The organism is Arthrobacter sp. BB-1, from assembly GCF_006151685.1.
Classification (GTDB): domain Bacteria; phylum Actinomycetota; class Actinomycetes; order Actinomycetales; family Micrococcaceae; genus Arthrobacter.
Map to the genome: position 1 here is coordinate 1 of NZ_VDEV01000001.1, position 82,125 is coordinate 82,125.

An 82,125-nucleotide genomic window follows, 5' to 3' on the forward strand; every position below is an offset into this window, starting at 1 on the left:
TGCACTGGAACGTTGAATTCGCTTCACTCGAGGTGAATTCAAAAGAGGCACTGGTAGACGTCGACGTCGCAGGTGGTCCCGACGTGATCGTCGTCTGCGGGGCCGTCGTATCACCACCACCGGCACCCCCCTTGGGCTCGTAGAAGTGCCAGTACCGGCTGGTGGCGTTCACATCTGCGAGCACCAGGAGACCGCTGTTGCCCGTGCCCCTCAACGCATTGTTGAGATTCTGCTTAGTCGACGTCACGTTGTGGACGTACTGGTCGGCATCCACGATGCGAGGCGTCTTCGCAGCGGTAGCGAGCTTTCCGGGGTCGCTTACGGGCGCAGACTTCTCGTAGATAGCACCTCCCGAGCTGGTGCACACACCAGCGTTCTTCGTGCCACTCGGCTTGGGATAGGTAGCGAAGGTCCGCAGCGTCTTCGGCGACGTGCTCTCATCAATCAGGACGATCACCCGGTTCGGGCATTCAGCCACATTCGCGATGGTGTGCGCCGACCACGCCGACGTTGTGGCATTCAACGCCAAGAGCTGGATCAGCGGCTCAGAGTTGGAAGTGAACGACGTTTTGATAGCGGCGAAAACCTGCCCATCCGCGGAGTCCAGCCACTTCAAGTTCATGTGGTCATCGCCGCTGCGCTGTCCCTTCACTGCCGCGACGGGAGCGGTCCAGGCGGTTTTGGACGTGTCTGAGTCGTTGTGGTAGCTCCAGTACATGCCGTCGGTTGCGTCACCGACCTGCCGGCTCCACATCAAGCCCATCTTCCCGTCGAACGCGATCAGGGCCGAAGTGTCGTCCACGGAGACGTTGCTCAACGTCGCAGGATGCTGGAACGGGGTCCCCCATGTCTTGCCATCGGTGCCAGTGACGTTCAGATAGATCTTGTTCCCCTGCTGCCACGTGGCCCAGACCCGGCCAAACGAGTCCTTATCGATGGTCAGGGTCTCAACTTTGTAATTGTTGATCTGTGTCGAACTCAGCAGCGAGTACGTCTTCTTATTCGAGTCGTAGCTGTAACGCCGCATCATCGTCGGGAAGTTCGGCTCGGCAGGCAGACCGTCGTTGACGAACTGGTGGCTCGCCACATACAACGTCGTCCCGTCCCACAACACGTCATGATGTGTGTTTGCCCGCGTCTCTGTCGCCACACCCGTATCGGTCCACGATCTCGTCGAGCCATTGAAGCGGAAGATGTGGAAATCCGAGCTGGCAGTGTCCCACAGGTTCCCCCACCAGACCCCGTCGTTGAACCACAGCACACTCTCCGCCCGCTTCGTACCCGTTGGCGTCCCCGTCCCGGAATGCGACGGACCCTCATCGCCAACGTCGCCCGCAGCAGCCGACGCCGCGACCGGGGACACCAGGGCACCCACGACAACCAGCAGGGCTGTCAGCAGTGCATAGAGCCGCAGATTCCGCGACGCTCGTAGACGAAGACCAGCTGCATCGACGGAATCGTGCACAGCCGCTCCTTCGCGCGCAAAAGGGTTGTTCATTACTTCATCCTTCCGACACATTCGCGCTGTGTAATTTTGGTGGTATCGATCCACCACACCCCTGGCACTCCGGCAAGCGATGCAGCTCACGGGCCGCGCGGGAGACGATCGGGAGCAACTCGCCCTTACTCACTGGACGTCCCTCCAGGCCGGTTCTATGCCTGCCAAGGTTCCCGCACGTGGCGAAACGTGAGACAGGTGCCGGCCGCGCAGGTAACCGGCCGCTGTGAAGGCCAGAACCGAAACCACGGCACCGGCCCGGCCGAGTCCTCCCGGATCTCCGCTTCTGCTCCACTCATAGAGTCCGGAAACAACGGCCCGCGGCAGGACCCTGCGCACATAGCGCCTTTCGGGTCCGAGCGCCCTCTTGTGGCCTACCACCTGGCTCACCTGAGCCTTTGACAGGCCTTCAGACCACGACCGGGACAGCATGTAACGGAACGTGCCCCTGCTGGCCGGGACGTGATGGCGCACCACTGCTGCCGGTTCATACACAATTCGGGAACCAGGCGAGCCCATCTTCGAGCGAATGCAGATCTCGGTCTCTTCGCATCCCAGGGGTACGGCACCCTGGCGGCCTAGGGCGTGGTTGAATCCCCCTACCTGACGGAGCACGTCAAGCCGGAAAGACATGTTTGCGCCGATGACGTTCCTGACCTCGCAAGCCACCCGTGGCATCCCCAGGTGGCTGCATCCAACGATCCAGTCCAGCTCCTCGCCGAAATAACCGGGGCGGCCGGCTTCCCAAATGGGCTCCACCCGGCCCCCGACGGCAAGGACGTCAGGATCGTCGTACAGGGCCAGCAAAAGCTCAAGCCAGTCCGGCGCCGCTTCGGCATCATCATCCAGGAAGGCGACAATATCCGTATCAGCCAAACCGACGCCAGTGTTGCGGGCCCCGGAGAGACCCTGCGGCCCCGAGTTCTGGACGACCGTGATGTCATCAACCACCACAAGAAGCCGTTCATAAAGATCAACGTTGTGGTCAATTACCAGGAGAATCTCCTGCGGGCTGACGGTCTGTGCCCTGACTGATTCGATGACATCAAGCAGGTTCGCCCAGCGGTCCTCGGTATAAGTGCAGATGACGACAGTAACGGTGGGCCTGGGAAAAGTCGTCATCTCAGGCTGCTTCCCGCAAGGAAAGGAGGCTCTGGGGGTCGGCGGGCGTCCGGGGGAAACTAACGTTCGCGTACGCATATTTGACGCGTCGCAGAGCCTCAGGACGGGCGCCGGCCGTGGGCGCCTCCCACAAGACGCACTCGCGGGCCATTGTCCCCAACACGCGCCAGCCGTCCCGGAAGGTCTGCAGGTTCGAAGCCCCCGAGATGCGCTCCAGTTCGATACTCGGTACCTCTGCGATCCGGAGGCCCGCTTTGGCCGCCCTGACGATCAACTCCGTCTCGATCTCAAACCCGTCAGATTCAAGCTGAAGGACTTCCAGGCATTCACGCCTGAAGGCAATGTAGCCGTAGCAGAGATCCGAATAATTGCTGTGCAGCACCGCATTCGCCAAGGCCGTCAATGCCCGGTTACCCGTGCGCCGCAGCCACGTAAGGTCTTCGGACCCGCCGCCGGTAACGTGCCGGGAACCTTTGACAAAGTCGTAGTCGTGCTGGAGGGGGGAAACAAACCAGCCGATTTCCTGGGGGTCCATGCTGCCGTCGGCATCGAGCATGACGATGATGTCGCCGGAGGCTGCAGCGAAACCTGATCGGAGGGCTACACCCTTTCCCTTGCGTTTTTCCTCCACGATCACGACATCCTTGCGGAGGGCCCGCGCAACTCCCACTGTGTTGTCCTGGGAGCGGCCATCTACGATCACTACCTCATCCACGTATGAGGGCATTCGGCGAAGTACCCAAGGCAGGTTCTTCGCCTCATTCAGTGTCGGGATTACTACGCTTACTGACGCTCTCACTATCGACAACGTTGGCTCGGAGAACGTATTCGGAAGCTGGGTGGAAATGGACAAATGCCTCACCACTTCATGACATCGACGGAAATGGACAATGCCGCACTCAGCTTGATGCAAGTGCGCCACTAGTGCTCTATCCGGTCAAGGTCTTGTCTCTGGCCCCAGCCACTCATCGGCCAATGACTCTGCCCGTGACGAAGAGCCTACTTTTGGTCCACGCCGGTATCACCAGTAGTGAGTACTCGCTTTTTATTGAGCCATTTCCATCCGGTCAGTAAGTAACGGGGTTACGGAATGGTGAATTCGTTAGGTATAGGGGTTAGCCATCCCGTGAATATCAATAGGTAGGGGGTTGGTTACACAACCGTCCTGAAGAACAGCTCCGTCACCGCGGCAAGGCGCCAGGGATCCTCCACGCCGCACATCTCGCGGGCGGAGTGCATGGAGAGCAGCGGCACGCCCACGTCGACGGTCCGGATACCCAGCCGGGTGGCCGTCAACGGACCGATGGTGGAGCCGCAGGGGATCGCGTTGTTGGACACGAACTCCTGGTACGGAACCCCGGACTCAGCGCAGAGCCGCGCCCACAAAGCCGCCCCGGTCGCGTCCGTGGCGTAGCGCTGGTTGGCATTGATCTTCAAAAGCGGGCCGCCGTTGAGCACCGGGTGGTTGGCGGGATCGTGCCGCTCCGCGTAGTTGGGGTGCACGGCGTGCCCGGCATCGGCAGACACACAGAACGACGACGCCAGCGCCTGCCGCCGCTGGCTCACCGTGGCGCCGAGGCCGTCGGAGATGCGCACCAGCACATCCTCGAGGATGGGTCCGCAGGCACCCGAGCGCGAGTTGGAGCCGATCTCCTCGTGGTCGAATGCCGCCAGGACGGCGATGGGCATGCCGGCGCCGCCGGCGCCACCAACACCGCGGCCGGGAGCGGAGGCATGTGCGATCAGCGCCGCCAGCCCCGCGTGCGTGGATGAAAGGTTGTCCAGGCGCCCGGAGGCGAAGAACTCACTGTTCCCCCCGAAAACCGAAGGCGCCTGCGTGTCCGCAATAACGACGTCGTACCCGCCAATCTTGGCGGGATCCACGGAGGTGCCGGAAACGTGCGACGCCAACACCGCCAACAGATCGAAGTCCGCAGCATTCCCCAGTCCCCACACGGGATTCATGTGGCGCTGCTTGTCCAGGGTGAGCCCGTCGTTGACGGCCCGGTCCAGGTGGATGGCCAGCTGGGGGAACCGGAGCATGGGTCCGGTGGCGGCCAGGTGCTCGGTGCCGTCCAGCATCACCAGGCGGCCGGCGAGCTGCAGTTCACGGTCAAGCCACGAGTTCAGCAGCGGTCCGCCGTACACCTCAACGCCGGCCTGCAGCCACCCGTGGGCGCCGGTAGTGGCCTTGGGCTTGAGCTTGAAGGTGGGCGAATCTGTGTGCGCGCCCAGGATATTGAACCCGGTGGCGGGGCCTGCACCTTCCGGCACAACCCAGGCGATCAGCGCGCCGTCCCGGATCACAAAGTACGAACCGCCACCGCCCTCCCAGGGCTGCAGTTCGTCCAGGCGGACGAAGCCGGCTTCCTCCAGCCGGCGGCCTGCCTCGTGCACGGCGTGAAAGCTCGACGGCGACGCGCTGACAAAGGCGCCAAGGTCCTGGATGTGGTCTGCGGCGGAGGAAAGAGAAGGCATGCCCCCGAGTCTAAATGGTGACGTTGAGGCCTGCCGTCCCCTAGACGTCGCGTCTCTTCAGCACGATCATCGCTGCCAAGAGGGGGACCACCACCCACACGCCAAGCCAGGTGGCGGCCTGCCACACCTCCAGGGCACCATCGGCGGGTGCCGCCGCCACGATCCTCTCGAAGAGGTTCTCCGGCAGGTACTTCCGCGCCTCTTCGAAGAACTCGCCCGGGATGAGCTGGAAGGCGATGGGGACCACGAAAAAGAGCCCCACCAGGGACATGATCCCCCCTGCGGAGTTGCGCAACAGCGTTCCCAAGGACATGCCGATCGCCGCCACTGCCGCCACATACAGCCCGGTGACCCACAGGAGCCGCCTGGAGTGCTCGGACCCGAGGTCGATGTCAAAGCCGTAGCTGTCCAGGATAGGGGTGGCCGCGATGTAGGCCAGGAAGGATGACACCACAGTCACAACGAAGGCACAGACCGTCACCACCAGCAGCTTGGCGATGAAGGCCGGGATGCGTTTGGGGACCGCCGTGAAGGTGGACCGTGCCATACCCGTGGTGAACTCGGAACTCATCAGCAGCACGGCCAGGGAGCCGATGATGAGCTGGGCGAAGGCGATGCCGGAGGTGGGGACCCCCGCCGTCAGGTCGGCACCCTGGGCGGCAAAGGCGGCGGCCGCCTGCGGGTCGGTCTTCGCTGCCTCGGAGAACTGCCCGATGCCCCACGCGTTCAGGGCTGCAAACCCCACCATCACCAGCACGGTGGATCCCACCAGGATCAGGGTGGAGAGCAGGGTCCTGAACTTGATGAACTCGGAGTTGAGGACGCGGAGGAAGCTGGGTCCGGGACCTACGTTGTTGTGCCGGTTGTGCTGCCGGCGTGATTCAAGTGCTGCCGTGCTCATTGCTTTCCTCCGGTCCGGGCGGGCGCCGCAGCGCCGGTGGTGATGAGGGAGTGGTACTCCACTTCGTCCTTGGTCAGTTCCATGTACGCTTCCTCGAGGCTCGCCTGCAGGGGCGTGAGCTCGTAGACCATGATCTGGTTGTCCAGGGCCGTCCTGGCAATCTGCCTGGGCGGCAGGCCCTTGACCTCGAGGAGTTCGTGGTCCTGGAGTTCCACGGAGACGCCGTCGTCAGTGAGCAGGCGCATGAGCTGCTGCGGCTGGTCGGTGCGGACGCGGGCGCGTGACTGGCCCTTGCCCGTGATGATCTCGCCAATGGGGGCATCGGCAATGATCCTCCCGCGGCCGATGACAATCAGGTGGTCGGCCGTCACCGCCATTTCACTCATCAGGTGGCTGGACAGGAAAACCGTCCGCCCTTCGGACGCCAGGTACTTCACGAGGTTGCGGACCCAGACCACGCCCTCCGGGTCAAGGCCGTTCACCGGTTCGTCCAGGATGATGGTCTGTGGGTCCCCCAGCAGGGCCGCGGCGATGCCCAGCCGCTGCCCCATTCCGAGGGAGAACCCCTTCACCTTCTTTTTTGCTACCTCGCCCAGGCCGGTCATCTCGATGACCTCCCGGACGCGCTTCCGGGGGATGCTGTGGGTGGCCGCCATGGCCAGGAGATGGTTGTAGGCGGTGCGGCCGGTGTGGACGGCCTTGGCGTCAAGGAGTGAGCCCACCTCGCGCAGCGGGGCGGCGTGCTGCGCGAACGGCACCCCGTTCACGGTCACGGAACCGGCCGTGGGCCGGTCCAGCCCCATGATCATCCTCATGGTGGTGGATTTGCCGGCGCCGTTCGGGCCCAGGAAACCGGTCACGCGGCCGGCCTGGACGGTGAAGCTGACCTTGTCCACGGCGGTCTTATCGCCGTAGACCTTTGTCAGCCCTGTTGCCTCGATCATGAATGTTCCTTAGGACGGCAGCTGTGGACTGCGGGATGCGTTTCAGAAGACTCGTACGCACCACGCTACCGATGGCAGGGCTGGTTTTCGCCGGTCTCAGGGATGATTCAGGGGCGGATCAGGGTAGTCCCGTTGATTGGCCGGTCCAGGGACAGCTAGGGGTGGGGAGAGTAGTAGGCCAACGCCCGGGGACGGACGGTGTACTCCGCGCTGAGGACCCCGGCCAGCGCTTCGCCGTCCACTGCCAGGGCCATGGGTGACCCGCCGGCGTCGATGCGCACGCGTGCGCCCTCCGACAGGTGGGTGATCCGCGAGGTTGCCACGGTTCCGGTCAGCACTGCCCAGAGCAGCCGCAGCCGGGCAAAGGACTCGTCCGCCGTGATCATGCGGACGTCCAGGACGCCGTCGTCCATCACTGGCCGGAGCAGGGGTGCGTGGTCCCGCGGGTAGTACCGGCCCCGTCCAACGTAGGCGATCCACACCTTGTGCCGCCTTCCGTCCACGGCCAGGGTGGTGGGAGTGCCGGCGGCAAACGTGCGGAACATCGCCACCACGCCGGCCAGCGGTTTTCCAAGGGCGGGCTGCAGCTGCTCCCGGCGGCGGACAAAGTTCGGGTACAGGCCCACGCTGGACGTGTTCAGCATCGTCAGCTTCGCCGTTTCCGGGTTGCCTGCCAAGCCCCGCTCAACCGTGACGATCCCGATGTCGGCCATGGCGGCCTCCCCCTTTGATGCGGCGGCAACCGCCTCCTTGAGGCTCCCGGTCCCGGCGTCCCGGGCAAAGTGGTTCAGCGTCCCGCCCGGCAGGACCAGCAGCGGAAGGGATCTTTCGACGGCGGCGGCTGCCGCAGCTCCCACAGTCCCGTCCCCGCCCCACACACCGAGTGCGCGGGTCCCAGGGTAGTCCGCCGTCTTCCGGATTTCCTCGACCAGGTTCTCTTCCGGCTGGACCGTCTTTATGTGCGCTTCGGGGAATACTTCCTGCAGGGCCGCGGCAGTCTCCTCGGTGAAGGACCCGCCGAGCGTGTTCACCACGATGCTCAGTCCCTGGCCGCCCGGCAGTTCGGGCGCGTCGGCCCGGGTGCGTGCCACTTGCGGAAAGGGCGGGCGCACTGGCCACCAATGGCGGGTCACAAGGGCAGCGCCCGCACCAAGGGCCGAACCGAAAAGGACATCGGAGGGCCAGTGGGCTCCAGTGTGAATACGTGAGTACGCCACACCGGCCGCCACGGGAGCCAGTGCGGCGCCAAGGGCGGGCCGGACCAGCCCTACTCCAACGGCGAACGCGACAGCCGATGCCGAGTGGCCGGACGGCATGGAGGAACTGGTGGGCTGGGGATGGACGAACCGGAACACAGGAAGGTGTTCCGGCAGGGGCCGGGTGCGGGGGAGCAGGGTTTTGAAGATCCCGTTCGTGACGGCGGATGCAACCGCCTGGGCGATGAGTCCATGCAGCGCCGCGCGGCGTGTCCGGCCGGGGAAGGCCGCCATCACGGCCGCGGCACCCATCCAGAGCTTGCCATGGTTGGCGGAGGCGGACAAGCGGCGGAAGAAGTCGTCATGGTTTCCGCCGGGGAGGTCCGATACATGCCTTAGAAGGTATCTATCAACGCGGCTGATCCAACGATGGCTCCGGCGCCATTTGCTCTGCATGCCCTCACCCTACCGCGCCCCTGCCTGCCGGTCGCGCCGGCGTACAGTGGCGCTTTGCTACTCCGCCTTGATTGGTTTGGCTGCCCCCGCCAGCAGCAGGGCAACGAGGATCGGCGCAAGAATGGCCAGGAGCGCCAGGTGGATTCCCGTGAGGTCGCCAAGGTATCCCAGCAGGGGAGGTCCTGCCAGGAACGAGATATACCCAAGGGTTGATACAACGGACACCCTGGCTGCTGCATGCTTCGGATCATCCGCGGCGGCGGACATCCCCATGGGGAAGGCCAGCGCGGCTCCAACGCCCCACAGTGCCGCACCCACGGCCGCAAGCCATACGTTGCCAGCAAGCACAAAGAGGCAGAGCCCCAGTGCTGCCGCCCCCATGCTGGCCCGCAGCACGGCGGTCCTCCCGTATTTGTCGATGACCCGGCCGCCCGTGAACCGCATCGCTGTCATCGCGAGGACAAAGAGGGCAAACATCAAGGCACCCGTGGACTCGGACGTGCCCAGCCCATCCACGGAGGCTTTCGCAATCCAGTCATTGCCCGCGCCCTCCGTCAGCGTCGCCCCCAGGACCACTACGCCGATGAGCAGGGTCCGGCTGTCGCGCCAGGCTGACGGGCCCTTTGCCGGTTTCGGTTCGCCCTCCGGGATTGAGGTTGAAATGTGCGGAAGGAAGTAGCGCGGCGCCGTGAGCGTCACCAGTACCACGATGCCGGCGATGACCAGCAGATGCAGGGGCAGGCCGACGCCGAGGTTGGAAAGGCCGGCCCCGATCAGGGCACCCACAAAGGCACCACCGCTGAACGCCGCGTGGAACTGGGGCATGATGGTTCGCCGCATCTTGTGCTCGACGTCGGCGCCTTCAATGTTCTGGGACACGTCCCACAGGCCGATGGCTATGCCGAAGAAGAACAGGGCGATTGCCGTGCCGGGTACTGATGCCACAGAGAGCGAGGAGGCGATTCCCACGCCCGCAAGGGCAGCGAGGAGCCCGCCGAAGCGCACGGTGTTGGCGGTCCCGATTCTGCCCACCACCAGTCCGGCGGTGGGCAGTGCCAGCAGTGAACCTACGGCGGTGCACAGCAGCAGCGTGCCCATTTGCCCGGAGGTGATCGCCAGGATCTCCGTGACGGCAGGGATTCGGGCGGCCCAGCTGGCGAAAACCAGGCCGTTGATGCCAAAGACCACAAACGTGGCAGCCGCGGCCGCCCTAAGTCCGGCGTCCTGCGAGGTACGCGTATTGCTGCTCATACAATCACTACTTCCAGGGAGAATTTGTCCAGTTGCGTGCGCTCTTCTGCCATCAGACGCTCTCTCACTTGATGCGCCTTTAGACCAAACGCTCCTGCAGTGGGTGAGAGACGGTTTGTCGAAAACCCACATCAACTGATAGAGCGTTTTGGGAAAGGCAACATCAAAAGAGAGAGCGTCCGGTCAGCGGGCGCGCTCCACGCGTTTCTCGTCCCACACCGGTTCGGCCGATTCGTACACCTTGCCGTCGGATCCAAACACCAGGAAGCGGTCAAACGTCCGGGCGAACCAGCGGTCGTGCGTCACGGCGAGGACGGTGCCTTCGAAGTGGTCGATGGCCCGCTCCAGCGCCTCCGCGGAATGCAGGTCCAGGTTGTCGGTGGGCTCGTCGAGGAGCAGCAGCGTTGCGCCGCTCAGCTGCAGGAGCAGGATCTGGAACCGCGCCTGCTGGCCTCCGGAGAGGGACTCGTACTTCTGCTCGGACTGCCCGGCAAGCCCGTAGCCGTCCAGCGCCCCGGCCGCTGCCTCGCGGCCCAGGCCGGAGCGGTGTTCGTCGCCCCGGTGCAGGATTTCCAGCAACGTTTTGCCCAGGAGGTCCGGCCGGACATGGGTCTGGGCGAAGAAGCCCGGGCGGATTCGGGCGCCAAGTTTAACGGTGCCTTCGTGCGGCACTTCGGCAATTTCGACGTCGGAAACGGGCAGGTGCTCCCGCTCCGGATCAGTGCCCCCGGTTGCGAGGAGCCGGAGGAAGTGCGATTTGCCCGAGCCGTTTGAACCCAGGACGCCTACGCGGTCGCCGAACCAGACCTCCGTGGAAAACGGCTTCATCAGCCCGGTCAGTTCCAGCTGCTCCGCTACGATGGCCCGCTTGGCAGTCCGCCCGCCCTTGAGCCGCATCTGCACGTTCTGCTCGATGGGCAGCGCCTCTGGCGGCCCGATTTCCAGGAACTTGGCCAGCCGGGTCTGGGCTGCGTGGTACCGGTTGGCCATGTCGGAGCGGAAGGCTGCCTTGTTCTTGTACATGTTGACGAGTTCCTTGAGCTTGATGTGCTCCTCGTCCCAGCGCTTGCGCAATTCCTCGAACCTGGCGTTCCGGTCCGCCCGCGCTTCCACGTACGAGCCGAAGCCGCCGCCGTGGATCCAGGCGCCAGCACCGTTGATTCCTGGTTCCAGCGTGACGATGCGTCCCGCGGCGTTGTTCAGCAGCTCACGGTCGTGGCTGATGAAGAACACAGTCTTTTTGGACTCGTTCAGCTTGTCCTCAAGCCAGCGCTTGCCCGGAACGTCCAGGTAGTTGTCCGGTTCGTCCAGCAGCAGCAGTTCGTCGGGGCCGGCAAAGAGGGCCTCAAGCACCAGGCGCTTCTGCTCGCCGCCGGAAAGGCTCGACGCCGGGCGGTGCTGCGCGCGGTCAAAGGGGAGTCCCAGCGCGGCCATGCAGACCTCGTCCCAGACTGTCTCGACGTCGTACCCTCCCGCGTCGCCCCAGTCAACGATGGCCTGGGCGTAGCGCATCTGGCTGGGCTCGTCGTCGTTCTCCACCATGGCGAGCTCCGCGTCGTCCACCTCCCGGGCCGCCGCTGCCAGGGCAGGCGGGGCGGCGGACACCAGGAGGTCGCGGACTGTGGAGCCGTCCCGGACCTGGCCCACGAACTGGCGCATGATGCCCATGGACCCGGACCGGCCGATGACGCCTTCGTCCGGTACCAAGTCCCCGGCAATGATCCGGAACAGGGTGGTCTTGCCGGTTCCGTTGGGGCCGATCAGGGCAGTCTTGGTGCCGTCCGGAACCTTGAAGGTGACGCCGTTGAGCAGCTGGGTGCCGTCGGAGAGGAAGTAATCGATACCGGAAACGTCAATATGGGCCACGTGTTCCATCCTCCCACGGCCAAGCCGGCGAATTTTTGTCCAGGGTACGCAGGGATAATCAGCCCGGAAGTCGGCGTACGTGGACAAAAACTCCTACCCGGCGGCGGTGAGGAACTCCTTCAGCAGCGGCCCGGACGTCGTTGCGCCCAGTCCGCCGTCCTCCACGAAGACGGCCACGGCCAGGTCTGCGTGGACAGCAACGATCCAGGCATGCGTCTTCGGGGGATTCTCCTTGCCGAACTCCGCCGTGCCGGTCTTGGCTCCTACCGGAGCACCGGGAACGCTCGCAAGGAAGCCGGCATGCCCGGATGTGACCACGGCACGCATCATGTCCGCCAGGGCTGCGGCCTCCGCCGCCGTGATGGGCTCGCCTGACGCCGTCGCCGGTGCCTCGCCGGTTGCCGTGGCAGACGGCTGGGCGGCGGGTGCGGTGGAACCGCTCGTCGTCCCGGCGGCTGGAGTGCCGCCGTCGGGATTTACCACCAGCTGGGGCGACACGGGAGCGCCCTTGGCCACGGAACCAGCCATCACGGCCGCCGCCAGCGGCGAGAGCAGCACCTTGCCCTGGCCGATCATGGAGGCCGCATGCTCCGTTCCGGCCGCCTCACCCGGAACGGACCCCAGGAACGCTTCGGCCCCCAGTGAAGGGGCTTCGACGGCGATTCCCATGGCCAGGGCGGCGGCCTCAAGCTGTGCCTGGGACACGCTGTCCCGGGCGGCGATGAACGCCGTATTGCACGAATGCGCAAAGGCATCGCGGAGGGTGACGGAGCCGAGGGAGCCCTCCGGGTAGCCTTCAGCGTTCTTGAAAGTGCGTCCGTCCACAGTCAGCGTGGGTGTGCATTCAACCTTCGAGTCAGGGGTCAGGCCGTTGCGGAACATCGCCAGCGAGTCCACCATCTTGAAGATGGAACCGGGCGCGTACTGGCCCAGCATGGCTGTGTTGTAGCCGTTGCTTCCGGGACCGGACGCCACGGCCAGGACGGCACCGCTGGACGGGCGCAGCGCCACGATGGCGGAGGCCGGAGCCACGTCCTCCAGGGTGCTTTCGGCCAGCGACTGCAGCTTCGCGTCGATGGTTGTCTTCAGCGGCGTTCCCGGTGTGGGTGCCACTTCGAAGAGGACCCGCCGGGGGTCCGTTGCGGCGGACTGGATCTGCTCGCGGGTCAGGTCCGCGCGCTGGGCACGGATCACGACGGCGTCCGTCCCCCTCAGCTGTTCGTCGTACTGTTGCTGCAGCCCACCGATGCCTGTCACGTCCCCGGCAGTCAGGGCACCCTCGGAGGCCTCGATCTGCTCCGCCGTGGCCTCGCCGACAGTGCCGAGGACGGCGCGGGCGAAGGTCCGGCTGGGTGCCAACGGCACCGAGGCAGGAATGGCACGGGCACCGGGAATGGCTGCAATTTGTTCGTTGGTGATGGTCCTGCCCTCTTCCCGCAGCGTGATCGCGGAAACGAAGGCTTCTGCTCCGGAGGCCTGCACCTGCTGGACGTAGCCGGCCGGGTCAACCCCGACGAGGGCGGCGAGCTTGGCGGCAGAGTCTGCGGGATCGGCGCCCACCAGCTGGGGCTTGTCAATGCCGACGTTCACCACCGGCCGGTAGGTGACCAAGGGTGCGTCACCGGCTCCGAGGATGTCCGCGCGCTGCGGGGACTGGGAGCCTTTGGACAGGACCTCGCTGTCGGCCAGGCCGGGCACCAGGGTGGCGGGGTCCCAGACCGCGAGCCACTTGTCCCCGGACTTCCGGAACTTGGCCGGGACCGTGTACTTCCACTCCGCCTCGCCGAATTTCCACGTGTAGTTCAGGGGCGCTGAGGCGTTGTCCCCGTCGAGGGTTACGTCTCCCGCTTCAACCGCCGGCTTCTGTGGTTCCAGTGCGGCGAAGACGCTTCGCAGCTGGTCATTGGCGGCCGCGGCGTCCTTGCCGTCGAAGGCCACCGGCCCCACATCCAGCGACGAAACGGCGGTGGCGAACTGCTGGACTGCCGCCTCAGCCCCGCTCCTGCCGTCGTCGCAGGCCACCAGCGAGGTTCCCAGGATCAGCACAGCGACGGACACAGAAAGTTTTGTTGAATTCCCCATCCGGCCATTATCACCCGTTGGGCCCGGTCCCTTTGGCCATTCAGCAGCTGCCGCGACGCTCCGGTTCCCTAGGTCGCGTTCAGGCCCAGCGCCGGAACGGGCAGCTGGAATATGTCCTTAAGGGCATATGTTGCCGCATGGAAACCGGGCATGCCGGTAACCCCGGGCCCTGGCGGAGTGGACGAGGAGCAAAGGTAGACGCCCGGGAGCGGGGTGCGCCACGGGTGCCGCGACACCACGGGCCGCTGGACCAGGCCGCGGAGGTCCATGGTGCCGGCGCTGAAATCCCCGCCGATGTAGTTCCGGTTGTACTCTGCCAACTGCGCCGCGGTAACCACGTTGGTGTCCACCACCAGGTCCCGGAAACCGGGGGCAAACCGTTCCAGCTGGGCAGTGATTGCCCCGGCCATATCCTTGGTTGACCCGGCAGGTACGTGGCAGTAGGTCCACAGGGTGTGCCGCCCGGCGGGAGCCCGGCCAGGATCGAAGCGCGAGGGCTGGGCCACCAGCACATATGGCCGCTCGGGGTGCCGGCCCGCGCTGACGTCGTTTTCGGCATGCGCAAGTTCGGCCCTGGTTCCGCCAACATGGACTGTCCCGGCGTCGGCCAGTTCCGCCGCTGTCCAGGGCACGGGACCGGAAAGTATGAAGTCCACCTTGCAGGAGCCATTCCCGTAGCGGAAGGACTCAAGGGCCTTGCGGTAGCGGGAGGGAAGGGAGTCCCCGGCAATGTCCACCAGGCCCCGCGGCGCTACATCCAGCAGGGTGGCCCGCACGGCCGGGAGGTCCTGCAGCCGGTTTATCGGGGCGTTCGTGTGGAGCACCCCTCCGTGCGCCTTGATGTCCGCCGCCAGGGCGGCGGCAATGGCAGCGGATCCACCCAGCGGAATTGGCCACCCTTCAGCGTGGCCCAGCGCCCCCAGCATCAGTCCCGCTCCGGACGCGGCCAGCGATGGCAGGTGGGACACGGCGTGGGCGGCAACGCCGCTGAGCAGGGCAGGGGCCAGTTCTTCGCGGAACCGGGCGTTCCACAGTCCCGAGCCCTGTTCCAGGGTGCGGAGGCCGAAGATGCCCGCAGCGACAGGATTCCGGGGGAGGCGGAAGAGCTGGTTCTGCGTGAAGTCCATAACGTCGTCGACGGCCCGGACCAACGGTCCCATGAGGCGCCGGTAAGCAGCCCCGTCCCGCCCGAGCCCCGCTGCCGTCCGGTCAAGTGAACGGTAGGCAAGCGCGGCCCGGCCGCCGTCCAGGGGAGAGCCGAAGGACAGCTGGGGCGTGACAAGTTCCACCCGCCGGGACAGCTCGAAGGCACGGAAGAAAGGCGAGGCCAGGGCCATGGGATGGACGGCGGAGCAGACGTCGTGGAAGTGCCCCGGCTGCATAAGTTCCGCCGTACGCGTCCCGCCGCCGATGGTAGCTGCAGCTTCGAAAACCTCCACCGACAGCCCTGCCCGCGCCATCACTGCCGCCGCTGCAAGTCCGTTGGGTCCTGCGCCCACCACCGCAACGTCAGGCATCGGCTGCCGCCTTCCGCTGGACGGCGGAGTCCGCTGTGCGGCGCAGGTTCAGCCTGAACCGGTCCGGGGCGCCGTTGAAAGGTCCACCATGGGGATCGTCCAGGTGGTGCCGCCGGATGGGATCGTAGTTGGGGTCGTAGATGTCCCACGCCACCCGTGCCATCAAGTAGGCAACGGCCCCCATATGCGCCGCCACGGCCAGGACGTAATACGGCATATCCAGGTTGTGCTGGGAGGAGCCTGCGCTGGTCACCTGTCCAAGGTACATCCACACAGCGGCCCAATGCAGGCCTTCGATGCCCTGCCAGACCAGGAAGTCCCGCCACCGCGGCCTGGCCAGTGCGAGCAGCGGGATCAGCCAGACCACATATTGCGGTGAGTAAACCTTGTTCGTGAGGATGAATGCCGCCACAACCAGGAAGGCCAGCTGGGCCAGGCGCGGGCGACGCGGCGCCGTGAAGGCAATCAGGGCGATCAAGGCGCAGGCCGCCGCAAAAAGGCCGACGGACAGGAGGTTCACCGCGTCGGCGCCCAGTTCCTGCCCCCTCAACCTGTTCAGCACCAGGTTGTAGGCGAACCACGGTGATCCGTACCCGGCGCCACGGTCGGCTGAGAACTGGTAGAAGTACGCCCACCCGGAGGGGTTTGCGACGGCGAAGGGCAGGTTCACTGCCAACCAGGCGGCCCCTGCGGCCCCCGCTGTCTTTACCAGGGGCTGGATGCGGCCGGTCCGCAGGGCGAGCAGGAGCATTGCGCCCAGGATGAGCAGCGGATACAGCTTCGCCGCCGTCGCCAGGCCGATGAAGACTCCGGCCAGCACCAGCCGTTCCCGGGAGAAGAAATACAATCCCACGGCAAGCAGCGCCACCGCCCAAAGATCCCAATTTATGGTCCCGGCCAGGATGATGCCCGGTGCCAGCGCCACCATGGCTGCGTCCCAAGGGCGGCGGCTGCTCATCCGGGCCGTAGCCAGGACCGTCACCACAGCGACCGCCGCCAGCAGAGCAGCATTGACATCGAAGTAGGCGAGCATCCGGGCGTCCGACACTCCGGTCCCCGGAACCAGCCATGCCGTCGCCCCCGCGATCAGGGCGGTGAGGACCGGGTACTCAAACTGGCTTCCGCGGCCCACAATGGGAAACTGTCCCTCCGCGAGCCCGCGGTTCCTGAACAATTCCGGGAAGTCGGAGTAGCAGGTGGCGTAAAACTGGGCGGGGGATTCCCATCCGTTGGCGCGGCAGTAGCCCTTGAGCAGGACGCCCGCGAGGGCCGCCAGCACGGTCAGCAGGATCAGGACCCGTTCCACGGTGAAGACGCCGGGGGAGACGACTCCCGGAGCGGCCCGGATTCCAAGGGGACCGCCCACCAATTCCGTGAAGTTCCTCAGCAGGACATCGCTGCGGCTGGGAACCACCAGGCGCGGCCTTCCTTGGTGCTCCGGCGGCTGGGACTCCTGCATGGCTTGAGCTTACCGCCGCAGCATGGAGGTACGGGGGCCACCGGTGAGGTGGAGCCCACGCGTCGCCGCGTGGGCTCCGGACGGAAAGTGGCTGATGTCCACAACGCCTCCTCAGCTGAGGTTGGCACGCGTGCCGCGGCAGGGCCGCAGTCCAGTTGCCGGCCGCTTTTCCTTATCGCGTGCCGCCGATCTGCTGGTGCATCAGGACGAAAACGTCTTCGCGCTGCTTCTCCAGCAGGGGTTCGTTGATCATCCTCTTGCTGCTGCGTCGTCCTTGCGGCTGCAACAGGAGTTTCCGGAACTTTCTCATGGGTATCACCTCCTTTCAAACTGGCTGGCCCGCAAACCGGGCGCGGCAATTAATCCCTTTTGCCAATGCAATTGGGACGGGAATTAGGGCGCGCGAAAGCGCACCCAGGAATAACCTGGATTGATAAGAATTGCCAGAACAAAAACAGCACTCACACTGTGGTTCGGCAATAGGAGGCAAAGTCCAAGCGAAACGCGCGGCTGCGGCGTAACGCCAAGGCTTCCGGCGTGCGCTCACTCCGGCAGGCTGGAAGCCCTTGGCTTTACGGGCTAATGCAGGTGCCCTGGCTGTGGCGTTGCAGTTGGGAGGATGTGTTCCACCAGCCCAAGGAGAGCAAGGCTAGGAGCCGGCATTTCCCCAAAATGGGCGCGCAAAAGCATCGGAGGCCGGGGTGGCGGTGACGTTCATCTTCCGTCCGCTAGTCAAAGTAATCATTTTTCCCAACCTCCTTTTCTGCTCTGCAGTTGCACCGGCCAAGGGCCACACAACATGCGCCGATCCCCCGGCAAGACGCTCTGGGGTCAGGAATAAAACTACACTACGGCAAAGGATATCCGCCAGTAAGAAAGCACAATAAACCAAACAAATTTCGGAAAGCCCTATTAAAGGCCCCAGCGGACAATGGCGGGGGTCCTTTTGTCCCAGCCCAGCGTGCAGACCTTGGCTGTGCCCAGAATGAAATGGCGGCCTTCCATGGGCGGCAGTTCCAGCCAGCGTGCCGTGAGGATCCTCGAGAAGTGGCCGTGGGCCACAATCAGCACGTTGTCCATGCCGGATTCCAGTACCCGGCCAATAATTTTGTCCGCCCGGGCCGCAACCTCGTCCAGCGTTTCGCCATTGGGAACCCCGTGCGTCCAGATCAGGTAGTCGGGGTTGTCCTTCCGGATCAGGTCGGAGCTGATGCCTTCGTAGTCGCCGTAGTTCCATTCCACGGCCAGGGGTTCATGCTGGGCGTCCGGAAAGCCGGCCAGCTCTGCCGTCCGCCGTGCCCGCCGCAGGGGAGACGTGAGCACCAGGTCGAAGTCGACCGGATCCAGCACCCTGCGGGCCTCCACGGCCTGCTGTTCCCCCTCGACGGTCAGGGGGAGATCAGTGAGTCCGGTGTACTGGCCGCTTTTGGACCACTCGGTCTCACCGTGGCGGAGGATCCAGAGCTGGGGGCGGGGGGCAAGGGCAGGAATGGTCACTTGGACTCCTCGGAAGGGGAAGGCTCGACGGCGGCGGGAGACGTTCCGGCCTCCGGCCCTGCAGGTGCGGGTACAGCTTCATCCGGGCTGGCTTCCGGCTGTTCTGCCCACCAGCGGAGCAGCCGTGCTTCCGCTTCCTCCGTGGGCAGGGGACCGTTCTCCATCCGCTCGTTAAGCAGGAATTTGTAGGCGCGGCCCACCACGGGCCCCGGTTTGAGCCCCAGCAGGGCCATGATCCGGGCCCCGTCCAGGTCCGGGCGAACGGCGTCCAGCGACTCCTGTTCGCGCAGCGCGGCGATGCGGGCTTCGAGGTCGTCGTAGGCGAACGCGAGCCGCTCGGCCTTCCGCTGGTTGCGGGTGGTGACGTCCGAGCGGGTGAGCCGGTGCAGCCGCTCCAGCAGCGGCCCGGCGTCGGTCACGTAGCGGCGGACTGCGGAATCGCTCCAGCCGGCCTCCCCGTAGCCGTAGAAGCGCATGTGGAGTTCCACCAGGCGGGCCACCGCCTTGGTGGTGTCATTGTCGAACCGCAGCGCCTTCATCCGCTTGGAGGTGAGCTTGGCCCCCACCATGTCATGGTGGCGGAAGCTCACCGCACCGCCCGGTTCGAAGCGGCGCGTAGCCGGCTTCCCGACGTCGTGCATTAATGCAGCGAAGCGCAGCACAAAGTCCGGGCCCGGCACCGGGCCTTCACCGTCCGTCTCCAGTTCCGCTGCCTGCTCCAAAACCTGCAGCGAGTGCTGGTAGACGTCCTTGTGCCGGTGGTGCTCGTCCGACTCCAAACGGAGCGCGGAAACCTCCGGCAGCACGAACTCGGCGAGGCCCGTCTCCACCAGCAGGTCCACGCCCACGCGCGGACTGGCACCGCAGATGAGCTTGACCAGTTCGTCCCGCACGCGTTCGGCGGAAATGATGGTGATCCGCTCCGCCATCTGCGTCATGGCCCGCCGGACGTCCTCATGCACGGACACACCCAGCTGGGCAGCGAACCGCGCCGCACGCATCATCCTCAGCGGATCGTCGGAGAAAGAGAGCTCGGGTGCCCCCGGAGTGGCCAGGACGGATGCATGAAGGTCACGGACCCCGCCGAAGGGATCCACCAGTTCCAGGGAAGGCAGCTTCAGGGCCATGGCGTTGATGGTGAAGTCACGCCGCAGCAGGTCATCGGTCAGTGAGGATCCGAACGCCACCACCGGCTTGCGGGAATCGGGATCGTAGGCTTCTGCCCGGTAGGTGGTGATTTCAATCTGGAAGCCGGCCTTGCGCATGCCGATCGTGCCAAACGCCCGGCCAATCTCCCAGTAGTTATCCGCCCACTTCTTGATAAGGGCCACCGTCTGGTCCGGAGTGGCGTCGGTGGTGAAGTCCAGGTCGGGGGAGGTCCGGCCCAGGAAAAGGTCACGCACCGGCCCGCCCACCAGCGACAGTTCATGGCCGGCGTCCACGAAGCGCCGGCCGAGCTCCAGGACCACCGGGTCCACCTGGAAATCGACGGTCTGGGAATCAGTCTTGTGATGTGCGTGCGCCATAGTTACTTAAGCTTGGCAGAAACCAGCGTGTCGGCAGGCCAAATTAGGGTCAAGATCCCGCGGAATAGCTCCGTGCGGGGGAAAGTGCGTCATATGCCGTCCATGTTGGTGTCATGTTCCGGTCATCACGAACGGGCAACAGTCGTTAGAGTGGACTCCATGGCCCATCCAGTACCGAGCGCTCCAGGCAGGAGGACAAACCCACCATTGCCGTCGGCAATCGGTGCGCACGTTGCCCCTGCCCAGCATTCGGCACCGGCAACGCTGCCCACGGTTGAGGAGGTCTCCGCCGGCGGCGTTGTGGTGGACACGTCCGACGCCGAATTGAGGGTTGCGATCATCGCCCGCCTTAATCGCGGCGGACGTCTGGAGTGGTGCCTTCCGAAGGGCCACCCGGAGGGCAAAGAAAACAACGAACAGGCCGCGGTCCGCGAAATTGCCGAGGAAACCGGCATCGAAGGCGACATCCTCGCACCTCTGGGAAGCATCGACTACTGGTTCACCGTCAGCGGCCACAGGGTCCACAAAACGGTCCATCACTACCTCCTCCGTGCCACTGGCGGCGAGCTCACCATCGAGAACGATCCGGACCAGGAAGCCGTGGATGTCGCCTGGGTTCCCATCCAGGAACTGGCGCGGAAGCTGTCCTTCCCCAACGAGCGCCGGATCGCCGATCTGGCCCGCGAAGTCCTCCCCGGGCATCTTTAGGGCTGTGTGCCCCGGCCCCCCGGTTGCGGCGTTTACCGCCCGCGGGTGAGACGATGAACTCGATGTCAGCTACCAACTTTCCTTCCGATAAAGCCGGACGTCCCGGCGATGCCGCGCCGGACGGCGTTCCCCCCGAGCCGGCCGGTGCGGACGGCACCCCGGGCACAGTTGCTGCCAGCGAGACCCGCTCCAGCGCCATCATGGCTGCCGGAACACTCGTTTCGCGGTTCCTGGGTTTCGGAAAGACGTGGATGCTGGGCACGGCCCTGGGCCTGGGCTCCACCGTCAATGACACCTTCATCAACGCGAACAACCTGCCCAACCTGATCTTCCTGCTGGTGGCCGGCGGCGTGTTCAACGCGGTCCTGGTGCCCCAGATCATCAAGGCAAGCAAGGCGCCGGACAGGGGGGCGGACTACATCAGCCGGCTGCTGACGCTGGCTGTGCTCCTCCTGCTGGGACTGACAGCCCTGGTTACCCTGGCGGCGCCCGGCGTCATAGAACTCACCACCCAGGGATACACGCCCCAGCAAAAGGCCCTGGCCGTCACCTTTGCCTTCTGGTGCCTGCCGCAGATCTTCTTCTACGGCCTCTACGCCCTCCTCACCCAGGTACTGAACGCAAACGGGGCGTTCGGCCCCGCCATGTGGGCTCCCATCCTTAATAACGTGGTGGCCATCGCCGGCCTGGGCATGTTCATCTGGATCTTCGGGGCGAATGAACTGAATCCGCACACGCTGGACAACTGGGGCAGCACGCAAACCCTGCTGGTGGCCGGGTTCTCCACCATCGGCGTGGTGTCCCAGACTGCCATCCTGATGATTCCCGTTATCCGCCTGCGGCTGGGCCTCCGTCCCCGGTTCGGCTGGCGGGGAGTGGGACTGGGCCAGGCCGCCAAGCTGAGCGTCTGGACCCTGCTGACTGCCGCCGTCGGGCAGCTTGCCTTCCTGTACGTCATGCGCATCGCCACCATCCCCGGCGCGGAACGCATCCGTCTGCAGCAGGCGGGAGACCCGTCAGCGAACATGCTGCCCGGCAACGCCGTGCTGGAGGTGGCCAGCCAGCTCTACCTGCTGCCGCACTCCATCATCGCGCTGTCCCTTGCCACCGTCCTGTTTAACAGGATGACGCGGGCCTCGCAGGACGGGAACCGCGCCGAACTGCGCGAAGCCCTCTCCCATGGCCTGCGGACCATGGCGGTGGCCACCGTCTTCGGCGCGCTGGCCCTCTTTGCCCTTGCGGGCCCGCTGGGCATGTTCTTCTCCGGAGGCCTGCGCCAGGACGGCGTCATGCTGGCCCAGACGCTCACCATCCTGGCGCTCAGCACGCCGTTCATGAGCGCCAACTTCATGATGTCCCGCGTCTTCTACGCGAATGAGGACGCCCGCACCCCCTTCTACATCCAGCTGCAGCTGGCGGTTGTCTACGTGGCTGGGGCCTTCGCCATCCAGTTCCTGCCGGTCACCCAGATCATCTACGCCATCGCCGTGCTTTATATGGTGGGCAATATCCTCTCGGTGGTCATCAGCGCGTACTTCCTGCGACGCCTCCTGGGGCACCTGGACGGGGCACGGATCGCCAACTCCTACATCCGCATGGGGTGGGCGGCGCTGGGTTCGGCCGTTGCAGGTGCGGGTGCGCTGTGGCTGATGGGCAGCTACAGCCCTGACGGTTTCGCCTGGCGCGACCGGCTGTCAGCCCTCGTGACTGTCGTCGTGGTGGGTCCGGTCATGCTGGTGGCCTACTTCTTCCTGCTCAAGCTGTTCCGGGTAGCCGAACTGCGGGACCTGCTCCGCCCCCTCCTGGGGCGGCTCGGCCGGGGCGCACCGCCGGCACCTTCGGCGGAAGCCGGGAACCCGCCGTCGGACTCTGCCCCTGGTGAGCCTTCGGCTGAACGACGACGGCCCGCACCGGAGCGTGCCACAACCTCCGTGGACACCGGGCTTATTCCCCGCATTTCCGGCGAGTTCGACGCCGTTTCCTTCCGGGCGGGGCCGGCTCCGGAACAGGAGGGCACGGAACATCAGGCAATGCGGAGGCAGGCGCGCGACGGCGATGGGCCGGCTTCGTCCGACCAGGACTACCTTCCGGCGGAAGACCAGCCCAGTACGGCCCGCGGGGGTTTGCTCAAGGAACAGATTCCGCTGCCAGGGCGCCGTACCTTCCAGGGAAAGCCCGGCGAGAACCCCTATTTCAAGCAGCGGCGCCCCCGGAAAAAGTGACGCTCGAGCAGTTCTCCGCCGCTGCGATCCAGGGCGCAGGGGACGCAATCGGCTAGGATCGAGAAGGTACAGGGGTAGTTGCATTCAGGGGCCAGCCGCCCGGCGGCTCCTGGGTGGCGGTTGCATCATTCAAGCCGGCACTCCCGGACAGTCTAGGAGGAACACGTGTCCAACCCGATCGATGTCGGATCAGTACTGGGCGGCCGTTATAAGGTCACCGCCACTGTATTGGCCTCGCACGACCACGATCTGGTACTGGACGGTGTGGACCAGGTCCTGAACCGTCCAGTCAGCATCCTGGTGGCCGGCCCCGGCAACACTGAACAGGTTGCCCAGAGCGCCCGCGAAGTGGCTACCGGCGAGCGGCCCGGAACCGTCCAGGTCCTGGACCTTGGCATGACCGAGGCCGCCACCTACCTCATCACCAACCACACGTCCGCTGCGGACCTGCTGGACCTCGTGGTGGCCTCGAATCCCCCCTATGTGGAACCATTCTTCACGGACACCCTGGGCAGCGAGATCTTCGGGCAGCCAAGGTCTCACGAGCCCGAGCCCTACGACGATGAAGACCACGTCGAAGCGGGCTACATCAACTACTCGGACACGCACCCCAGCCAGGTGGATCCCTACCGGCACGCACCAGCTGTGCCGCCCAAGCCGCCTGTCCGGCCGGCTGCGGCACCTTCCTCCGCGCGCAAGTCCAGCGGTGCTTCTGCAGTGGGCGGGGCAGCAGCTGCCGGTGGAGCCCTCGGGGCAGCGGGCGCTGCGGCTGCCGCCGGTTCTGCAGCCCGCAACGGCAGCGAAACCGCAACACGTTCCACTCCAACCCAGGCTGATCCAACCCGGGCAGATCAGACCCCGGCCGATCAGGCAGGGCAGCCGCAGGTCACGGGGCCTGTCCACGGGGAGGGAGCTCCGGGCGGAAAACCGAAGGTCTCGCTATGGTCTGACGACGATTACGCCTACTCAGAGGACCAGCCTTCCGGGAACGCCCCGGTAAAGGATGAACCCCAGCCGGACAAGAAATCGTCCTTGTTTGCCCGCTCTGCCGCGCCCGCCGCTGCAGGTGCTTCCTATGATGAAGAACCCGGCTATGACGACGACCGTGACGAGGACAGCCGGGAGCCCAGGTCCATGCGGTGGCTCGTCGGCGGGTTGCTCGCTGTGGTCCTCATTGCCGGACTCGTTTTCGCCGTAACAAACCTGGGCAGCCTGTTGTCACCGCAGCCGCAGGCTGTTCCCACCGCCCCCGCCACCAACAGCGGAGCCCCGGCGACCACGGAACCCGGAACGCAGGCGCCGCCATCCGCTCCGCCCGCGGTCCCACCGGCCATTGAAAACATCAGCAGGCAGGGGAACTTCGATTTCGCCGCCGCCTTCGATGGTGACCTGGTGAAGGCCTATGACGGGAACGCTGCCAGCTATTGGTCGGACATGGAGTTCGCCACTGAAAACTGGGGCGGCCTGGCGGCCCAGGGCGTCCCGCTGGTGGTAAAGCTCAAGAGCCCGGCAAAGGTTTCTTCCATCACACTCTCGCAGTTGGGGGGATCCGGTGGAAACATCACGGTGTACACCAACGACCGGCCTGCCCTCGACGGAGCCAAAGCCGTAGGGACCAACAGCTTCACCTCCACGGACCTGACCATGCCGCTGGCCGAGCCTGTCCAGGCCCAGTACGTGATTGTTTCCATCAATTCGCTGCCTCGACTCGCTGCTCCCAAGACCCGCTACGGTTACGGCATCCGGCTCGCCGAGATCAAGGTCCAGTAAGTCCTCCTGGGGCAACAGGCAGGCGAGGCGCCTGTTGAGTTGGACTGTAACCTTGGAAGAGCGCCTTCGGTGACGGCCGTCTGCTGTCCACCGGGGTTTCACCACGTCCAGGCGCTGGAATATTCAGCATCACGTAGCAGTTGTGCCATGTGGCCGGCCTCCACAGGGAGGCGCGTCGAATAAGGAAGAGGTTCACCGTTCAGTGACCATCGCAGAAAACACCGCGTCCGAAGTACGTGATGTCATCATCGTGGGCTCTGGCCCGGCTGGTTACACGGCAGCTGTATACACCGCCCGTGCCAACCTCAAGCCGCTTTTGCTTGCAGGCTCCGTTACGGCCGGCGGTGAGCTGATGAACACCACGGACGTTGAGAACTACCCCGGCTTCCCGGAGGGGATCATGGGCCCGGACCTGATGGAGAACTTCGAGAAGCAGGCCGCCCGCTTTGGCACCGAGATCCAGTTTGAGGACGTCACTTCGCTTGAGCTCAAGGACACTGTGAAAACGGTGACCATTGCCACGGGGGAGACCTTCCGGGCGAAGGCAATCATTCTTTCTACCGGTTCCGCTTACCGGGAGCTTGGACTGCCTAACGAAAAGCGCCTCTCCGGCCACGGCGTTAGCTGGTGTGCAACCTGTGACGGTTTCTTTTTCAAGGATCAGGACATTGCCGTTATCGGCGGCGGCGATTCCGCTATGGAGGAAGCTCTGTTCCTCACCAAGTTCGCGAAATCGGTGACAGTCGTCCACCGCCGCGACACCTTGAAGGCATCCAAGATCATGGCCGACCGCGCCTTGGCCCACGAAAAGATCAACTTCATCTGGAACAGCACGGTGGAGGACGTCGTGGGCGGGGACAAAGTCACCGGCCTGAAGTTGAAGAACCTCATCGACGGGACCACCTCCGACCTCCCGGTGACGGGCGTCTTCGTGGCCATCGGCAATGACCCCAGGACCGACCTGGTCAAGGGCGTGCTTGAGCTGACACCCGAGGGAACCATCGCCGTAGAAGGCCGCAGTTCGAAGACAAGCATCCCCGGGGTGTTTGCTGCCGGCGATGTTGTGGACCCCACCTATCGCCAAGCCATTACGGCTTCCGGCTCGGGCTGTGTAGCAGCAATCGATGTTGAGCACTACCTCGCAGACCTGCCCGCATAATTACTGCAACGACATCCGAAGAGAGAGACAAGGGTTATGAGTAACGCCAAAGACGTAACAGACGCAAGCTTCAGCACGGACGTTCTGTCCTCCGACAAGCCGGTTATTGTTGATTTCTGGGCAGAGTGGTGCGGGCCCTGCCGCAAACTCGGGCCCATCCTGGACGAAATTTCCGTGGAATACAGCGAAAAGGTCGACGTCGTCAAGGTCAACGTGGACGACAACCCGTCCATTGCTGCCGAGTACGGGATCACCTCCATCCCGGCTGTTTACCTGTTCCAGGGTGGGGAAGTGAAGAGCACCGTTATCGGGGCAAAGCCTAAGCAATTCTTCGAGAAGGAATTCGCGGACGTTCTGTCCTAGGTTCTGATATTTTGTTAGTTTTCCGAGTGGCCACCGCCCGAAGGCGGTGGCCACTCTTCTTTATCCGTGGAATGGGCTTGGTTACCCTGTGAGCCTTTCGCGCGAGCAAGTTGGCCCGGCAGTTGCACCTAGGTAGGCTGCCTACTGCAAATGACGTCTCTGTTTCACGTGAAACAGGGCGGCTTGTTGCCCCTGCAGTAGTATCGGCGCTCAGGAGAAATTGGCCGGAGCTGTGACCCCGTGCGCCCTGCACGTGGGTGCTGCGGTTGCACGAGGTCTTCTAGGCCAGGGAAATGGGGGCTAGCCCACTCCCGGGCTCGAAGAAGCACCCTTCCATGGTGCCCATCGATACAGAACCGGGACGCGATGATGGGCATGTAATGCCTGTTTGTTTGCTTAATCTGCTCATGCCCACCAAGCGGCCGATACAGCGACTGCACCTGTGCTTGCCATTCGAACACTAGGCTAATCAGCCACTGGCAATTCTGCTGGCAATTCTGAGCAGACGCCTGCACCCGCGCGACCAAACATAAGAACCGATGACGCCAAAGCGACTACCCTCAGACGAGAGCCGCGCAATGTGACCGTCGAAAGATTCTTCTTTGCTTGCCCATGGAGGAAGCCTTGTTTCACGTGAAACAAGTCGGTGCACTCACCACGACGCTGCGCAGCAAGGAACCCTGTCGTCTCCGAGGAGGACGGCGGATTCACAACTGTTGGCGGCTGCGTGCCTGTGCCGTCGGTCCGTAGGCGGACTCTCACTGCGGAAACGCTGCATCTGGTCTGAATGTCCACTGCCCCGGGTACATCGAGTAGGGCACTCCGACCCAGGACCAGACGGGGAAGACCGCCGCCCAGTCCGCCGTGCCTATGGATCGTCCAGCGAATACTGGATTAGGTCAACTTACTAGGTCCACCAACAAATTCCAAACTGGTACTAAATGGTAAGCCAAACCTACGGCGTGTGTTGCCCGCTGGTCAGGCACCCGCGCTAAACAACCGCCGCGACCTATAGACTGCCCAGGCTTCCAAGTCCTCGCAGCTGGGACGAGCCAGCCATCCCCCCGGTGCCGGCGAGGATTCTCGTTCATGAAGCCCCACTCCGTCCACGGAGGACGCGCAGCGACGAGTTGAGAGTGACCAACCATCCCGCCCAAGCCACCCGGATATCCAACACCCGTGTTCCCCATGCCTGCCAGCAGCATCCGACAATACTTCCCTCAATCCGGCTCAAGGCCCGATCATGCTCTTTATAGCCTTGAGCCAGATGCTGGTGACGGTCCGCGCAGCGGTGCCACGGGGGATCGTGCTGTGGGACCGTCCGCAGTACGGCGCCCGGAAGCGCGAACTGGCTTCTGACTTGGTCGAGGCGTCCCGCAATCCAGCATCTGCGCCTCGCACGGCGCGCCTTATCGGTTTGAGCCACTAACGCGCGTAAGAGTGATGGTGGAATCGAATAGCACCTTAGCCTTGGCCGCAGGGCGAACGTTCCTGCTGCTACCAGTGAACAGGGCAGCCGGGAAAGCACCAGTGCGAGGAGCGGACCACTGGCAGCTTGATTTCAGCGTCCGCGTTTCACGTGAAACATAGGATCCGGACTCCGCCCGCTTCAGAGCGCATCTCACGCGGACCCGCATCGAAGAACCGGGGAGGGCGCAACGAGAAGTTACAGTTTCTTACTCCCTGCATCGATTTGACATCCCACGGATCCGTCGCCTTTTCGCCTCACCGGTGTCATCGGCCGGGCTACCACCAGCGCATATGCACATGATGGTGTCGACCAACGGCACCATGTACAGCAGCAGTCCCGGTGGTTGCGTGGATAAGACCAGGCGCTGTGCCGGCATAGCGGGGGTAAACAACTGGGCCCAGCGATATCTTTCCCATACCAGAAAGACCAAGTCGATCAACGCCGCCCTGGTGGTCCTGGTCCGGGCCGGGAGGCCTGACCGCGTGGACCACCTGGTTAGGGCAGTGCGTGAACGCAGCCGAACAGGCGACATTCACCCGAAAGAAGCTCGTTCGAATGCCACTGCCTCGAACCTCCTCCTCCATGTTTGTGCACCCGCGACCAGGTCTTCCTTCGTCCCGGAACGTCCCTCGCTTAGCACAAGATCGGACTGAGCGCGCACGCTATCCACAAGTTATCCACATCGGCTCGTCCGTCTTATGCACAAGTTTATCCACAGCTCACCCGGCACGCAGATCGAGGCAGGCGTATTCTGGGGGCCTGGACGACCAGCAGGAAATGTTCCGGTAGCAAAACCAGACGGACAAAGATCTACCCAAGCCGCGCCCAGGTCGCGGAACGGCCCGCAAAGCGCGGATAAAACCAACCAAACAAGATAGATTGTGGTGCACTGGCGCTCCGCCTCACGGCATCGAAGCCTGTTTCACGTGAAACAGCACCCATCTCCATGGAAGACGAGCGCATCAGGCTCTCTTGAGGTTGCCGCCAGCCGCCAGACTACGGTGAGCTCAGGTGGCGGGCGACGCAGCTATCCACACTGTTATCCACACTGATATCCACAGTGATATCCACTACATTCCACGAGTGGTGTGGATGAGAAGACACGACTTCACCTCGCTGATCGGCCGCACCTCTACACCCAGTCAATGCACCAACTGGGCGCGGGAGTCAGGCGCCGTGGCGAGCCCGTTGTAGTCGACCGCCACGGTGCGGGACTGTGCCCCATCGGTGTTGCATTGGACGGCAGGGTGCGCAGTTGTTCCTGCATGGTGCCCAACCGCGCGGCTTCGTGAACGGCACCAGGGTTTCCGGTTCCGGCTTCAGTCACCGCCCGCTGTCTCGCAATAGTATGGTTCGACGGCGCGTTCAGCAGCGTTGCTGTAGCCGAGGCTCCGAGACCCGGTGCGACAGCTGACGGGGCTTCGTGGTGAATCAGTTGTCTCCGGACACAAGGTCGGCAACTTACAGGTCGGGTCTAATTGCTGCGGTACATGGGACAGACAGTCACGTCGGAGCCGACGAGCGGGCGGCGTGCTGCCGGCCTGAGTATCGGTTGGGGGAGGAGCGTCCTCGCGCGGCTGGCGAAGGACGCCAGCCCCACGGGAGGAATACATGGCCTGCGCGGCGCTCTTCCGTCAGGCTACAGTCAGCATCGCCCTTAGGGGCAGGAACCTCCAGGCTGGGACAGTCCACCACCCAGGGCATCCTCTGACGCTGGAGCGGCATCCTTCCTACTGGGACTGGCGCTGGATGTCCGGTTCTTCTTGCCAGCTTTTACGTTGGGCCGGCTGTTTCACGTGAAACGGGAGCGAGCACGGCGCCACGGACGTATTCGGAATTGGCTGCCAGTGCCGTCGCGGATGAGTTGCCAGGGAACCTGGGTGAGTAGGGCGTAGCGCGATCGAAAGCAACGAGCGCGGTGCCCCGAACACTTGAGCTTCCCACACAGCACGCCGCATTCCTGTCTGGGCAACTAATGGATGTGGGTTAGCCCTCGGCCTGCGTCCAAGCGGCACAGATCACCGCGCAGATGGAGAGGCGGCAAGAGGTGCAGCCCGACGGGGTCCGGTATAGACCCCAAGGCGCCTACGAGGCGGGATGGTGTCGTCTTCGACGCCAAGGCGCCCGGGCGGCGATGCCAAGGGGTTGGATGTTCCACGTGAAACACAGCAGACATTCCGCTGTTAGGACCTCGAATAGATTTCGTTTACTGCTGACAGGCAACCGACTAACTCGTCGGCTGCATCCTCACTGGCCAACGCAACTGAACTGCGCCCCTGTACCAAAAGTTGTGGTCAAACCGCAGGGCCTCATACGATCACAATCCACATCCTTGCTGTCCAGTCGGGTTACGCATGCCGTACGTAGGAACAGTTCACGCTCACAGACATCGAGCGTATGAATAGGAACAGTTAACGCAGTGTGAAGAGAGTACCGGACAAGGGGCTGCGTTGCTCTGCCACCAGCATCTCAGTGCCAGCGCTAGGCCGCTGCGTATGTGGACGCGGCGCGGAAGTGCAGGGCCAGTCACGACAGATCCAGGGCGTTGCGGTTTCACGTGAAACAAACAGAAGAGCGTCCGTCCCGGCCCGTCTACTTGGAATACTCACAGCTTGGGAGCGGAAACTCTATCGAAACGCACCCCGGGAGAAGCCAATCGATGCGCGTGTCGTGCCCCGCCAGCAGCCAAAGCATATGAACACGGCTGCCGCAGCTGGCAAGGACCATCATTCTTTAAGCGCGGCGAGCACGACTTCACGCAGAACGACAGTTGAGGGTAACCCTCCCAGAACAGACATATCTCGCGCTGTCAGCCCTTCAGTTCAGCACTTTCCAACCAACGAGGAGGCAATAACCCGGGGCAGGGAGGACTTTGTTCTTCCCTTACTAAAAGACGGGGAGGCATCACCCAAGAAATGAAGGCTTCTGGAAAGACGAAGGCCCGATTCATAGTGAATCGGGCCTTCACGTTGCTAAAGGTGGCTCTTTAGTTGTTCGAACCAGGTGCAAGTACATCCATGATCCGGTTTAGATCCTCCACGCTTGCGAACTCGATACTCACTTTGCCCTTGCGGACACCGAGGGAGATCTTAACGTTGGTGTCCAGCCGGTCAGAAAGCGAGGATGCAAGGTAATCCAGCCGCTCGTGGCGGGCACCTGGGCGCGGGATATTGTTCTTCGCAGGTTTGGCGGGATCCTGGTACATTGTTACGGCCTCTTCGGTGGCCCGAACTGACATACCCTCCGCCACAATCTTCTGGGCCAGTCGCTCCATTGCGGCCGCGTCAGGAAGGGCTAGAAGCGCGCGGGCATGCCCAGCGGATATTACGCCAGCAGCGACCCGCCTCTGTACCAGCGGGGGTAGCTTGAGCAACCGCAGGGTGTTTGACACCTGGGGACGTGAACGTCCAATGCGGTCTGCCAATTGTTCGTGGGTAGTTCCAAAGTCCTCGAGGAGCTGCTGGTAGGCCGCTGCTTCTTCGAGGGGATTCAGCTGACTCCGGTGGAGGTTCTCCAGCAGGGCATCCCGCAACAGATCGTCATCGGTGGTATCCCTGACGATTGCGGGAATGGTTTCGAGGCCAGCAGCCTGGACAGCCCTCCAGCGGCGCTCACCCATAACGAGCTCAAAGGGTTCCCCACCGGATTCGGTTGACTTCCGGACCACAATTGGCTGCAGGACGCCTATTTCGCGAACGGAGTGAACGAGCTCCGCCATATCGTCTTCGTCAAAGACCGATCGCGGCTGTTTACGGTTCGGGTGGATATCCGAGACTGGAATTTCAGCGAAGCGAACGCCGGGAACCTCTACCAGCTCCACACCAGAGTCATTCCACGTGGGTTCATCCATGCCCTCGGTAGAATCAGCTGATGCCGGCGCTGAAACAGATGCTGCTGCCGGGTCCTCCCGCAGATCAGGAGTGATTTCGGTCGAGGCAGCGGATTCGCCGGGATCACGTTTCGCAGCTGAGCTGCCGGACGAGCGCGGCTTGGAGGTAGCGCTCGTTTCAGCCGGGCTCTTGCCTGCAGGAGATGCGGAGGAAGACGGCCTAGTGGAGGGAGTGGCAGGACTCTCGCCGGCCGGCGTCCCGGACGACTGGTTGTCCGCGGCGTCTTCAGCCTGTTCCGTCTTCCTTCGTCCCTCGGGGAAGAAGAGGTCGACCGGACGGGAGGCGGCCGAACCGTTGCCCGATCCGTTGGCGGCGGCGGAACTTGGAATCAGCGCGCCAAGACCGCGGCCCAGGCCACGTCGCTTCTCGCTCATTGGTAATCCCTCCAGTGGTAGAGCCTGGCCATGCCGTGCTCCGGTCGTTGCAGTTTGAAGATTTAGCGCTCTGCTATTTCAGCGGCGGCTTCCAGATAAGACAGGGCTCCACTGGAGGAAGGGTCGTACGTCATGACGGTCTGCTGGTAACTCGGCGCTTCTGATATCCGAACTGAACGCGGAACAACAGCAGAGAGAACCTGATCCGGGAAATGCTGGCGGACCTCGGCTGCAACCTGGGCTGCAAGATTGGTCCGTCCGTCGTACATCGTCAAAAGAATGGTGGAAACTACCAGGTCAGCGTTGAGGTGTTTCTGGATCATCTCGATGTTCTTCAGGAGCTGGCTCAATCCTTCAAGTGCGTAATACTCGCACTGGATAGGAATCAGCACCTCATTGGCAGCACAGAAGGCATTAACCGTCAGCAGTCCAAGGCTGGGCGGGCAATCGATGAAGATGTAGTCGAGCCGCTGTTCACCGTTCTTCTCGCGCGCCTTCGCGTAAACGTCGATTGCCCGGCGCAGCCGCTGCTCACGGGCTACCAAGGAGACGAGTTCGATTTCTGCGCCCGCAAGGTGGATAGTGGCCGGTGCGCAGATCAGATTGTTAATGTCCGGGCAGGGGGCCACTACATCGGCAAGGGGGACATCGTTTATCAAGACATCATAGATGCTGTCCACATCGGCATGGTGCTCGATTCCCAGGGCGGTGGACGCGTTGCCCTGAGGGTCGATGTCAATGACCAGGACGTTCAGGCCAGCCGCGGCAAGGGCTGCGGCGATGTTCACGGTGGTGGTGGTCTTTCCCACTCCACCCTTCTGGTTCGATACGGTAAAGACCCGGGTGTTCTCCGGGCGGGGAAGCTGCCTGCCGACCAACCGCTCGCGGCGTTTGGTTTCATGCGCCAGTTCCCGGGCAATGGGGCTGGAATCATCGATGGCGTCGATGATGTTGGTTCTACCGGCAACGGTTGTTTCACGTGAAACGGCCATGGCGTTGGTGCCGTTCGAAACCCTTTCGGGGTGAATTCCGCCCCTGGCCGGGGCACCCATTGGACCAGCGACGGAACGTGCTGACCCCAAAGTCACGAACGGCGGTATCCGTTGCGTGGAGGCTTCGCTACTGGTCACTGGGGCACACTCACTCTCGTTCGGCCAAATTTGCTGCCGTTGTCTAGCCTAACCGCTGGACCCGGCAGAGTCTGGTCACCGGGCCTGAACTAGGCTTTCTTTTGGGACTTGTTTACAACGATGCGCACCACGGTAGTGGGTTCTTCCAGCAGGCTCTCTCCCACCGTCAGAACCGACGTTTCAACGCCACCCAGTTTACGGATGGTCTTGGCGGCCTTTTCGATTTCCTCGCCCGCGCTGCGCCCCTTGATGGCCACCACTTCGCCTTTGCCGGCGAGAAGCGGAATCGTGAGGCCGGCAAGGTTGCTGAGGGCAGATACTGCCCTCGCCGTCACCACATCAGCCTCCACGTGTCCCACTGCCAATTCGGCCCGGGTCCGCATTACCGTGACATTGTCCAGGCCAAGGTCGTCAACCACTTCCTGGAGCCAGATGACCCTGCGCTCCAGCGGCTCGATCAAGGTCAGTTCCAGGTCCGGACGCGCAATGGCGAGGCACAGGCCCGGCAGGCCCGCACCACTTCCGACGTCGGCCACGTGGCTGCCCTCAGGGATTTCGCTTTCAATGACAGCGCAGTTAAGGACATGCCGGCTCCACAGCCGCGGAATCTCACGCGGCCCAATAAGGCCGCGCTCCGTTCCGGAGGTAGCCAGGTGTTCCACATAGCGCTTGGCCAGGTCCAGCCGGTCGCCGAATATCTTCTCAGCGGCCACGAGTTCAGCTGCCGTGATGTCAACCATGATTAGCGGATCAGCAATTCTCTAGTCTGCGGACACAACAATGTGGCGTCCGGCGCCTTCGCCCTCGGACTCGCTGACCAGTCCCAGGTCAGCGACGGCGTCGTGGACAATCTTGCGCTCATAGGCGCTCATCGGTTCCAGGGCCACAGGCTTGCCGGTCTCCTTCACTGAAGCTGCCGCGTCTTCCGCAATCTTCTGCAGGTGGCCGGTCCGCTCCTGGCGGTAGCCATTGATGTCCAGGACCAGCCTCGACCGGTTCTCCGTCGCGGAGAGAACCGAGAGCCTGGTGAGCTCCTGAAGGGCCTCGAGGACTTCACCGTCCTCACCCACCAGGCTGTCCAGGGCATCGGACTCTTCCTCGGTCACGATAGAGATGTAGGTCCGTCCGTTGCGTACCTCAATGTCGATATCGCCATCGATGTCGGCAATGTCCAGCAGCTCCTCCAAGTAGTCTGCTGCCACATCCCCCTCTTCCTCCAGGCGGCTGGCCGTGGATCCCTTGGGTACGTCAGCCCCCAAGGATTCACCATTCGCGGACTCATCCTGCTCGTCGATGATGTCCTCGGAAAGGGCGTGTTCGGTGCTCTCGGCAGACATTACTTCTTCTTCCTGTTCTTTCGTTGTGGCTGGATGCGCTGGCCCTTGGCCTGCGCCACGGCCGCGGCGGCAGCGGCTTCGGCAGCGGCGTCGTCCTTCTTACCGCCCAGGATAGGCAAGGCCGGAAGGCCCTTGGCGGCACGGCGCTCGGCGAGGGCCTTGGCGGCGGGGGACCCCGGCGTCGGCATGCGGCGAATGACGAAGAACTGCTGGGCCATGGTCCAGAGGTTGGTGGTGGTCCAGTAGATGAGGACACCAATGGGGAAGTTGATGCCGCCCACGCCGAAGACGATGGGCAGGATGTAGAGCATCATTTTCTGCTGCCGCATGAACGGGCTTGCCATGGCCTCTTCGGACATGTTCTTGGCCATGATCTGCTTCTGTGTGATGAACTGCGAGGCCGTCATGGCCAGGATCATCAGGATGGAGAGGATCCACACTGAAGTGAGGTTGCCCTCGCCACCGTGCAGGAGTGAAGCGGACAGCGTGGCCCCGAAAATGGTGGATTCGTCAAACTGGACTACCTGGTCGTGGCTCATGGCCCCGATACCGAGGCCCTTGTCACGGGCGGTGCTGATGCCGGACAGCACGGTGAACAGCGCGAAGAAGAACGGCATCTGGATCAGCATGGGCAGGCACGCGGAGAACGGGTTGGTGCCGTGCTTCTTGTACATGGCCATCTGTTCCTGCGCCATGGCCTGGCGGGACAGCTGGTCGGTCTTGCCCTTGTACTTGTCCTGGAGCTTCTTCAAGTCAGGCTGCAGCAGCTGCATGCCGCGCTGGGCCTTGATCTGCTTGACGAACACGGGAATCAGGGCGGCACGGATCACCAGCACCAGCCCGATGATGGACAGGGTCCACGTCCAGCCGGAAGCCTCCGGCATGCCGATGCTGCTCAGGCCCTCGTGGAAGCCCACCATGATGATGGAAACAAGCCACTTGAACGGAAACATGATTGTTTCAAAGAAGTCCATACGATATCCCTATTCGTCAGGCCGCAGAGCGGCCTTCTCCATCAGACTGCGCAGCCAGGTACTTGTCCGGGTTGTTCAGTACAACAATTGTGGGGGTCTGGTTTTCAGGCCAGTGGCGGTGGCCGGCGGGGACGTGGTCCACACCGCCGGCGTTCCAGGGATGGCAGCGCGCCAGGCGCCGGGCTGCGAGCCAGCTTCCCCTAACGGCGCCGTGCACCGTGATCGCTTCGAGGGCATAGGCCGAGCACGAAGGAAAGAAGCGGCAGACCTGCCCATACAAGGGCGAAATCACCTTGCGGTAGGCCTTCAACAGAAGAATGAGGATGTTGCGGGGCAGGTTCCAGAGGAACAGCGCAACTGCTGCAGCACTACGTCGGAGACAGGTAACGACGACGGCGGTGGCGTTACGCACGCAATGTCCCCTCCTGTGTAGTACCGGCCGAACTGTTGGCGGCAGCCCTTGCAGGGCGGCCGGCCAGCCGGGTCATCGTTGATTCCAATGCGGCATTGTAATCCGACAGCAGCTGGTCCCAGCTGGCAGTTGCGGACGCAGGAAGCGCCCGGACCACTATGGCGAACCCGGTGCCGTACTCGCGCAGCGAGGCAGCACCGGCTTCCCTCAGTCTCCTCTTAACGAGGTTCCTGACCACAGCGTTCCCTACACTCTTGGAAACGATGAACCCGATCCGGCTGGGTTCGTCGGCAGCGATAGCTGCCGTATATAACACTACGTTCCGGCGTCCATTGCGGACACCGGAACGTACAGTTGTTGAAAAATCGGTCGCAGTCCTCAAACGGTTACGGGTGGCCAGCACCTTTAAACTCGCAAAGAAATGTCTACCGACAAGTCAGTTATTTACGCCGACAGCTCGGTACGGCCCTTGCCACGACGGGCTGCCAGGATGGCGCGGCCGGCACGGGTACGCATACGAAGGCGGAAGCCGTGCTTCTTGGCTCGACGGCGGTTATTCGGCTGAAAAGTCCGCTTGCTCACGTTAGTTACTCCAGTGGATCAAAGGTGCGCCCACCCGATCAGTATGGGGAAGAACTGGCCGACGCTAAGTTTTGTATATGCACGCTTCCCCCGGCTGCTCAAGCGCACTGCGCCTGAGAGATTCAGATGGGGCCAAAAAGCGGACACAAAGGACTTCACAACGTTAGGGCAATCCGAGGCCCTGAGTCAAACCGGAGCACCCCTCGCCGGCTATCCCCAGCTGTGCCTAACCTGCCCTCCCGGCCTGTGGATGAAGTGGCTCACAGGGCCGTTTTGGAAACGACATCGGTGTAATTATCCACAAGCTTCTTGCCAGCTATCTTCTAGGCTTTTCATCCCCTAGAGTGGCCCAGTAGCCGATTATCCACGTGCTGTGCATAACCCTGTGGATGAAGCTGAACCCATCCTGGTTCGAGACTCGCGGCTGCAGGCAATGCAGGCAAAGCAAGTTTTGAGGGAACCGATTGATGACAGTAGACGAAGCCAACCACGCCAATACTGTCGGAAGTTCCTGGCGGCGCGTTGTCAGCCTCCTGGAACAGGACCACCGTGTTTCACCTCGGCAGCGTGGCTTTGTCATCCTTGCCCAGGCCCAGGGCCTGATCGGGTCCACCCTCCTGGTGGCCGTTCCCAACGAGCTCACCCGCGAAGTGCTCCAGACCCAGGTCAAGGACGCCCTGGACGACGCTCTGCACAACGTTTTCTCCGAGGACATCCGGTGCGCCATCGACGTGGATACGGACCTAGTGCCCATCCACAAGGAACCCGAACCCGTCGTCGTCGAGCCTTCCTTCTCCCCGGACCAGCTCATCGAGCAGAAGCCGCAGCCCATGCTGCCCAGCACCTCCCATGAGTTCGGCCGCCTGAACCCGAAGTACGTCTTCGACACCTTCGTCATTGGTTCCTCCAACCGCTTTGCCCATGCTGCCGCCGTCGCCGTCGCCGAAGCACCCGCAAAGGCCTACAACCCGCTGTTCATCTACGGTGACTCCGGCCTGGGCAAGACGCACCTTTTGCACGCCATCGGCCACTACGCCCGGCGGCTCTACAGCGGCATCCGGGTCCGCTACGTCAACTCGGAAGAGTTCACCAACGACTTCATCAACTCCATCCGTGACGATGAAGGCGCCAGCTTCAAGACCACGTACCGCAACGTGGACGTACTGCTCATCGATGACATCCAGTTCCTCGCGGGCAAGGACCGGACGCTGGAGGAGTTCTTCCACACGTTCAATTCCCTGCATAACAACAACAAGCAGGTGGTCATCACCTCGGACCAGCCGCCCAAGTTGCTGGCAGGGTTCGAGGACCGGATGAAGTCCCGCTTCGAGTGGGGCCTGCTCACGGACATCCAGCCGCCGGAACTCGAAACCCGCATCGCCATCCTCCGCAAGAAGGCCCTGAGTGAAGGCCTGTCCGCTCCCGATGACGCGCTGGAATACATCGCATCCAAGATCTCCAGCAACATCCGTGAACTTGAAGGCGCCCTGATCCGGGTCACTGCCTTTGCAAGCCTCAACCGCCAGCCCGTGGATGTGGCACTCGCGGAAATGGTCCTCAAGGACCTCATTACCGACGACGGCGCCCAGGAGATCACGTCCAGCCAGATCCTCCAGCAGACCGCGGAGTACTTCAAGCTGAGCATGGAAGAGCTGTGCAGCAAGTCGCGGACCAGGACTCTGGTGACCGCACGCCAGATTGCCATGTACCTCTGCCGCGAACTCACGGACATGTCGCTGCCGAAGATCGGCCAGGAACTCGGCGGCCGCGACCACACCACCGTGATCCACGCTGACAGGAAGATCCGCGAGCTGATGGCCGAGCGGCGTGTGATCTACAACCAGGTGACGGAATTGACCAACCGGATCAAGCAGCAGCAGCGAGACTCCTAGCCGGCGCACCTATACCTTATTAACAGGTGCATGTGGATAAGCCTGTGGATAGTTAAGGGGACAACCGCGGTTAATGGGCTTAAAACCCTTAAGGCGCCTGTGGATTCCGAAAATCGCGAAAAATGTTGTCCCCATCCACACCCTGTTTAAAACCTGCTCCACCCACAGTCCATGAACAGGGCTTAACCGCCGAACTGCGCGGTGAGGGAGAGTTATCCACAGTTTCCACAGCAGTTATTAACACTACTAATCCCAAAAAATTGAAATCCCTCAAACAACAAGACCGTTCCGCACAGCCACCCCGGTCCGGGCCGGACGGCCCTCAAACACCGGGACCACCAGGGGATGGGTTAATCCCGGATCTTCCGGCTAAGCTGTCAGCAGCGCTCCCATCCTTGGGTTTTTCTTGTGGTTCCCTCAGCACGGACCATGCAGGTTCAGGAACGGGGGCACCACACTTTGTGGAACTTCCAGCGCGTGGTTCCAGGAACCTAGAAGCAGCAGCAATGAAAGGCGGCACCCTTCCGTGAAGTTCAGAGTCGATCGGGACGTCCTGGCAGAAGCCGTCACATGGACAGCCCGGTCGTTGTCTCCGCGGCCGCCCGTACCCGTCCTCTCCGGCCTGCTGTTGAAAGCCGAAGCCGGCACTGTGAGCCTCTCCAGCTTCGACTACGAGACGTCGGCCCGGCTGGAGATTGGCGCTGACATCCGCGACGAAGGCACCATCCTGGTGTCCGGCCGCCTCCTGGCGGACATCTGCCGCAGCCTCCCCTCGGCACCGGTGGACGTCGAAACGGATGGCAACAAAGTCACCCTGACCTGCCGCCGAAGCAGCTTCCACCTGGCCACGATGCCCGAGGCCGAGTACCCGCCTCTTCCCGCGCTCCCGGCCATCAGCGGAACGGTCCCCGGTGATGCCTTCGCCCAGGCGGTGTCACAGGTGATCATCGCTGCCAGCAAGGATGACACCCTGCCCATCCTCACGGGCGTGCGGATGGAGATCGAGGACGACCTCATCACGCTGCTCGCCACTGACCGCTACCGCCTAGCGATGCGCGAAGTGCCGTGGAAGCCGGTCACCCCCGGTATCTCGACCAGTGCCCTGGTCAAGGCGAAAACCCTGAACGAAGTCGCAAAGACCCTCGGCAACAGCGGCGACATCAACCTGGCCCTCGCGGACGACGACAGCAGGCTGATCGGTTTCGAAAGCGGCGGGCGGACCACCACCTCGCTGCTGGTGGACGGCGATTACCCCAAGATCCGCTCGCTGTTCCCGGACTCGACTCCCATCCACGCCACGGTGCAGACCCAGGAGCTTGTTGAAGCCGTGCGCCGCGTCTCCCTTGTGGCTGAACGCAACACCCCGGTCCGGCTCGCCTTCACCCAGGGGCTCCTGAACCTGGACGCCGGTACGGGAGAGGACGCCCAGGCTTCCGAGGAACTCGAGGCCCAGCTGTCCGGTGATGACATCACGGTGGCCTTCAACCCCCACTACCTGGTGGAGGGCCTCAGCGTGATCGAAACCAAGTTTGTCCGGTTCTCGTTCACCACTGCGCCCAAGCCGGCCATGATCACAGCCCAGGCGGACGCCGACGGCGAGGACCAGGATGACTACCGCTACCTGGTGATGCCCGTCCGCCTCCCCAACTAAGTAGCGCCAAGTGTCGTTGTGGACGTCCAAAACGACACTTACTGCTACCTAGTTTGGCAGCTCACGATTGTTCCCGCACCCTAGCGCAGAAGGAAGTTCCACAATGCACATTGGACTGGTCGGCCTTGGCAAAATGGGATTCAATATGCGCGAACGCCTGCGCAAGGGCGGCGTGGAGGTCACGGGCTTCGACCGGAACCCCGATGTCACGGACGTCGCAACCCTCGATGAGCTCCTTGCCGCAGTCCCGGTGCCGCGGCTGATCTGGGTGATGGTTCCCGCCGGCGAGATCACGGACGCCGTCATCAAAGAACTGGGCGACAAGCTCACCGAGGGCGACCTGGTGATCGACGGTGGAAACTCGCGCTTCACCGAAGACCAGAAACACGGCGAACTCCTCGCTGCCAAGGGAATCCGTTTCGCGGACTGCGGCGTGTCCGGCGGAGTCTGGGGCCTGCAGAACGGCTACGGCCTGATGGCTGGCGGCGATGCTGCGGACATTGAACGCGCACTTCCGGTGTTTGATGCCCTGCGCCCGGAGGGCGAACGCGAGGACAGCTTTGTCCACGTCGGCGGTATCGGCGCAGGCCACTACGCCAAGATGGTCCACAACGGGATCGAATACGGCCTGATGCAGGCGTACGCCGAGGGCTACCAGCTGCTGGCTTCCAAGGACATCATCAGCGACCTTCCCGGCACGTTCCGCGCCTGGCAAAAAGGCACGGTGGTCCGGTCCTGGCTGCTGGACCTGCTGGTCAAGGCACTGGATGAGGACCCGGGGCTGCAGAACATCGACGACTACGTCGAGGATTCGGGCGAGGGCAGGTGGACCGTGGAAGAGGCCATCGCCAACGCAATTCCCGCCCCGGCCATCACGGCGGCACTGTTCGCCCGCTTCGAATCGCGCGAGGACAGCTCCCCGGCCATGAAGATGGTGTCCGCACTGCGCCACCAGTTCGGCGGACACGCCACCCGTCCCGCCAAGTAGCATCCACCCGGGAACCGTCCAGGTTCCCAGAATTGCCGAAAACCGCGTGTACCTCGAACACCTCTCCCTGACCGACTTCCGCAGCTACGCCCAGGTTGACCTTGCCCTGGGTCCGGGAGTCACCGTCCTGGTTGGATACAACGGCATCGGCAAGACCAACCTGATGGAGGCCATCGGCTACCTGGCCACCCTCAGCTCCCACCGCGTCAGCTCGGATGCACCCCTCCTGCGGTTTGGAACGGACCGGGCTTTGGTGCGGGCACGCCTGGTCCGGGGCGGGCAGACCACGGTCCTGGAACTTGAGATCAACGCCGGCCGGGCAAACCGCGGCCGGATCAACCGCAGCAATCCGGTACGCGCGCGCGACCTGCTGGGCATCTGCCAGACCGTCCTCTTCGCTCCCGAAGACCTGGCCCTGGTCAAGGGGGATCCCTCGAACCGGCGCCGCTTCCTGGACGAGCTGCTCGCCAGCCTCATCCCGCACCATGCCGCAACGCGCAGCGACTATGACCGCGTGCTGAAGCAGCGCAATGCCCTGCTGAAGTCCGCCCGGGCGGGTAAGTTCACCTCCGCCCATGAGGCAACCCTTGATGTGTGGGACCAGCACATGGCGAAGGCGGGCGCTGAACTGCTCCACGCCAGGCTCGAGCTGGTGGAGCGGCTCCGCCCGCACCTGGCGCGTGCCTATGCGGACCTGACCGACGCGTCTAAACCGGCAGACGCCGTCTATCGCTCCACCCTCCAGAACCAGATGGACGACGACGGCGCCGCGCTGCCTTCCGCGGCCGGCACCGCGGGCGGAGGTACTTCGGCGGACGTGGAAGACCTGCGCCAGTTCTCGGTGGACCAGTTGGCGGAGCGGTACGTCCGAGCCTTCGCCGAATCACGCCGGAAGGAACTCGAACGGGGCATTTCGCTCGTTGGACCGCACCGCGACGAACTGGAACTGATCCTGGGCCAGGCGCCCGCCAAGGGCTATGCCTCCCATGGCGAAACCTGGTCCATGTGCCTCTCCCTGCGCCTCGCCTCCTATTACGTAATGCTGGACGACGCCCGTACCGGAGGTTCCGCTCCCATCCTGATCCTCGACGACGTTTTTGCCGAGCTGGACGTCCAGCGGCGGCGTAAACTGGCCGCAATAGTCTCCGGCGCTGAGCAGGTCCTGGTGACCGCCGCCGTCGACGCCGACATCCCGGAAGAGCTGTCCGGACGGCGGGTGAAGGTCATCCCGGGAGGAATTGATGAGCAGGGACAATGAGAAAGGCGGCGGGCTGCAGCCCGGCCGCGACCCCGACAACATCGACGCCCCGCAGGTTGCCCTGAACCGGATGCGGGAGGCCGCCGCGGCGCGCGGCGAAATCCGCAGGGCAGCCCACCGCCCGGGCACCTCAAAGGCCAAAAAAGGCACCCGCGACACCCGCGGCTTCAGCCAGTTCCATGGCACCGGCCGCGACCCCCTTGGCCTGGGCAAGGTGGTGGGACGCCTGGTGGCGGAACGCGGCTGGACCTCCCCGGTGGCGGTGGGGTCCGTGATGGCCGAGTGGGCAACCCTGGTTGGCCCTGAGATCTCGGCCCACTGCACCCCGGAAAGCTTCACCGATACCACCCTGCACGTCCGCTGTGACTCAACTGCCTGGGCCACCCAGCTGCGGCTCCTCAGTACCAGCCTCCTCGAGAAGTTCCGGGTGGAGCTGGGCGACGGAGTTGTCACCAGCATCCAGGTGCTTGGCCCTGCGGCGCCGAGCTGGCGCAAGGGCGGGCGCTCGGTAAACGGCCGCGGCCCCCGGGACACGTACGGGTAGTGCCGGGGGCCGGACTCTTGATAATCCGCCCAACGGCGTGTAGAGCGCTGTAGGGGATGGAGGGCGTATAGGCACCCGGAGGCGGCACTTCCAGCTCGCCCAAGGCGCGGTCAACGCCCTCGCACGGGCACACCACTGTCCGCCGACGGCCCTGGAATGCGGGGAAATGGGCCGCCGCGCGGTAGAATCGTTGTAGATAACTGGGCGCGGGTGAAACGTTGACTGAGTCCGTTTTCCGCGCGCCCACAGCACGCGGAGCGCGGATCCCCACCGTCAGCAGGCCACCGGCGCTATAAGTTTGTGCCTGTTGGCGGATGACTTTCCTGGGTCCAGGAGGGGATTCGGCCGGCCATCATCGAGAACAGAGGAGTCGACAGCGCCTGTGGCTAACGACAATACAGATATTCTGGCAGCTGAACCCGCAGTCGAGGATGCCCGAACGCCTGATACCCCGGCCCCATCGGCGACGCCGCGTGAATACGGTGCCAGCGACATCACTGTCCTTGAAGGCCTGGAAGCGGTACGCAAGCGCCCGGGCATGTACATCGGTTCGACAGGACCCCGCGGCCTCCACCACCTCGTCTACGAAGTTGTTGATAACTCGGTGGATGAGGCCCTTGCCGGCTACTGCACCCACATCGAGGTTGTCCTGCAGGCCGACGGCGGCGTGAAGGTTGTGGACGACGGCCGCGGCATTCCCGTGGACATGCACCCCACCGAGCACAAGCCCACGGTTGAAGTGGTCATGACCATACTGCACGCGGGCGGCAAGTTCGGCGGCGGCGGTTATGCGGTTTCCGGCGGCCTCCACGGTGTCGGCATCTCCGTGGTCAACGCACTTTCCAGCCGCGTTGATACTGAAGTGCGCCGCCAGGGCCATGTCTGGCGGATGTCCTTCGCGGACGGCGGCAAGCCCCAGGGCAGCTTGGTCAAGGGTGAGGAAACCGACCTTACGGGTACCACCCAGACCTTCTATCCGGATCCTGCCATCTTCGAAACCACCGAATTCGACTTTGAGACGCTGCGCGCCCGGTTCCAGCAGATGGCCTTCCTTAACAAGGGGCTTCGCATCACGCTGACGGATGAGCGCACCGCTGCCGAGCCGGATGCCGATGCCGACCTGGACCTTGACGCCGTCGCCACCGAGGGCGAAGTCACCGCAGAACACCGCACCGTGGTGTACCAGTACGACGAAGGCCTGCTGGACTACGTCAAGCACCTGAACTCCGGCAAGAAGGTGGATGTGGTCCACGAGGACGTCATCGCCTTCGAAACCGAGGACACGGAACGCAAGATAGCCCTCGAAATGGCGATGCAGTGGACCAACGCCTACTCCGAGAGCGTGCACACGTACGCCAACACCATCAACACCCATGAGGGCGGAACCCACGAAGAGGGCTTCCGTGCTGCCATGACCTCCCTGATCAACCGCTACGCGCGCGAAAAGGGAATCATCAAGGAAAAAGACGACAACCTGACCGGCGACGACATCCGCGAGGGCCTCACCGCCGTCATCTCCGTCAAGCTTGCCGAGCCCCAGTTCGAGGGCCAGACCAAGACCAAGCTGGGCAACTCCGAGGTCAAGGGCTTCGTCCAGCGCGTGGTCACCGACGGTTTGGGTGACTGGCTGGAACGCAACCCCGGCCCCGCCCGGGACGTCATCCGGAAGGCGATCTCCGCAGCGCAGGCCCGGATGGCCGCCCGCAAGGCCCGGGACAATGCCCGCCGGAAGAGCCCGCTGGAATCCTTTGGCATGCCGGGCAAACTCTCCGACTGCTCCTCGAAGAATCCGGAGAAGTGCGAGGTCTACATCGTGGAGGGCGACTCCGCCGGCGGCTCCGCCAAGCGCGGACGCAATCCGGAGACCCAGGCCATCCTGCCCCTCCGCGGAAAGATCCTGAACGTGGAGCGGGCGCGCCTGGACAAGGCGCTGGGCAATGCCGAAGTCCAGTCCATGATCACGGCCTTCGGAACCGGCATTGGCGAGGACTTCGACCTCTCCAAGCTGCGGTACCACAAGATCGTCCTGATGGCGGACGCCGACGTGGACGGCCAGCACATCACAACCCTGCTGATGACCCTGCTGTTCCGGTACATGCGCCCCCTCATTGAGCACGGCTACGTCTACCTGGCCCAGCCGCCGCTGTACCGCATCAAATGGTCCAACGCAGCCCACGATTACGTCTACAGCGACCGCGAACGCGACGCGAAACTCGTGGCAGGCCAGGCCGCGGGACGCCGGATTCCCAAGGACAACGGCATCCAGCGCTACAAGGGCCTCGGCGAAATGGATTACACCGAACTATGGGATACCACCATGGATCCGGACCACCGCACGCTGCTCCAGGTCACCATGGACGACGCCCTCGCGGCGGACCAGATCTTCTCGGTCCTGATGGGCGAGGACGTTGAATCGCGCCGTAACTTCATTCAGCAGAACGCCAAGGACGTCAGGTTCCTCGATATCTAGGAAGCACATTTTCCTAATATTCGAACACTGACATATACCTGAAACGGAAATTATAAATGAGCGACGAAACACCCGAGAACCCGGCCCCCGACGCCGGTACTCCGGACACCGTTCTTGAAGGCGACGTGCTGATCGACCGCGTGGAGCAGGTGGACCTCCAGACAGAAATGCAGCGGTCCTACCTGGACTACGCCATGGCTGTCATCGTGGGCCGTGCCCTCCCCGACGTGCGGGACGGCCTGAAGCCGGTCCACCGCCGGGTCCTTTACGCAATGTTCGACGGCGGCTACCGGCCGGACCGTTCCTTCAACAAGTGTGCCCGTGTGGTGGGCGAGGTCATGGGCCAGTACCACCCCCACGGCGATACGGCCATCTACGACGCTTTGGTCCGCCTGATCCAGGACTGGACCATGCGCTACCCGCTGGCCCTCGGCCAGGGCAACTTCGGCTCCCCGGGCAACGACGGCGCTGCCGCACCCCGGTACACCGAAACGAAAATGGCCCCGCTTGCCATGGAAATGGTCCGGGACATCGACGAGGAAACCGTCGACTTCCAGGACAACTACGACGGCAAGAACCAGGAACCCACCATCCTGCCTGCCAGGTTCCCCAACCTGCTGGTGAACGGATCCTCCGGCATCGCCGTCGGCATGGCCACCAACATTCCGCCGCACAACCTCCGCGAAGTAGCGGACGGCGTGCAGTGGTACCTGGCCAACCCCGGCGCCAGCCGCGAGGAACTGCTGGAAGAACTCCTGTTGCGGGTCAAGGGTCCGGATTTCCCCACCGGCGCCACCATCCTGGGCCACAAGGGCATCGAGGATGCCTACCGGACCGGCCGCGGCTCCGTCACGATGCGTGCCGTGGTGAACGTGGAAGAGCTGCAGGGACGCACCTGCCTGGTGGTCACCGAGCTGCCCTATCAGGCAAACCCGGACAACCTGGCCATCAAGATCGCCGAGCTGGTCAAGGACGGCAAGATCCAGGGCATCGCGGACCTCCGTGATGAAACCTCCGGCCGCACCGGACAGCGGCTGGTCATTGTCCTCAAGCGCGATGCCGTGGCCAAGGTGGTGCTGAACAACCTCTACAAGCACACCGAACTGCAGAGCAACTTCTCCGCCAACATGCTGGCCATTGTTGACGGCGTGCCCCGCACCCTGAGCCTGGACGCGTTCATCCGGCACTGGGTGACGCACCAGATGGACGTCATCGCCCGCCGCACCCGGTACCGGCTGCGCAAGGCGGAGGAAGAAGCCCACATCCTGCGGGCGCTGCTGAAGGCACTGGACATGCTGGACGAGGTCATCGCCCTCATCCGTGCTTCCAACACCACCGAAGCGGCACGCGACGGCCTGATGGAACTGCTGGACATCGACGAACTGCAGGCCAGGGCGATCCTGGATATGCAGCTGCGCCGCCTCGCCGCCCTGGAGCGCCAAAAAATCCAGGACCGGCACGCCGAACTTGAAGCGCTGATCGCCGAGTACAACCAGATCCTTGGCTCGGAGCAGCGCCAGCGCGAGATCATCAGCACCGAGCTCGGCGAGATCGTGGACAAGCATGGAGATGACCGCCGCACCCGGATCCTCATGGGGTTCGACGGCGACATGTCCATGGAGGACCTCATTCCCGAAGAGGAAATGGTGGTCACCATTACCCGCGGCGGCTACGTCAAGCGCACCCGCAGCGACAACTACCGTTCGCAGCAGCGCGGCGGCAAGGGCATCAAGGGTGCCCAACTCCGTGGGGACGACGTCGTGGAGCACTTCTTCGTTACCACCACCCACCACTGGCTGCTGTTCTTCACCAACCTGGGCCGCGTGTACCGGGCCAAGGCCTATGAGCTGATGGAAGCGGGCCGCGACGCCAAGGGCCAGCACGTGGCCAACCTGATGGCGTTCCAGCCGGACGAACACATCGCCCAGGTCCTGGACTTGAAGGACTACCAGCAGGCTCCCTACCTGGTCCTGGCCACAAAGCGCGGCCTGGTGAAGAAGACCCGGCTCGAGGACTACGACACCAACCGGTCCGCCGGCGTGATTGCCATCAACCTGCGCGACGGCGACGAGCTGGTGTCCGCGCAGCTGGTGTCGGAAACCGACGACCTGCTGCTGGTCTCCCGCAAGGGCCAGTCCATCCGCTTCACCGCCACCGAGGATGCCCTCCGGCCCATGGGCCGGGCAACGTCCGGTGTCACCGGCATGAAGTTCCGTGAGGAGGACGAACTGCTCGCCGCCAATGTGGTGACCGATGGCTCCTACGTCTTCATCGTGACCGAGGGCGGGTACGCCAAGCGCACTGCGGTTGAAGAATACCGGCTCCAGGGACGCGGCGGGCTGGGCATCAAGGTAGCCAAGCTCGCGGAAGAACGCGGCGACCTGGTGGGCGCGCTGATCGTCCAGGAAGAGGACGAGGTGCTGGTGGTCATGGAGGGCGGCAAAGTGGTCCGCTCCTCCGTTGCCGGAGTCCCCGCCAAGGGACGGGACACCATGGGCGTGATCTTCGCCAAGCCGGACAAAAACGACCGGATTATCGAGGTGGCACGCAACAGCGAACGCGGCCTCGAGGGCGAGGAATCGCCGGAGGATGACGTAACGTTGGCTGAAGACGGCGGATCCCTCGAGGAATCAGCCAGCCCAGCATTGGCAGAAGAACCACCGGCCGTTGAGTCAGAGGACGCCTCGGGCAACGCTGAGCCGAACGAAGACTACACGGAGGTAACGAGTGAGTAATCCCGACTCATTTCCCAAGTCGAACAGTACCGTTCCCGACGGCAGCCGGCCCTCAGCCGCTCCGCGGGTAAACGCCCCCGTTCGTCCGCAGCAGCGCCCTGCCGCAGCTGCCGGTGCCCCGGGGCAGCGCCCCGCGGTTCCCGGCCAGCGCCCGGCCCAGGGCGACCGGCCGGCAGGACAGCCGGGCCAGCGTCCCATGGGACAGCCCGGCCAGCGCCCGGCACCCGGCCAGCGTCCGCCGTCGGGCTCTCCCGGGCAAGGCACCCCCGGCCTGGTCAAGCCTGCTCCGAAAGCCAAGGTCCGGCGTGCACGGCTGCTGATCAGCAAGGTGGACCCGTGGTCCGTCCTCAAGATGGCATTCCTGCTGTCCGTGGCACTGGGAATTGTCACGGTGGTGGCCGCCATTGTCCTGTGGACCGTTCTTGACCTCACGGGCATTTTCGACCAGGTGGACAGCCTGTTGGGTACCCTGGCTGGCACCGAGGGCGGCGGCTTTGAGTTGAAGAAGGTTGCTTCCCTGGGACAGGTGGCATCCTTCGCCACCATCATCGCGGTGGTGAACGTGGTCCTGCTGACCGCTCTCTCCATGCTCTCCGCCGTGCTCTACAACATCTCTGCCACCCTGGTGGGCGGCATTGGCGTTACCCTCACGGACGACTAGGTCCCCGCTTTCGCCGGCCACATACCGGCGAAAAGGTCCGATTTGAGATCGGGCCGGGATGTGCTGTAAAGTCATGTCTCGGCCCGATGAGGCATCGGGGCGTATAGCTCAGGCGGTTAGAGCGCTTCGCTGATAACGAAGAGGTCCCAGGTTCAAGTCCTGGTACGCCCACGGAACCTGTGCAGGTTCGAGTAGGTCTGGTTCGCGTAACCCGCAGCCGGACCGGAACGGGGAGCATGTGAAGAAGTTGCTTGTATTGGCAGCGGCGATCGCAGGCGTCCTGCTCTACCGGAAAGCACAGGAATCCGAAGCCCGGAAAGATGTCTGGAGCAAGTCGACCGACTCGGTAGACTAGCCCCGGCGCCCGGACTGGAGCTGGTCAGAGGCTTCCAGGTTCTAGGGTATGATTGACGGGTTGCTTCTTATGGGGGCATGGCGCAATTGGTAGCGCACCTGCTTTGCAAGCAGGGGGTTCGGGGTTCGAGTCCCCGTGCCTCCACCATAAGGAAGTCCCGGTCAGCGGAAACGCCGGCCGGGACTTTTGCTTTGTCCGCCGGAGGCTCTCCAGCAGCAGGCTGGGCTGCGCATTAGGGTTGGTCAGTGAACTTCTTTCTTGCAGCACTCGGCGTACTGGGCGTCGCATCATCCGGTCCGCTGATTGCCGCCACCCTGGGCGCCACCACGGTCAGTGCACTCGCCATTGCCTTCTGGCGCAACGCGATTGGCGCCGCCGTGATGGCGTCCCCCACGCTGGTCCGGGAGCCCCGCGAGTTCGGCAGGATCACCAGGCGTGAGTTTCGCTGGTGCCTGCTGGCCGCCGGCGCCCTGGCATTCCACTTTGCCTGCTTTATAACCTCGCTGCAGCTGACGTCCGTGGCGGCGGCAACCGCGCTGGTGTGCCTGCAGTCGGCCTGGATCGCCGTCTTCCAGCTCTTCCGCGGAACCCGCCACCGCTGGCAGGTGCTGGCAGGCCTGGGCGTCGCCTTTGGCGGTGTTGTTGCCATTACCGGGTTTGACATGGGTTCCTCCCCGCAGGCCCTGCTGGGCGACCTCCTGGCGGTGGCCGGCGGTGCGCTGGCCGGCCTGTACACGCTGGCGGGCGGGAAGGCCCGGCAAAGCATGACGACGGGCACGTACACCACGCTCTGCTACGGGATGTGCGCAGCGTTCGTGGCCGTCATGGCCCTGCTGGCCGGGCAACCGCTGGCGGGCTTCGAAGCAGCGGGATGGCTGGGGATCCTGGCGATCACCGTCTGCGCACAGCTAGTGGGCCACACAGCGTTCAACCATCTCCTGGCCACCATGAGCCCGCTCCTGGTCTCCATGATCATTCTCCTGGAAATACCGGGGGCCGCACTGCTCGCCGGGATTTTCCTCGGGGAGACGCTCCCGGCCGGAACCTATGCCGGGCTGGGACTGATCCTGGCCGGACTGGCTATCGTCGTGTTGGGCCAAAGGTCGGGCAGGTCCGGGCGCCGGGGAAGACCGGAAGGTACCGGACAGGAGGAACCGCCGTCGGGCCGGCCCCTTGCGGAGCTGGGAACGGACTGAAGGCGCTGTCCCGAGGGACTACTGGCCGCCTCGGCGCACAGGTTGGGCCGTGTTGACCGTGTGGATGGCGCGGAGGAGCTTGGCCGGGAAGTACACCGAAAAGAACACCACCATGGGAGCCTTCAGCGCCATCTTCTTGACGTTGTGCGCCTTGTAGGTACGGTCGAACCGGGTGACGTAGTAGCGGTAGTCCCGGGGTGAATCCTCCAGCCTGCGCGCGGACATACCGGAGACCATCTGCGGGCAGTACTGGATTTTCAGGTCGTGCTCGGCGAGGTGCAGGGACAGATCGATGTCCTCATGCATCTCGTCCTTTTCATCGCGGCAGGTCTCGGCCCGGATGGCCTCCCAAGCGGAGGACCGGAGGGCCATGTTGGAGCCGAACAGGAAGTGGTACTGGTGTTTTGCCAGTTTCAGCATGAGCTGGCGCATCTTGTCGTCGGCCTTGAGGCCGAACCGGCGCATGGGCATGTCGTAGTAGACCACTGGACCCGTGGCTGCCTGGACGGAGTGGTCCAGGAACGCCTTCTGCACCTGCTCCACCCAATCGGGCTCCACTACCGAATCGGCGTCGATCCGGCCCAGGACATCCCCTGTGGCGTTGTCCAGCCCGAAGTTCCGTGTGGGGATCAGGCCCTGCGCCTCATCCTGGCTTAACAGGATCAGCGGGCTTTCCGGGTATTCGAGCTGCATTTGGCGCACGATGTCAGCGGTCCGGTCCTTGGACAGGTTGTCCACCACCACGATCTCGTGGGCGGGGACGGACTGATAGATGGCAGCAATGAGGCACTGCCGGATGACGCTCTCCTCGTTGTATGCCGGGATGACAATGGATACGCGGGGCAGGTGTGCTGCGTCGTTCAAGGCATCCCCAGAGGGTTGGTGGGCTGGCATCAGTTCAAATCTAGCATCCAACCGCTTCCGATCCCGGACGGCCGAAACCATGGAAGACAGCAAAAAGGGCCCCGCCCTGCGGCGGAGCCCTTTCCGGCTGAGCTCTCCGGCCTTGGCCGGTTTATACAGCGGACGTCTTATCAGGACTGGGTAGTGCCCTTGTCCCCATTGTTGATGTTGGACGCAATGTTCCTGGTGGCAGTCTTGGCATCGGTCGCCGGAGTCGTTGCGCTGTCCGAAGTTTCTTCAGCCACGTGCTTTGCTTTTTCGCCGGCGTCCTCTGCCTTGTCAGCCGTGGAGTCGGCCGTGGAGGAAACGGACGATGCCGGCGTTCCAGCGGCGTCGGCTGCCTTTTCCTGGACGTCGTTCACGGTGGTGGCCGGGACCGGCGCGGGTGTGGGGGTCACCGGGGACGGGGTCTTCCATGGGTCCTCGACCGGCTTGGAGGCCTTCCATGCAGCGACACCGGCGGCCACGGCCGCGGCGATCACACCGAAGACAAGCCAGCCGCGCTTCTTCTTGGGGGGCTCCGGCTGTGCCAGCTGGATGCCGACGGTGCGGCCTGCCTCGGTTGCCGCGGCCTTGAGCTGGGTGCCGGTGGCCTGGGCCTGCTCCTGGATGGCGTGGATGATTCCCACATCCCCCAGCTTCTGCGCCACCGCGTCAACGTGGGCGGGAGTGTTCTCCAGGGTGCGGTGCACCACCTGGGATGCCTGGCCGATCTGGTCTGAAAGGCGCGGCAGGTATTCAACAACCACCCGGTCACGGGCGTTGAGGATCACCGGGGTGGCCTTGTCCAGGGCCTCATGCAGGCGGGGCGAGGCGCCTTCCACGGCATCGTTGATCTTGGGCGCGAGCTGCGCCAGGCCGTCCTGGATGCGAGGGGTCACCGTGGCCACGCCATCCGCCAGGTTGTGGGCAGCGGACTTCAGGCCTTCCTGGATCTTTGGCGATGCAGTGTCCAGGCCATGCTGGAGACGGTCAACGGCTGCTTCCACACGGGGGGCTGCCCAGTCCCTGGCATTCTCTACGGCGCTGGCGACTTGCAGCTCAAGGTCACGGGCAATACGGTCCGACTTCTTCACAACTACCTCCCGGTTAGGTGACGGTTCTGTGGTTAGCCTACGTGGCTTGGTGTTCACCGGCTATTCCCACTGCGGATTTTAGGCGGATTTCACCCAGCGCGGAACTGCCGCCGGAGCCGCAACGGCCCGGATGGGCCGTGGAAGAATGGGGGCTATGACTGCCATCGCAACTGCAAAAGCAACCATCCACACGAGCCTCGGCGACATCGCCGTGAACCTCTTCGGCAACCACGCGCCCAAGACCGTCAAGAACTTCGTAGGCCTTGCCACCGGCGAGCAGGCGTGGACCCACCCGGAGACGGGCGAGGACAAGACCGGCACCCCGCTGTACAACGGGACCATCTTCCACCGCATCATCAAGGACTTCATGATCCAGGCCGGCGATCCGCTGGGCCGCGGCGTGGGCGGCCCAGGCTACCAGTTCGACGACGAAATCCACCCGGAACTGAGCTTCAACCAGCCCTACAAGCTGGCCATGGCCAACGCGGGCATCCGCATGGGCAAGGGCACCAACGGTTCCCAGTTCTTCATCACCACTATCCCCACGGACTGGCTCCAGGGAAAGCACACCATCTTCGGTGAAGTGGCTGACGAGGAATCCAAGAAGGTTGTTGACGCAATTGAAGGTGTCCGCACCGGCATGGGTGACCGTCCCGTGGAGGACGTCACCATCAACAGCATCGACATCGAACAGCTGTAACACCGAAGCATGAGTTACGGAATTCCGTCGGCTGAGCCGTCCGCGCAGGTTCCGGTTTGCCCGCGGCACCCGGACCGGCCCTCCTATGTGCGCTGCCAGCGATGCGGGCGTCCCGCCTGCCCTGACTGCCAGCGGGCGGCCGCCGTCGGATTCCAATGCGTTGACTGCGTCAACGAAACAAGGCGTACGACGCCGGAGGTGCGGACGGTCTATGGCGGCGCCGCAGCAAGCGGCAAGCCTGTGGTGACGTTCGGCATCATCGCCGTGTGTGTTGTGGTGTACGCGCTGCAGTGGCTCATCCCGGGCCAGGCGGTGTACGAACAGTTTGCCTACAACAACGTCTTCGCCACCCCCCAGTACGGGGCGTTCGAGCCGTGGCGCATGCTGACCGCGGCATTCCTGCACTCTCCTGATTCACTGCTGCACATCCTGTTGAACATGTATACGCTGTGGATCTTCGGCCAGGCCTTGGAGCCGCTCCTTGGCCGCGTCCGCTTCCTGGCCCTGTACCTGTTGTCCGCCGTAGGTGGCTCCGTTGGGTACCTGCTCCTGAACCCGGTTCTGGTGCCTGGACAGGGGCTGGTGGGAGTCGTAGGGGCTTCCGGCGCCATCTTCGGCCTCTTCGGCGCGATGCTGCTGGTCCAGCGCCAGCGCGGCGGTGACACCCGGCAGCTGTGGGTCCTCATCGCGATCAACGGGGTTATCGGTTTCCTGATTCCGCAGATTGCCTGGCAGGCGCACCTGGGTGGCCTGATCACCGGGGCGTTGTGCGCGACGGTTCTCGCGTACACTCCCCGCGGCCCCCGGCAGGGTCTCGTTCAGGGCGCTGGCCTGGTGGCCGTGCTCGCCTTGTTGATAGCGGCGAGCTGGGTGAGGATTTCCATCTAGGCTCCGGCCGTGGGGCAACCAAGCTGAAACTGTCCAGAAACCCTGGCGTCCAGAGGACGCCGGGGTTTTTGCTTTATCCACAGTACTTATCCACATTGTTGGTAACTTACATGCCTGTAGTTCCCGATTCAGGTGCTCCGATTTCGCGGCGTGACACGGAATAGGCTGTAGTCTGGCCGTTTTTCTCCACATCTGTGGATAACTCTTGGGGATAGGCATGTGCTTAAGTGGACAAACCACCTAAAAACAGCTCTTCTGTGGATAAACCCGCCAAAAGCGCTTGGAAGACAGGGTTCCTCGGGGTGCCGGGGTGCTGTATCAACATGGTTATGCACACTGTCAATAAACAACAGTGGTGTAGTTAGCTGCACCTTCCGCCGCTGCATCGCAACGTGCGGGCTGTTGACCACCGGGAGCTCTCCGCCAGTTTCCACACTTGTGGATAACTTGTGGGTATCCCGCTGTTGGTAAGTGGATAAGCTTCAGGTGCCTACCTTTGCGACTGAGCACTTTTGCCGACAGGAGAGTCCATGACCGCCACCACCCAGCACATCTTCCTTGACAAGCAGCACCCTGCTTTGTGGCGTGCATTGAACGGGCTGGGGCTCAAGGTCAAGGAGGTTGCCCAGGAGGCCGGCATCGACGTCCGGACCATGGAACTGCTCAATGTGCGGATTTCCCAGCTGAACGGCTGCGCCTTCTGCCTGGACCTCCACGTCCGGGACGCTCTGGAGGCGGGCGAGACCTTGCAGAGGCTGGCGGTACTGCCTGCATGGCGCGACACGGCACTCTTCACGGAAAAGGAACGTGCTGCCCTGGCATTGACCGAAAGCATCACGGAACTTCCGGGCAACAGCGAACAGGAGCATGAGGAAGCCTATGCCCGGGAGCATCTCACCGAGGAGGAGTTTTCGGTGGTCAGCTGGCTGGCTATCACAATGAACGCATTCAACCGCGTCTCCATTACCAGCCATCACCCGGTTCGGCGTGAACGGTAGGGTCCGAAGGCAGGGGCAGCCCGCCCGTCCTGCGGATTATCCACAGGTATTCCACACTGTTAATAACCATATCCGCAGTACCGGATTAGCGGTGGGGCCCTACTGGACGGCGACGGACGCGGGCGCAACGCCGGTTCGGCCGGTTATCCCCATTGTGGATAAGTTTCCCAACAGCTGGGGATAAACCGCGTCCCTAGCTGACCGCGGTGGGCCAGACCCCGGAGGACCCCCGCCGGTGGCTGCCTACCAGGTGGGTGTCCACCATTCCGATGGCTTCCATCAGTGCGAACATGGTGGTGGGGCCAACGAAGGAGAACCCCTTCCTCCTTAGGGCCTTGGACAGCGCAACGGACTCAGCCGATTGGGTGGGGATGTCCGCGTGGACGGCAGGGTGCGGGGTGGCAGCGGGCTGGAACCGCCATACGAAGTCCACCAGGCCGCCGTCCTGCCGCAGCGCCAGGGTGGCCTGGGCGTTGTTGATGGCAGCACGGATCTTCAGGCGGTTCCGGACGATGCCTGCATCCTGCATGAGCCGCTCAACGTCGGCGTCTGTAAAGAGCGCAACGGCATCAGGACTGAAGCCGGCGAAGGCTGAGCGGAACGCGGGGCGCTTGCGCAGGATGGTGGCCCAGGAAAGCCCGGCCTGGAAACCCTCCAGGCAGATGCGTTCGTAGAGGCCCTGTTCGTCCTTGACGGGCAGGCCCCACTCGGTGTCGTAGTAGTCCCTAAGAAGCGGGTCCGCAGACGCCCATGCCGGGCGGGCCAGGCCGTCCTCACCCACCAGGACACCGGCAGCGTCAGAAGGCACGCTTCAGGAGCGCCAGCGGGTGGTCATCAGGAAGCCCACGATGGCAATGCCGAAACCGGCGACGATGTTCCACGATTCCCAGGCCTGGACAGGAAAGCGGCCTTCGCTGATGTAGAACGTGATGATCCAGAAGAGGCCGATGATCATCAGGCCGAACATCACGGGCTTGAACCATACTGGGTTGGGCTTGTAAGCCTGGGACGTAGCCGGCTGCGGGGTGCTGGCAGTCTTCTTGCGTGGCTTTGACTCGGGCACTGGCTCTCCTTGGCGGGCTGCGGCAAGATCGGCGTTCCGGCCTTGGTATCCTGCAAGAAGGAAATTGCCAGCGGTCTGCGCGATCTTGATCAAAATCTTGCTTGGTCAAATTTGGATTCTTACTAGCAGCCAATTCTAGCCGTAGTTCAGGGGCCGCCGGTGCCCATGGGAACCGCCCGGAGGAGAACGCGTGGTATTGCAGGAGAAGGCGAGGCAAGCCGCTGCGCCGCCTGCCGGCGTCGTTATTCTGCGCGGGACGGTCCAGGTGGTTGGTGAGCTGCTCATCACCGCCGGCATCATCCTCTTGCTGTTTGTTGCGTGGCAGCTGTGGTGGACCAACGTGGAATCAGATGCCAAGCAGAGCGAAGTAATCAAGGAATTCGCGCAGGACATCGCCGGTGCTGCCCCTGCCGCGCCGGCCGCCGCTCCGCCGCCCGCCGCCGGCCAAGACTTCGGTGAGCCCGTGGTGGCTGCCGCGCCGGCCCATGCGGGCACCATCGGCATCATGTACATTCCCCGCTTCGGGGCGAACTACACGCGGCCGATCGTCCAGGGGACCACCAGCGATGTGCTGGACACCCTGGGGCTGGGCCATTACGGAACCACCGCCATGCCGGGTGCCGTGGGCAACTTCGCCGTTGCGGGGCACCGCCAGACGCACGGCGCCGTCCTGGACAACATCCACACGCTGGTGCCCGGGGACAAGATCTACGTCCAGACGAAGGACGGCTATTACGTGTACGTCTTCCGCAACAACCAGATCGTCATGCCGCAGCGCACCGACGTCCTGGAGCCGGTGCCGGCGCAGCCGGGGGTTGCCCCCACTGAAAGATACCTGACCATGACAAGCTGCAACCCGCGCTTTGGCGCTGAAGAACGCATTATTGCCTATGCCCTGCTGGACAGTTGGCGCCCTGCATCCGCCGGACCGCCCGCGGAAATTGCGGACCAGGTGGCCGCGGCGATCGGGAAGGGATGAGCATGTACGGCTGGATTTTCCGCCATCTCCCCGGACCGCTTTGGCTGCGGATTGTCACCTCATTGGTGCTCATCGCCGCCGCACTGGTATTGATGGTTCAGTTCCTTTTCCCCTGGATGTCCCAATACACCCAGTTCACCGACTCAACGATTGGTTCCGTAAGCCAGCCATGACCACAACCAAGATCCTCGTGGTGGATAACTACGACAGCTTCGTCTACACCCTGGTGGGCTACCTCCAGGAACTCGGCGCGGAAACCACCGTGGTCCGCAATGACGACGTCACCCTGGCAGAGGCCATCGAACTGGCCAGCACCCGGGATGGCGTCCTCATCTCACCCGGCCCCGGCAACCCGGCGGAAGCCGGGGTCTGCATTGAACTGATCAGGTGGTGCGGCGAGAACAGCGTCCCCATGTTCGGTGTGTGCCTTGGACACCAGGCGCTGGCGGAGGCCTTCGGCGGCAAGGTAACGCACGCGCCGGAACTCATGCACGGCAAAACGTCCCTTGTGCAGCACATTGGCACCAGCGTGTTTTCCGGGCTCCCCTCCCCCGTCACGGCCACGCGTTACCACTCGCTGGCAGCCGTGCGCGAGTCCATCCCCGACGTCCTGGAGATCACCGCTGAGACGGCAACGGGTGTGGTGATGGGCCTGCAGCACCGGACTGCACCCCTGTGCGGCGTGCAGTTCCACCCGGAATCCGTGCTTACCGAGGGCGGCTACCAGATGCTGGGCAACTGGCTTGAGTCCCTGGGCATGAAGGGCGCAGCTGCCCGGGCGGCCAAGCTGAGCCCGCTGATCCAGCACTAGACAGGCACTGACTGGCCGAGCCGAGCCGCACCCGGCGAAGGGCCGAGCCAGCGCGGCGTCGTGCCTAGCCCTTTTTGGTGGAGGTCGGCGTCGGAGTAGGCGTGGGTGTGGGGCTGGGGCTTGGCGGGGGCGGCGGCGCTTTGGCCACCACAATGGTGACGGTCTTGCCCTGTTCCACGGCCGCGTTCACGGCGTCGCTTTGCTCCATCACCCTGCCGGGCTCAACCTGGGCATTCTCGGCCTCAACCACGTTGGGCACCAGGCTCAGTTCCTTCAGCGCAGCTTCTGCTTCTTCGCGGGTACGCCCCCGGAGCTCCGGGACGGCGACCTTGCCGGTGGACACCACCAGTTCGACGCTGGTCCCGACGCCCACCTTCTGGCCGGGCGCGGGGCTTGTGGTGATCACGATTCCGGCAGGCACGGTGGCACTGTTGGCCGTGGTGGTGGAGGGGGCGCCAACCAGCCCGCTTTGGCGCAGGATATCCCTGGCTGCTGCCTCGGTCTTGCCCGGCAGGCTTTCAGGGATCATAACGGCGCTGGGGCCCTCCGAAATGTTGAGGATCACCTCGGCGCCTCGATCCAGGGCGGCGCCGGACGCCGGGTCCGTGCCGATCGCCGTCCCCTTGGCAACGGTGTCGTGCTGCGACCGGACAATACGGGGCCGGAGGTCGGCGTTGTACAGTTCCTGCAGCGCCGCCGATTCTGTCATGGCGGCCACGGCCGGAACCGTGATCTTGGGCGCCGCCGGAGCGGGGCGGTTGATGATGGTGTACAGCCACAGGGCACCGCCTGCCAGGACAAGGAGCGTGAAGACCACCAGCGTGCCAATCCACGCACGACGGCGGGACTTCTGCCGCGGGCTCCGCTCACGTTCCGGAGTCAGGCCAAGGGGCAACGGATCAGCCGGCCGCTCGTCATCGGCGTCCGCCACGAAGGGAACCAGGGTTTCGTGGTCCTCGGCAGGGGCAGGGGTTGCCTCCAGCCGGCCGGTAGGTGCGTCGTGGAGGAAGCCTGCGCCCGCGGCGGGAAAGGCCTCGGTGGCCGGCGGCGGGACGTGGTCGTTGGGGTCCGTGGGCGCTTCGGAGGCCGCAAGTGCGGGGACCGCTACGCCTGATCGAGCAGCACGCAGGGCACGCCGGAAGGCCGCGGCATCCTGGAACCGGTCATCGCGGTTTTTTTGCAGCGCCTTGGCCAGCACGCTGTCCAGGGCAGGAGTCACCTTGGGGTTGAGGCTGCTGGGGGGCTCGGGAATCTCCCGGACGTGCTGGTAGGCCACGGACACGGGACTGTCACCGATGAAAGGGGGCCTGGACGTGAGCATTTCATACAGCAGGCATGCGGCGGAGTAGAGGTCACTGCGGGCGTCGACTGTTTCGCCGCGGGCCTGCTCCGGCGACAGGTACTGGGCGGTGCCCACCACGGCCTGCGTCTGGGTCATGGTGGCTGAGGAGTCAGCGATGGCGCGGGCAATGCCGAAGTCCATCACCTTCACGGAGTTGGTGCTTTCGCAGTACATCACGTTGGCCGGCTTGATGTCCCGGTGGACGATGCCGGCCTTGTGGCTGTACTCGAGGGCGCCGAGGACGCCCAGGCAATAGTCGATTGCCTGGTCAATGGTGACGTCATGGGCGCGGATGAGGTCGCGGATGGTCTTGCCCTCCACGAATTCCATCACGATGTACGGCACCCGGACGTTGTCCTCCGAGCCATCGTGGACCAGGTGTTCACCGGTGTCGTAGATGGCAACAATGGAGGAATGGTTGAGGGCGGCAACGGCCTGTGCTTCCCGCTTGAACCGGGCCTGGAACTGCGGGTCCCGGGCCATGTCCGCCCGCAGCAGTTTCACGGCGACAGTGCGCCCCAGCCGGGTGTCCACTCCCCGGTAGACGTCCGCCATGCCTCCGCGGCCGATCAGGCCGCCCAGCTCGTAGCGGCCGCTGAGGACACGGCGGTTATCCACCGGGAGGCTGTCCTCGCGGTGCAACGGTGTGCGCGCTGACTCGTTCACTGGCTGTCCTGGCGGTTATGGCTTGCAGGTTGGCGGGGCACCGGGCAGTTGGCCGGCGGTGCAGGCGGGCAGGGGCGACGCTGCGGTGGGCGCCGCCACGGCCGACGTGGTGGCTGCCGGCGCGGGGGCCGGTGCGGATGTGGTGGGTGCCGGCGGTGCCACTGCATAGACCACCGTGATGGGCGAACCCTGCGGCACGAGCCCTGTGGGGTTCAGCTCGATGACCCTGCCGGGGTCATCTGCCGTACTCTCCTGCGGAATCACAGTGACGGCCAGCCCCAGCCCGGCAAGCTCGGCCTGTACCTTGCGGTAGTCCTGCCCGAGGTAGGCGGCCGGGATCACGTTGACCATTTCCTGGGTGGGTGTGGGCGTAGGCGTGTTGCGCGTGGGCGTGGGCGTGGCGGATTGCGTGGTCCTGGTTGGGCTGGCGCTGGTGCTCGGCGGGCTTGTGGCGGCTCCGGTGGTGGCGTCGTTCGAGGGGAAGAGAATGCCCCGCTGGCTGAGGAAGAACCCCACCAACGCGAACAGAACCAGGAGGATCAGGGCAACCAGCGGCCAGGTCCAGGGACTGCGGCCCTTGCGCTGGGGCTCATCGGCAGGCTCGTCGTCGTACGTTGCTTCTTCCGGAACCCACCTGCGCTCGGCGGCGAGGGCATTGGCCCGGGCGAGTGTTCCCTGGGGCGCGTCAGCGTCCGCAGCTGCTGCCCCGGCGGCGGCTCCGGCGGCTGCACCTGCCGCGCCCGCACCCAGCACCGGCAAAGCGGACGTGGGCGTGGGCGAACTGTCATGCTGGGCGCCAATGACGCCGGTGGGCGCCGTGGCGGTGTCCACCGGAGCGGTGATGGGGCCCGTATTGTCCGCGTCGAAGAGGAGCATGCCGGGAACGGCGGCCCGGGCTGCGCTGATATCCCCGTTGCGGATGGCCTCGGCCGCCTCGGCCAGTTTGATGGCGTTTTCCGGCCGGTTCTTAGGGTCCTTGGCCAGCATGGACATAAGGAGGGCGCGCACCGGGGTGGGAAGCGATTCGGGCAGCGGCGGCGGGGCGTCGTTGACCTGGGCCAGGGCGATGGCGATCTGGGACTCGCCGGAGAAGGGGCGGTGTCCGGTCAGGCACTCGTAGCCGATGACGCCGAGCGCGTAGATGTCCGAGGAACCGGTGGCGGTCTGTCCGGTGGCTTGCTCGGGGGCAAGGTACTGGGCGGTGCCCATTACCTGGCCGGTCTGGGTGAGCGGAACCTGGTCTGCCAGGCGGGCGATGCCGAAGTCGGTGACCTTCACCCGCCCGTCCGGGGTGATCAGGAGGTTGCCGGGTTTCACGTCGCGGTGCACCAGGCCCTGCGCGTGGGCAACGGAGAGTGCACGGGCGGTCTGCGCGATGATGGACAGCGTGCGGTCCGGGGACAGGACCTGCTCGTGTTCGATGATGTTGCTCAGGGGCTGGCCGGGGACCAGTTCCATGACCAGGTAGGCGGAGCCCTCCTCCTCGCCGTAGTCGAAGACGTTGGCGATGCCCACGTGGTTCAGGAGAGCGGTGTGGCGGGCCTCGGCGCGGAAGCGCTGGAGGAACCCGGGATCGCCGGTGTATTCCTCCTTCAGCACTTTGATAGCGACGATGCGGCCCAGGACGAGGTCTTTCGCCTTCCAGACTTCGCCCATGCCGCCGATCGCGATCCGCGTGGTCAGCTGGAATCTGCCGCCGAGGGTGATTCCGGTTGTAGGCCTCACTTATTCAACACCGCCTCAAAAATTCTTTTCGCGTTCGGACTGGTTAGCTGGGCTCCGGTGGTGATGTCCACGCCCTCCATGACGATGGTGACTCCCACCTGCGGGTTGTTTGCGGGGGCAAATCCGGTGAACCAGGAGTTGTTGGTGCCGTTTCCGAGCTCCGCGGTTCCTGTCTTGCCGGCCACCTGGACCCCCGGGACTGCGGCCCTGTTGGCGATGCCTTCGCTGACGGCACTGACCATCCACTCGGTGATCTGGTTTGCGACATCCGGAGTGGTGGAGGTCCGCAGCTGCTCCGGCTTGGGTTCGTCGATGACCCGCAGATCCGGAGAACGCAGGGTCTTGACCAGGTTCGGCCTCATCTGGACGCCGTCATTGGCAATGGCCGCGGTCATCAGCGCAACCTGGAGGGGTGTGGCCCTGACGTCTTTCTGGCCGATGGCGGACTGGGCCAGGCCGGGGGCGTCCAGGTTATCGGGGAAGCCGTTGTTCCGGGCGTAGCCGAGCTTGAGTTGGTCGCCCATGTCCTCGCCGAAGCCGAACTTTTTCGCCTGCTCGGCGATGGCGTCCCGGCCCAGGTCCAGCGCGATGCTGGCGAACGGGGTGTTGCAGGACTGCTGGAGGGCGAAGGCGAAGCTCGCGGTGTCCCGGGTGTAGCAGTTGCCGCCTGCGTAGTTGGGAAGCTTGTACTGGATTCCCGGAAACGGCATTTCCGCCGGGTTGGGGAGAACGCTGTCCTTGTTGTACTTCCCTGATGCAAGCGCCGCGGCCGTGTCAACGAGCTTGTAGACGGATCCCGGCGCCAGCAGTTCCCCGGTGGGTCCGCTGACGTTCTGGTTCAGGTTGATGCCCGGGACCTTGACCAGCTCATTGATGTTGGCGGTCTCGGCGTTGGGATCCTGGGTGGCGATCAGGTTGGGATCGTAGGAGGGCTTGGAGACCATGGCAAGGATCGCCCCGGTCTTGGGGTTGGTGACCACGATGGATCCGCGCTGCCCGTCCGGGATCAGGCTGTAGGCGAGCTGCTGGATCGCGGGATCAATGGTGAGCTCCACCGAAGCGCCCTTGGGCTGGTTCCCCAGGAAGAGCTGGCCCACGCGGTCCAGGAAGAGCTGGTCCGAGTTGCCGGTGAGCACTTCACCCATGGCCTGTTCCAGGCCGGTGGCACCGAAGTTTTGGGAGAAGTAACCCGTGATTCCGGCGTAGAGCTCCGGCTGCGGGTAGGTCCGCTGGAACTTGCAGGTTTCCGAGGTGCCCTCCACCGATTCTGCTACCGGAGTGCCGCCCACAATGATGGCGCCGCGGTCGTTGCAGTAGTTCTGCAGGATGGCGCGCTGGTTCCATGGGTTGGCCTTGAGCTCATCCGCCCCCACCACCTGCACGTAGCTGATGGCGCCGAAGATCAGGGCGAACATGGCGACGGCCGCCACCCACGAGTGCCGCATTGCCTGGTTCATGAGTGCTTCACCGCCTCAGTAGGAGTATCAATGCCCATCGAATCTGCTGCCTCGCCCGGCCGCAGCGGCGTGGTGTCCACCGGGCCGCGGGCCGTGTGCGAGATCATCAGGAGCAGGCCAACGATGATCCAGTTGGCCAGCAGCGAGGAACCGCCGGCTGCCAGGAAGGGCGTTGTCAGGCCGGTCAGCGGGATGAGCCGCGTTACGCCGCCGATCACCACGAAGCACTGCAGTGCCACGGCGAAGGACAGTCCGCAGGCAAGGAGCTTTCCGAACGCGTCCCGGGTACCCAGCGCCGCCCGGAATCCGCGGGTGAAAAGCAGCAGGTACATGAGGACGACGGCGAACAGGCCCACCAGGCCGAGTTCCTCGCCGAGGGACGCGATGATCATGTCGCTGTTGGCGAAAGGGACCAGGTCCGGGCGGCCCTGTCCCAGCCCGGTTCCCACCAGTCCGCCGTTGGCCATGCCGAAGAGGCCCTGGACAATCTGGCCACTACCGCCGGGTGAGCGGTCGTAGACCTCCGGAGTGAATGCGTTGAGCCAGCCGTCGATGCGGAGTGCCACGTGGGAGAAGACCTGCGCCGCGATGAAGCCGCCGCCGAAGATGAGGGCCAGGCCGATTACCACCCAGCTGATGCGGCTCGTGGCCACGTAGATCATCACGATGAACAGGCCGAAGAAGAGCACCGATGAACCAAGGTCGCGCTGGAAGATGAGCACGCCGATGCTGACCAGCCAAGCCGTGATCATGGGTCCCATGTCCTTGAACCGGGGGAACTGCAGCGGACCGATCTTGCGGCCGGCCAGCAGGATCAGGTCGCGGTTGGAGGAAAGATAACCGGCAAAGAATATAGCCAGGGTGATCTTGGCGACCTCGCCGGGCTGGAAGGTCATGGGTCCGAGCCGGATCCAGACGCGGGCGCCCAGGATTTCGCCCGCGCTGATGCCGGGGATCAGCGGCAGGAGCAGGAGGAGGGCGCTGGCCGCGAGGGAGATGAAGGTGAACCGGCGGAGGACGCGGTGGTCCTTGAGCAGCCAGATCACTGCGATCGCCACCGCCATCGCAATGAGGGTCCACCGGAGCTGGTTGTTGCCGGTGTCGTCGCCGGGCGCATCGAGGCGGTGGATCATGGCCAGGCCCAGGCCGTTGAGGGCTACCACGAGCGGAAGTATTACCGGATCGGCATACTTGGCGCGGAAGCGGAGGACGCCGTGGAACACCAGGGCGGCTACGGCAAGGAGGCTGGACTGGAACCAGAAATCCGAATCAAAGGACTTTTCCTTGTCCACGCCCACCAGCATGTTGGCGCCGATGCCGACGGCCAGGGCCAGCAGGAGCAGCGCGAGTTCGACATTCCGCCGCGGCTTGGGAGTGGTGCTGAGCTGGCTCATGGGGCCGCCTTGCAGGTGACGGTGGGGCTGGGGGACGGGCTTGCCGGAGTGGCGGTGGCATCCGGGGCTGGTGCGGGGGCGGCCGGATCCGCGGCGGCCGGTGTGGAGGGTCCGGGCGATGCCGACGGTGGTGGACACCCTTCCTCAGGGGAGGTGGTGCCGGTGAGTTCGAGGTTCTTCACGATCCGCTGGGCATCGTAGAGGTCGTTGGCAGGCACGGTCTGGCGCACCCGCTGCTGCGAGAACGGCGGCAGGGAATCCATCCGGATCTCCGTGACGGTCTCAAGGCTGGAAAGCCCGATGGGCCCGAGTCGCTGGGAGACACCGTTGTAGATGGCGACGCGGGAGTCGTACTCGCCGATGTAGTAGCGCGTCTGGGTCCAGGCATAGCCGAGCCAGAGGCCCACCGTCAGGACCAGCAGGACGGCTGCGGCGATGGACCAGGTGATCCAGCGCCGCGGCTTGAGCGGCACGAGGGTGTCCTCGGCCTCGCTGCCCGGCTGTTCTGCCTTGTGGGTGAGGAGGGTGGCTGCCCTCCGTGCCACGGTGCGCCCGGCGATGGTGGGAATGGACCCGGACTCTGCGGCCGCAGCCGCGGCACCCACAAGTTCGTGCGGGCGGGAGGCGAGTTCGTCCCGCAGGACCTCAGCGGACAGGTGCTCGCCGAGGTGGGGATCGGTGGAAGCCTGGTCCTTGCCCTCGGCGGCCTTGCCAGTGCTTTCCTTGCCCGCAGGATTCTTCCCCGGCGCTTCGGCGCCGCCGGCCGGGTCCTTCGGGTTCACTGCAGCCGGTGCTGCCGGCTGGACTGCCGCGGCAGGGGCTGTGGCGGCGGCTGCGGAGGGGACGACTTCGACGGCGGCCGTACTGACGTCGTCGGGCGTTTCCTCCACGATCTCCACCATGACCACCGTGACGTTGTCCGGGGAGCCGGCTTCGAGGGTCAGGTCCACGAGGGTTTCCACGCACTCGCGGAGGTCCTTGGTTTCCCGGACCGTCCGTTCCACGGCGTGGCCGGCCACATAGTTGAGCCCGTCGGAGCAGAGCAGCCAACGGTCGCCGGGGCGGACGTCCAGGGTGTCGAGGTCGAGTTCCGGGCTGGCGTCCACGTCGCCCAGGACGCGCATCAGGACGTTTTTATGGGGGTGGCTTTCGGCTTCCTCAGGGCGGAGCCGGCCTTCGTCGATGAGCCGCTGGACGAAGGTGTGGTCCACGCTGACCTGCTTGAATTCGCCGTCGCGCAGGAGGTAGGCGCGGGAGTCACCGATGTGGGCGAAGTAGAGCTTGCCCTCGGCCAGCAGGAGCGCCGTGACGGTGGTGCCCATGCCCGCCAGCTTGGGGTTCTGGTGAACGAGTTCGGAAAGCAGGGAGTTGGCTGTCTGGATTTCGTCGGCAAGGACCGTGCCGGCGTCGCCGTCGTAGTCGCCGCGGTCCAGGTGGATCATGTCCAGGACGGTGGCGGCGGAGGCGACGTCGCCGCCCGCGTGCCCGCCCATGCCGTCCGCGACGACGGCGAGGTGCCGGCCCACGTAGGCGGAGTCGTCGTTCTTGGAGCGGATCCGGCCGACGTCGGAGCGTGCGGCGTAGCGCATGATGAGGGGCCGCTGCGCGGGCCGGGGCCCGTTTGCGGGGGTTTGCGTGACGGCCACGGCTATGGCCTCAATTCGATGACCGTCTTGCCGATTCTCACGGGTACCCCTGGCTCAACCGGCAGGGCACGGGTAAGTTGCTGGTCCGCCAGGTACGTTCCGTTCGTGGACCCCAGGTCCTCGATGAACCAGCGGCTGCCCTGGGGGAACAGCCTGGCGTGGCGGCCGGAGGCGTAGTCGTCCTCCAGGACCAGGGTGGCTTCCTGGGCGCGGCCCAGGAGGATGGGGCTGGCGGCGAGCGGGAGGGTGGTTCCCTTGAGCGGACCTTCGACGACGACCAGTTGGTGCGCCTGCTGCTTCATCGGCTGCGGGGGAGCCTCAGCAAGTTCCGGGTTCCTGCGGACCTGGCGCTGGGTGGGGGCGCCGGAGGCTGCTTTGCGGCCCACCATGAGGTCACGGCGCATGGCCGAGACGATGCTGAAGATCAGCACCCAGAGGAGCAGGAGGAAGCCGAACCGCAGGACGGTGATGGTCAGGTCGCTCATGTGCGGCCACCAGGGCTGGCGGGCAGAAGGCGGAAGATGATTTTTGTCCGTCCCATAGTGATGGTGGAGCCGTCAGTGAGTTCGGTGCTTCCTGACACCTTCTGCCCGTTGACGTAGCTGCCGTTGGTGGAACCCATGTCCACTGCGCTGGTGACCCCGTTGGCAGTGCGGATTTCCAGGTGGCGGCGTGAGACGCCTGTGTCCTCGACGTGGATGTCCGCTTCGGAGGACCTGCCAAGGACGATGGACGGGGCGTTGAGGGAGTAGCGCTGCCCGTCGATGTCCAGAACGGGCTGAAGGCGTACCGGCTGGCGGCTGGGGGCGGCGGGTACGTTGGGGCGCTGCGGCTGGCCGGCGGGGGCGCCCTTGGATTTCTCGGTTGAGGAGACGATCTCGAAATCGCCGGCGCGCAGCTCGGCGTCCCGGCGGAAGGAGATGCGGACTGAACCCTGGAGGGTGTAGCCCTGGCTGCGGACGTGGTTGATGACGACGTCGCAAAGCTCTTCGGCCAGCGGGGTGCCCCATTCCTGGGCCCGCTTGAAGTCGTCCTCGCTGAGTTGCACGTCGAAGACGTTGGGCGCGAGGGTCCGGCCGGCCGCCACCGTCAGTGCTTTGTGGTCCACTTCGCGGCGCAGCCTGCTGGCGATCTCCACGGGTTCAACCTGGGCGCGCGAGCCGGTGGAGAAGACGCCCCGGACAGCCTTTTCAATGCCGCGTTCAACCTTGTCCAGCAGGCCCATGGTCCTTCTCCTTTCCCCCCGGCAGCGGGGCAGTTTCCGTTGCGGAGCTGCACCCGCGGTGCAGCTCACAAGTCAGCGGTGCGCCTGCATGCAGCAGTCACTCCTACATCAGATACTACTGGGCAGGGCTGTGAATGACCTTAATCAGCAACGCCCGGGGGCCTCCGAAAGTTCGGTCCCTTGCCCGGCCCGCCGCGGGCCAGGCTTGGGTTTCAACTGCGGAAAGGGGCCGGAGGCGGCCCGGCTTTTTGCCTCCGGGCGGGGGTCTGCGGAGCCCAATTGGTGTTTTCCGTCCACCTTCCGTTATGCTTGATCTCGCTGCTTTTGCAAGGTAACGGATGCGGGAAACCGGCCGGGGCTTCGTGAAAGAAGTTGCGCGCGAGTGGCGGAACGGCAGACGCGCTGGCTTCAGGTGCCAGTATCCGAAAGGGTGTGGGGGTTCAAATCCCCCCTCGCGCACGCAAATGAAAGAGCTCCGGTCGAGAGACCGGGGCTCTTTTGCTTTAACTCCGCTCACCTGGGCCTATTCGCGATTCCGTGCCTTGAAGGTTCTGGTCCGCAAGCAAGCCTAGGTTCCGGCGGGTTGCCGGGATGCACTCCAGGCTACGGCCGCGCGGAAGCCTTGAACCGGCGTCGTGAGTTGGCCAAATGGCTGCGCATGGCGGCCGCTGCCGCAGCCTCGTCGCCGTCCGCAATGGCATCCGAGATGGAGCGGTGCTCCTGGACCACCTGGTCGAAGTGGTCCCGGGCGTAATGCTCGACGCCGGTCATCAGGCGGGTGCGCGGCATCGCGATCATCGTTTGGCCCAGGGCGGCCAGACAGTCGGAGTAGTAGGGGTTGCCGGAGGCGGCTGCGATGGCGCGGTGGAACTCGAAGTCCGACTTCATGGCGTGGGCCGGGTGGCCGGCGCTGGCCGTGAACTGCTCCAGCGCAGCGGTGACGGCGCGAAGCTGCCGTTCGGTGTGGTTGCGGGCGGCCAGCGCGGCGGCCTCGGTTTCCACCCCCATGCGGAACTCGAGCAGATGGAGGCGGTCCTCCGTGGTGGCCACGGGGCGGGCCCCGGGTGCTGCCTGGGGCCCGTCCGATGGCGGGGTGAGGGCGAAGCTGCCCCGTCCCCGTTCGGTTTCAACAAGACCCTCGGCCTGAAGCCGGGTCAGTGCGGCGCGGACAACGGTCCGGCTGACGCCGAAATCGCTGATGAGGGTGTTTTCGCTGGGGAGCTTTTCACCTGGCTGGATGATGCCGTCGACGATGCGGTTGCGAAGGTCGGCGGCGAGGTCCGCGGTGAGGTTCCGGCTCATGGCTTCAAGGTTACGGCTTTAGGGTTGCGCGCCGAACTCCACGGACTCGGTGGTCCAGGCGCGTGCCTGGTCACTGAGGGTGACGCCGAGGCCGGGGCGGTCCGGGACGATCATCCGGCCGTGCTTGGTTTCGAGGCGCTCGTTGAACAGCGGGTCGAGCCAGTCGAAGTGCTCCACCCAGGGTTCCCGCGGGTAGGCGGTGGCGAGGTGGAGGTGGATTTCCATGGCGAAGTGCGGGGCGAGGCCCAGTCCGCGCTCGTCGGCGAGGGCGGCGAGGCGGAGGAACTGGGTGATGCCGCCGACGCGGGGCGCGTCGGGCTGGATGATGTCGCAGCCGTTGGCGTTGATGAGGCCCTTGTGCTCCGCCACGGAGGCCAGCATTTCGCCGGTGGCGATGGGCGTGTCCAGGACGTTCGCCAGGTGGGCATGGCCTTCGAAGTCGTAGGCATCCAGCGGTTCTTCGATCCAGATGAGGTTGAATTCCTCGAGCTGGCGTCCCATGCGCAGGGCGGTGGCACGGTCCCACTGCTGGTTGGCGTCCACCATCAGCGGGACATCCCCGCCGATGTGTTCGCGGATGCCGGCCACGCGACGGAGGTCTTCCTTGCTGTCCGGCAGGCCTACTTTGATCTTGATGCCGCCGATGCCTTCTTCGAGGGACTGGGTGGCGCGTGCCTTGACCTCCTCAAGGGAGGCGTTGAGGAAGCCGCCGGAGGTGTTGTAAGTCTGCGCGGAGTCGCGGTAGGAGCCGAGGAACTTGGCGAGCGGCAGGCCCGCGCGTTTGGCTTTGAGGTCGTAGAGGGCGATGTCGATGGCGGCGAGGGCCTGGGTGGCGACGCCGGAGCGGCCCACCGAGGCGCCGGCCCAGAGGAGCTTGGTATAGATCTTGGCGATGTCGTTGGGGTCCTCGCCGATGATGCCCTCGGCCACTTCCTTGGCATGGGCGTACTGCGCGGGGCCGCCGGCGCGCTTGGAGTAGCTGAAGCCGACGCCGGTGTGGCCCAGTTCAGTGGTGATCTCGGCGAAGAGGAAGACCACCTCTGTCATGGGCTTCTGCCGGCCGGTGAACACCTTGGCGTCGCTGATGGGTACTGCGAGGGGGAGTCGGGCGGTGGACAGTTTGACGTGCCGGATCAGATCGACGGTACTCATGGATTCTCCTTAGGGCGGCGCCGGGCTCCTTCGCCCGCCCTCTGAGAATACAAGTTGGTAACTTGTATTACAAGTATCGTCCGCTGCTACACCAACGATCCCCGCCCACGATCCGCCTGAAATCACGTGGGGGTGTACTCCGGGCGACGGATGACCTCGTCTCCGGCCATAGTGCGAGGGCCAGGATTGAAGTCATAGAGCGCTGCGAATCAGAGCGGAGTCGTCCATGATCCAGGTCTGTCCATGCCCATGGTGGAAATTCTTGAATGGATTACTGACCGCGGCCTTCCTGCATATCCCGTCCCTGCGATGTGGTGACTCCCGGTACAACGAGCGTAGCCTCGCGCGCCTTCCGGATGCAGAGGCGGACAGGCGGCCCGCCCCCTCTTGCCGCCCTTACCCCCGCAGGGCACCCAGTCCCGAAATCAGCGCCTCCAGCCCCAGCTCGAACGCCACGTCCGCCGGGCGCGCCGCAGCAGAGGAAGCGCTCCGCACCGCAGCCGTGAAGTGCGGCGTCGAGTCCGCCATGGACCCGGAATCAAAGATGTCGGCAGGCGCCGTCACGTCATACGCGGAGCCGAAAATGAACGACTCCAGCGCCACGATTGAGGACACAACGCGATCCTCCGGAAAGCCGGCATCGAGGAACCCCTTGCTCACGGTCTCGTACATCGCCAGCGTCTGCGGCGCGTCCGTCACGGGCAGGACGGCGATGACCGGGATCAGGGGCGTGTGCTCGGCGAAAACGTTCCGGTAGCTCCAGGCCCAGCTGCGCACGGCGTCTTCCCACGGCGCCGAGCCAAAGTCTGACACGTCAACCAGGGACGTGAGGTGGTCCTCCACCAGGAGCAGTACGTCCCGTTTCGAGGCCACATGGTTGTAAAGGGCCGACGGCGCCACGTCCAGTTCCTTGGCCAGGCCCGCCATGGTGAGCCCGTCGTAGCCCTTCCGGCCAATGAGCTCCAGGGCGGCTGCCGTGATCCCGGCCTTGTCCAGGACGGCGGCCGAGGGCCGCCCCGCCTTCCTCTTCTGCGAACCGGGAATCTCCGCGGACGCAGCCTCCGCGGAACGTCCCTGTACAGCTGGTCCTGCCGGCATCAGTGGCCTTTCTCTGGTGGTCTCCAGCATTATTCCATCCGGCCCTTCCGGTCCCGGCCCCCAGCAGCTATAGTTCTAATAAATGAACGTCATTCATTTACCGACCGCCCGAACCGGGGAGGCCGAAGAAAGGACATCATGCTGAACCTGAACCGCGACGTAGTGGTCGTCGGAGCCGGGCCCTCGGGACTCACCGCAGCCCGTGAACTGAAGAAAGCCGGCCTCACCGTTGCCGTGCTGGAGGCGAGAGACCGCGTGGGCGGCCGCACCTGGACCGGCACCATCGACGGCGCCATGCTCGAGATCGGCGGCCAGTGGGTCTCGCCGGACCAGACCGTACTTCTGGACCTCCTCGACGAACTGGGCCTGCAGACGTATCCGCGCTACCGCGAGGGCCAGTCGATGTACATCGGGAAGGACGGCATTCCCGTCCGCTACACCGGCGGCACCTTCCCCGTGGACCCGGACACCGAAGCGGAGATGAACAAGCTCATCGCCCTGCTGGACGGCCTCGCCGCCGAGATCGGCCCCAGCGAACCCTGGGCCCACCCGAAGGCGCGTGAGCTGGACACCATCTCCTTCCACCACTGGCTGCGCAAGCACTCCACCAATGAGGAAGCCTGCAACAACATCGGCCTCTTCATCGCCGGCGGGATGCTCACCAAGCCCGCCCACGCCTTCTCCGCCCTCCAGGCCGTCCTGATGGCCGCCTCCGCCGGCTCCTTCACCCACCTCACGGACGAGGACTTCATCCTGGACCGCCGGGTTGTGGGCGGGATGCAACAGGTATCCCTGCTGCTCGCGCAGGAGATGGGGGACGACGTCGTGCTTGACTCCCCGGTGCGCACCATCAACTGGGAGCCGGACGCCGACGGCGGGCACCGCGTCACCGTCGAATCCGAGCGGGCCACGGTCAACGCCCGGTTCGTCATCATGGCCGTTCCGCCCAACCTCTACTCCCGCGTCTCGTTCAACCCGCCGCTGCCGCGCCGCCAGCACCAGATGCACCAGCACCAGTCGCTTGGTCTCGTCATCAAGGTCCACGCTGTCTATGGCCGCCCGTTCTGGCGGAATTCCGGCCTCTCCGGCACCTGCTTCGGCGCCGGCTCCTTGGTCCAGGAGGTCTACGACAACACCAACTTCGGCGACACCCGGGGCACCCTGGTGGGCTTCGTCTCCGATGAAAAGGCCGACGCCGTCTTCGAGTTGGGTGCCGACGACCGCAAGAAGGCCATTCTGGAATCCATCGCCGGGTTCCTGGGCGCCGAGGCGCTCGAGCCCGAGGTGTACTACGAATCCGACTGGGGCTCGGAGGAATGGACCCGCGGTGCCTACGCGTCCAGCTACGACCTCGGCGGACTCCACCGCTACGGCAAGGACCAGCACGTCCCGGTGGGTCCCATCTATTGGTCATCCTCCGACCTCGCCGCCGAAGGCTACCAGCACGTGGACGGCGCCATCAGGATGGGCCTCCGCACCGCTGCCAGCATCTGCGAAGCGGCACGGGTGGCCGTTCCCGCCTGAGCCAGGGCGGCCCTCACACCATGGCTGGCTCCAATGGAACGTCTGCCACGGTGCTGTCGAAGGCCTCGGGGTCCAGATACCCCAGCGCCCGGGCAACCGGGACGGCGGAAGCCGCAGCCCAGGCCTGGGGGCGGCAGGAGGCAGGGTACGGAACCGGGGGCCACGTGTCCGCGGCGCCGTGGCCGGCAAATAGCTCGGGAAGGCGCCAGTTGAATCCCTGTGCCGCCCGGAGCAGCCCGCCCGCCAGCTTGCGCGCCTCCTCGAAATATCCCTCGGCCAGCAGGCCGCTGAGGATCATCGCGCTGTCGTGCGTCCACACCGACCCCGCGTGGTACCTGGTGGGCCAGTAGGCGGCGTTGGTGGTGGAGATGGTCCGGATGCCGTACCCGGAGTACATGGACGGGTCCATCAGTCGGCGGACCACGATGTCCGTTTCCTCGGCATCCAGGATTCCGGTCCCCAGCAGGTGCCCCATATTGCTGGCGATACCGTCCACCGGGTTCTTTGCCGCGTCCAGTGCAATCGCCGGATACCGCCCGCTTTCGTCTTCGCACCAGAACTTTGCCCGAAAGCGTTCGCTCATTGCCTCCGCATACGTGCGCCATTCCACCGCCTCGGCAATGTCCTCGCCTTCCCCGAAGGCCTCCAGCAGGTCGGCGCCGGCGAGGGCAGCCGCGTATGCGTACCCCTGCACCTCACACAGTGCGATAGAGCCCTCCGCCAGGCTGCCGTTGTGCCATCGGATGGAGTCGCCGCTGTCCTTCCATCCCTGGTTGGCCAGTCCGTGGCCCGAGGTATCCAGGTATTCCAGGAAGCCGTCGCCGTCCGAGTCGGCGTGGTCCCGGAGCCAGCCAAGCGCGCGCACCAGGTGCGGCATCAGGTCCCGCACCTCGTCCTCCGGCATGCCTGCCTGCCACGCCTCGTGCAGCAACATGATCCACAGCGGGGTGGCATCGATCGTTCCGTAATAGACCGGCGGGAGGGAAACCTTGCCGTCCAGGGTGACGGTATTGGTGACGCGCCGGACCTCATGCAGGATCTTGCCCGGCTGTTCGGCAGTGGCGGTATCCGCCTGGACACCCTGGCGCTGCGCCAGTGCCCGGAGCGTACCGGCTGCGAGGGTTGTGTCGATGGGGAGCAGCATGCGTGCGGCAATCAGGGAATCACGGCCGAACATGGTGAAGAACCAGGGGGCACCGGCGGCCAGGAACGTGTCATCCGGCGATTCCCGGTCAGCCATCCGCAGGCCATTGAGGTCGCTGACGGCGTGGTGCAGCAACCGGGCGATGTCGGCACTGCCGTGGTCCTGTGGTGCCTCCTCCGCCGGCCCGGACAGCTCCGGTACTGCCAGCCCGCGAGTGCGCGGCGCGATCATGGGAGCGGCAGAATCATGGGCTTCCAGGCGCCACGAGACCTCGGTGCTGCCGCCGGCAGGCACGGTGACCAGCCACGTTGCGGTGACTTCGGCCTTGTCCGCGTGGAGAGTGGGGGAGCCGGTGAATGCCAGCTGCAGGTGCGTATGTCCGTCCCGCCACTGCCATCCGTCCGTGCGGACCTGCGGCAGGTCCGTCGAGTACTGCCCCTGTTTGATCTTTTCCAAAGGAGTGTTATCGGAGGTCATGCGGATCTCGACGGCAAACGTAGCCGGGCTGGACAGGGCGGAGACGATCTCGATCGACTCGCTGACGCCGGCCCCGTCCGCCGAACGCGTCCGGCGCAGCGACACCAGCGGGTCCGCGATGCTGGGGTCCGTGCGGATGAAGCTCAGGTAACCCACCGTGTCCGCCCCGTGGGTCTGGGTTGAAACCCACCGGGGCTCCACGCCCTCAACGGTCAGCAGGACGGCGGAGACGACGCGCTCATCGGAGCAGTAGATGCCCTGGGCCTCGGTGCCCCTGATCTGGCCGTCCGCCTCGGACCAGGCCTGCACTGGTGCGGCAAAGACTCCGGACAGATCGTGCATGAAGGGCTGATGGGTCACGGGGAAGCTCCTGGAAGGGTGGGAGGCGGCCTGAAATTTGATCGTTCAAAAAGTTTCGCTGGCAGGCACGCGCAAAAGATTGACAGGGGATTTGAACGTTCATATTGTTTATGACATCAGCAGAGATTGCAACATCCCCCGGCACGCTTTCCCACAAGGACCCAGAAGCCGGGGACAGAACTCAAAGGAGATCGGCTATGGCGTCACGGGTGACTATTGTGGACCTCGCCAACCAGCTCGGGGTTTCCCGGCAAACGATCTCCAACGTGTTGAACGCCCCGCACCGGGTCAAGGAAGAGACGCGCATCCGGGTGGCCAGGGCCATCGAGGAAAGCGGCTACCGGCCCAACGCTGCTGCCCGCCAGTTGCGCAACCATGTGTCCAAAAACGTGGGCATGCGGCTGCAGCCGGCAGGCAACGGCATCAGCGGTACGGTGCTGACGGGCTTCCTGTACGGGCTGACCGAGGCTGCCCACAGCCACGGCTACCGCGTGACCCTCTACTGTGCGGACTCGGACGAGGAGGAGATCAGCCGCTACGAGGAACTGGTCACCGAGGCGGACCTGGACGGCTTCATCCTCACAGCCACCCACCACGGTGACCAGCGGGCCGCCTGGCTTGCCCAGCGGGGTATTCCGTTTGTCGCATTCGGGCGGCCCTGGGATTCAGGCCGGGATGTGTCCGACGCCGGGCATTCGTGGGTCGATGTCGACGGCCGCAGCGGGACACGCGAAGCCACGGAACACCTCATTGCCGCCGGGCACCGGAGGATCGGCTACATCGGCTGGCCGAACGGTTCCGGTGTGGGCGGGGACCGGCGCGCCGGGTGGCTCGAGGCGATGACGGCCCATTTCGGCACGGAAGACCCCGCACCGCTCATCTACGCAGGCGAGGACACCGCAGCCAGCGGTTCCTCGGGTGCAGCCACCCTGCTGGGCAAGGGAGCCACCGCCTTCGTCTGCGCCAGCGACAGCCTTGCCCTGGGCGCCAGCGCCTACCTGCGGCAGTCGGACCAGCCCGCCCTGGCCTCGGCGGTGGTCGGCTTCGACAACACCCCCGTGGCCGCCGCCGTCGGACTTTCCAGCGTGTCCCAGCCTGTGGAATCCGCGGCTGCCGAAGTCATGCGGCTGCTGCTTGGCCACCTGAACAGCGCGACGGCAGAACCGCAGCACGTGCTGCTGCGCCCCAGGCTTGAACTCCGGGACCTCCAACCGTTCAACCACTAGCTTTTCCAGCCACAACAACCCCCAACTAAGGATCAGACAATGATGACTGCACTACACCCTGCCCAAAAACAGAAGGCATCCCGCATCCTGGCCGGCGCCGTGACCGCCCTTGCCACCCTCGCGCTGGTTGGCTGCGGCTCAGGTTTCAGCGCCGGCGGGACGGACCGTTCGGAAGCGCCTGACGCTGGCGGCCCGCTGAACGTCCTCATTGCCTCCTCCGGGGAAGCGGAATCCACCGCCGTGAAAACGGCTGTGGCTGACTGGGCCGCCGGCGCCGGAAAGGAAGCCACGGTCAACGTCGCCTCCGACCTGCCGCAGCAGCTCAGCCAGGGCTTCGCCTCCGGCAAACCGGCCGACGTCTTCTACGTCTCAGCGGACCAGCTGGCCAACTACGCGGGCAACGGCTCGCTCGAGCCGTACGGGGATGACCTGGCCAACAAGGGCGATTTCTATCCGGCCCTGACCGAGGCCTTCACCTACGACGGGAAGCTCTACTGCGCACCCAAGGACTTTTCCACGCTGGGGCTGGTCATTAACCAGGACCTGTGGAAGCAGGCCGGGCTGACCGAAGCGGATGTGCCAAAGACGTGGGAGCAGCTCGAAGCCGCAGCCACCAAATTGACCCAGGGCGGCACCGTGGGCCTGGCCTTCGGCCCCGAGTACCAGCGCGTGGGCGCCTTCTTTGCACAGGCCGGCGGCGGCCTGGCCAAGGATGGCAAAGCCAGTGCCAACAGCGAAGAGAATGTGGAAGCGTTGGGCTTCGTCAAGAAGATGATGAACGACGGCGTTGCCAAGTTCAGCTCCGACCTTGGCGCAGGCTGGGGCGGCGAGGCCTTCGGCAAGGGCCAGGCCGCCATGGTGATCGAGGGCAACTGGATCCAGGGTGCCCTGGACAAGGACTACCCAGCCGTCAACTATCAGGTGGCTGAACTGCCCGAGGGCCCTGGCGGCAAGGGGACCCTGACCTTCACCAACTGCTGGGGCATCGCAGCGGACAGCAAGAACAAGGACGCTGCCCGCAAGCTCGTGGAGCAGTTGACCAGCAAGGAAAACCAGCTGGCGTTCTCCCAGGCCTTCGGCGTGATGCCGTCCATCAAGTCCGCCCGCGCGGAGTGGACCGCGGCTTTCCCGGCGCTGGCACCCTTCATGGCAGGTGCAGACTACGCCCAGACCACCCCCTTGCAGCAGGGTGCGGCTGATGTCCTGGCGGACTTCAACGCCCAGCTCGAGCAGCTGAAGGACAAGGAGCCCAAGGCCATCCTCGACTCCACCCAGGGTTCGCTGGAGCCTGTCCTTGAGGGGGCAAAGTAGCGGTGGCGGCCCGTGCAGCAGGAATCCACGGCAGGCAGGCGCTGGCCGGCTGGATCTTTGTGGCGCCCGTGGTGCTGATCCTTGGCCTGTTCCTTCTGGTCCCCGTGGTGATGGCCGCCTGGGTCAGCGTCTCCGACTGGACCGGACGGGGCAGCCCCTTCGGCCCGAACGTGGGTTTCGTGGGGGCGGAGAACTACCAGGCCATCATTGCCGGCGGCGGACTCGCGGAAAAGGACTTCGGAACGGCGCTGCGCAACAACGCCTATTACGTCCTGCTGGTGGTGCCACTGCAGACGGCCATGAGCCTGTTCCTGGCCGTGCTGGTCAACCGGCAGGTACTGCGGGGCCGCGGCTTGTTCCGGACGGCCTTCTATTTTCCGTCCGTTACCAGTTCGGTGGCCATCACGGTGCTGTGGCTGTTCCTCTTCAGTGCAACGGGCGTGGTCAACAAGGTGCTCAGTTTCGTGGGCGTCCAGGGGCCAAACTGGTTCCAGGATCCCCGCGGGGTGCTGCACCTGCTGCTCTCCGCCGTCGGCATTGCGGGGCCCGCCGCCACCGGCTGGCAGTTCCTGGGCATCGGCTGGTGGGAGTGGTTGTCCGGGCCGTCCGTTGCGATGTCGGCCTTCATCCTGATGGCGGTCTTCACAACATCCGGAACCTTTATGCTGCTGTTCATCGCGGCGCTGCAGGGACTGGGATCCGAAGTCCAGGAAGCAGCGCTGGTGGACGGAGCAACCGGCTGGCAACGGTTCTGGTTTGTTACCCTGCCCATGCTCAAGCCCACGCTGTTCACGGTCCTCACCCTGGGCCTGATCGGCTGCTGGCAGGTCTTCGACCAGATCTACGTGGGAACCCAGGGCGGCCCTTCCAAAACAACGCTCACCCCCGCATACCTCAGCTTCAATTCAGCGTTCAACAACCAGCAGTGGGGCCAGGGCGCGGCCATCAGCTTCATCCTCTTTGGCATCATCGTGGTCTTCGCGCTGGTCCAGCGCTGGCTGCTGCGGGATAAGGACAGTGCACGATGAGTATCCAGACCCGGCCCAGGCCGGACATTCGCAGCACGACGCCGGCACCCGCCGTACGTGCCCGCCACCGCTTCACAGGTGGCTGGGTAGCCTACGGGCTGCTTGTGGCCCTGGCACTGGCGTACACCTTTCCGTTCCTGGTCCAGCTGGCCACCAGCTTCAAGACCGAGCCGGAGGCTGCGGCGAACCCGCTTGGCCTGCTGCCGTCCACCTGGTCCGGGGCCGCCTACACCGCGCTGTTCGCCAATTCCGACTTCCCGTCGTGGACCATGAACTCGCTGATCGTCACCGTCCTGGTCACCGCAGGCCGGGTGTTCTTCGATTCCCTGGCGGGCTATGCCCTTGCCCGGCTGCAGTTCCGGGGCCGTGCCACGGTGTTCGCCATCCTGGTGGGCGTCATGGCGGTGCCGGGGGTAGTCCTGCTGATCCCCAAATTCCTGGTGCTCAACCAGCTGGGCATGTACGACTCCTACTCAGGCATGGTCCTGCCCCTCCTGGCGGACGCCGCGGGGGTGTTCATCATGAAGAACTTCTTTGAATCGGTTCCGGCTTCCACCGAGGAGCAGGCCAGGATCGACGGTGCCGGGGTATTCAGGACCTTCTGGTCCATCGTGCTGCCCATGTCCATGCCCGCGCTGATGACCATCGTGATCCTGAGCTTCCAGGGTTCCTGGAACGAGCTCAACCACTTCATCGTCTCCACCCAAAGCCCGGAGCTGACCACCCTGACCAAGGGCGTGGCACAGCTCGCATCCGGGCAGCTGAGCCAGGGAACCCAGTATCCGCTCAAACTTGCGGCGGCCCTGCTGATGACCGTGCCGGTGGCGATCGTGTTCTTCATCTTCCAGAAGCGGATCATGAACAGCACCGCCGGGGCGGTAAAGGAATAGGCGGCCCCTTCCCCGGTGCCGGACCGGCTGGAATATAAGCATGCTTACCAATAGGCTGGCGATGGGGAGCGTCCCCGCAAGCAGACGAACGAGGTGAGACATGACTGACACCGGGAGCATCAGCAAGGTTACGGACATCATCAACCATTCCCACATCGGAATGTTGACCACCATCAACGAAGAAGGCGCGCTGGTCAGCCGGCCGCTGGCCGTCCAGGAAGTTAAGGACGACGGCGCCATGTGGTTCTTCACGGGCCTCAGCACCTCACAGGTTGCGCACGTCCGGGCCGACCCGCGCGTGAACGTTTCCTTCGGCAAGAACACCGAGTGGGTTTCCGTCGCGGGCACCGCCGAGGTGGTGACGGACCGGGACAGGATCCGTGAAATGTGGAACCAGGCAGTGGAGGCCTGGTTCCCGGACGGCCCGGACACCCCCGAGGTGTGCCTGCTCCGCATCGACTCCGACTCCGCCGAGTACTGGACCAGCCCCGGCGGAACGGCCGCCACGGTGTTCCAGTGGGTGAAGTCCAAGGTCACCAACAGCCGGATGAGCGTCGGCGAGAGCGGCACCGTGGAGCTTTAGCCCAGCTCCACACCCTGCAGCGCGGCGAGGACCTCCGGCAGCAGGAGGTCATTCCGTCCCCACACGGGATCGAAGACCTCCACGTACCAGGAGTCGGAGAGCAGCAGGGCCAGGGCTTCGTTGGTTTCGTCCGCCCAGTCCTGTACCTGCTCCTCCGCCACGGGATTTTCGCTTGACCCGAGCACGGTGGTGACCTCTGTCCCTGCCAGGGTCACCGGTATCGCCGCGTTGCTGGCTTCCCCGGGCGCATGCGCAACTGTCACCAGCTCCGTGCGGGTGGAGAGCGCGAGCAGGGCTGTGGCAGCCGCGGGGGAGCAGAACCCGGTCACATACTCGCGCTGCGCCGCCGGTCCGGTCCTGATGCCGGGCTGGGACTCCTTGGTGAAAAGCCCGTTGCGGTTGAGCTCGGCAAGGGCCGCGGCAAGGGGCCGGGTTTCGTCGTCGAAGCCGGGGGCGAAGGTGCCCGGCTGGTACTGGCTGGCCCCCTCCAGCCACCGGGCGGTCAATTCGCCCGCGGCCGCGAGCGTGGTGGCCTGCCGCCAGTCCCCACGGTCTTCCAGTAGCCGGCCGAACTGGTCACGGGTTGGCAATTCCTGAGGATCCATCCTCGGATGCTATCGCCGCTGCGCACGCCGTTCCACGGCAGCGACACAACGGGTAACGTCCTGCCCTATGCCTGCTCCGCCGGAATGCCTGCCGCCCGCTCCGCGGCCGCGAGGGTGGCACCGAGGCTGGTGACGGCGTCGGGGTACCCCTGGTGGGGGACTACGCGCAGCGCCTCAGCCTGGCGCATGGCCTTGATGAGGGCCGAGGTTTCCGGTGTCCGGACGTCGGTCAGCGCCGGGTAATCGATCGTGCAGGCCGGATCCAGCTCGTACCGGCGCCAACGCGCGATCAGCTCATCGTGGCGCGCCTGCGCATCCTGATGCGCCGCCGCCTGCTGCACGGACGCGCGCCGGCCGCTGCGCCACGCCAGGTACCGCGGGCTGCCCCTGTATGCAGCCACACCGGCAGCCACCCCCGCGCCGCCAAGGAAGAGTCCTGCCCATGGCGAGATGAACGCCGGGATCAACAGGGCGGGAACAGCCACGGATGAGCCAAGGAACAGATCCCAGAAAAGCTGGTCCTGCCGCTCTGCTGTCTCGTTACCTGCGGCGAGAGCACGGCGCCGGATGACAAAGACTGTGGCCGCCACGCTGGCCACCAGCACCAGGCCGCACAAAACCACCGCGCCTGCTCCCTGCAGCAGGCCCTGCACTGCGGCTTCCACCATGTCTGGCACCTTGCACCTCCGGCATTGAAGGCCCGGGCAAACAGCCCGGGTGGTCCTTCCATTCCAACGTTTTCCGGCCCCCCGGTCAATGGCCCGGGGCGCGGGGTTCCGTGCGACCGCCGGAAGTCCCTTCTGCCCGGGGGCAGGGCACCGTACCGTGGGACCATGAGACTCAAAATGTGCAGCATCCATGTCAAGGACCCGGCCGCCGCCCACGCTTTCTACACAGGGACCCTGGGTTTCGAGACACTGATGGCCATGCCGGAGTACAACCTGTACATCATCAAGGACCCCGGCGCGGACAACGGGTCCGTAGGGCTGCTGCTGGAGCCCAGCGACAACCCGATCGGGGCCACGTACATGAATGCCGTGCACGACGCCGGGCTCCCGGCCATCGTGTTCGGCGTCCCGGATGTGCAGGCTGAGTACGAGCGACTGGTGGCCGCCGGGGTCAGCTTCAAGAGCGGGCCCACGGAGGACCCTTCCGGGATCAGCGCCGTGTTCGACGACGGCTGCGGCAACTTCGTCCAACTGCACCAGGACTGAGCTTCCAGGGAAACAACCGGGGACTAACAGAGGCTTGTCCGCGGATCCGGACCATCAAGGTTCGGATCCGCGAACAAGCCTGGGTTCAGGCGGCTATTCCGCCTTGGCGCGGGCCTTCTTGGCTTCCTTCTTGGCCGATTCTTCCTTCACGCGCTGGGCCTCGGCGCGGACGGCGGCATGCGTGGCGCGCTCGCTGACCAGCCACTGCGGGGGAGCCTGCAGCAGCGCGGTGATTTCCGCCGTCGTCAGCGCTTCCTCAACGCCGCCGCGGGCCAGCCCGCTGATGGAAACGTTCAGCTTTTGCGCCACCACCGGGCGGGGGTGGGGGCCGTTGCGGCGCAGCTCGGCGAGCCACTCCGGCGGGTTGGCCTGGAGCTCGGCGAACTCGGCCCGCGTGATGGTTGAATCCTGGAACTCCTGCGGCGTTGCGGGCAGATAGATGCCAAGTTTCTTGGCAACGGTGGCCGGCTTCATGGACTGGGAGTTAGCAGAGGTCATGCTTCAAGGGTATCCGGGCGGACGGTACTGTGAAGACGTGCCCTCCGACAACATCCCCCCAAGCCCTGCCCCCGCCGAATCTCCGGAGCAGGAGGCACCCCGCGTGCTCCGGTTCGCCTACGTGGCAGGCGTGACGCCCGGGAAGTGGATCCGCCGCTGGGAAGAGCGCGTGCTGGATATCCCGCTGGAGTCGTTTATGTCCGACGACGGCGCGCAGGTTTCCGTGCTCCGTGACGGTTCGGCGGACCTCAGCTTCGTCCGGCTTCCGGTGGAGCGCGAGGGCCTCAACGTCATTCCGCTCTATGAGGAGCAGCCGGTGGTGGTGGCGGCCAAGGGCCACGAGATTTCGGTTTTCGAGGAAGTGGCCCTTGCCGACCTGGGCGAAGAAACCTTCCTGGACGTCGCGGAAATGGGCGGACCCGAAGCTGCCCTGCAGGTGGTGGCCTCCGGGGCGGGCCTGGTGATCCTGCCGATGTCCGTTGCCCGGCATTTCAACGTCAGGGACACTGTGGCCCGGCGGCTGACAGGCGCTCCAGGAACGGAAATCGCCCTGGTGTGGCCCGCGGATTCCACGGACGAAGTGATCGAGGAATTCATCGGGATCGTGCGCGGGCGGACCGCCCAAAGCTCCCGCCAGCCCTCGGCCCAGCCGGTCAAGGCGAAGAAGGAACCCAAGCCGGACCGGCGCGGCACCGGAGCCAAGAAGGCGCCCAAGGTAGCCCAGCGGTACGCGCCCAACCCGGACAAGGGCCGTGGCAAAGGCTCCCGGAAGAAGGGCAAGCGCTAGCCTGGTTGGCCCTATGGGCAGGGCCTGACCGGCGCCTGCCGTGCGGGCAGTACCGACAGCGTTAACGGCAACAGGCCGGCTCCGAGAGGAGCCGGCCTGTTTTCCTATCCAGACAATT

Annotated in this window: 70 protein-coding genes and 3 tRNA genes; 32 read left to right on the top strand and 41 right to left on the bottom strand. The window is 64.5% G+C overall.

The annotated features are described in order from the left end of the window. From FHJ30_RS00005 to FHJ30_RS00070, 15 genes are all read right to left on the bottom strand, one after another. On the bottom strand, positions 1–1,498 hold a 1,498-nt coding region (locus tag FHJ30_RS00005), incomplete at its 3' end, for a hypothetical protein (RefSeq protein WP_240793527.1). Positions 1,499–1,627: 129 nt separating this feature from the next. Then, positions 1,628–2,620, bottom strand: a complete 993-nt coding sequence (locus tag FHJ30_RS00010) for a glycosyltransferase family 2 protein (protein ID WP_139027225.1) — start codon at positions 2,618–2,620, stop codon at positions 1,628–1,630. A gap of 1 nt (position 2,621) precedes the next feature. Continuing rightward, entirely contained in the window at positions 2,622–3,485 is an 864-nt protein-coding gene (locus FHJ30_RS00015) for a glycosyltransferase family 2 protein (RefSeq protein WP_306669368.1), read from the bottom strand. A gap of 287 nt (positions 3,486–3,772) precedes the next feature. After that, complete coding sequence (locus FHJ30_RS00020; protein WP_139027227.1) at positions 3,773–5,098, bottom strand: M18 family aminopeptidase; 1,326 nt, start codon at positions 5,096–5,098, stop codon at positions 3,773–3,775. 40 nt (positions 5,099–5,138) lie between these two features. Further along, positions 5,139–5,999 carry an ABC transporter permease gene (locus tag FHJ30_RS00025; protein ID WP_139027228.1) on the bottom strand — a complete coding sequence of 287 codons (861 nt, stop codon included), beginning with the start codon at positions 5,997–5,999 and terminating at the stop codon, positions 5,139–5,141. Next, positions 5,996–6,943 carry an ABC transporter ATP-binding protein gene (locus FHJ30_RS00030; protein ID WP_139027229.1) on the bottom strand — a complete coding sequence of 316 codons (948 nt, stop codon included), beginning with the start codon at positions 6,941–6,943 and terminating at the stop codon, positions 5,996–5,998. Before FHJ30_RS00030 ends, FHJ30_RS00025 begins: the two co-directional genes overlap by 4 nt. Before the next feature lie 155 nt (positions 6,944–7,098). After that, a complete protein-coding gene (locus tag FHJ30_RS00035) occupies positions 7,099–8,595 on the bottom strand; it encodes a bifunctional phosphatase PAP2/diacylglycerol kinase family protein (RefSeq protein WP_139027230.1) in 1,497 nt (498 codons plus the stop codon). Positions 8,596–8,652: 57 nt separating this feature from the next. Further along, a complete protein-coding gene (locus tag FHJ30_RS00040; RefSeq protein ID WP_139027231.1) occupies positions 8,653–9,846 on the bottom strand; it encodes an MFS transporter in 1,194 nt (397 codons plus the stop codon). A gap of 183 nt (positions 9,847–10,029) precedes the next feature. Then, positions 10,030–11,712, bottom strand: a complete 1,683-nt coding sequence (locus FHJ30_RS00045; protein ID WP_139027232.1) for an ABC-F family ATP-binding cassette domain-containing protein — start codon at positions 11,710–11,712, stop codon at positions 10,030–10,032. Between the two features lie 93 nt (positions 11,713–11,805). Then, positions 11,806–13,794 carry a penicillin-binding transpeptidase domain-containing protein gene (locus FHJ30_RS00050; protein WP_139027233.1) on the bottom strand — a complete coding sequence of 663 codons (1,989 nt, stop codon included), beginning with the start codon at positions 13,792–13,794 and terminating at the stop codon, positions 11,806–11,808. A 68-nt stretch (positions 13,795–13,862) separates the two neighbouring features. Beyond that, on the bottom strand, positions 13,863–15,311 hold the full coding sequence (locus FHJ30_RS00055; RefSeq protein ID WP_139027234.1) for an NAD(P)/FAD-dependent oxidoreductase: 1,449 nt from the start codon (positions 15,309–15,311) through the stop codon (positions 13,863–13,865). Next, a complete protein-coding gene (locus FHJ30_RS00060) occupies positions 15,304–16,770 on the bottom strand; it encodes a glycosyltransferase family 87 protein (protein ID WP_139027235.1) in 1,467 nt (488 codons plus the stop codon). Before FHJ30_RS00060 ends, FHJ30_RS00055 begins: the two co-directional genes overlap by 8 nt. A gap of 172 nt (positions 16,771–16,942) precedes the next feature. Next, positions 16,943–17,080: a hypothetical protein gene (locus tag FHJ30_RS21230; RefSeq protein WP_171058864.1), complete on the bottom strand. Its 138-nt coding sequence runs from the start codon at positions 17,078–17,080 to the stop codon at positions 16,943–16,945. A gap of 602 nt (positions 17,081–17,682) precedes the next feature. Continuing rightward, positions 17,683–18,267: a histidine phosphatase family protein gene (locus tag FHJ30_RS00065; protein ID WP_139027236.1), complete on the bottom strand. Its 585-nt coding sequence runs from the start codon at positions 18,265–18,267 to the stop codon at positions 17,683–17,685. After that, positions 18,264–19,793, bottom strand: coding sequence for a CCA tRNA nucleotidyltransferase (locus FHJ30_RS00070; protein ID WP_139027237.1), 1,530 nt, complete (start codon positions 19,791–19,793; stop codon positions 18,264–18,266). Before FHJ30_RS00070 ends, FHJ30_RS00065 begins: the two co-directional genes overlap by 4 nt. Positions 19,794–20,000: 207 nt before the next feature. On the opposite strand from FHJ30_RS00070, the gene FHJ30_RS00075 reads away from it, so the two are divergent. From FHJ30_RS00075 to trxA, 5 genes are all read left to right on the top strand, one after another. Beyond that, positions 20,001–20,501, top strand: coding sequence for an NUDIX hydrolase (locus FHJ30_RS00075; RefSeq protein WP_139027238.1), 501 nt, complete (start codon positions 20,001–20,003; stop codon positions 20,499–20,501). 62 nt (positions 20,502–20,563) lie between these two features. After that, positions 20,564–22,723, top strand: coding sequence for a murein biosynthesis integral membrane protein MurJ (gene murJ / locus FHJ30_RS00080; RefSeq protein WP_139027239.1), 2,160 nt, complete (start codon positions 20,564–20,566; stop codon positions 22,721–22,723). Between the two features lie 165 nt (positions 22,724–22,888). Next, positions 22,889–24,493 (top strand): ABC transporter substrate-binding protein, encoded by a 1,605-nt coding sequence (locus tag FHJ30_RS00085; protein WP_139027240.1) that lies wholly within the window; start codon positions 22,889–22,891, stop codon positions 24,491–24,493. Positions 24,494–24,695: 202 nt separating this feature from the next. Continuing rightward, complete coding sequence (trxB, locus tag FHJ30_RS00090; RefSeq protein WP_139027241.1) at positions 24,696–25,652, top strand: thioredoxin-disulfide reductase; 957 nt, start codon at positions 24,696–24,698, stop codon at positions 25,650–25,652. Between the two features lie 36 nt (positions 25,653–25,688). Then, entirely contained in the window at positions 25,689–26,015 is a 327-nt protein-coding gene (trxA, locus tag FHJ30_RS00095) for a thioredoxin (RefSeq protein WP_139027242.1), read from the top strand. 4,457 nt (positions 26,016–30,472) lie between these two features. On the opposite strand, the gene FHJ30_RS00100 is transcribed toward trxA, so the two are convergent. The 8 genes from FHJ30_RS00100 to rpmH all read right to left on the bottom strand — a co-directional run bounded on the left by FHJ30_RS00100 (position 30,473) and on the right by rpmH (position 36,185). Continuing rightward, complete coding sequence (locus tag FHJ30_RS00100) at positions 30,473–31,750, bottom strand: ParB/RepB/Spo0J family partition protein (RefSeq protein WP_139027243.1); 1,278 nt, start codon at positions 31,748–31,750, stop codon at positions 30,473–30,475. 62 nt (positions 31,751–31,812) lie between these two features. Next, the gene (locus tag FHJ30_RS00105; protein ID WP_306669369.1) at positions 31,813–32,880 is read right to left on the bottom strand and encodes a ParA family protein; all 1,068 of its coding nucleotides are present in this window, start codon (positions 32,878–32,880) and stop codon (positions 31,813–31,815) included. A gap of 89 nt (positions 32,881–32,969) precedes the next feature. After that, positions 32,970–33,620: a 16S rRNA (guanine(527)-N(7))-methyltransferase RsmG gene (gene rsmG, locus FHJ30_RS00110; RefSeq protein ID WP_139027244.1), complete on the bottom strand. Its 651-nt coding sequence runs from the start codon at positions 33,618–33,620 to the stop codon at positions 32,970–32,972. A gap of 21 nt (positions 33,621–33,641) precedes the next feature. Beyond that, positions 33,642–34,217, bottom strand: coding sequence for a R3H domain-containing nucleic acid-binding protein (locus FHJ30_RS00115; protein ID WP_139027245.1), 576 nt, complete (start codon positions 34,215–34,217; stop codon positions 33,642–33,644). After that, positions 34,217–35,191: a membrane protein insertase YidC gene (gene yidC, locus FHJ30_RS00120; protein ID WP_139027246.1), complete on the bottom strand. Its 975-nt coding sequence runs from the start codon at positions 35,189–35,191 to the stop codon at positions 34,217–34,219. Before yidC ends, FHJ30_RS00115 begins: the two co-directional genes overlap by 1 nt. A gap of 16 nt (positions 35,192–35,207) precedes the next feature. Further along, complete coding sequence (gene yidD, locus FHJ30_RS00125) at positions 35,208–35,603, bottom strand: membrane protein insertion efficiency factor YidD (protein ID WP_171058865.1); 396 nt, start codon at positions 35,601–35,603, stop codon at positions 35,208–35,210. Then, positions 35,596–36,006: a ribonuclease P protein component gene (gene rnpA, locus FHJ30_RS00130; RefSeq protein ID WP_139027248.1), complete on the bottom strand. Its 411-nt coding sequence runs from the start codon at positions 36,004–36,006 to the stop codon at positions 35,596–35,598. Before rnpA ends, yidD begins: the two co-directional genes overlap by 8 nt. A 41-nt stretch (positions 36,007–36,047) precedes the next feature. Then, positions 36,048–36,185, bottom strand: coding sequence for a 50S ribosomal protein L34 (rpmH, locus tag FHJ30_RS00135; protein ID WP_003800212.1), 138 nt, complete (start codon positions 36,183–36,185; stop codon positions 36,048–36,050). Between the two features lie 467 nt (positions 36,186–36,652). On the opposite strand from rpmH, the gene dnaA reads away from it, so the two are divergent. From dnaA to FHJ30_RS00190, 12 genes are all read left to right on the top strand, one after another. Further along, a complete protein-coding gene (dnaA, locus tag FHJ30_RS00140) occupies positions 36,653–38,077 on the top strand; it encodes a chromosomal replication initiator protein DnaA (RefSeq protein ID WP_104996246.1) in 1,425 nt (474 codons plus the stop codon). A 526-nt stretch (positions 38,078–38,603) separates the two neighbouring features. Further along, on the top strand, positions 38,604–39,728 hold the full coding sequence (gene dnaN, locus FHJ30_RS00145) for a DNA polymerase III subunit beta (protein WP_139027249.1): 1,125 nt from the start codon (positions 38,604–38,606) through the stop codon (positions 39,726–39,728). Positions 39,729–39,831: 103 nt separating this feature from the next. Then, positions 39,832–40,716, top strand: coding sequence for a phosphogluconate dehydrogenase (NAD(+)-dependent, decarboxylating) (gene gnd / locus FHJ30_RS00150; protein WP_139027250.1), 885 nt, complete (start codon positions 39,832–39,834; stop codon positions 40,714–40,716). A gap of 46 nt (positions 40,717–40,762) precedes the next feature. Continuing rightward, a complete protein-coding gene (gene recF, locus FHJ30_RS00155) occupies positions 40,763–41,974 on the top strand; it encodes a DNA replication/repair protein RecF (RefSeq protein ID WP_139027251.1) in 1,212 nt (403 codons plus the stop codon). Beyond that, the gene (locus FHJ30_RS00160; RefSeq protein WP_139027252.1) at positions 41,958–42,518 is read left to right on the top strand and encodes a DUF721 domain-containing protein; all 561 of its coding nucleotides are present in this window, start codon (positions 41,958–41,960) and stop codon (positions 42,516–42,518) included. Before recF ends, FHJ30_RS00160 begins: the two co-directional genes overlap by 17 nt. A 382-nt stretch (positions 42,519–42,900) precedes the next feature. Further along, on the top strand, positions 42,901–44,988 hold the full coding sequence (gene gyrB / locus FHJ30_RS00165; RefSeq protein WP_139027253.1) for a DNA topoisomerase (ATP-hydrolyzing) subunit B: 2,088 nt from the start codon (positions 42,901–42,903) through the stop codon (positions 44,986–44,988). Between the two features lie 56 nt (positions 44,989–45,044). Beyond that, on the top strand, positions 45,045–47,723 hold the full coding sequence (gene gyrA, locus FHJ30_RS00170; protein ID WP_139027254.1) for a DNA gyrase subunit A: 2,679 nt from the start codon (positions 45,045–45,047) through the stop codon (positions 47,721–47,723). Further along, positions 47,716–48,384 (top strand): DUF3566 domain-containing protein, encoded by a 669-nt coding sequence (locus FHJ30_RS00175; protein WP_139027255.1) that lies wholly within the window; start codon positions 47,716–47,718, stop codon positions 48,382–48,384. The genes gyrA and FHJ30_RS00175 overlap by 8 nt, the downstream gene beginning before the upstream one ends. Before the next feature lie 97 nt (positions 48,385–48,481). Next, a tRNA-Ile gene (locus tag FHJ30_RS00180) sits at positions 48,482–48,555 on the top strand. 67 nt (positions 48,556–48,622) lie between these two features. Beyond that, a complete protein-coding gene (locus FHJ30_RS21550; protein WP_218950010.1) occupies positions 48,623–48,739 on the top strand; it encodes a DLW-39 family protein in 117 nt (38 codons plus the stop codon). A 71-nt stretch (positions 48,740–48,810) separates the two neighbouring features. Further along, positions 48,811–48,886 (top strand) — tRNA-Ala (locus FHJ30_RS00185). Between the two features lie 98 nt (positions 48,887–48,984). After that, positions 48,985–49,935: a DMT family transporter gene (locus tag FHJ30_RS00190; protein WP_139027256.1), complete on the top strand. Its 951-nt coding sequence runs from the start codon at positions 48,985–48,987 to the stop codon at positions 49,933–49,935. An 18-nt stretch (positions 49,936–49,953) separates the two neighbouring features. On the opposite strand, the gene FHJ30_RS00195 is transcribed toward FHJ30_RS00190, so the two are convergent. Together FHJ30_RS00195 and FHJ30_RS00200 are read right to left on the bottom strand one after the other, a co-directional pair. After that, positions 49,954–50,829, bottom strand: a complete 876-nt coding sequence (locus FHJ30_RS00195; protein WP_139027257.1) for a glycosyltransferase family 2 protein — start codon at positions 50,827–50,829, stop codon at positions 49,954–49,956. Positions 50,830–50,969: 140 nt separating this feature from the next. Continuing rightward, positions 50,970–51,914, bottom strand: coding sequence for a hypothetical protein (locus tag FHJ30_RS00200; protein WP_139027258.1), 945 nt, complete (start codon positions 51,912–51,914; stop codon positions 50,970–50,972). 154 nt (positions 51,915–52,068) lie between these two features. Between FHJ30_RS00200 and FHJ30_RS00205 the strand changes: the two genes are divergently transcribed. The 3 genes from FHJ30_RS00205 (at position 52,069) to FHJ30_RS00215 (ending at position 54,500) form a co-directional block, all read left to right on the top strand. Next, entirely contained in the window at positions 52,069–52,614 is a 546-nt protein-coding gene (locus FHJ30_RS00205) for a peptidylprolyl isomerase (RefSeq protein ID WP_139027259.1), read from the top strand. A 9-nt stretch (positions 52,615–52,623) separates the two neighbouring features. Continuing rightward, positions 52,624–53,502 carry a rhomboid family intramembrane serine protease gene (locus tag FHJ30_RS00210; protein WP_139027260.1) on the top strand — a complete coding sequence of 293 codons (879 nt, stop codon included), beginning with the start codon at positions 52,624–52,626 and terminating at the stop codon, positions 53,500–53,502. A gap of 530 nt (positions 53,503–54,032) precedes the next feature. Continuing rightward, positions 54,033–54,500 carry a carboxymuconolactone decarboxylase family protein gene (locus FHJ30_RS00215; protein ID WP_139027261.1) on the top strand — a complete coding sequence of 156 codons (468 nt, stop codon included), beginning with the start codon at positions 54,033–54,035 and terminating at the stop codon, positions 54,498–54,500. A gap of 193 nt (positions 54,501–54,693) precedes the next feature. On the opposite strand, the gene FHJ30_RS00220 is transcribed toward FHJ30_RS00215, so the two are convergent. Next, positions 54,694–55,308: a DNA-3-methyladenine glycosylase I gene (locus FHJ30_RS00220; RefSeq protein WP_139027262.1), complete on the bottom strand. Its 615-nt coding sequence runs from the start codon at positions 55,306–55,308 to the stop codon at positions 54,694–54,696. A gap of 3 nt (positions 55,309–55,311) precedes the next feature. Beyond that, on the bottom strand, positions 55,312–55,563 hold the full coding sequence (locus FHJ30_RS00225; RefSeq protein ID WP_139027263.1) for a cell division protein CrgA: 252 nt from the start codon (positions 55,561–55,563) through the stop codon (positions 55,312–55,314). Between the two features lie 190 nt (positions 55,564–55,753). Between FHJ30_RS00225 and FHJ30_RS00230 the strand changes: the two genes are divergently transcribed. From FHJ30_RS00230 to FHJ30_RS00235, 3 genes are read left to right on the top strand one after another with little or no spacing between them, the layout of a single operon-like run. After that, complete coding sequence (locus tag FHJ30_RS00230) at positions 55,754–56,542, top strand: class E sortase (RefSeq protein ID WP_139027264.1); 789 nt, start codon at positions 55,754–55,756, stop codon at positions 56,540–56,542. A gap of 2 nt (positions 56,543–56,544) precedes the next feature. Beyond that, entirely contained in the window at positions 56,545–56,715 is a 171-nt protein-coding gene (locus tag FHJ30_RS21235) for a hypothetical protein (RefSeq protein WP_171058866.1), read from the top strand. Further along, entirely contained in the window at positions 56,712–57,353 is a 642-nt protein-coding gene (locus FHJ30_RS00235) for an aminodeoxychorismate/anthranilate synthase component II (RefSeq protein WP_139027265.1), read from the top strand. The genes FHJ30_RS21235 and FHJ30_RS00235 overlap by 4 nt, the downstream gene beginning before the upstream one ends. A gap of 64 nt (positions 57,354–57,417) precedes the next feature. On the opposite strand, the gene pknB is transcribed toward FHJ30_RS00235, so the two are convergent. From pknB to FHJ30_RS00270, 7 genes are read right to left on the bottom strand one after another with little or no spacing between them, the layout of a single operon-like run. Beyond that, positions 57,418–59,361 carry a Stk1 family PASTA domain-containing Ser/Thr kinase gene (gene pknB / locus FHJ30_RS00240; RefSeq protein WP_139027266.1) on the bottom strand — a complete coding sequence of 648 codons (1,944 nt, stop codon included), beginning with the start codon at positions 59,359–59,361 and terminating at the stop codon, positions 57,418–57,420. 15 nt (positions 59,362–59,376) lie between these two features. After that, on the bottom strand, positions 59,377–61,086 hold the full coding sequence (locus tag FHJ30_RS00245) for a protein kinase domain-containing protein (RefSeq protein WP_139027267.1): 1,710 nt from the start codon (positions 61,084–61,086) through the stop codon (positions 59,377–59,379). Further along, complete coding sequence (locus FHJ30_RS00250) at positions 61,083–62,543, bottom strand: penicillin-binding protein 2 (RefSeq protein ID WP_139027268.1); 1,461 nt, start codon at positions 62,541–62,543, stop codon at positions 61,083–61,085. Before FHJ30_RS00250 ends, FHJ30_RS00245 begins: the two co-directional genes overlap by 4 nt. Further along, entirely contained in the window at positions 62,540–63,937 is a 1,398-nt protein-coding gene (locus tag FHJ30_RS00255) for an FtsW/RodA/SpoVE family cell cycle protein (protein WP_139027269.1), read from the bottom strand. The genes FHJ30_RS00250 and FHJ30_RS00255 overlap by 4 nt, the downstream gene beginning before the upstream one ends. Further along, on the bottom strand, positions 63,934–65,526 hold the full coding sequence (locus FHJ30_RS00260; RefSeq protein ID WP_139027289.1) for a PP2C family serine/threonine-protein phosphatase: 1,593 nt from the start codon (positions 65,524–65,526) through the stop codon (positions 63,934–63,936). Before FHJ30_RS00260 ends, FHJ30_RS00255 begins: the two co-directional genes overlap by 4 nt. A 59-nt stretch (positions 65,527–65,585) precedes the next feature. Beyond that, positions 65,586–66,068 (bottom strand): FHA domain-containing protein, encoded by a 483-nt coding sequence (locus tag FHJ30_RS00265; RefSeq protein ID WP_139027270.1) that lies wholly within the window; start codon positions 66,066–66,068, stop codon positions 65,586–65,588. Beyond that, positions 66,065–66,808, bottom strand: coding sequence for a DUF3662 and FHA domain-containing protein (locus tag FHJ30_RS00270; protein ID WP_139027271.1), 744 nt, complete (start codon positions 66,806–66,808; stop codon positions 66,065–66,067). Before FHJ30_RS00270 ends, FHJ30_RS00265 begins: the two co-directional genes overlap by 4 nt. Before the next feature lie 376 nt (positions 66,809–67,184). Between FHJ30_RS00270 and FHJ30_RS00275 the strand changes: the two genes are divergently transcribed. Further along, a tRNA-Leu gene (locus FHJ30_RS00275) sits at positions 67,185–67,267 on the top strand. A 144-nt stretch (positions 67,268–67,411) separates the two neighbouring features. Here FHJ30_RS00275 and FHJ30_RS00280 read toward each other — a convergent pair. The 3 genes from FHJ30_RS00280 to FHJ30_RS00290 form a co-directional block, all read right to left on the bottom strand. After that, a complete protein-coding gene (locus tag FHJ30_RS00280; protein WP_139027272.1) occupies positions 67,412–68,110 on the bottom strand; it encodes a FadR/GntR family transcriptional regulator in 699 nt (232 codons plus the stop codon). An 18-nt stretch (positions 68,111–68,128) separates the two neighbouring features. Beyond that, a complete protein-coding gene (locus FHJ30_RS00285; RefSeq protein ID WP_139027273.1) occupies positions 68,129–69,262 on the bottom strand; it encodes an L-talarate/galactarate dehydratase in 1,134 nt (377 codons plus the stop codon). A 396-nt stretch (positions 69,263–69,658) separates the two neighbouring features. Then, a complete protein-coding gene (locus FHJ30_RS00290) occupies positions 69,659–70,360 on the bottom strand; it encodes a TetR/AcrR family transcriptional regulator (RefSeq protein WP_240793529.1) in 702 nt (233 codons plus the stop codon). 138 nt (positions 70,361–70,498) lie between these two features. Here FHJ30_RS00290 and FHJ30_RS00295 point away from each other — a divergent pair, with 138 nt between their 5' ends. Continuing rightward, the gene (locus FHJ30_RS00295) at positions 70,499–71,884 is read left to right on the top strand and encodes an NAD(P)/FAD-dependent oxidoreductase (RefSeq protein ID WP_139027275.1); all 1,386 of its coding nucleotides are present in this window, start codon (positions 70,499–70,501) and stop codon (positions 71,882–71,884) included. A gap of 13 nt (positions 71,885–71,897) precedes the next feature. On the opposite strand, the gene FHJ30_RS00300 is transcribed toward FHJ30_RS00295, so the two are convergent. Next, positions 71,898–73,865 carry a glycogen debranching N-terminal domain-containing protein gene (locus FHJ30_RS00300; protein ID WP_139027276.1) on the bottom strand — a complete coding sequence of 656 codons (1,968 nt, stop codon included), beginning with the start codon at positions 73,863–73,865 and terminating at the stop codon, positions 71,898–71,900. A gap of 197 nt (positions 73,866–74,062) precedes the next feature. Between FHJ30_RS00300 and FHJ30_RS00305 the strand changes: the two genes are divergently transcribed. The 5 genes from FHJ30_RS00305 (at position 74,063) to FHJ30_RS00325 (ending at position 78,903) form a co-directional block, all read left to right on the top strand. Further along, positions 74,063–75,091: a LacI family DNA-binding transcriptional regulator gene (locus FHJ30_RS00305; RefSeq protein ID WP_139027277.1), complete on the top strand. Its 1,029-nt coding sequence runs from the start codon at positions 74,063–74,065 to the stop codon at positions 75,089–75,091. Positions 75,092–75,130: 39 nt separating this feature from the next. Further along, a complete protein-coding gene (locus tag FHJ30_RS00310; protein WP_139027278.1) occupies positions 75,131–76,402 on the top strand; it encodes an extracellular solute-binding protein in 1,272 nt (423 codons plus the stop codon). Positions 76,403–76,404: 2 nt separating this feature from the next. Next, on the top strand, positions 76,405–77,430 hold the full coding sequence (locus FHJ30_RS00315) for a carbohydrate ABC transporter permease (RefSeq protein ID WP_139027279.1): 1,026 nt from the start codon (positions 76,405–76,407) through the stop codon (positions 77,428–77,430). Continuing rightward, entirely contained in the window at positions 77,427–78,320 is an 894-nt protein-coding gene (locus FHJ30_RS00320; RefSeq protein ID WP_139027280.1) for a carbohydrate ABC transporter permease, read from the top strand. Before FHJ30_RS00315 ends, FHJ30_RS00320 begins: the two co-directional genes overlap by 4 nt. A 100-nt stretch (positions 78,321–78,420) precedes the next feature. Continuing rightward, the gene (locus tag FHJ30_RS00325) at positions 78,421–78,903 is read left to right on the top strand and encodes a pyridoxamine 5'-phosphate oxidase family protein (protein ID WP_139027281.1); all 483 of its coding nucleotides are present in this window, start codon (positions 78,421–78,423) and stop codon (positions 78,901–78,903) included. On the opposite strand, the gene FHJ30_RS00330 is transcribed toward FHJ30_RS00325, so the two are convergent. Together FHJ30_RS00330 and FHJ30_RS00335 are read right to left on the bottom strand one after the other, a co-directional pair. Continuing rightward, entirely contained in the window at positions 78,900–79,508 is a 609-nt protein-coding gene (locus FHJ30_RS00330) for a DUF6919 domain-containing protein (RefSeq protein WP_139027282.1), read from the bottom strand. The genes FHJ30_RS00325 and FHJ30_RS00330 overlap by 4 nt on opposite strands. A 65-nt stretch (positions 79,509–79,573) precedes the next feature. Continuing rightward, positions 79,574–80,176 (bottom strand): hypothetical protein, encoded by a 603-nt coding sequence (locus FHJ30_RS00335; protein WP_139027283.1) that lies wholly within the window; start codon positions 80,174–80,176, stop codon positions 79,574–79,576. Between the two features lie 165 nt (positions 80,177–80,341). Here FHJ30_RS00335 and FHJ30_RS00340 point away from each other — a divergent pair, with 165 nt between their 5' ends. Continuing rightward, positions 80,342–80,722: a VOC family protein gene (locus FHJ30_RS00340; protein WP_139027284.1), complete on the top strand. Its 381-nt coding sequence runs from the start codon at positions 80,342–80,344 to the stop codon at positions 80,720–80,722. 93 nt (positions 80,723–80,815) lie between these two features. Here FHJ30_RS00340 and FHJ30_RS00345 read toward each other — a convergent pair whose 3' ends face one another. After that, on the bottom strand, positions 80,816–81,220 hold the full coding sequence (locus tag FHJ30_RS00345) for a DUF5997 family protein (RefSeq protein WP_139027285.1): 405 nt from the start codon (positions 81,218–81,220) through the stop codon (positions 80,816–80,818). On the opposite strand from FHJ30_RS00345, the gene FHJ30_RS00350 reads away from it, so the two are divergent. Next, positions 81,183–82,007, top strand: coding sequence for a substrate-binding domain-containing protein (locus FHJ30_RS00350; RefSeq protein WP_240793530.1), 825 nt, complete (start codon positions 81,183–81,185; stop codon positions 82,005–82,007). The two genes, FHJ30_RS00345 and FHJ30_RS00350, sit on opposite strands and share 38 nt — an antisense overlap. Positions 82,008–82,125 lie beyond the last annotated feature (118 nt).

Excerpts from the sequence above, each read along its gene's own strand:
- FHJ30_RS00115 (WP_139027245.1), bottom strand. The coding sequence starts at position 34,217 with ATGTCTGCCGAGAGCACCGAACACGCCCTTTCCGAGGACATCATCGAC.
- FHJ30_RS00280 (WP_139027272.1), bottom strand. The coding sequence starts at position 68,110 with ATGAGCCGGAACCTCACCGCGGACCTCGCCGCCGACCTTCGCAACCGC.
- FHJ30_RS00030 (WP_139027229.1), bottom strand. The coding sequence starts at position 6,943 with ATGATCGAGGCAACAGGGCTGACAAAGGTCTACGGCGATAAGACCGCC.
- FHJ30_RS00235 (WP_139027265.1), top strand. The coding sequence starts at position 56,712 with ATGACCACAACCAAGATCCTCGTGGTGGATAACTACGACAGCTTCGTC.
- FHJ30_RS00325 (WP_139027281.1), top strand. The coding sequence starts at position 78,421 with ATGACTGACACCGGGAGCATCAGCAAGGTTACGGACATCATCAACCAT.
- FHJ30_RS00260 (WP_139027289.1), bottom strand. The coding sequence starts at position 65,526 with ATGCGCTACGCCGCACGCTCCGACGTCGGCCGGATCCGCTCCAAGAAC.
- murJ (WP_139027239.1), top strand. The coding sequence starts at position 20,564 with ATGTCAGCTACCAACTTTCCTTCCGATAAAGCCGGACGTCCCGGCGAT.
- FHJ30_RS00250 (WP_139027268.1), bottom strand. The coding sequence starts at position 62,543 with ATGAACCAGGCAATGCGGCACTCGTGGGTGGCGGCCGTCGCCATGTTC.
- FHJ30_RS00160 (WP_139027252.1), top strand. The coding sequence starts at position 41,958 with ATGAGCAGGGACAATGAGAAAGGCGGCGGGCTGCAGCCCGGCCGCGAC.
- gnd (WP_139027250.1), top strand. The coding sequence starts at position 39,832 with ATGCACATTGGACTGGTCGGCCTTGGCAAAATGGGATTCAATATGCGC.
- FHJ30_RS00295 (WP_139027275.1), top strand. The coding sequence starts at position 70,499 with ATGCTGAACCTGAACCGCGACGTAGTGGTCGTCGGAGCCGGGCCCTCG.
- FHJ30_RS00285 (WP_139027273.1), bottom strand. The coding sequence starts at position 69,262 with ATGAGTACCGTCGATCTGATCCGGCACGTCAAACTGTCCACCGCCCGA.
- FHJ30_RS00060 (WP_139027235.1), bottom strand. The coding sequence starts at position 16,770 with ATGCAGGAGTCCCAGCCGCCGGAGCACCAAGGAAGGCCGCGCCTGGTG.
- FHJ30_RS21235 (WP_171058866.1), top strand. The coding sequence starts at position 56,545 with ATGTACGGCTGGATTTTCCGCCATCTCCCCGGACCGCTTTGGCTGCGG.
- FHJ30_RS00050 (WP_139027233.1), bottom strand. The coding sequence starts at position 13,794 with ATGGGGAATTCAACAAAACTTTCTGTGTCCGTCGCTGTGCTGATCCTG.
- FHJ30_RS00215 (WP_139027261.1), top strand. The coding sequence starts at position 54,033 with ATGACCGCCACCACCCAGCACATCTTCCTTGACAAGCAGCACCCTGCT.
- FHJ30_RS00305 (WP_139027277.1), top strand. The coding sequence starts at position 74,063 with ATGGCGTCACGGGTGACTATTGTGGACCTCGCCAACCAGCTCGGGGTT.
- FHJ30_RS00040 (WP_139027231.1), bottom strand. The coding sequence starts at position 9,846 with ATGAGCAGCAATACGCGTACCTCGCAGGACGCCGGACTTAGGGCGGCC.
- yidC (WP_139027246.1), bottom strand. The coding sequence starts at position 35,191 with ATGGACTTCTTTGAAACAATCATGTTTCCGTTCAAGTGGCTTGTTTCC.
- FHJ30_RS00195 (WP_139027257.1), bottom strand. The coding sequence starts at position 50,829 with ATGCCAGCCCACCAACCCTCTGGGGATGCCTTGAACGACGCAGCACAC.
- FHJ30_RS00070 (WP_139027237.1), bottom strand. The coding sequence starts at position 19,793 with ATGGCGCACGCACATCACAAGACTGATTCCCAGACCGTCGATTTCCAG.
- dnaA (WP_104996246.1), top strand. The coding sequence starts at position 36,653 with ATGACAGTAGACGAAGCCAACCACGCCAATACTGTCGGAAGTTCCTGG.
- FHJ30_RS21230 (WP_171058864.1), bottom strand. The coding sequence starts at position 17,080 with ATGAGAAAGTTCCGGAAACTCCTGTTGCAGCCGCAAGGACGACGCAGC.
- FHJ30_RS00255 (WP_139027269.1), bottom strand. The coding sequence starts at position 63,937 with ATGAGCCAGCTCAGCACCACTCCCAAGCCGCGGCGGAATGTCGAACTC.
- FHJ30_RS00020 (WP_139027227.1), bottom strand. The coding sequence starts at position 5,098 with ATGCCTTCTCTTTCCTCCGCCGCAGACCACATCCAGGACCTTGGCGCC.
- FHJ30_RS00290 (WP_240793529.1), bottom strand. The coding sequence starts at position 70,360 with ATGCCGGCAGGACCAGCTGTACAGGGACGTTCCGCGGAGGCTGCGTCC.
- FHJ30_RS00210 (WP_139027260.1), top strand. The coding sequence starts at position 52,624 with ATGAGTTACGGAATTCCGTCGGCTGAGCCGTCCGCGCAGGTTCCGGTT.
- FHJ30_RS00340 (WP_139027284.1), top strand. The coding sequence starts at position 80,342 with ATGAGACTCAAAATGTGCAGCATCCATGTCAAGGACCCGGCCGCCGCC.
- FHJ30_RS00320 (WP_139027280.1), top strand. The coding sequence starts at position 77,427 with ATGAGTATCCAGACCCGGCCCAGGCCGGACATTCGCAGCACGACGCCG.
- FHJ30_RS00310 (WP_139027278.1), top strand. The coding sequence starts at position 75,131 with ATGATGACTGCACTACACCCTGCCCAAAAACAGAAGGCATCCCGCATC.
- FHJ30_RS00270 (WP_139027271.1), bottom strand. The coding sequence starts at position 66,808 with ATGGGCCTGCTGGACAAGGTTGAACGCGGCATTGAAAAGGCTGTCCGG.
- FHJ30_RS00205 (WP_139027259.1), top strand. The coding sequence starts at position 52,069 with ATGACTGCCATCGCAACTGCAAAAGCAACCATCCACACGAGCCTCGGC.
- FHJ30_RS00010 (WP_139027225.1), bottom strand. The coding sequence starts at position 2,620 with ATGACGACTTTTCCCAGGCCCACCGTTACTGTCGTCATCTGCACTTAT.
- trxA (WP_139027242.1), top strand. The coding sequence starts at position 25,689 with ATGAGTAACGCCAAAGACGTAACAGACGCAAGCTTCAGCACGGACGTT.
- FHJ30_RS00345 (WP_139027285.1), bottom strand. The coding sequence starts at position 81,220 with ATGACCTCTGCTAACTCCCAGTCCATGAAGCCGGCCACCGTTGCCAAG.
- FHJ30_RS00035 (WP_139027230.1), bottom strand. The coding sequence starts at position 8,595 with ATGCAGAGCAAATGGCGCCGGAGCCATCGTTGGATCAGCCGCGTTGAT.
- FHJ30_RS00100 (WP_139027243.1), bottom strand. The coding sequence starts at position 31,750 with ATGAGCGAGAAGCGACGTGGCCTGGGCCGCGGTCTTGGCGCGCTGATT.
- FHJ30_RS00055 (WP_139027234.1), bottom strand. The coding sequence starts at position 15,311 with ATGCCTGACGTTGCGGTGGTGGGCGCAGGACCCAACGGACTTGCAGCG.
- FHJ30_RS00265 (WP_139027270.1), bottom strand. The coding sequence starts at position 66,068 with ATGAGCGACCTGACCATCACCGTCCTGCGGTTCGGCTTCCTCCTGCTC.
- FHJ30_RS00330 (WP_139027282.1), bottom strand. The coding sequence starts at position 79,508 with ATGGATCCTCAGGAATTGCCAACCCGTGACCAGTTCGGCCGGCTACTG.
- FHJ30_RS00335 (WP_139027283.1), bottom strand. The coding sequence starts at position 80,176 with ATGGTGGAAGCCGCAGTGCAGGGCCTGCTGCAGGGAGCAGGCGCGGTG.
- gyrA (WP_139027254.1), top strand. The coding sequence starts at position 45,045 with ATGAGCGACGAAACACCCGAGAACCCGGCCCCCGACGCCGGTACTCCG.
- rsmG (WP_139027244.1), bottom strand. The coding sequence starts at position 33,620 with ATGGTTGACATCACGGCAGCTGAACTCGTGGCCGCTGAGAAGATATTC.
- FHJ30_RS00025 (WP_139027228.1), bottom strand. The coding sequence starts at position 5,999 with ATGAGCACGGCAGCACTTGAATCACGCCGGCAGCACAACCGGCACAAC.